106 protein-coding genes and 1 pseudogene (2 of these 107 cut by a window edge) are annotated in these 113,970 nt (G+C 67.5%); 42 read left to right on the forward strand and 65 right to left on the reverse strand.

All coding sequences use genetic code 11. The annotated features are described in order from the left end of the window. The 7 genes in view from LRA87_RS13220 to LRA87_RS13250 are tightly spaced (at most 37 nt apart) and all read right to left on the reverse strand, a layout consistent with a single transcriptional unit that may run on beyond the window. Nucleotides 1–100 carry the beginning of a DUF4160 domain-containing protein gene (locus tag LRA87_RS13220; protein WP_230631956.1) on the reverse strand. The gene continues 134 nt to the left of window position 1, outside the view, so the window shows 100 of its 234 coding nt (coding positions 1–100); its start codon is at nt 98–100; its stop codon lies beyond the left edge, outside the window. After that, nucleotides 100–1,089 carry a biotin synthase BioB gene (bioB, locus tag LRA87_RS13225; RefSeq protein WP_230631957.1) on the reverse strand — a complete coding sequence of 330 codons (990 nt, stop codon included), beginning with the start codon at nt 1,087–1,089 and terminating at the stop codon, nt 100–102. Before bioB ends, LRA87_RS13220 begins: the two co-directional genes overlap by 1 nt. Next, a complete protein-coding gene (locus LRA87_RS13230) occupies nt 1,086–1,463 on the reverse strand; it encodes a lysozyme inhibitor LprI family protein (protein ID WP_230631959.1) in 378 nt (125 codons plus the stop codon). Before LRA87_RS13230 ends, bioB begins: the two co-directional genes overlap by 4 nt. After that, nucleotides 1,460–3,616, reverse strand: a complete 2,157-nt coding sequence (gene scpA / locus LRA87_RS13235) for a methylmalonyl-CoA mutase (RefSeq protein ID WP_230632301.1) — start codon at nt 3,614–3,616, stop codon at nt 1,460–1,462. The genes LRA87_RS13230 and scpA overlap by 4 nt, the downstream gene beginning before the upstream one ends. Before the next feature lie 37 nt (nt 3,617–3,653). Continuing rightward, nucleotides 3,654–4,082: a methylmalonyl-CoA epimerase gene (gene mce / locus LRA87_RS13240; protein WP_230631961.1), complete on the reverse strand. Its 429-nt coding sequence runs from the start codon at nt 4,080–4,082 to the stop codon at nt 3,654–3,656. Further along, nucleotides 4,079–4,657 carry a TlpA family protein disulfide reductase gene (locus LRA87_RS13245; protein ID WP_230631963.1) on the reverse strand — a complete coding sequence of 193 codons (579 nt, stop codon included), beginning with the start codon at nt 4,655–4,657 and terminating at the stop codon, nt 4,079–4,081. Before LRA87_RS13245 ends, mce begins: the two co-directional genes overlap by 4 nt. After that, complete coding sequence (locus tag LRA87_RS13250) at nt 4,638–6,164, reverse strand: acyl-CoA carboxylase subunit beta (RefSeq protein WP_230631964.1); 1,527 nt, start codon at nt 6,162–6,164, stop codon at nt 4,638–4,640. The genes LRA87_RS13245 and LRA87_RS13250 overlap by 20 nt, the downstream gene beginning before the upstream one ends. Nucleotides 6,165–6,262: 98 nt before the next feature. Here LRA87_RS13250 and LRA87_RS13255 point away from each other — a divergent pair, with 98 nt between their 5' ends. From LRA87_RS13255 to LRA87_RS13265, 3 genes are all read left to right on the forward strand, one after another. Next, nucleotides 6,263–7,666: a helix-turn-helix domain-containing protein gene (locus tag LRA87_RS13255; protein ID WP_230631967.1), complete on the forward strand. Its 1,404-nt coding sequence runs from the start codon at nt 6,263–6,265 to the stop codon at nt 7,664–7,666. Between the two features lie 133 nt (nt 7,667–7,799). Further along, nucleotides 7,800–9,026 (forward strand): NAD(P)/FAD-dependent oxidoreductase, encoded by a 1,227-nt coding sequence (locus LRA87_RS13260; RefSeq protein ID WP_230631969.1) that lies wholly within the window; start codon nt 7,800–7,802, stop codon nt 9,024–9,026. After that, a complete protein-coding gene (locus LRA87_RS13265) occupies nt 9,023–9,814 on the forward strand; it encodes a DUF72 domain-containing protein (protein ID WP_230631970.1) in 792 nt (263 codons plus the stop codon). The genes LRA87_RS13260 and LRA87_RS13265 overlap by 4 nt, the downstream gene beginning before the upstream one ends. 3 nt (nt 9,815–9,817) lie before the next feature. On the opposite strand, the gene LRA87_RS13270 is transcribed toward LRA87_RS13265, so the two are convergent. Genes LRA87_RS13270 through hemC form a run of 3 tightly spaced genes read right to left on the reverse strand, consistent with a single transcriptional unit; the run spans nt 9,818 to nt 12,359 of the window. Then, entirely contained in the window at nt 9,818–10,762 is a 945-nt protein-coding gene (locus LRA87_RS13270) for a hypothetical protein (RefSeq protein ID WP_230631971.1), read from the reverse strand. Then, complete coding sequence (locus LRA87_RS13275; RefSeq protein WP_230631973.1) at nt 10,759–11,448, reverse strand: uroporphyrinogen-III synthase; 690 nt, start codon at nt 11,446–11,448, stop codon at nt 10,759–10,761. The genes LRA87_RS13270 and LRA87_RS13275 overlap by 4 nt, the downstream gene beginning before the upstream one ends. Next, the gene (gene hemC, locus LRA87_RS13280; protein ID WP_268934862.1) at nt 11,445–12,359 is read right to left on the reverse strand and encodes a hydroxymethylbilane synthase; all 915 of its coding nucleotides are present in this window, start codon (nt 12,357–12,359) and stop codon (nt 11,445–11,447) included. The genes LRA87_RS13275 and hemC overlap by 4 nt, the downstream gene beginning before the upstream one ends. Nucleotides 12,360–12,441: 82 nt before the next feature. On the opposite strand from hemC, the gene tsaD reads away from it, so the two are divergent. Continuing rightward, complete coding sequence (tsaD, locus tag LRA87_RS13285) at nt 12,442–13,470, forward strand: tRNA (adenosine(37)-N6)-threonylcarbamoyltransferase complex transferase subunit TsaD (RefSeq protein ID WP_230631974.1); 1,029 nt, start codon at nt 12,442–12,444, stop codon at nt 13,468–13,470. Between the two features lie 25 nt (nt 13,471–13,495). Next, a complete protein-coding gene (locus LRA87_RS13290; protein ID WP_230631975.1) occupies nt 13,496–14,470 on the forward strand; it encodes an NAD(P)H-dependent glycerol-3-phosphate dehydrogenase in 975 nt (324 codons plus the stop codon). Between the two features lie 18 nt (nt 14,471–14,488). Here the strand turns inward: LRA87_RS13290 and LRA87_RS13295 are convergent, their stop codons facing one another. After that, nucleotides 14,489–16,342: an AsmA family protein gene (locus tag LRA87_RS13295; protein WP_230631976.1), complete on the reverse strand. Its 1,854-nt coding sequence runs from the start codon at nt 16,340–16,342 to the stop codon at nt 14,489–14,491. A gap of 40 nt (nt 16,343–16,382) precedes the next feature. Next, nucleotides 16,383–16,544, reverse strand: coding sequence for a DUF1674 domain-containing protein (locus LRA87_RS13300; RefSeq protein WP_230631978.1), 162 nt, complete (start codon nt 16,542–16,544; stop codon nt 16,383–16,385). Nucleotides 16,545–16,604: 60 nt separating this feature from the next. On the opposite strand from LRA87_RS13300, the gene LRA87_RS13305 reads away from it, so the two are divergent. The 4 genes from LRA87_RS13305 (at nt 16,605) to purH (ending at nt 22,002) form a co-directional block, all read left to right on the forward strand. After that, on the forward strand, nt 16,605–17,903 hold the full coding sequence (locus tag LRA87_RS13305) for an RsmB/NOP family class I SAM-dependent RNA methyltransferase (RefSeq protein ID WP_230631980.1): 1,299 nt from the start codon (nt 16,605–16,607) through the stop codon (nt 17,901–17,903). Nucleotides 17,904–17,950: 47 nt separating this feature from the next. Beyond that, a complete protein-coding gene (gene rpe / locus LRA87_RS13310) occupies nt 17,951–18,619 on the forward strand; it encodes a ribulose-phosphate 3-epimerase (RefSeq protein ID WP_230631982.1) in 669 nt (222 codons plus the stop codon). After that, nucleotides 18,619–20,352 carry a heparinase II/III family protein gene (locus LRA87_RS13315; protein ID WP_230631984.1) on the forward strand — a complete coding sequence of 578 codons (1,734 nt, stop codon included), beginning with the start codon at nt 18,619–18,621 and terminating at the stop codon, nt 20,350–20,352. The genes rpe and LRA87_RS13315 overlap by 1 nt, the downstream gene beginning before the upstream one ends. 87 nt (nt 20,353–20,439) lie before the next feature. Then, nucleotides 20,440–22,002 carry a bifunctional phosphoribosylaminoimidazolecarboxamide formyltransferase/IMP cyclohydrolase gene (purH, locus tag LRA87_RS13320; RefSeq protein ID WP_230631986.1) on the forward strand — a complete coding sequence of 521 codons (1,563 nt, stop codon included), beginning with the start codon at nt 20,440–20,442 and terminating at the stop codon, nt 22,000–22,002. A gap of 206 nt (nt 22,003–22,208) precedes the next feature. Here purH and LRA87_RS13325 read toward each other — a convergent pair whose 3' ends face one another. From LRA87_RS13325 to LRA87_RS13335, 3 genes are all read right to left on the reverse strand, one after another. Beyond that, a complete protein-coding gene (locus LRA87_RS13325; RefSeq protein ID WP_230631988.1) occupies nt 22,209–23,723 on the reverse strand; it encodes a lipopolysaccharide biosynthesis protein in 1,515 nt (504 codons plus the stop codon). A 124-nt stretch (nt 23,724–23,847) separates the two neighbouring features. Then, nucleotides 23,848–26,616 (reverse strand): DNA polymerase I, encoded by a 2,769-nt coding sequence (polA, locus tag LRA87_RS13330; RefSeq protein WP_230631989.1) that lies wholly within the window; start codon nt 26,614–26,616, stop codon nt 23,848–23,850. A gap of 101 nt (nt 26,617–26,717) precedes the next feature. After that, nucleotides 26,718–27,827 (reverse strand): serine hydrolase, encoded by a 1,110-nt coding sequence (locus LRA87_RS13335; RefSeq protein ID WP_230631991.1) that lies wholly within the window; start codon nt 27,825–27,827, stop codon nt 26,718–26,720. Between the two features lie 186 nt (nt 27,828–28,013). On the opposite strand from LRA87_RS13335, the pseudogene LRA87_RS13340 reads away from it, so the two are divergent. Beyond that, nucleotides 28,014–29,788 (forward strand): annotated as a pseudogene (locus tag LRA87_RS13340) (thiamine pyrophosphate-requiring protein). A 542-nt stretch (nt 29,789–30,330) separates the two neighbouring features. Here LRA87_RS13340 and LRA87_RS13345 read toward each other — a convergent pair. Genes LRA87_RS13345 through LRA87_RS13355 form a run of 3 tightly spaced genes read right to left on the reverse strand, consistent with a single transcriptional unit; the run spans nt 30,331 to nt 32,251 of the window. Next, nucleotides 30,331–31,059, reverse strand: coding sequence for a thioredoxin domain-containing protein (locus LRA87_RS13345; protein WP_230631993.1), 729 nt, complete (start codon nt 31,057–31,059; stop codon nt 30,331–30,333). A gap of 14 nt (nt 31,060–31,073) precedes the next feature. Next, complete coding sequence (locus tag LRA87_RS13350; protein WP_230631995.1) at nt 31,074–31,742, reverse strand: DsbA family protein; 669 nt, start codon at nt 31,740–31,742, stop codon at nt 31,074–31,076. After that, a complete protein-coding gene (locus LRA87_RS13355) occupies nt 31,739–32,251 on the reverse strand; it encodes a DUF721 domain-containing protein (RefSeq protein ID WP_230631997.1) in 513 nt (170 codons plus the stop codon). Before LRA87_RS13355 ends, LRA87_RS13350 begins: the two co-directional genes overlap by 4 nt. Before the next feature lie 26 nt (nt 32,252–32,277). On the opposite strand from LRA87_RS13355, the gene LRA87_RS13360 reads away from it, so the two are divergent. Genes LRA87_RS13360 through nudC form a run of 3 tightly spaced genes read left to right on the forward strand, consistent with a single transcriptional unit; the run spans nt 32,278 to nt 35,566 of the window. Continuing rightward, complete coding sequence (locus tag LRA87_RS13360; protein WP_230631999.1) at nt 32,278–33,339, forward strand: A/G-specific adenine glycosylase; 1,062 nt, start codon at nt 32,278–32,280, stop codon at nt 33,337–33,339. Beyond that, entirely contained in the window at nt 33,336–34,688 is a 1,353-nt protein-coding gene (locus tag LRA87_RS13365; protein ID WP_230632001.1) for a serine hydrolase domain-containing protein, read from the forward strand. Before LRA87_RS13360 ends, LRA87_RS13365 begins: the two co-directional genes overlap by 4 nt. After that, nucleotides 34,685–35,566 carry an NAD(+) diphosphatase gene (gene nudC, locus LRA87_RS13370; RefSeq protein ID WP_230632003.1) on the forward strand — a complete coding sequence of 294 codons (882 nt, stop codon included), beginning with the start codon at nt 34,685–34,687 and terminating at the stop codon, nt 35,564–35,566. Before LRA87_RS13365 ends, nudC begins: the two co-directional genes overlap by 4 nt. Before the next feature lie 3 nt (nt 35,567–35,569). Here the strand turns inward: nudC and LRA87_RS13375 are convergent, their stop codons facing one another. The 7 genes from LRA87_RS13375 to LRA87_RS13405 all read right to left on the reverse strand — a co-directional run bounded on the left by LRA87_RS13375 (nt 35,570) and on the right by LRA87_RS13405 (nt 47,406). Beyond that, nucleotides 35,570–36,880 carry a glycoside hydrolase family 130 protein gene (locus tag LRA87_RS13375; protein WP_230632005.1) on the reverse strand — a complete coding sequence of 437 codons (1,311 nt, stop codon included), beginning with the start codon at nt 36,878–36,880 and terminating at the stop codon, nt 35,570–35,572. A 96-nt stretch (nt 36,881–36,976) separates the two neighbouring features. Then, a complete protein-coding gene (locus LRA87_RS13380; protein WP_230632007.1) occupies nt 36,977–38,284 on the reverse strand; it encodes a DUF885 family protein in 1,308 nt (435 codons plus the stop codon). An 85-nt stretch (nt 38,285–38,369) separates the two neighbouring features. After that, nucleotides 38,370–42,137, reverse strand: a complete 3,768-nt coding sequence (locus LRA87_RS13385; RefSeq protein ID WP_230632009.1) for a LamG domain-containing protein — start codon at nt 42,135–42,137, stop codon at nt 38,370–38,372. Between the two features lie 131 nt (nt 42,138–42,268). Next, nucleotides 42,269–43,606, reverse strand: coding sequence for an MFS transporter (locus tag LRA87_RS13390; RefSeq protein ID WP_443024879.1), 1,338 nt, complete (start codon nt 43,604–43,606; stop codon nt 42,269–42,271). A 22-nt stretch (nt 43,607–43,628) separates the two neighbouring features. Beyond that, entirely contained in the window at nt 43,629–44,420 is a 792-nt protein-coding gene (locus LRA87_RS13395) for a 2-keto-4-pentenoate hydratase (protein WP_230632011.1), read from the reverse strand. Nucleotides 44,421–44,506: 86 nt separating this feature from the next. After that, nucleotides 44,507–45,943 (reverse strand): mannitol dehydrogenase family protein, encoded by a 1,437-nt coding sequence (locus LRA87_RS13400; protein WP_230632013.1) that lies wholly within the window; start codon nt 45,941–45,943, stop codon nt 44,507–44,509. Then, nucleotides 45,940–47,406 carry a UxaA family hydrolase gene (locus LRA87_RS13405; protein ID WP_230632015.1) on the reverse strand — a complete coding sequence of 489 codons (1,467 nt, stop codon included), beginning with the start codon at nt 47,404–47,406 and terminating at the stop codon, nt 45,940–45,942. The genes LRA87_RS13400 and LRA87_RS13405 overlap by 4 nt, the downstream gene beginning before the upstream one ends. A gap of 110 nt (nt 47,407–47,516) precedes the next feature. Between LRA87_RS13405 and LRA87_RS13410 the strand changes: the two genes are divergently transcribed. The 6 genes from LRA87_RS13410 (at nt 47,517) to LRA87_RS13435 (ending at nt 54,647) form a co-directional block, all read left to right on the forward strand. Continuing rightward, nucleotides 47,517–48,551, forward strand: coding sequence for a LacI family DNA-binding transcriptional regulator (locus LRA87_RS13410; protein ID WP_230632017.1), 1,035 nt, complete (start codon nt 47,517–47,519; stop codon nt 48,549–48,551). A gap of 132 nt (nt 48,552–48,683) precedes the next feature. Then, nucleotides 48,684–50,156 carry a glucuronate isomerase gene (gene uxaC, locus LRA87_RS13415; RefSeq protein ID WP_230632020.1) on the forward strand — a complete coding sequence of 491 codons (1,473 nt, stop codon included), beginning with the start codon at nt 48,684–48,686 and terminating at the stop codon, nt 50,154–50,156. 9 nt (nt 50,157–50,165) lie between these two features. Next, the gene (kduI, locus tag LRA87_RS13420) at nt 50,166–51,005 is read left to right on the forward strand and encodes a 5-dehydro-4-deoxy-D-glucuronate isomerase (RefSeq protein ID WP_230632022.1); all 840 of its coding nucleotides are present in this window, start codon (nt 50,166–50,168) and stop codon (nt 51,003–51,005) included. Nucleotides 51,006–51,217: 212 nt separating this feature from the next. Beyond that, nucleotides 51,218–51,970, forward strand: coding sequence for a 2-dehydro-3-deoxy-D-gluconate 5-dehydrogenase KduD (gene kduD, locus LRA87_RS13425; RefSeq protein ID WP_230632024.1), 753 nt, complete (start codon nt 51,218–51,220; stop codon nt 51,968–51,970). Nucleotides 51,971–52,096: 126 nt separating this feature from the next. Next, nucleotides 52,097–53,107, forward strand: a complete 1,011-nt coding sequence (locus LRA87_RS13430) for a sugar kinase (protein WP_230632026.1) — start codon at nt 52,097–52,099, stop codon at nt 53,105–53,107. Beyond that, a complete protein-coding gene (locus tag LRA87_RS13435) occupies nt 53,094–54,647 on the forward strand; it encodes a carboxylesterase/lipase family protein (RefSeq protein ID WP_230632028.1) in 1,554 nt (517 codons plus the stop codon). Before LRA87_RS13430 ends, LRA87_RS13435 begins: the two co-directional genes overlap by 14 nt. A 159-nt stretch (nt 54,648–54,806) precedes the next feature. Here LRA87_RS13435 and rarD read toward each other — a convergent pair whose 3' ends face one another. Further along, nucleotides 54,807–55,697 (reverse strand): EamA family transporter RarD, encoded by an 891-nt coding sequence (rarD, locus tag LRA87_RS13440; protein ID WP_230632030.1) that lies wholly within the window; start codon nt 55,695–55,697, stop codon nt 54,807–54,809. Nucleotides 55,698–55,832: 135 nt separating this feature from the next. After that, entirely contained in the window at nt 55,833–56,183 is a 351-nt protein-coding gene (locus tag LRA87_RS13445) for a cupin domain-containing protein (protein ID WP_230632307.1), read from the reverse strand. Between the two features lie 331 nt (nt 56,184–56,514). Between LRA87_RS13445 and LRA87_RS13450 the strand changes: the two genes are divergently transcribed. From LRA87_RS13450 to LRA87_RS13460, 3 genes are read left to right on the forward strand one after another with little or no spacing between them, the layout of a single operon-like run. Continuing rightward, nucleotides 56,515–59,526 carry a TonB-dependent receptor gene (locus LRA87_RS13450; RefSeq protein ID WP_230632032.1) on the forward strand — a complete coding sequence of 1,004 codons (3,012 nt, stop codon included), beginning with the start codon at nt 56,515–56,517 and terminating at the stop codon, nt 59,524–59,526. 7 nt (nt 59,527–59,533) lie between these two features. After that, the gene (locus LRA87_RS13455; RefSeq protein WP_230632034.1) at nt 59,534–60,526 is read left to right on the forward strand and encodes an alpha/beta hydrolase; all 993 of its coding nucleotides are present in this window, start codon (nt 59,534–59,536) and stop codon (nt 60,524–60,526) included. A 43-nt stretch (nt 60,527–60,569) separates the two neighbouring features. Beyond that, nucleotides 60,570–60,800, forward strand: coding sequence for a hypothetical protein (locus tag LRA87_RS13460; protein ID WP_230632036.1), 231 nt, complete (start codon nt 60,570–60,572; stop codon nt 60,798–60,800). A gap of 23 nt (nt 60,801–60,823) precedes the next feature. Here the strand turns inward: LRA87_RS13460 and LRA87_RS13465 are convergent, their stop codons facing one another. Both LRA87_RS13465 and LRA87_RS13470 read right to left on the reverse strand, forming a co-directional pair. Further along, a complete protein-coding gene (locus tag LRA87_RS13465; RefSeq protein WP_230632038.1) occupies nt 60,824–62,128 on the reverse strand; it encodes a M20/M25/M40 family metallo-hydrolase in 1,305 nt (434 codons plus the stop codon). After that, nucleotides 62,128–62,643 carry a homogentisate 1,2-dioxygenase gene (locus LRA87_RS13470; RefSeq protein WP_230632040.1) on the reverse strand — a complete coding sequence of 172 codons (516 nt, stop codon included), beginning with the start codon at nt 62,641–62,643 and terminating at the stop codon, nt 62,128–62,130. Before LRA87_RS13470 ends, LRA87_RS13465 begins: the two co-directional genes overlap by 1 nt. Before the next feature lie 225 nt (nt 62,644–62,868). On the opposite strand from LRA87_RS13470, the gene LRA87_RS13475 reads away from it, so the two are divergent. Further along, nucleotides 62,869–63,051, forward strand: coding sequence for a hypothetical protein (locus LRA87_RS13475; RefSeq protein WP_230632044.1), 183 nt, complete (start codon nt 62,869–62,871; stop codon nt 63,049–63,051). On the opposite strand, the gene LRA87_RS13480 is transcribed toward LRA87_RS13475, so the two are convergent. From LRA87_RS13480 to LRA87_RS13530, 11 genes are read right to left on the reverse strand one after another with little or no spacing between them, the layout of a single operon-like run. Beyond that, a complete protein-coding gene (locus LRA87_RS13480; RefSeq protein ID WP_230632046.1) occupies nt 63,014–63,493 on the reverse strand; it encodes a hypothetical protein in 480 nt (159 codons plus the stop codon). The genes LRA87_RS13475 and LRA87_RS13480 overlap by 38 nt on opposite strands. A 53-nt stretch (nt 63,494–63,546) precedes the next feature. Further along, nucleotides 63,547–63,918: a hypothetical protein gene (locus LRA87_RS13485; protein WP_230632048.1), complete on the reverse strand. Its 372-nt coding sequence runs from the start codon at nt 63,916–63,918 to the stop codon at nt 63,547–63,549. Continuing rightward, on the reverse strand, nt 63,915–64,925 hold the full coding sequence (locus LRA87_RS13490; protein WP_230632050.1) for a chemotaxis protein CheB: 1,011 nt from the start codon (nt 64,923–64,925) through the stop codon (nt 63,915–63,917). The genes LRA87_RS13485 and LRA87_RS13490 overlap by 4 nt, the downstream gene beginning before the upstream one ends. Nucleotides 64,926–64,960: 35 nt before the next feature. Beyond that, nucleotides 64,961–65,404: a chemotaxis protein CheW gene (locus LRA87_RS13495; RefSeq protein WP_230632052.1), complete on the reverse strand. Its 444-nt coding sequence runs from the start codon at nt 65,402–65,404 to the stop codon at nt 64,961–64,963. Between the two features lie 21 nt (nt 65,405–65,425). After that, nucleotides 65,426–65,791: a response regulator gene (locus tag LRA87_RS13500; protein WP_230632054.1), complete on the reverse strand. Its 366-nt coding sequence runs from the start codon at nt 65,789–65,791 to the stop codon at nt 65,426–65,428. A gap of 29 nt (nt 65,792–65,820) precedes the next feature. Next, complete coding sequence (locus tag LRA87_RS13505) at nt 65,821–66,339, reverse strand: chemotaxis protein CheD (RefSeq protein ID WP_443024886.1); 519 nt, start codon at nt 66,337–66,339, stop codon at nt 65,821–65,823. A gap of 35 nt (nt 66,340–66,374) precedes the next feature. Then, the gene (locus tag LRA87_RS13510; protein ID WP_230632058.1) at nt 66,375–67,433 is read right to left on the reverse strand and encodes a protein-glutamate methylesterase/protein-glutamine glutaminase; all 1,059 of its coding nucleotides are present in this window, start codon (nt 67,431–67,433) and stop codon (nt 66,375–66,377) included. Nucleotides 67,434–67,435: 2 nt separating this feature from the next. Then, on the reverse strand, nt 67,436–68,296 hold the full coding sequence (locus LRA87_RS13515) for a CheR family methyltransferase (protein WP_230632060.1): 861 nt from the start codon (nt 68,294–68,296) through the stop codon (nt 67,436–67,438). Beyond that, nucleotides 68,293–70,377: a chemotaxis protein CheA gene (locus tag LRA87_RS13520; protein ID WP_230632309.1), complete on the reverse strand. Its 2,085-nt coding sequence runs from the start codon at nt 70,375–70,377 to the stop codon at nt 68,293–68,295. Before LRA87_RS13520 ends, LRA87_RS13515 begins: the two co-directional genes overlap by 4 nt. Nucleotides 70,378–70,388: 11 nt before the next feature. After that, nucleotides 70,389–70,661, reverse strand: a complete 273-nt coding sequence (locus LRA87_RS13525) for an STAS domain-containing protein (protein WP_230632062.1) — start codon at nt 70,659–70,661, stop codon at nt 70,389–70,391. A gap of 23 nt (nt 70,662–70,684) precedes the next feature. Beyond that, nucleotides 70,685–72,127, reverse strand: coding sequence for a methyl-accepting chemotaxis protein (locus LRA87_RS13530; protein ID WP_230632064.1), 1,443 nt, complete (start codon nt 72,125–72,127; stop codon nt 70,685–70,687). Between the two features lie 218 nt (nt 72,128–72,345). Here LRA87_RS13530 and LRA87_RS13535 point away from each other — a divergent pair, with 218 nt between their 5' ends. Further along, nucleotides 72,346–72,867 (forward strand): gamma carbonic anhydrase family protein, encoded by a 522-nt coding sequence (locus tag LRA87_RS13535; RefSeq protein WP_230632065.1) that lies wholly within the window; start codon nt 72,346–72,348, stop codon nt 72,865–72,867. Here LRA87_RS13535 and LRA87_RS13540 read toward each other — a convergent pair. From LRA87_RS13540 to hppD, 5 genes are all read right to left on the reverse strand, one after another. After that, nucleotides 72,840–73,829: an alpha/beta fold hydrolase gene (locus LRA87_RS13540; protein ID WP_230632069.1), complete on the reverse strand. Its 990-nt coding sequence runs from the start codon at nt 73,827–73,829 to the stop codon at nt 72,840–72,842. The genes LRA87_RS13535 and LRA87_RS13540 overlap by 28 nt on opposite strands. Nucleotides 73,830–73,865: 36 nt before the next feature. Beyond that, nucleotides 73,866–74,222 (reverse strand): Rieske (2Fe-2S) protein, encoded by a 357-nt coding sequence (locus tag LRA87_RS13545; RefSeq protein WP_230632073.1) that lies wholly within the window; start codon nt 74,220–74,222, stop codon nt 73,866–73,868. Nucleotides 74,223–74,232: 10 nt separating this feature from the next. Then, entirely contained in the window at nt 74,233–74,862 is a 630-nt protein-coding gene (gene maiA / locus LRA87_RS13550; RefSeq protein ID WP_230632075.1) for a maleylacetoacetate isomerase, read from the reverse strand. After that, nucleotides 74,859–76,154 (reverse strand): homogentisate 1,2-dioxygenase, encoded by a 1,296-nt coding sequence (hmgA, locus tag LRA87_RS13555; RefSeq protein WP_230632078.1) that lies wholly within the window; start codon nt 76,152–76,154, stop codon nt 74,859–74,861. The genes maiA and hmgA overlap by 4 nt, the downstream gene beginning before the upstream one ends. Nucleotides 76,155–76,317: 163 nt before the next feature. Beyond that, entirely contained in the window at nt 76,318–77,382 is a 1,065-nt protein-coding gene (gene hppD, locus LRA87_RS13560) for a 4-hydroxyphenylpyruvate dioxygenase (protein WP_230632081.1), read from the reverse strand. 80 nt (nt 77,383–77,462) lie between these two features. Here hppD and LRA87_RS13565 point away from each other — a divergent pair, with 80 nt between their 5' ends. Continuing rightward, nucleotides 77,463–77,912, forward strand: coding sequence for a MarR family winged helix-turn-helix transcriptional regulator (locus tag LRA87_RS13565; RefSeq protein ID WP_230632083.1), 450 nt, complete (start codon nt 77,463–77,465; stop codon nt 77,910–77,912). An 81-nt stretch (nt 77,913–77,993) separates the two neighbouring features. Continuing rightward, nucleotides 77,994–80,741, forward strand: a complete 2,748-nt coding sequence (locus LRA87_RS13570) for a TonB-dependent receptor (protein WP_230632086.1) — start codon at nt 77,994–77,996, stop codon at nt 80,739–80,741. 160 nt (nt 80,742–80,901) lie between these two features. Here LRA87_RS13570 and LRA87_RS13575 read toward each other — a convergent pair whose 3' ends face one another. Next, nucleotides 80,902–82,437 (reverse strand): ABC transporter permease/substrate-binding protein, encoded by a 1,536-nt coding sequence (locus LRA87_RS13575; RefSeq protein WP_230632089.1) that lies wholly within the window; start codon nt 82,435–82,437, stop codon nt 80,902–80,904. Continuing rightward, nucleotides 82,434–83,186, reverse strand: a complete 753-nt coding sequence (locus LRA87_RS13580) for an ATP-binding cassette domain-containing protein (protein WP_230632092.1) — start codon at nt 83,184–83,186, stop codon at nt 82,434–82,436. Before LRA87_RS13580 ends, LRA87_RS13575 begins: the two co-directional genes overlap by 4 nt. A 66-nt stretch (nt 83,187–83,252) precedes the next feature. Here LRA87_RS13580 and LRA87_RS13585 point away from each other — a divergent pair, with 66 nt between their 5' ends. After that, nucleotides 83,253–84,041 carry an SDR family oxidoreductase gene (locus LRA87_RS13585; RefSeq protein ID WP_230632095.1) on the forward strand — a complete coding sequence of 263 codons (789 nt, stop codon included), beginning with the start codon at nt 83,253–83,255 and terminating at the stop codon, nt 84,039–84,041. Between the two features lies 1 nt (nt 84,042). On the opposite strand, the gene LRA87_RS13590 is transcribed toward LRA87_RS13585, so the two are convergent. Beyond that, nucleotides 84,043–84,336: a 4a-hydroxytetrahydrobiopterin dehydratase gene (locus LRA87_RS13590; RefSeq protein WP_230632098.1), complete on the reverse strand. Its 294-nt coding sequence runs from the start codon at nt 84,334–84,336 to the stop codon at nt 84,043–84,045. Between the two features lie 50 nt (nt 84,337–84,386). Here LRA87_RS13590 and LRA87_RS13595 point away from each other — a divergent pair, with 50 nt between their 5' ends. Genes LRA87_RS13595 through LRA87_RS13605 form a run of 3 tightly spaced genes read left to right on the forward strand, consistent with a single transcriptional unit; the run spans nt 84,387 to nt 85,995 of the window. Beyond that, nucleotides 84,387–84,797, forward strand: coding sequence for a metallopeptidase family protein (locus LRA87_RS13595; RefSeq protein ID WP_230632101.1), 411 nt, complete (start codon nt 84,387–84,389; stop codon nt 84,795–84,797). Next, on the forward strand, nt 84,794–85,348 hold the full coding sequence (gene ccmA / locus LRA87_RS13600) for a heme ABC exporter ATP-binding protein CcmA (protein WP_268934863.1): 555 nt from the start codon (nt 84,794–84,796) through the stop codon (nt 85,346–85,348). Before LRA87_RS13595 ends, ccmA begins: the two co-directional genes overlap by 4 nt. Next, on the forward strand, nt 85,348–85,995 hold the full coding sequence (locus tag LRA87_RS13605; protein WP_230632103.1) for a heme exporter protein CcmB: 648 nt from the start codon (nt 85,348–85,350) through the stop codon (nt 85,993–85,995). Before ccmA ends, LRA87_RS13605 begins: the two co-directional genes overlap by 1 nt. 8 nt (nt 85,996–86,003) lie before the next feature. Here LRA87_RS13605 and LRA87_RS13610 read toward each other — a convergent pair whose 3' ends face one another. The 9 genes from LRA87_RS13610 to LRA87_RS13645 form a co-directional block, all read right to left on the reverse strand. Continuing rightward, the gene (locus tag LRA87_RS13610; protein ID WP_230632105.1) at nt 86,004–86,204 is read right to left on the reverse strand and encodes a hypothetical protein; all 201 of its coding nucleotides are present in this window, start codon (nt 86,202–86,204) and stop codon (nt 86,004–86,006) included. Between the two features lie 186 nt (nt 86,205–86,390). Further along, nucleotides 86,391–87,260, reverse strand: coding sequence for a class I SAM-dependent methyltransferase (locus tag LRA87_RS13615; protein WP_230632108.1), 870 nt, complete (start codon nt 87,258–87,260; stop codon nt 86,391–86,393). Further along, a complete protein-coding gene (gene thrC / locus LRA87_RS13620; RefSeq protein ID WP_230632111.1) occupies nt 87,257–88,648 on the reverse strand; it encodes a threonine synthase in 1,392 nt (463 codons plus the stop codon). The genes LRA87_RS13615 and thrC overlap by 4 nt, the downstream gene beginning before the upstream one ends. Before the next feature lie 335 nt (nt 88,649–88,983). Further along, entirely contained in the window at nt 88,984–89,580 is a 597-nt protein-coding gene (locus LRA87_RS13625; protein ID WP_230632114.1) for an SURF1 family protein, read from the reverse strand. Beyond that, a complete protein-coding gene (locus LRA87_RS13630; protein WP_230632117.1) occupies nt 89,577–89,951 on the reverse strand; it encodes a DUF983 domain-containing protein in 375 nt (124 codons plus the stop codon). Before LRA87_RS13630 ends, LRA87_RS13625 begins: the two co-directional genes overlap by 4 nt. Beyond that, nucleotides 89,951–90,883, reverse strand: coding sequence for a cytochrome c oxidase subunit 3 (locus LRA87_RS13635; protein ID WP_230632120.1), 933 nt, complete (start codon nt 90,881–90,883; stop codon nt 89,951–89,953). Before LRA87_RS13635 ends, LRA87_RS13630 begins: the two co-directional genes overlap by 1 nt. Nucleotides 90,884–90,918: 35 nt before the next feature. After that, nucleotides 90,919–91,479, reverse strand: a complete 561-nt coding sequence (locus tag LRA87_RS13640) for a cytochrome c oxidase assembly protein (protein ID WP_268934864.1) — start codon at nt 91,477–91,479, stop codon at nt 90,919–90,921. Then, nucleotides 91,476–91,610, reverse strand: a complete 135-nt coding sequence (locus LRA87_RS18395) for a hypothetical protein (protein ID WP_268934865.1) — start codon at nt 91,608–91,610, stop codon at nt 91,476–91,478. Before LRA87_RS18395 ends, LRA87_RS13640 begins: the two co-directional genes overlap by 4 nt. Continuing rightward, nucleotides 91,607–92,509, reverse strand: coding sequence for a heme o synthase (locus LRA87_RS13645; protein WP_230632123.1), 903 nt, complete (start codon nt 92,507–92,509; stop codon nt 91,607–91,609). Before LRA87_RS13645 ends, LRA87_RS18395 begins: the two co-directional genes overlap by 4 nt. Nucleotides 92,510–92,657: 148 nt before the next feature. On the opposite strand from LRA87_RS13645, the gene LRA87_RS13650 reads away from it, so the two are divergent. Further along, nucleotides 92,658–93,551, forward strand: a complete 894-nt coding sequence (locus tag LRA87_RS13650) for an iron-containing redox enzyme family protein (protein ID WP_230632125.1) — start codon at nt 92,658–92,660, stop codon at nt 93,549–93,551. A 150-nt stretch (nt 93,552–93,701) separates the two neighbouring features. Here LRA87_RS13650 and LRA87_RS13655 read toward each other — a convergent pair whose 3' ends face one another. From LRA87_RS13655 to coxB, 4 genes are all read right to left on the reverse strand, one after another. Beyond that, on the reverse strand, nt 93,702–95,087 hold the full coding sequence (locus LRA87_RS13655) for a DUF1501 domain-containing protein (protein WP_230632128.1): 1,386 nt from the start codon (nt 95,085–95,087) through the stop codon (nt 93,702–93,704). A gap of 5 nt (nt 95,088–95,092) precedes the next feature. After that, nucleotides 95,093–96,799 carry a DUF1800 domain-containing protein gene (locus LRA87_RS13660; RefSeq protein ID WP_230632130.1) on the reverse strand — a complete coding sequence of 569 codons (1,707 nt, stop codon included), beginning with the start codon at nt 96,797–96,799 and terminating at the stop codon, nt 95,093–95,095. Nucleotides 96,800–96,984: 185 nt separating this feature from the next. Continuing rightward, entirely contained in the window at nt 96,985–98,661 is a 1,677-nt protein-coding gene (gene ctaD / locus LRA87_RS13665) for a cytochrome c oxidase subunit I (protein ID WP_230632137.1), read from the reverse strand. Between the two features lies 1 nt (nt 98,662). Next, the gene (coxB, locus tag LRA87_RS13670; protein WP_443024880.1) at nt 98,663–99,805 is read right to left on the reverse strand and encodes a cytochrome c oxidase subunit II; all 1,143 of its coding nucleotides are present in this window, start codon (nt 99,803–99,805) and stop codon (nt 98,663–98,665) included. Nucleotides 99,806–100,020: 215 nt separating this feature from the next. Between coxB and pyrE the strand changes: the two genes are divergently transcribed. The 5 genes from pyrE (at nt 100,021) to LRA87_RS13695 (ending at nt 104,024) form a co-directional block, all read left to right on the forward strand. Further along, the gene (gene pyrE, locus LRA87_RS13675) at nt 100,021–100,602 is read left to right on the forward strand and encodes an orotate phosphoribosyltransferase (RefSeq protein ID WP_230632142.1); all 582 of its coding nucleotides are present in this window, start codon (nt 100,021–100,023) and stop codon (nt 100,600–100,602) included. Next, the gene (locus tag LRA87_RS13680) at nt 100,599–101,330 is read left to right on the forward strand and encodes a pyridoxine 5'-phosphate synthase (RefSeq protein WP_230632144.1); all 732 of its coding nucleotides are present in this window, start codon (nt 100,599–100,601) and stop codon (nt 101,328–101,330) included. Before pyrE ends, LRA87_RS13680 begins: the two co-directional genes overlap by 4 nt. Before the next feature lie 258 nt (nt 101,331–101,588). Beyond that, on the forward strand, nt 101,589–101,999 hold the full coding sequence (acpS, locus tag LRA87_RS13685) for a holo-ACP synthase (RefSeq protein WP_230632146.1): 411 nt from the start codon (nt 101,589–101,591) through the stop codon (nt 101,997–101,999). Beyond that, complete coding sequence (gene lepB, locus LRA87_RS13690) at nt 101,996–102,946, forward strand: signal peptidase I (protein WP_230632149.1); 951 nt, start codon at nt 101,996–101,998, stop codon at nt 102,944–102,946. Before acpS ends, lepB begins: the two co-directional genes overlap by 4 nt. A 1-nt stretch (nt 102,947) precedes the next feature. Then, a complete protein-coding gene (locus LRA87_RS13695) occupies nt 102,948–104,024 on the forward strand; it encodes an AI-2E family transporter (RefSeq protein ID WP_230632151.1) in 1,077 nt (358 codons plus the stop codon). Here LRA87_RS13695 and LRA87_RS13700 read toward each other — a convergent pair. Continuing rightward, nucleotides 103,998–105,200, reverse strand: a complete 1,203-nt coding sequence (locus LRA87_RS13700) for a glycosyltransferase (RefSeq protein ID WP_230632154.1) — start codon at nt 105,198–105,200, stop codon at nt 103,998–104,000. The genes LRA87_RS13695 and LRA87_RS13700 overlap by 27 nt on opposite strands. Between LRA87_RS13700 and LRA87_RS13705 the strand changes: the two genes are divergently transcribed. Both LRA87_RS13705 and LRA87_RS13710 read left to right on the forward strand, forming a co-directional pair. Continuing rightward, nucleotides 105,174–106,112 carry a hypothetical protein gene (locus LRA87_RS13705; protein ID WP_230632155.1) on the forward strand — a complete coding sequence of 313 codons (939 nt, stop codon included), beginning with the start codon at nt 105,174–105,176 and terminating at the stop codon, nt 106,110–106,112. The genes LRA87_RS13700 and LRA87_RS13705 overlap by 27 nt on opposite strands. A gap of 10 nt (nt 106,113–106,122) precedes the next feature. Continuing rightward, nucleotides 106,123–107,334 (forward strand): glycosyltransferase, encoded by a 1,212-nt coding sequence (locus LRA87_RS13710; protein ID WP_230632158.1) that lies wholly within the window; start codon nt 106,123–106,125, stop codon nt 107,332–107,334. Here the strand turns inward: LRA87_RS13710 and LRA87_RS13715 are convergent. The 3 genes from LRA87_RS13715 to ubiG form a co-directional block, all read right to left on the reverse strand. Beyond that, nucleotides 107,283–108,029 carry a DUF2334 domain-containing protein gene (locus LRA87_RS13715; RefSeq protein ID WP_230632161.1) on the reverse strand — a complete coding sequence of 249 codons (747 nt, stop codon included), beginning with the start codon at nt 108,027–108,029 and terminating at the stop codon, nt 107,283–107,285. The two genes, LRA87_RS13710 and LRA87_RS13715, sit on opposite strands and share 52 nt — an antisense overlap. Continuing rightward, nucleotides 108,026–109,462 (reverse strand): ArnT family glycosyltransferase, encoded by a 1,437-nt coding sequence (locus LRA87_RS13720; RefSeq protein WP_230632164.1) that lies wholly within the window; start codon nt 109,460–109,462, stop codon nt 108,026–108,028. Before LRA87_RS13720 ends, LRA87_RS13715 begins: the two co-directional genes overlap by 4 nt. Before the next feature lie 79 nt (nt 109,463–109,541). Then, on the reverse strand, nt 109,542–110,267 hold the full coding sequence (ubiG, locus tag LRA87_RS13725) for a bifunctional 2-polyprenyl-6-hydroxyphenol methylase/3-demethylubiquinol 3-O-methyltransferase UbiG (protein ID WP_230632167.1): 726 nt from the start codon (nt 110,265–110,267) through the stop codon (nt 109,542–109,544). Nucleotides 110,268–110,319: 52 nt separating this feature from the next. On the opposite strand from ubiG, the gene LRA87_RS13730 reads away from it, so the two are divergent. From LRA87_RS13730 to LRA87_RS13745, 4 genes are all read left to right on the forward strand, one after another. Further along, nucleotides 110,320–111,582 carry an aspartate kinase gene (locus LRA87_RS13730; protein WP_230632315.1) on the forward strand — a complete coding sequence of 421 codons (1,263 nt, stop codon included), beginning with the start codon at nt 110,320–110,322 and terminating at the stop codon, nt 111,580–111,582. Nucleotides 111,583–111,611: 29 nt separating this feature from the next. After that, a complete protein-coding gene (locus LRA87_RS13735) occupies nt 111,612–112,598 on the forward strand; it encodes an NAD(P)H-dependent flavin oxidoreductase (RefSeq protein ID WP_230632317.1) in 987 nt (328 codons plus the stop codon). Between the two features lie 251 nt (nt 112,599–112,849). Continuing rightward, a complete protein-coding gene (locus tag LRA87_RS13740) occupies nt 112,850–113,602 on the forward strand; it encodes a hypothetical protein (RefSeq protein WP_230632170.1) in 753 nt (250 codons plus the stop codon). A 42-nt stretch (nt 113,603–113,644) separates the two neighbouring features. Continuing rightward, on the forward strand, nt 113,645–113,970 hold the 5' portion of the coding sequence (locus LRA87_RS13745; RefSeq protein ID WP_230632173.1) for a YbgC/FadM family acyl-CoA thioesterase. Its footprint extends 139 nt past the window's final position; the window shows 326 of its 465 coding nt (coding positions 1–326); the start codon lies at nt 113,645–113,647; its stop codon lies off the right edge, out of view.

Raw genomic sequence — 113,970 nt, forward strand, 5'->3', positions numbered from 1 at the left:
TCGTTGCCTCGCCGCGATCGACGTGAACGTGCGGCGGATCGTTCGGTTCGGGACTATAGAAATAGAAACGGAACGCGCCGATCCGCAGCAACGTCGGCATTACTCCGCCGCGACCCGCATCGGTTCGTCGGCGACCATCGGCACCAGCCCCAGCTTTGCCATCAGCGCGGCGTCCTTGTCGTCGCCGGCGTTGCCCGCGGTCAGCAATTTGTCGCCGGTGAAGATCGAGTTCGCGCCGGCCATGAAGCACAAAGCCTGCGTCGCCTCGCCCATGCTCTCGCGCCCGGCGGACAGCCGCACCATCGACAACGGCATCGTGATCCGTGCGACCGCAACGGTGCGGACGAATTCGATGTCGTCGATCTTGGCGAGCGGCGTATCCGCCAGCATGTCGCCCAGCACTGTGCCCTTCACCGGTACCAGCGCATTGACCGGCACGCTCTCGGGATGGCGGGGCAGGGTCGCCAGCGCATGGATGAAGCCGACGCGGTCGTCGCGCGTCTCGCCCATGCCGACGATGCCGCCGCAGCAGACGTTGATCCCGGCCTCACGCACATGCTCCAGCGTGTCGAGCCGCTCGGCGAACGTCCGCGTGGTGATGACCTGATCGTAGCGTTCGGGCGAGGTGTCGATATTGTGGTTGTAGTAATCGAGGCCCGCATCGGCGAGCATGTCCGCCTGCGCCGGCGTCAGCATGCCCAACGTCATGCAGGTTTCCATGCCCATCTGGCGCACGCCCTTCACCATCTCGATGATCGCGGGCATGTCGCGGTCCTTGGGGTTGCGCCATGCCGCGCCCATGCAGAAGCGCCGGCTGCCGGAATCCTTCGCCTGCGCCGCCGCCTGCAACACCGCGCGCGGGTCCATCAGCTTGGTCGCCTTCACCCCGCTCTCGGCGGAGGCGGACTGCGAGCAATAGCCGCAGTCTTCCGCGCAACCGCCGGTCTTGATCGACAGCAATGTGCAGAGCTGCACCTCGCCCGCCGCGTGATGCGCGCGGTGGACGGTCTGCGCCTGGTACACCAGCTCGTCGAACGGCAGGTCGAACAGCGTCGCGATCTCTGCGCGAGTCCAGTCGGTACGGGTCATCGGTTCGTCCACAGAAGCTTGGCGAGCTGCGACGTGCGCTCGCGGGTCAATCGGGTCTTGCACTGCGCCTGCGCCATCGGTTGCATCGATCCGCCGGCGAACTCACCGCCTTCGATGACGCATTGTGTGTCGCGGAACTGGAGCCACGCACGCTGGCTGGCGAGCGTCGCCGCGGCATAGCCGAAGCCGCCGCCGCGCGAGCGGTCCTGCGCATCGCGGCCCTTCATATAGGCATAGGTGCGCTGCCACTGGCGCGTCATCGCCGCATCGGCGGCCTGATACTGGCGACCGGCGGTCTGGTTCATCTGCGCCTCCGTCTGCGCGATCGCCGGGGTGGCGAGCAGCAGCGCGATGAGTGCGGGGTAACGGATCATTCGGCGGCTTCCTCTTGCGGCGGCATGTTGTGGCCGAGCAGCCGTAGCACGTCCTCGGCCGCCTTGATCAGGTTGGTGCCGGGGCCGAAGATCGCCTGTACGCCGGCATCGCGCAACGCCTGATAGTCCTGCGCCGGAATGACGCCGCCTGCGATCACCTTGATATCGGCGCGGCCGGCATCGCGCAGATGGCCGATGAGTTCGGGGATCAACGTCTTGTGCCCGGCGGCGAGGCTGGAAGCGCCGACGATATCGACGTCGCTTTCCAGCGCGAGGATCGCGGCTTCCTTGGGCGTCTGGAACAGCGGGCCGGGGACGACCTCGAACCCCAGATCACCGAACATGCTGCTGACGAGGTTGGCGCCACGATCGTGGCCGTCCTGCCCCATCTTGGCGACGAGCATGCGCGGCTTGCGGCCGAGCCGCCGCTCGGTCGCGGCGACGCCATCGGCCAGCCGCTCCCAGCGCACGTCGTCGGCATAGGCACCGCCGTAGATGCCCTTCACCGGCGTCGGCTGCGTGCCGAAGCGGCCGAACACATCCTCCATGGCGTTGCTGATCTCGCCCAGCGTTGCCCGTGCGCGCGCCGCATCGACGGCAAGCGCGAGCAAATTCTCCTTGCCCCGTGCGCCCTCGCGCAATGCGTCGAGCGCGGCGCGGCAGGCGGCGTCGTCGCGCGTCGCCTTGACCCGCTCGATCCGTCGGATCTGCGCCTCGCGCACCGCGACATTGTCAACGTCGAGGATGTCGATCGGGTCCTCGTCGGCCTTGCGGTATTTATTGACGCCGACGATCACATCCTCGCCGCGATCGACGCGCGCGGCGCGGGCGGCGGAGGCTTCCTCGATCATCGCCTTGGGCCAGCCCGCCGCGACCGCCTTGGCCATGCCGCCCTCGGCCTGCACCCGCTCGATGATCTCCCACGCGCCATCGACCAGCGACTGCGTCAGGCTCTCGACGTAATAGCTGCCGCCCAGCGGATCGACGACCTTCGTCATCGCCGTCTCTTCCTGGATCACTATCTGCGTGTTGCGCGCGATCCGGGCGGAGAAGTCGGTGGGCAGTGCGATCGCCTCGTCGAGCGCGTTGGTGTGCAGCGACTGGGTGCCGCCCAGCATCGCCGCCATCGCCTCGATCGTCGTGCGCATAACGTTGTTGTACGGGTCCTGCTCGGTCAGCGACACGCCCGACGTCTGGCAGTGCGTGCGCAGCATCTTCGACCGCTCGTCCTGCGCGCCCAATTGCGTCATCGCGCGGTGCCACAGCACGCGGGCGGCGCGCAGCTTGGCAATTTCCATGAAGAAGTTCATGCCGATCGCGAAGAAGAACGACAGGCGTCCGGCGAACTTGTCGATGTCGAGCCCGCTGGCGACACCGTATTTCACATATTCCATGCCGTCGGCGATGGTGAAGGCGAGCTCGTGAAGCTGCGTCGCCCCCGCCTCCTGCATGTGATAGCCGCTGATCGAAATGCTGTTGAACTTGGGCATCTCACGCGACGTGTAGCCGAAGATGTCGCTGATGATCCGCATGCTCGGTTCGGGCGGGTAGATGTAGGTGTTGCGGACCATGAACTCCTTGAGGATGTCGTTCTGGATGGTCCCGTCGAGCAATTTGCGTTCGACGCCCTGTTCCTCGCCCGCGACGATGAAGAAGGCGAGGATCGGGATCACCGCGCCATTCATCGTCATGCTGACCGACATCTGGTCGAGCGGAATACCGTCGAACAGGATCTTCATGTCCTCGACGGAATCGATCGCCACCCCGGCCTTGCCGACGTCGCCGGTGACGCGCGGATGGTCGCTGTCGTAGCCGCGGTGTGTGGCGAGATCGAACGCGACGCTCAGCCCCTTCTGCCCGGCGGCGAGGTTGCGGCGATAGAAGGCGTTCGATTCCTCCGCGGTCGAGAAACCGGCGTACTGCCGCACCGTCCACGGCCGCCCCGCATACATCGACGCGCGCACGCCGCGGGTGAACGGCGCGAAGCCGGGCAGGCCGGGGTCCACCGGCGCATCCGCCGCGGTATAGAGCGGCTTGACGTCGATCCCTTCCGGCGTGCGCCAGGTCAGGTCCTTGCCCTTCACCTCCTTCGCGGCGGCGGCTTGCCAGTCGGCGAGGCTCGGCTGCGGCGTCGGTTCGGGTGCAGCGGGCAGTGCGGGGGCCGCGCCACTGTCCTCGCCGGTGTTGGTCTCAATGATCGCCACTGGGCGTCTCCATCAGTTCGACGAGTACGCCGCCCATATCCTTGGGATGCACGAACACGATCGGCGTACCGTGTGCGCCGATCCGCGGTTCCCCAAGGATCGTCGCGCCCTTCGCTTTAAGATCGGCGACGGCGGCGTGGATATCCGGCACCTCGAAACAGACATGATGCTGCCCGCCCGCCGGATTCTTTCGCAGGAAGCCGGCGATCGGCGAGCTGTCGTCATAAGGCTCGATCAGCTCGATCAGCTCGATCTGCGTATTGGGCGTGTCGATGAAGCACACTTTGACGCCCTGCGCAGGCAGGTCGAACGGCTGGCCGATGACGGTCGCCCCGAGCAGCGTGCGGTAGGTTTCGATCGACCTGGCGATCGACGGCGTCGCGATGCCGACGTGGTTGAGGCGGCCGAGGGTCATGATGTGACCAGTCCCTTAATCCGATCAAGCGCAAACGGCTTATAGCCAGTGATCTTCGCCACCGCCTTTCCGCTGCGGTCGAATATCAGCGTTCGAGGAATGTATATGTCCGATGCATTGGTCAGCGCTGCGATCCGCTCGTCCGCAAGCACTGCATACCCATCGGGTGCCATGCCATACTTTGCCATATAGCTCGCCAAATCCTCACGGCTGGCGGCCGCATCCCGAACATTAAGATAGACAAGATTTAACGTGTCACTGCTGAAACGGCGGCGAAGTTCGGCGATTTTCGGTGCTTCGCTGCGGCATGGTCCGCACCAGCTCGCCCAAAGCGTTATGACGGTCGGCACGCCCGGCTTGATGGTGTCGCCAAGCAGTGCAGGATGGCCATCCGGCAGGGTTACCGGCAAGCGCGAGATCGTTGTTAGCGCGGGCTGAAGAGGGCCGCTGTCGAACGCCCTCAGCATCAGGAAACGTGCTGCACCTGCAAGTGCTATGAAAATAATGACGGCGTAGCCGAGCCAGCGCCGCCCGCGCCGCCGCCCATCCAAGGGGCTAGAGCGGGATATTGTCATGCTTTTTCCACGGGTTTTCCAGCGCCTTGCCCTTCAGCTTGCGCAGGCCGAGTGCGATGCGGCGGCGGGTGGAATGCGGCTGGATGACCTCGTCGATGAAGCCCTTGCTCGCCGCGACGAAGGGGTTGGCGAAGCGCGCCTCATACTCCGCCGTGCGCTCGGCGATCTCTTCCGGGGTGCGGCCGCGGAAGATGATTTCGACAGCGCCCTTTGCGCCCATCACGGCGATTTCGGCGGTGGGCCAAGCGTAGTTGAGGTCGCCGCGCAGGTGCTTCGACGCCATCACGTCGTATGCGCCGCCGTACGCCTTGCGGGTGATGACGGTGATCTTCGGCACGGTCGCTTCGGCGTACGCGAACAATAGCTTAGCGCCGTGTTTGATGATGCCGTTGTGTTCCTGTGCGGTGCCCGGCAAGAAGCCCGGCACGTCGACGAAGGTCACGATCGGGATGTCGAACGCATCGCAGAAGCGGACGAACCGCGCCGCCTTCTTCGACGAATTGATGTCGAGCACGCCCGCCAGCACCATCGGCTGGTTGGCGACGAAGCCGACGGTGCGCCCCTCGACCCGGCCGAAGCCGGTGATGATGTTGCCCGCATGCGCCGGTTGCGTCTCGAAAAAGTCGCCTTCGTCGACCGTTTTTCGGATCAATTCGTGCATGTCGTAGGGCTGATTGGCGCTCGCCGGCACCAGGGTGTCGAGGCTCGGCTCGAGCCGGTCCCACGCATCGGCGGTCGGGCGTTCGGGCACGGGCTCGCGGTTCGAGGCGGGCAGGAAGTCGATGAAGTCGCGCGCCGCCAGCAGGACTTCGATGTCGTTTTCGAAGGCGTTGTCGGCGACTGAAGTCTTGGTGGTGTGCGTCACCGCGCCGCCCAGCGCCTCCTGCGTCACCATCTCGTTGGTCACCGTCTTCACCACGTCAGGGCCGGTAACGAACATATAGCTCGAATCCTTCACCATGAAGATGAAGTCGGTCATCGCCGGCGAATAGACTGCACCGCCCGCGCATGGCCCCATGATGAGCGACAGCTGCGGCACTACGCCCGAGGCGAGCACGTTGCGCTGGAACACCTCGGCATAGCCGCCGAGGCTCGCGACGCCCTCCTGGATGCGCGCACCGCCGCTGTCGTTGAGGCCGATGACGGGTGCGCCCACCTTCAGCGCGGTGTCCATCACCTTGCAGATCTTCTGCGCATGGCGTTCGGACAGCGAGCCGCCGAAGACGGTGAAATCCTGGCTGAAGACATAGACCAGCCGGCCGTTGATCGTGCCCGATCCGGTGACGACGCCGTCGCCGGGGATGATCTGGTCGGACATGCCGAAATCGACGCAATTGTGCTCGACGTACATGTCGATCTCTTCGAACGATCCTTCGTCGAGCAGGATGTCGAGGCGTTCGCGCGCGGTCAGCTTGCCCTTGGCATGCTGCGCGGCGACGCGTTTCTCGCCGCCTCCGGCTCTGGCAGCGGCGCGACGGCGTTCGAGTTCGTTCAGCGTGGATGACATACAGGCTCCTGCTCGTCTCTCTCGCCCTGTGTAGCCCGATGCGGCAACTGTGGTTTTGCAAAATTGCAACGGCGGGGTTTGCAAACTAACGTTGCACGATGGCCGAAGCTCCCCGCCCCCGCATCTTCGCCGGCGACCGCGTGCGGGCGTTGCGCGCGCGGCTATCGCTCAGCCAGACCATGCTCAGCCGGCGGCTCGGCATTTCGACCAGCTACCTGTCGCAGATCGAGAGTGGTGATCGGCCAATCACCGGCGGCGTGCTGGGCGCGCTTGCGCGCAGCTTTCCGCTCGACTGGGTCGATGTCGCGCCGGAGGACGACAGCGCTGCGCTGGTGGCGGCGCTGGAGGCGGGGACTGATCCCTCCGTGCCCGCGGCGCTGATGGATGAGGACGCTATCCTGCGCGGGCTGAAGCAGCAGCCGCTGGTGACGCGGCGGATGACCGCGCTGCACGCTGCGCTGCGCCGGTCGCAGGAGCAGTTGCGCGTGCTCGACGACCGGGTCGACGCCAGCCAGCCGACGCTGCTGCCGTGGGAAGAGGTGCGCGACTGGTTTCAGGGCAGCGGCAATTACATCGACCCGCTCGATCGCTTCGCGGAAGGACTGGCGGAGGCACTGCCCGGCACGCGATCGACCGTGACACTGCTGACCGAGCGGCTGCGCGACGCGCACGGGATCGCGTTGGTCGAGGATGGCGGCGCGTTGCGGGCCTATGACGCCGCCGCGGCGACGCTGCGGATCGACGGTGCGCAGTCGATCGAGACGCGACACTTTCAGCTCGCGCACCAGTTGATCCGGCTGGAGGCGGATGCGTTGATCGAAGGGATCGTCGCCGATGCACCGCTGCGGTCGGATGCTGCGCGCGAATTGCTGCGCGTCGGCCTCGCCAATTACGGCGCGGGGGCGCTGCTGATGCCCTATGCCCGCTTTCGTGCCGAGGCGCGGGCACGGCGGCATGATGTCGATGCGCTGCGTCAGCGGTTCGGCGTCAGCTTCGAACAAGTGTGCCATCGCCTGTCGACGTTGCAGCGACCCGGTGCGCCCGGCGTGCCGTTCTTCTTTTGCCGCATCGACATGGCGGGCAACATCACCAAGCGCCATTCCGCCACCCGGCTGCAATTCGCGCAATATGGCGGGGCCTGCCCGTTGTGGGTGGCGCATGAGGCGGTCGCGATCTCCGACCGTATCCTGGTGCAGGTCGCCGAGATGCCCGACGGCGCGCGCTATGTGTCGATGGCGAAGGGGCTGGTGAAGGCGACCGCGAGCTATCGACGCATGCCGCGCCGCTATGCGGTGGTGCTGGGGTGCGAGGTCGAACATGCCGGCGATTTTATCTATGGTGATGGATTGGACGTGGCCGGCGCGGACAGCGCGACGCCGATCGGCCCGTCGTGCCGCATCTGCCCGCGCCGCGATTGCGACCAGCGCGCGTTTCCACCGGCGGGACGCGAGCTGTTGATCGATCCGGATCGCCGCACGATCGTGCCCTACGCCTTCGATTGATCCCCCGTCACCCCGGACTTGTTCCGGGGTCCACCGCGCGGCAAAGAAAGGACTTGAGCCTGTTGTCTAACGCCTGACGGCTGGGTGGATCCCGGAACACGGGGTGACGGTGTGAAATGGGATACCGACTGCGATGAACTACGACATCCTGATCGTCGGTGCCGGGCATGGCGGCGCGCAGGCCGCGATCGCGCTGCGCGCGGCCAAGTTCGCCGGTAGCATCGCCATCGTCGGCGACGAACCCGAATACCCCTACGAACGCCCACCGCTGTCCAAGGATTACCTGGCCGGCGACAAGCCGTTCGAGCGCATCCTGATCCGTCCGCCTGCCTTCTGGAACGAACGCGAGGTCGCGATGCTGCTCGGTCGCCGCGTCGTCGCGGTCGATCCCGTCGCGCATGCCGTCACCGCCGACGATGGCACGATCATCGGCTACGGTAAGCTGATCTGGGCCACCGGCGGCGTACCCCGCCGGCTGACCTGCTCGGGCCATGATCTGATCGGGGTTCATGGCGTTCGCACTCGCGCCGATGTCGACCGGATGATGGACGAACTGCCCGCGGTCGCCCGCGTCGTGGTGATCGGCGGCGGCTACATCGGCCTCGAAGCTGCCGCCGTGCTCGCCAGGTTCGGCAAGCAGGTGACGGTCCTCGAGACGCTGCCGCGCGTCCTCGCCCGCGTTGCCGGTGAGCCGCTGTCGCGTTTCTACGAAGCGGAGCATCGCGCACACGGCGTCGATGTCCGCCTGAACGTCGAGGTCGCATGTATCGCGGAACGCGACGGCAGGGCGATCGGCGTCACGCTGGCCGATGGCGAAACCGTCCCGGCCGACATGGTGATCGTTGGCATCGGCATCGTCCCCGCCGTGCAACCCTTGCTCGACGCTGGCGCGACCGGCGGCAACGGCGTCGATATCGATGCGCAATGTCGCACCAGCCTGTCCGACGTGTTCGCGATCGGCGACTGCGCCGCCCATGCCAACGCCTTCGCGGACGGTGCGCGTATCCGGCTGGAATCCGTGCAGAACGCCAACGATCAGGCGACGGTGGTCGCGAAGACGATCACCGGTACGTCGGTCGCCTATCACGCGGTGCCGTGGTTCTGGTCGAACCAGTATGATCTTCGCCTGCAGACCGTTGGCCTGTCTATCGGCCACGACGCGCTGGCGGTGCGCGGCGACATTGCCAGCCGCAGTTTCTCGCTGGTCTATCTGCGCGCGGACCGCGTGATCGCGCTGGACTGCGTCAATGCGACGAAGGATTATGTGCAGGGCCGCGCACTGGTGATGGCCGGGGCGGTGATCGACCCCAACAGGTTGGCCGATACCGGCATCCCGCTGAAGGAGATGATCGCGTCATGACGATACGGATCGGGATCGGCGGCTGGACGTACGAGCCGTGGCGCGGGAGCTTCTACCCCGCCAAATGGCCGCAGAAGCGCGAGCTGGAATATGCCGCGTCGCAACTGTCGGCGATCGAGATCAACGGCACCTATTATTCCAGCTTCAAACCCGCCAGCTTCGCCAACTGGGCCGCGGCGGCACCCGACGGTTTCGTCTTCAGCGTCAAGGCGTCACGCTATTGCACCAACCGTAAAGTGCTGGCGGAGGCGGGTGAGTCGATCGAGCGGTTCGTGGGGCAGGGGATCGTCGAACTTGGCGACAAGCTGGGTCCGATCCTGTGGCAGTTCATGGCGACGAAAAGGTTCGACGCGGACGACATGGCCGCGTTCCTGAAGCTGCTGCCCACGTCGCATGCCGGCGTGCCGTTGCGTCATGCGGTGCAGGTGCGGCACGACAGCTTCGCCGATCCGGCGTTCGTCGCGATGGCACGCGTCGCCAATGTCGCGATCGTCTACGCGGATTCGGTGGATTACCCCGCGATCGCCGATGTCACCGCCGACTTCGTCTATGCCCGGCTGGAGGCGGCGGAGGAACGGAACCCCGCGGGCTATACCGATGCCGCGCTGGACGACTGGGCCAGGGCAGCACGGACTTGGCAGGCGGGCGGGCGCCCGGAAGGGCTGCCCTATGTGATGGCCGAGACCCCCGCGAAGGCGCAGCGGGATACATTCGTGTTCTTCATCAACGGCGCGAAGATCAGGGCGCCGCACGGTGCGATCGCGCTGATCGACCGCCTGAAGGTTTGACGGCTACATCCCCACGGATGTCGTCTCGTCCGCGTTCGACGCCTCGGGCATCGCGGGCAGTTCGGCTTCGGGTGCCGGGGTTGCCGAAGCCACGGTCGGCTTGCTGGCCTGTCCCATGATCGCGGCGCTTTCGATCTGGTCGAGCGCGTGGCGCGCGGTGACGTAGCGATCCGCCGCCTGGATCCAGTTTCCGGCATCGCCCGCACCCGGCAGGCGAACGACCTCGGCGCGCGCCGCCTCGACCTGTCCACCCTCGAGCAGGTGACGTGCGCGGGCCAGCCGGTCCGCCGGCCGCGGCGAAGGGGTTCCCGCCTGACGCAGGACGACCAGTCCGGCCATCTCGCGGCGCAGGCTGGTCCACCAGCCATCACTGCTGACCGTCGAGATATCCGGTGCGATCGCGTCGAGCCCCTGGCGCAGGTCCTCCAGCGTCACCGGCTGGCGCGAGGCTTCGATCACCGATGCCACCGCGCGCGGCTGTACGCTGCCGAATCGGTTGCGCAACTGCTCTTCCAGATAGCCGAGGCCGACCCCGCGATCGAGCGCGCGTCGCGCGGCGAACGCGACCATCAGCCCTTCGGCGCGACCGGCCTGTGCCGCTGCCATCGCCGCATCGCTGGTCACCGCGGCGGTACGCGCCTCGAGTGCGGTCAACTGCCCCGCGAGCGTGGCTTCGCGGGAGGCGAGCGCGGCAGGATCGAGCGCGGTCACCGCCTCGCCGCTCGCGTTGAGCGGTTGTGCGGGATTGAAGTTGCTGGCGTCGGGCTGGGCCGGCCTGGCGACCGCGGCCTGCTGCACCGACGATGTCCCGCCCAGCCACGACACGTGCTTCATCAGATAGCCGGTAAGCACCACGCCCGCGACGAAGGCGAGCGCGATGATCGCCAGGAACACGCCGGTTCGCGGCCCGCGTGTCCGCGTCGCATCGATCGGCACATAGTCGGTCATGGCCTCTTATCCCCGGCCCCTGCCGCAGGGTCAATCGCCCGTTCGATTGCGAGCGCGCATAACGCGGCGTCGGTCGGCACGGCGGCGGCGGCGGCGCCCGCCCAGCCGGTGCCGGCGGCGGCCAGAACCTTGGCACTCAATGCAACGATCCCCGTCGCTTCGCGCTGCTCGTCGAGCAGGGCGGCGACGCGTTCGGCGGCGCGGACGGAGTGGAGCAGCACGATCCGGCCGCTGACCGCGTCGGCGAACGTGGCGGCGTCGGCCGCGACATCGGCGCTGGCGTAGACGATCACCGTCGGATGACCGCTGTCGATGTGCTCGCGCCCGGCCAGATGCAGCGGTCGCTCCAGCCCGACGTCACCCGCCGCCGACAGAGCCTCGACGACACCGCCACTGCCGGTCACCACGACGCTCAGGCCTGCCGCCCGCGCGACGGCGGCGCTTTCCGCCCCCACCGCGATCACCGGCAGGCGGGCGAGCGTGGCAAGCCCCGACCCCGCCAGCCGCACCGCATTCGCGCTCGTCACCAGCAGCGCGTCGTATGCGGTCGCATCCGGCACGGACCACGCCACCGGTGCGGCCACGAACAACGGCAAGGCGATCACGTCGGCGCCGTCCGATCGCAGCCGTGCGACGGTGCGCGACAGGCCTGGTTCGGGCCGGACGACCGCGAGGCCCGGCCTCACGGCTGGAACAGGCGGCGTACGTCCTCGGGCGCACGGGCGAGCAGATCCGCGGCGAGTTCCGCCGCCACTACGCCACCATCGGTGCCCTCGCCCGCCCCCTCGACACACGCACTGCCATCCTCGGCGATCAGCTCGCCGCGCAGCGTCAGCATCTCGCCCGACAGGCCGGCGAGCGCCGCCACCGGCGAATGGCAATCCGCGCCGAGTGCTGCAAGGAACGCGCGTTCGGCCAGCACGCAGATGCTGGTCGCCGGATCGTCGATAGCCGCGACGACCCTCGCCGCGCCCTCATCCTCGGTCCGCACTTCGATCCCCACCGCACCCTGCGCCGGCGCGGGCAGCATCGTGTCGGTCGCGATCGCCCGGCCGATACCGTCGCGGCCCAGCCGGTCGAGCCCGGCCGCCGCCAGCAACGTCGCATCCGCCTCGCCTGCCGCCAGCCTGGCGAGGCGCGTATCGACGTTGCCGCGGAACATCACGACGTCGAGATCGGGGCGCAGGCGCAGCAATTGCGCCCGCCGCCGCGGCGAACTGGTCCCCACCGTCGCGCCCTCGCGCAATTCGCCTATGCTCTCGGCACCGATCAGCCGGTCGCGCACATCGGCACGCGGCAGCATCGCGGCGATGCGGATCGCGGCGGGACGGATCGTCTCGACATCCTTCATCGAATGCACCGCCGCGTCGATCTCGCGGTCGAGCAAGGCGCGATCGAGCTCCTTGGTCCACAATGCCTTGCCGCCGATCTCGGCGAGCGGGCGGTCCTGTACGCGGTCGCCGGTGGTGCGGATCACGACCAGGGTCACCTCGTCCTCGCGCCAGCCATGCGCCGCACACAGCGCATCGCGCACCATTCCCGCCTGCGTCAGCGCCAGCGGCGATCCCCGCGTGCCGAGCCTGAACCTGATCGCCAACCGCCTGCTCCTCTTCGATCCTCGCTCATGCCGAAACCCCTACCCTTCGACAACCTCTGCGCATCCCGCTAGTGAAGCGCGCATGGCTCCTCGGATCATTCTCGGCCTTGAATCCTCCTGCGACGAAACCGCTGCAGCATTGGTGACCAGCGACCGTCAGGTGCTCAGCCACCGGCTTGCGGGACAGGAAGCGGAGCATGCCCCGTTCGGCGGCGTCGTCCCGGAAATCGCGGCGCGTGCGCATGTCGAGGCACTCGAACCGCTGATCCGCGATGCGCTGGCCGATGCCGGTTTGCGGCTGGATCAGGTCGATGCGATCGCCGCAACCGCCGGCCCGGGCCTGATCGGCGGCGTCATGGTCGGGCTGGTCACGGGAAAGGCGCTCGCCCATGCGGCCGGCAAGCCGTTGATCGCGGTCAACCATCTGGAGGGTCACGCGCTCAGCCCCCGGTTGTCCGATCCCGATCTGCAATTCCCCTATCTGCTGTTGCTTGTGTCCGGCGGCCATTGCCAGCTGCTGCTGGTCGAGGGTGTCGCCCGCTACCGCCGCCTCGCGACGACGATCGACGATGCCGCGGGCGAGGCGTTCGACAAGACCGCCAAGCTGCTCGGCCTCGGCTTCCCCGGGGGACCCAATGTCGAGAGGGCCGCAGCGCTCGGCCGTCCGATCGTGCCGCTGCCGCGCCCGCTCAAGGGCTCGCCCGAACCGCATTTCTCGTTCGCCGGGCTGAAGAGCGCCGTGTTCCGCGCCGTCGGTCAGCATGCGCCGGAGGATATCGCCGCCTCGTTCCAGGCCGCGGTCGTCGATTGCCTGATCGACCGCACCAGCCGCGGCATCGCCGGAATAGACGCGACCGCGTTGGTCATCGCAGGCGGAGTCGCCGCCAACACCGCGGTGCGCAGTGCGTTGCAGCAGCTCGCCACCGACCACGGCCTGCGCTTCGTCGCGCCGCCCATGTGGCTGTGTACGGACAATGCCGCGATGATCGCCTGGGCCGGTGCGGAACGCTTCGCCGCCGGGCTCACCGACCCGCTCGACACGCCTGCCCGCGCCCGCTGGCCGCTCGATCCCGATGCCGAGGCGGTGCGTGGGGCCGGCGTGAAGGCATGAGCCCGACCTTGAGGAGCGTGAAGGCATGAAGATCGGCGTCATCGGCGGCGGTGCGTGGGGAACGGCGCTGGCACAGGTCGCGGCGTATCGCGGCGAACCTGTCACGCTCTGGGCGCGCGAGCCGGAGGTGGTGGAGGGGATCAACACCGCGCACGAAAACCGTCTGTTCCTCGCTGGCGTGCCGCTGTCGCCATCGATCCGCGCGACCGGCGATTATGCCGATCTGATTGACAGCGATGCGCTGCTCGTCGTCGCGCCCGCGCAGCATGTGCGCGCCGTCCTGTCGCAGGTCGATGTCGGCAGGCGCCCGCTGATCCTGTGCGCCAAGGGGATCGAGGCCGGCACCCGCCGCCTCGTCGGCGAGGTCGCGCGCGAGGTGCATCCGCAGGCGCCGGTCGCCGTCCTGTCCGGCCCCACCTTCGCGCACGAGGTCGCCGCCGGCCTGCCCACGGCGGTCACGCTTGCCGTTGCGGACGAGGCGCTGGGGCAGGCCCTGTCCGAACGCCTCGCCGCACCGCATTTCCGGCCCTATGCCAGCAACGACGTCGTCGGTGCGGAAATCGGCGGCGCGGTGAAAAACGTCCTCGCCATCGCCTGCGGCGTCGTCGATGGCGCCGGCCTCGGCCAGAACGCACGCGCCGCGCTGATCGCGCGCGGTTTCGCCGAGATGACGCGCTTCGGGCTGGCACGGGGCGCCCGTGCCGAAACGCTCGCCGGCCTGTCCGGCCTCGGCGACCTGGTACTGACCTGCAGTTCGACCAGCAGCCGCAACTTCTCGCTGGGTCTGGGGCTGGGGCAGGGCAGGGCCGCGGCCGATCTGCTCGCCGATCGCCGCACCGTCGCGGAAGGCGCCTTCACCGCACCCGTCCTGCGCGAGGCGGCCGTGGAGGCCGGCGTGGACATGCCGGTCACCGCCGCCGTCTGCCGTTTGCTTGAAGGCGCGCCGGTCACCGATGTCATCGGGACCTTGCTGGCCCGGCCGCTGCGCAAGGAGAGCTGAACGCGCGGCCGATCGAGGTCAGCGTAGCGCACGTGTCGCCAGCCCGCCGCAATCGGCATCGCTGGCGGTCGGTCCCTGCCGGCCGGTGATCGCACGACCGATCGCCTTGAAGATGTTGCCCGCCGACTTCACCTCGGGCGGAACCGTCAGCACCGGATCGCTCAGCGTCCCTGTCATGAACGCGGACCCCGGCAGACGCAGCAGGCTCTTGCCTTTCGGCGCGCCGGTCAGGCGGAAATCGATCCGCTCGGCCGGGAAGCTCACCGTTCCCGTACCGCGCAACTGGCTGGATGTGGTGTCGACCACCAGCGGCGATGCAGCACCGCGGCCGTTCTTCACCGCCAGTCCGAGTACGACGCACCGCAGCCCCGCACGATCGTCACCATCGGCCAGCAACGTGCGCCCGGCATCGAAGCCCAGCGCTGCGGCATAGCGCGCCGGCAACGCGCCATCGCGCACGACGAAGCCGATCCGGCCTGTCGACCGCCCGATCGCCGCGCGGATCGTCTCGCCACGCCCGGTCAGCCGGGCACGTGCCGTCACCTGTCCGGTGAAGGCGCCGCCGGTGCCGGCCAGCGCCTCGACCCGCGTGCCCGTCAGCCGCAGATCGATCGTCAGCGTCGGTGATGTCGCTCCGTTGCGCTGGTCTACCGTCGCCACTCCGCGTGCGGTGCCACCGGCAAGGCGGATCGTCAGCGGCTCGACCCGCAACCGCTGACGATCGAGCACGAGCACACCCTGTACGCCGGTTACCGATGTGCTGCCGCCACGGCTGAACACCCGCGCTACCTTCACCGCGATACGGCCATCGGTCGTATCGATGTTCGACAGGTCGATCCGCGTGTTAGGCACCACCCGCGGCCCGATTGCGTGTTCCAGCGCCGCGCCTTTGGCCAGCCCCTCGTCCGACGACAGATCGTCGAAATCGAACCGCTGCGACGACACCGCGCCATCCAGTCGGGTGCGACCGTCCCGCTTGTCCACGGTGACGTGACCCGACAGGTCGGACTTGCCGATCGTTCCCTTCAGGTCGGTGACGACCCATTTCGGCGCGTCATGGCGAACATGGGCGGTCAACGCGACGGGCCGGGTGCCGAACAGCCCCGCCTCGATGACCGCATCGATCAGCCGCAGGTCGGCGGCACTGGCCTCTACGTCCAGCGTCATCGCATCGGTGTCGAGGGGTCTGTCCATCCGCCCGGTTGCGCGCATCCGCAGCCCCGCACCGTTGATCGCGGCGCGGAAGGGCCATGGTCCCGGCGTCGGCTGTGCCACCGATGCACCGGCGAAGGCGATCCGAACCGGCGTGCTGCGGATCGACCCCGTGCCGGTTGCCCTCAGCCCCTGCGCATCGGATGTCACCGCCATCACCGCGTTCCGCCCACGCCGGGCGTCGCGATAGCGAATCACGCTGTCACGGATGACGAGCCCTTTCAGGTCGTTGGACGACCCGCCGCTCTCCGGCTCGCCCGGCCGCGACCAGTTGGTGCGCCCACTCGCATCGCGCACCAGCGCCAGTTGCAGTCCGTCCGCCTCGATATCGCGCGGCCTGAATGTGCCCGTCAGCAGCGGCCACACCGGAAAGCTCACCCGCGCCTCACGCAGCCGCAGGAAATCGCCGCTGCCTGCCCAGTCCGCTTGCGGGATCGTCACACCCTTTACGGCGATCGTCGGCGTAAACCCGAATGCGCCGATCCGCTCCATACCGGCGATCGTCACCGGCCGCCCGAACCGCTTGCTCAGCCGATCGGCGACGACGTCCTTCAATATTCCGAACGGAAACGCCGCGATCGCCAGCAGCACGATCAGCGGAACGCCTGCCGCCAGGGACAGCAGGAAGATGCGCCTGCTGACGCGCGGCCGGAATGTCATCGCCGCTCGACGCGCATGCTCCCGTTTCGTTCCGGAACGGTCAGAAATCGACGGCGATGCCCTTCAACTCCCAGTCGCCATAGCGCGTCGGGTCGAGGCCCAGCGGGTCCTCCTGTTGCGAGCTCGTATCGTCCGGCACCGGCACCGGCGGGCTTTCGGTCAGATAGGCGGGCGGCTTCACATGTGCGGGACGTTGGCCCATCGCGTCTCTCCGGTCTAAGGGGAGACGATCATATCGTCCTCCACTGCAGGTTAGACAAGTTTGACCCGTTCCCCCTCCCGTTCCGATCCCGATTCGCCAGATGCTCTCGGCACCCCGTCGCGTCGCGCCGCGCTGCGCCTGCTCGACGCCGTCCTTCGCCGTGGCGAGCCGCTGGAACAGGCGTTGGTCGCCGCCACCCGCCACGTCTACGGCCCCGACCGCGGCCTCGCGCATGCGATCGCGGCGGAGGTGCTGCGACGGCTGCCGGATCTCGACGCGCTGATCGATTCGGTCACCGAACGGCCGCTGCCCGACGATGCCAAGGCGCGGATGGCGCTGCGCATCGCGCTGGTGCAGGCGCTGGTGCTCGGCACCCCGCACCATGCCGCGATCGCCACGGTGCTGCCGCTGGTAGAGGGTGGCCCGCGCAAGCTCGTGCATGGCGTCTTCGGCGCGATCACGCGTTCGGGCGTGCTGCTGCCCGAACTTCCCGCCTTGCCGCCGAAGGTCGAGACCCGGTGGGAGGCCATCTGGGGTGCCGACATGGCAGAGGGTGCGCGGCTTGCCATCGCCGCGCCGCCGCCGCTCGACCTGACGCTCGCCGATCCGGGCGAGACGGACCATTGGGTCGCGGAACTCGGCGGCACCAGCCTGATGCCCGGCCATGTCCGCATCGTGGACGCCGCGCCCGTCACCGAACTGCCCGGCTTCGCCGAGGGGCGCTGGTGGGTGCAGGATATCGCCGCATCGATCCCTGCACGCCTGCTCGCCGACCGGGCTTCCGGCACGGCGATCGACCTGTGCGCCGCGCCCGGCGGCAAGACGCTGCAACTCTCCGCCGCGGGGCTGACCGTCGCGGCGATCGACGTTTCCAGCGCGCGCATCAAGCGGCTGCGCGAAAACCTGTTCCGCACCCGGCTCAAGGCGGAGGTGATCGCCGCCGATGTGCTGAAATGGGCGCCTGCCGAGCCGGCGGACGCGCTCCTGATCGACGCGCCGTGCAGCGCCACCGGCATCTTCCGCCGCCATCCCGACGTGCTTCACCGCGTCCACCCGGCGATCATCGAAGAGATGGCGCTGTTGCAGGCGCGGCTGTTCGCCCGCGCCGCCGACTGGGTGAAGCCGGGCGGCACGCTGGTGTTCGCGACGTGCAGCCTCGAACCGCAGGAGGGCGAAGCGCAGCTGTCGCGGTTCCTGTCGGACCGCAAGGATTACGCGATCGATGCGCCCGACGCAGCGCTGCTGCCGCCGGGTGTGCCCGTCCATACCGACGGCTACGTCCGCACACTGCCCGGCATGCTCGCCGATCAAGGCGGCTGCGACGGCTTCTTCATCGCCCGGCTGCGGCGCACCGGCTGACGTCAAGCGCATTGTAATAGAGACATACGCGGTTACAGAGACCGGTCATGCAGCCGGTCCGTATCGCCCCGTCCATTCTCTCCGCGGATTTCGCCAAACTGGGCGAGGAAGTGCGTGCCATCGACGCCGCGGGAGCGGACTGGATTCACATCGATGTGATGGACGGCCATTTCGTCCCCAACATCACGATCGGGCCGGCCGTGGTGAAGGCGCTGCGCCCGCATACGGCCAAGCCGTTCGACGTCCATCTGATGATCTCGCCGGTCGACCTCTACCTCGACGCCTTCGCCGAAGCGGGCGCGGATTGCATCACCGTGCATCCGGAGGCGGGGCCGCACATCCACCGGACGATCCAGCACATCAAGGGACTGGGCAAGCGCGCCGGCGTCGTGCTCAACCCCGGCACGCCGGCCAAGATGCTCGATTACCTGATCGACATGGTTGACCTGGTGCTGGTGATGAGCGTCAATCCCGGGTTCGGCGGGCAGAGCTTCATCGACAGCCAGCTCAAGAAGATCGCCGCGATCCGCAAGATGATCGATGCCTCCGGCCGCGCGATCGATCTGGAGGTCGATGGCGGCGTCGATGCCGTACACGCCGCGCGCTGTATCGCCGCCGGTGCGGACGCGCTTGTTGCCGGCACCGCGGCTTTCCGGGGCGGACCGGACGCCTATGCCGCGAATATCGCCGCCCTTCGCGGACTGCCGGCCGCCTGATGAACGACATGTCGCCCGATCAGCAGCCCGACGGTATCGAGGAGGGCAAGCGCCTGATGCGCGTCGGCGGCGACAAGGGGCTGAGCCTTGCCGAGCGCCTGTCCGAACGATTCCACAAGCTGACGTGGCGCACCCCGATTCACACGATGCGCCTCAACGGCCGCCACCCGTTGAAGCTGATCGCGGTGCCGGACGATCCGGTCATCGGCGATATCCAGCGTGGGCGCGCCTTGTTGAAGGGCGAACTCAGCTTCCGCGGCGAAACCCATCCGGTCGATACGCTCGCCTTCAAGCGGGGCGAATGGGGCAAGCCGTTCGCCGAATACGTCCACAGCTTCGCATGGCTGCGCGACCTGTCCACCGTGGCGACACGGGCACAGGGTGCGCCGGTCGCCGAAAAGCTGATGGCGCGCTGGCTCGACGATTATGCCGAAAAGGTCGACGCGCTGGCGTGGCGGACCGACCTGTGGGGCCGCCGCCTGCTCTACTGGACCGCGCATGCGCCGCTGATCCTGTCGTCGACCGACCTCGTCTACCGCTCCAGTGTGCTCAATACGCTCGCCCGCGGCGCGCGGCACCTCGATCGCGGCGCCGACAAGTCGGCACCCGGCGCGCAGCGGATCGCATCGTGGTGCGGCGTGGTCGCGGCGGGGCTGCTGATCCCCGGCGGCGATCCACGACGCAGCTTCGGCGAGGCGGGGCTGGCCCGGGCACTGGCGTCCGGCCTCAGCGAAGATGGCGGTTCGGTCTCGCGCAGCCCTGCGATGCTGCTCGATACGATCATGCTGCTGGCGATGCTGCGCGAAACGTATGCCGCCCGGCGTGAGGATTTGCCCGCCTTCGCCCAGAGCGCGCTGGCTCGCGCCGTCCCCGCGCTGCTCGGCACGATGCACGGCGACCGCATGCTGTCGAGCTGGCAGGGCGGCGGACCCGCCACGCCGGATGCAATCGCCGCGGTGATCGAGGCGAGCGGCATCCGCACCCGTCCGCTGCGACAGGCGCGCGACTGGGGCTATCAGCGCCTCGCCGCCGGCGCCGCGGTCCTGATCGTCGACGCCGCCCCGCCGCCGATCGCCAAGCTGGTCGAGGGCGGCTGCGCGTCGACGCTCGCGTTCGAGTTTTCCGATGGCGATGCGCGGCTGATCGTCAATTGTGGCGGCGCGCGGGCGGCGGTGGCGCAATTGCCCGCCACCTTCGCCGAAGGGCTGCGCACCACCGCGGCGCATTCGACATTGGTCGTGGGCGACTCCAACTCGACCGCGATCCACGCCGACGGCACGCTCGGCCGCGGCGTCGCCGAGGTCGAACTGTCGCGGCAGGAATCGGACGTCGCCAGCCGGATCGAGGCGAGCCACGACGGCTACGTCCGCCGCTGGGGTTTCGTCCACCGGCGGCAGTTGATGTTGACCGGCGACGGCAAGGAATTGCGCGGCGAGGATGCGCTGTTGCCACAGGGTCGGCGGCGCAAGGTCGGCGTCGTTCCCTTTGCGGTCCGCTTCCACCTCGGCGAGGGAGTACAGGCGTCGCCCACTGCCGACGGCCTCGCCGCACTGCTCCGCCTGCCCGGTGGCGCGCTCTGGCAGTTCCGCTGCCGCGGCGGCGCGCTGACGATCGAGGATTCGCTGTGGATCGACGGCGAAGGCCGCCCGATCGCGACGCAACAGCTCGTCGTCGGTGGCGAAGCGCCCGCGGGGGGCGCCAACGTCAGCTGGGCATTGAAGCGCGCGCTCTAGATTCCCCCTGCGCCGGGAAGGATTGCCGTGTTCCCTCGCACGGCATCCCCCGCTAGGGGACGCGCGCGAACGCCCGAAGGAATCCCCATGTCGACGATCATCATCCGCCGTGCCCTCCTGTCCGTGTCCGACAAGACCGGGGTGGTCGATCTCGCCCGTGCGCTCGCCGCCAAGGGCGTGGAACTGGTATCCACCGGCGGCACCGCAAAGGCGTTGCGTGACGCCGGACTCGACGTGCGCGACGTGTCGGACCTCACCGGCTTTCCGGAGATGATGGACGGCCGTGTGAAAACGCTGCATCCGATGGTCCACGGCGGGTTGCTCGCGGTGCGCGACGATCCCGAGCACGCCGCCGCGATGACCGAGCACGGTATCGGCGCGATCGATCTGGTGGTGGTCAACCTCTACCCGTTCGAGGCGACCGTGGCGCGCGGCGCGGATCGCGACACGGTGATCGAGAATATCGACATCGGCGGCCCCAGCATGGTGCGCTCGGCGGCCAAGAACCACACGTTCGTCGCGATCGTCACCGATCCTGCCGATTACGCGATCGTTGCGGCGGGCGAGACGACGCTCGACGAGCGCAAGCTGTTCGCCGCCAAGGCCTTTGCCGCCACCGCCAGCTACGACGGCGCGATCGCCCGCTGGTTCGGCACCGTCGATCAGGCGGAGGCGTTCCCCGCTGTGCTGCCGGTGACGATGACCCGCGCCGCATCTCTTCGCTACGGCGAGAACCCGCACCAGTCCGCCGCCTTCTACACCGCCAACGACGGCGTCCGCGGCATCGGTCAGGCGCGACAGGTGCAGGGCAAGGCGCTCTCGTACAACAACCTCAACGATGCCGACGCCGCGCTGGAACTGATCGCCGAATTCCGCGATGCGGAGCCGACCTGCGTCATCGTCAAGCACGCCAACCCCTGCGGCGTCGCCACCGCGGCCACGCTCGAACAGGCCTATGCCCAGGCGTTCGCCTGCGACACCGTGTCGGCGTTCGGCGGCATCATCGCGGTCAACCGCCCGCTCGACGCGGCGACGGCCAAGGCGATCACCGGCATCTTCACCGAGGTCGTCGTCGCCCCCGATGCGGACGACGCGGCGCTGGCGCTGTTCGCCGCGAAGAAGAACCTGCGCCTGCTGCTGACCGGCGACCTGCCCGACGCCGCACGTGCCGGCCTGTTCGCCAAGTCGATCGCCGGCGGCTGGTTGGTGCAGGATCGTGACGCCGGCACGCCGGGCGAGCTGACGGTGGTGACCAAGCGCGCGCCGACGGAGCAGGAGCTGGCCGACTGCCGCTTCGCCTGGACGATCGCCAAGCACGTCAAGTCGAACGCGATCGTCTATGCCAAGGATGGTGCGACCGCAGGCGTCGGCGCGGGCCAGATGAACCGCCTCGAATCCGCGCGCATCGCCGCGTGGAAGGCGAAGGACGCTGCTGACAAGGCGGGCTGGGACACGCCGCGGACGATCGGCTCGGCGGTGGCATCGGACGCCTTCTTCCCCTTCGCCGACGGCCTGCTCGCCGCAGTCGAGGCGGGGGCGACGGCGGTCATCCAGCCCGGCGGTTCGATCCGTGACGAGGAGGTCATCGCGGCGGCGGATGCAGCGGGCTTGGCGATGGTCTTCACCGGCATGCGCCACTTCCGCCACTGATGGCCTTGGCGGCGGCGGGTCTCGACGCCACGGAGTTCATCCGGCACCTCCCCCTCCGTCGCCGCTAACGCGGCGCCACCTCCCCCTTGCGGGGGAGGACTTTCTTTTTATTCCTCCCCCGCGAGGGGGAGGTGGCAGCGCGCAGCGCTGACGGGAGGGGGAGGTAAGCGACGAAACCGGTCGATCGCACCCCACCCCCAGGCGGATCACCGCACCGGCGACCCCACATTCGGCAACGTCGCCTCTTCCGCCTTCGGCATCTTGCCGAACAGAGCGCGATCCGCCGGGCCGAACGCCCATTTCCACAGCACGAACAGATAGGTCGCGGCGATCGCGGGTTCGCCTCCGGCCAACTCCAGCCACTCGAGCCGCGGCGGCAGCATCGTAAAGACGCCGCCGACGACCGTCGCCGCCACCGCCGCCCACAGCAGCGGCCAGCGCCACGGCGACACCGGCGCGGCGAGGATGCGCCCGAGCAGCGTCGCCTTGATCACCGACGTCAGCCCGACGCTCACCATCAGCGCCACCGCCGGTCCCGCCGCCTGCCAGGTCGTCGGCCACCCTGCCGCACGCATCGCCCCGATCAGCGCGAAGCTCAGCGCGATCTGCACGCCCAGCATCACGATCGAGATCATCAGGTTACGATGCCGCGCGGTGTAGACCAGCGCCGATTCGCACACCGCGCCGGTCGAGGCGAGCACCTCCGCGACCAGCAGGAACCCCAGCGCGGCGCTGCCCGCGACGAATTGCGGCCCGACGACGCCCATCACCGCCTCTGCCGGTATCGATCCCATCAGCGCCAGCCCGGCCTGCGCCGCCATGATCCAGAACGCGACCTGCCGCACCTGATTGGCGATCGCGGCGCGATCGTTGACGGCGAGACTTCGGGTGATGACCGGCCCCAGAATCGGATCGAAGCTGGTCTTCAGTTTCTGCGGCAGCGAGGCGACCTGTTGTGCCATGTAATAGATGCCGACCACCTTGGGTTCGAACATCACGCCGAGGATGAAACGGTCGACGTTGCGGCTGCCCCATTCCAGCGCATCCGCGCCGGCGAGTGGCGCATTGGCGCGGGCGAGCGCGAACAACTGGCCCAGATTGGGCGACCATCCGCGCGGCAGGCCATAGCTGTGCAGGAACGGCACCATGCTGGCGATCAGCGCCGCGATCATCGACGCGACATAGGACAGCACCAGCCCGTCCTTGATCGTGAAGAACGAAAACGCCCATGCCGCGATCGATATCGTCCACGGCTCGACGACGGCGCGCGCGGTAACCGCGGCTTTCACGTTGTGGCGATAGGCGAGCGCGGCGAGGCTGACGTCCGACCATGCGACCGCGACGATGATGCACGGCAGGAACCGGTCGAGCCCGGTCACCTGCGTGTTGGCGTACATGACCTCGGGAAACGCGATCAGCACGCCGCTCGCTGCGATCGACAACACGAAGGCGAGCGCCAGCGCGTCCCATACGACGCAGACATGCGGCTGATCGGAGGACGACAGCGCCTGCGCGAGGCCGCGCTTGAGGCCGAGCGTCGCGACCAGCGCCGCCAGCTCGACGACCACGACCGCCAGCGCAAACCGGCCGACGAGGTCCGGTCCGTACAATCGCCCGGCGATGAACAGGAACGGGATGCGCGCGGCGAGGCGCAGGACGAAGCCGGCGATGTTGGTCCGGCCGCCCTTGGCGAGCGCGTCGATGTCCTTGGTGTCGGTCACGGCAAAATTGCGAGGCAGATGTCCTCACCCTTCGCCGGCTGCGCCGTCTTTTCCCTCTCCCGTCGGGAGAGGGAGGGAGCGCGGCACGCGCGGAAGGGTGAGGGCAGGAGCGACACGCCAACGATCAATGCGCCGCTCCCCAGCTCGCGCCGGTGCCGATCTCGATTCCGAGCGGCACCGACAGCGTCACCGCGGGGGCCGCCGCCTCTGCCATCACCCGCTCGATCACCGGCTTGGCCGCCTCGACGTCGCTCTCGGGCAGCTCGAACACCAGTTCGTCGTGCACCTGCAACAGCATCTGCACGTGGGACAGCCCCGCCTCGGCCAGCGCCGGCTCCATCCGCACCATCGCACGCTTGATGATATCCGCGCACGTTCCCTGGATCGGCGCGTTGATCGCGGCGCGTTCGGCGCCCTGCCGCTCGTGCTGCACCTTGCTCTTGATCCGCGGGAAATGCGTCTTGCGCCCGAACAACGTCGTGGTGAAGCCACGCTCGCGCACCGTCTGCGTGGTCTCGGCGATGTAGTTATTGATGCCCGGAAAACGTTCGAAATAGCGGTCGATCATTGCCTGCGCCTCGTCCGCGCTGACGTCGAGCCGCCCCGCGAGACCCCAGCGGCTGATGCCGTACAGGATCGCGAAGTTGATCGTCTTCGCCCGCCCGCGGGTGTCGCGGTTGACCTCGCCGAACAGCTCCATCGCGGTCAGGCTGTGGATGTCGTCGCCATTGGCGAACGCCTCGCGCAGCGCCGGCACGTCGGCCATGTGCGCCGTCAGCCGCAGCTCGATCTGTGAGTAATCGGCCGCGAGGATGACGTTGCCCGGCTCCGCGACGAACGCATCGCGGATCTGCCGGCCGACCTCGGTACGGATCGGGATGTTCTGCAGGTTGGGTTCGGTCGACGACAGCCGCCCGGTCTGCGCGCCGGTCAGCGAATAGCTGGTGTGGACGCGGCCGGTGCGCGGATTGATCTGCGCCTGCAACGCGTCGGTGTAGGTGTTCTTCAGCTTCGACAATTGCCGCCAGTCGAGCACCCGCGCGGCGATCTCCGCGCCGGGCGAATCCTTGTCGGCGGCGATCCGCTCCAGTTCGGTGACGTCGGTCGAATAGACGCCGGACTTGCCCTTGCGGCCGCCCTTGATGCCCATCTTTTCGAACAACACGTCGCCCAGCTGCTTGGGGCTGCCGATCGTGAACGGTGCGCCGGCGAGGCCGTGGATCACCGTCTCCAGTCCGGCGATCTGCCCGCTGAACTCGGCGGACAAAGCGGACAGCTTCTCGCGATCCACCTTGATCCCGCGCATCTCCATCCGCGCGATCACCGGCACCAGCGGCCGATCGACCATCTCGTAGACGCGCGTCGAGCCCTCCGCCGGCAGCCGCGCCTTGAACCGCTTCCACAGGCGGTATGTCACGTCGGCGTCCTCGGCGGCGTAGCGGGTCGCCGCCTTCAGATCGATTTCGTGGAAGCCGCGCTGCGACTTGCCGGTGCCGACGACGTCCTTGAACGCGATGCAGCTGTGCGACAGGTGCGTGGCGGCGAGCTCGTCCATGCCGTGGCCGTGCAGCCCGGCGTCGAGGTCGAAGCTCATCACGATCGTGTCGTCGTGCGGCGCGATGGTGATCCCGCCCACCTCCTTACGCATTCCCAGCACGATCATGTCGAACTTCAGGTTATGGCCGATCTTGAGGACCGAGGGGTCCTCCATCAGGTCCTTCAGCCGTGCGAGCGCCGCCTCGACGTCGATCTGCACCGGCACTTCGGCCAGCAGGTCGGTGCCGCCATGCCCCAGCGGAATATAGCAGGCGATATTGGGGTGCAGCGCGAGGCTGACGCCGACCAGCTCGGCCTGCGTCGCGTCGGTCGAGCTGGTCTCGGTATCCACCGCGATCCAGCCCTGATGCCGCGCAAGCGTGATCCACCGGTCGAGTGCGTCGAGATCCTGCACCGTCTCATAGTCGTCGAGATTACAGGGCGGGTCCTCCTCCATCGGCACGTCGGCGGGCGCGGCGACCGGCGCATCGGCGACCTGACCCAGCTTGGTCAGCAGCGACCGAAAGCCGTGATGCTCCAGGAATGCGCGCAGCGGTGCGTCGGGAATGCCCTTGAGTTCGAGGTCTTCCAGCGGTTCGGGTAGCGCGACGTCGCAGCGCAGCGACACCAGTTCGCGGCTCAGCCGCGCCATCGGCGCATGCTCGATCAGATTGTCGCGCAGCTTGCCCTTCTTCATCCCCTCGGCCGCGGCGAGGACGGATTCGAGGTCGCCATGCTCCAGGATCAGCTTGGCCGCCGTCTTGGGGCCGACACCGGGAACGCCGGGCACGTTGTCGACGCTGTCGCCCATCAGCGCGAGCACGTCGCCCAATTGCGTCGGGGCGATGCCGAAGAACTTCTCCGCGACATGCTCCGCACCGAGCCGGCGGTTGTTCATCGTGTCGTACAGGTCGAGGCCGGGTTCGATCAGCTGCATCAGATCCTTGTCGGAACTGACGATCGTCACCAGCCAGCCCTGCGCCAGCGCGGCCTTGGCATAGCAGGCGATGATGTCGTCCGCCTCCAGCCCCTCGGTCTCGATGCACGGCAGCGAGAAGGCGCGGGTAGCGTCGCGGATCATCGGGAATTGCGGGACGAGGTCTTCGGGCGGCGGCGGCCGGTGCGCCTTGTACTGGTCGTACAGCTCGTTGCGGAACGTCTTCGACGATTTGTCGAGGATCACCGCCATATGCGTCGGACCTTCGGCCGCGTGGACCTCGTCCGCCAGCCGCCACAGCATCGTGGTATAGCCATAGACGGCGCCGACCGGCTCGCCATGCTTGTTGGTGAGCGGCGGCAGCCGGTGATAGGCGCGGAAGATATAGCCCGAGCCGTCGACGAGATAGAGATGGGGCATCGTGGCCGGCGTTTACCCGATCGGCGGGTGCGGGCCAAACGATCCTTGGCGATGGCGTGGCGGGTGAGGGGAGTGTGGCTTCCCGGTAACAGGATGAACGGTCAGTTCAGCCCGCCGCCGACATACCCCGCCACCGCCGCCGCGACCGACTGGATCAACTGCTGCCGTTCGCGGATCGGGCGGCGTGAATCGCCGATCATCACCGCGATCGCATAGCGGCGGCCATCCGGCGCGGTCAGCAGGCCGACGTCGTTGAAGCCCGCGTTACGCTGGCCCAGATCCTGTCCGGTGCCGGTCTTGTGCGCGATCTTCCACCCCGCGGGCAGCGCCGCGCGCAGCCGTGCGCGCCCGGTCACCGACGCGCCCATCGTATCGAGCAGGATCCGCGTCGACGTCTCGGTGAACAATTCGCCCCGCGCGAGGCGCGAGATCGCATCGGCGATCGCCAGCGGCGCCGCACCGTCCGGCGGATCGTTGACATAGGTATCCAGCGCCGCCGCCCGCACCTCGGGTGACAGCCGCGACCGCGCCAGCTCGAAACTGTTGCCCTTCGCCATCGACTGGTCCCAGTTCAGCCCTGCGGTCTGCGATTGCAGCAGGCGCTCGCCGGGGCCGAAGCGAATGTCGCCCAGCTGCTTGCGTTCGATCATCGCCCGCACCGCGATCGGCCCGCCGACATAGGTCAGCAGCCGGTCGTTGGCGGTATTGTCGCTATGCGTCAGCGCACGCGTCAGCAACTCGCCGACCGTGGTCTGATAGCCCGCCCCCTTCACCAGCATCGCGATCGGCTGGTGGAACAGCGTCAGATCCTCCGGCCGTACCAGCACCGCGTCGTCCAGCCGTGCCTTGCCCTGATCGCGCAGGTCCATCAGCGTCATCGCGACCCACAATTTGCTGACCGACTGCTGCGGCAGCCGCAGCCGCGCGCCGGGCGAGGCGACCGTCCAGCCTTCGTCGACCGCACGGATCGCGATACCGAACTTCCCGTCGAAATTACGCGCGATAGCGTCGATCGCGCTGGTCAGTTGCGCCGGCGCGACCTTGCGCGCGGGCGGCGCGGCTGCGGGGATCGGGATCGACACTTCCACCGGAGCCGACACGCCCGGCGCCTGCGCGCCAGCGCTCGGCCGCGAGGTCGAGCCGCAGCTGGAGACCAGCGCACACAGGCCGATAACAACAATGGATCGGGCCGAACGGCCATAGGCTGTCATAGGTGTGGCTGGGGCCCCGCTTCGCAACATCGGCGATCCTTATCGACGGATTCCCGCGCGGGAACCGGTCGTTGCAAGCGCTGCGATGAAGCGCAGCAACCGCGAGCCGAACCGCAGCACGCAACATTGCTGCGCAGCGCCGTTTACGCTCCTGCACCCGAACAGGACGAGGACGACATGGCGGCGATGACCAGCGACTTCTTCGTGGACCGGCTGAAAGCATGGGGCGTGACCCGCATCTACGGCTATTCCGGCGACGGCATCAACGGCGTGCTCGGCGCCTTGCAGCGCGCCGAAAGGGCTGGGGAGGGCATCGAGTTCATCCAGGTCCGGCACGAGGAGATGGCCGCCTTCATGGCGACCGCGCACGCCAAGTTCACCGGCGAGATCGGCGTTTGTTTGTCCACCGGAGGTCCCGGCGCAACGCATTTGCTGACCGGGCTGTACGACGCCAAGCTCGACCACGTGCCCGTTTTCGCGATCGCGGGGCAGGCGGAGACAACGGTGCGCGGCGCGAGCTATCAGCAGGAACTCAACCTCGACCGCATCTTCGCCGATGTCGCCGATTACGTGCAGGAGGCGACGGCACCGGCACAGGTCCGCCACGTCACCGATCGCTCGATCCGCATCGCAATGGCGGGCAACGGCGTCGGCGTGATCGTGCTGCCCAAGGACGTGCAGGACGAACCCTATGAAGAGCCGAAGGTCCAGCACGGCTACACCCGATCGGGCGTCGGCTACACCCGCCCGCGCATCGTGCCGCAACCGGCCGATCTGGCGCGCGCGGCCGAGGTGCTCAATGCGGGGGAAAAGGTCGCGATCCTGATCGGCGCGGGCGCACGCGCGGGTGCCGACGAGGTCGTGCGGATCGCCGACCTGCTCGGTGCGGGCATCGCCAAGGCCCTGCTCGGCAAGGATGTCCTGTCCGACGAACTGCCCTTCGTCACCGGTGCGATCGGGCTGCTCGGGACCAGGCCGTCGTGGGACCTGATGCAGGGCGCGGATACGTTGCTGATGATCGGCACCGGTTTCCCCTGGGCGGAGTTCCTGCCCGCCGACGGCAAGGTCCGCGCGGTGCAGATCGACGTCGACGCCGGGATGCTCGGCCTGCGCTATCCGACCGAGGTCAATCTGCATGGCGGCGCGCAGGAGACGCTGGAAGCGCTGATACCGTTGATCGAACGCAAGACCGACCGCAGCTGGCGCGAGGATATCGAGGCTGGTGTCGCCGAATGGTGGCGGACGCTGGAAGCACGCGCGCTGGCGGAGGCGAAACCCGTCAACCCGCAGCGCGTGGTGTGGGAGATGTCGCCGCGCCTGCCGTCGAACGCGATCGTCACGTCGGACAGCGGCTCGTGCTGCAACTGGTTCGCGCGCGATTTCAAGGTGAAGCAGGGTCAGCGCTGCTCGCTGTCGGGCGGCCTCGCCTCGATGGGGGCGGCGGTGCCCTATGCGATCGCCGCGAAGTTCGCCTATCCCGATCGTCCGTGGTGGCGCTGGTCGGCGACGGCGCGATGCAGATGAACAACCTTGCAGAGATGATCACGGTACAGAAATACTGGCAGCGCTGGTCGGATCCACGATTCATCGTCTGCGTGTTCAATAACGAGGATCTGAACGAGGTGACGTGGGAACAGCGCGTCATGGAGGGCAATCCGCGTTTTCCGACGACGCAGGACCTTCCCGATGTCCCCTATGCGAAGTTCGCCGAGCTGATCGGGCTGAAGGGCATCTTTGTCGACCGTCCGGAGGATCTGGGCGCGGCGTGGGATGCCGCGCTCACATCGGACCGTCCGGTGATCCTCGAGGTGAAGACCGACCCCGAAGTCGCCCCGCTGCCACCGCACCTGACGATGGCGCAGGCGAAGGCGTTCATGACCTTGATGGCGAAGGGCGACCGTGGCGCCGGCCGCGTGCTGGCCGACACCGCGCGCCAGCTGTTCAAGGAAGTGACCGGCTAACAAGATCCTCCCCCGCAAGGGGGAGGTGGCGCGGCGAAGCCGTGACGGAGGGGGAAGTTAAGCTACGAACCCGGTCGCTCGCGGAAATACCCCCTCCACCATTCGGCTATCGCCGAACGGTCCCCCTCCCCAGCTCAAGCAAGGGAGGAACAGGAAGGACCAAATCCTCCCCCGCAAGGGGGAGGTGGCGCGGCGAAGCCATGACGGAGGGGGAGGTAAACTACGAACCCGGTCGCTCGCGGAAACGCCCCCTCCACCATTCGGCTATCGCCGAACGGTCCCCCTCCCCCGCTAAAGCGAGGGAGGAACAGGAAGGACCAAACCCTCCCCCGCTAAAGCGAGGGAGGAACAGGAAGGACCAAACCCTCCCCCGCAAGGGGGAGGTGGCGCGGCGAAGGCGTGACGGAGGGGGAGGTAAGCTCCGAACCCGGTCGCTTGTGGAAACACCCCCTCCACCATTCGGCTATCGCCGAACGGTCCCCCCGCGTTAGCGGTGACGGAGGGGGAGGTGGGCTACGACACTCGTGGCTTGAACGAACGCCTTACGCCCCCGCCGCCTTCAGCAACGGCTCCAGCTGACCCCAGCTCACCGCTTCCGCCTTCTTGCCGTTGATCAACAGCGTCGGCGTGCCCGCGACGGTGCCGTCGGCGCTCTTGTCCTGCGTCTGCTTGGTCCAGCGATCGATCTGCGCCATGTCGCCGAGGCATTGGCGCGCCTTCGCCTCCGGAATACCGCGCTGCTTGGCAAAGTCGATCAACCCCATCTGTTCGGCCATGATGCGAATCGCCTCGACCGGCTTGGCGGTCTGCAACTGCGCCTGCACCGGCTGCGGCGTCGCCTGCAGCTTGGTGTTGAAGCCGTCCTGCGCCTGATACATCTGGTCGAGGATCGGGAAGAACGCCGCGGGATCGGTGCAATTGCCGAGCAGGGCCGGCGGCAGGTCGGGCGCGCCATGGACCAGGAATTCGCGGTACTCGAAGCTCACCTTGCCCGATTTGACATAAATGTTCATCAGCGGCCCGAAGCTCTCGCGTGCCAGTGCGCCACAGGTCGGGCACAGGCGCGAGCCATATTCGACCAGCTTGATCGGCGCGTCGGGATTGCCGACGATCGTGCCCTCGGCGGTTCGCGATACGGTGTCGGTCCAGTTCTGGCCGGCGGGCGCGGTAACGGCGGCGACCGGGCTGGCGGGGGCGGACGGCGTGCCGGTTTCGCTGGAACAGCCGGCGATCGCCAGCGGCAGGATCAGCAGGGACGCGAGCAACTTCATGCGATTACGCTCCATTACTTGGCGCTCTTGGCGCGCAGGACGGGTTCGAACTGGCTCCAGCCCATCGGCTGCTGGAGTTCGCCATCGAGATAAAAGGTCGGCGTGCTGCGCACCTCTACCGGTGCGTCGCTGGTCATCGCCGTGATCCGGTCGATGCCCGCTTTGTCGGCGAAACAGGCGTTGATCTGGCGCGGCGTCAGCCCGCGCGTGCGCATCGCCGCGGTCAATCCGCCGGCATCGGCATAGAGGCGCGCCTGCTTCACCAGCGGTTGCTGGTCGATCGATGGGTTGACCTGCTGATACGCCGCGACCTTGGGCAACCATGTCGCCTGGGTCGCGAACACCATCGCATGCGCCGCGCCGAAGCCGCGCGGCCCCGCGCAGCGCGCGAGGATCGCCGCGCCCAGATCGGCGGGATCGCGGATCAGGTGGCGATATTCCAGGCTGACCTTGCCGGCCTTGATCATCTGCCCCTTCAGCACCGGCGCGCTCTCGTTGGCGAAATCGGCACAATGCGAACAGGTGTAGCTGCCATATTCGACCAGCTTCACCGGTGCCGCGGGGTTGCCGAAGACATAGGCGCCCTTGGCCGTTGGCCGCGCGACCTGACTCCAGTCGGTGGCGGGCGCGGCGGCGATCAGGGCGAACGCGATGGGGAAGGGAGCAAGCAGGCGCATCATCATCCAACCTTGGGAAGACCGCGGGTGGCGTGGACGCCGGCGGCGAGCGATTCGAGTACGGCGCGCAATTCGGGATCGGCGATCACCTTCAGTCCCTCTCCGACTTCGGCCGGGGCGGGCTTCAACGACGGCGGTGCGCTGCGCGGCATCGGCTTCGCCACCTCGCCCTGCCGAATCGTCAGCCGCGCGACCGCGACATAGCCGAAGAAGCGATTGACCCGCTCGATGATCTCGGGCGCGATATGCTGCATCATCGGCGCATGCGCCCCGCGCACGACGATGGTCAGGACGCCGTCCGCACGCTTTCCCGGCGGAAAGCGCAGCGATTCGGGGTTGGATGCGGCCGCCCAGCGCGCACCGACGATCTCCGGCCAGCGGGTGACCAGCGCACTCTGTACGAAGCCGAATCGCTTGAATGCGGCGCCATGGATCGCGGGCAGCAATTCGCTGACCGCGCGGGCGCGATTCTGGCGAGGGGCTTCGGATGTGGGGGCGCCGGCGCGCTTGCTCATTGGCGGACCCATGCCATAGCCGGCGCGTGGACGCTACACGATCATCGATCGATCCGACGCGCATCGCCCCCGCGCTGCTCGGCTGGTACGATACCCATCGCCGCGCGCTGCCGTGGCGGGCGCTGCCGGGCGAGGCGGCGGACCCCTATCGAATATGGCTGTCGGAGGTGATGCTGCAACAGACGACCGTCGCGGCGGTGCGTCCGCGGTTCGCGGCATGGGTGGCGCGCTGGCCCGACTTCGCGTCGCTGGCGGCGGCGGACGAGGCGGAGGTGATGGCGGCCTGGGCGGGCCTCGGCTATTACGCGCGCGCGCGTAATCTGGTCGCGGCGGCGAAAGTCGTGGTGGCGGACCACGGCGGTGCGTTCCCGCACGATGAGGCGACGCTGCGCACGCTGCCCGGCCTCGGTGCCTATACTGCGGCCGCGGTCGCGGCGATCGCCTTCGGGCAGCGCGCGGTCGTGGTCGACGCCAACGTCGAACGCGTCGTCGCGCGATTGTTCGCGATCGATACGCCGCTGCCGGGTGCGCGGGTGCCGATCCGCGCGGCTGCGGATCGGGTGACCCCCGATACCCGTGCCGGCGATTTCGCCCAGGCGATGATGGACCTCGGCTCTGCGATCTGCACGCCGAAGAAACCATCCTGCCTGCTCTGTCCGTTGCAGCATGATTGTGTTGCGGTGCGTCGGGGCGCACCCGAACGCCTGCCGGTGAAGGCCGCGAAGAAGCCGAAGCCGCAGCGGTACGGCACCATCTTCTGGCTACAGCGGGGCGATGACGTGCTATTGGTCCGCCGCCCCGACAAGGGCTTGCTCGGCGGCATGCGTGCGCTGCCGACCGGCCCATGGACCGATGCCTCGCCCGGCCTCGCCGACGCGCCCGCTGCGGCCGGCTGGGAATTGCGAAATGTGACGGTTTCGCACGGATTTACCCATTTCGACATCGAACTGTCGCTTGCCGTGGCGCTGACGGAAGCGCATCAATTCGGTGATGATGCCATGTGGTGGCCGATCGTGGATCTCGACCGCGCCGGATTGCCGACGCTGTTCGCAAAAGCCGCGTCGGCGGTGCTGAGGAGGGACGGATGAAGCGGGTGTACGGGATCGGCGGACTCGCACTGGTGGCGCTGGTCGCTGCCGCGGCGGTCAATGGGCAGGCAGTGCGACAGGATGCGCCTCGTTCTGCGGAGATCGTCTCGCAGGGTCTGCGGAAGTCCTTCCTGCCGACCACCCAGGCACTGTTCGACGGCTATGTTCGCGATGGCAAAATGCCCGGCATCGTCGCCGCGTTCGGCATCGGTGATCGTCCGACGCTGTTCGTATCCTCGGGCCGGCTCGCCACCGATCCTGCCGCGCCGCTGGCGACGCAGGACAGCCTGTGGCGCGTCTATTCGATGACCAAGCCGGTCACGGCGATGGCGGCGATGATCCTGATCGAACAGGGCAGGATCGGCCTCGACGATCCGGTGTCGAAATACATCCCGGCGTTCCGGTCGATGAAGGTCGCCACCGCGCCCGAAACCAGCCTCGCCAGCGTGCCGGCGAAGACGCCGATCACGATCCGCATGCTGCTGACCCACACCTCCGGCCTTACCTACAACATCATCGCCAAGGGTGCGCTGCTCAAGGAGTATGAGCGGCTCGGCATCCTGCCCGCCGCGGTCAATGCCGCGATCGAGCCGGGCATGCGCCGCGCCCGTCCGGCGACGCTCGCCGCCTTCGCCGATCAGGTCGCCAAGGCCCCGCTGATCGCGCAGCCCGGCACCGCGTGGAACTACTCGGTCGGCCTCGACGTGATGGGCCGCGTGATCGAGGTCGCCTCGGGCCAGCCGTTCGATACCTTCGTAAACACCCGCATCTTCGCGCCGCTTGGGATGACGTCGAGCTACTGGACCGTGCCGCAGTCCGAAGCGGGCCGGCTCGCGACCAACTATGCGTGGACGGGCGAACTGCTCGCCCCGCTCGATCCCGCCGCCACCTCGGTCTACCTGCGACCGCCCAGCTTCCCCTATGGCGGCGCCGGGCTGGTGATGTCCGCGCGCGATTACGACCGCTTCCTCCACATGCTCGCCGATGGCGGTAGCCTGGACGGCGTGCGGATCATGAAGCCCGAGACGGTGCGGCTCGCCATGTCGAACCTGCTGCCCGCCGGTGTCACGTTCGGCGGCGTCGGCGGCGCGACCGGCGGCGCCTCCGCCAACGCGATACCGATGGGCTTCGGTGCCGGCGGTTCGGTCTATCTCGCGGATGGACCGGGCGGCATGCCGTCGAAGGGGACCTATGGCTGGGGCGGCGCGGCCGGAACCGTCGCCTTCGTCGATCCCGTCAAGCGGGTCCGCGGCACGATCATGGTCAACTATTTCCCCGCCGATCGCTGGCCGGTGCGGCAGGAGGCGGTCCGCGCGCTCGCCACCGACCTGTCGCGGTTGCGGCGATGACCCTCGTCCCTGGCTTCACCGGCGGCCTGCTCGACCGGGCCGACGCGCTGCGCCACGATCCCGCCGCGCTGTCGGCGAAGCTCGACTGGCGCGCCCGACTGCTCAAACTCGACGGGCTGATGCCGCAGATCGAGGACGGACGGCTGGCGTGGACCAGCCTCGCCGACCTGCCCGACGATGCGGAGATCGTGCTGCTCGGCCTCGATGCGCAGGACCGTGCGCATGTCGCGGCGCTGCTGCCCGCGAGTGGGGAGGGGACGACACCGGCGATGCGCTCGCCCGCGCTGATGGCGGTGCTCGGCGCGCTGGAGGCGGGGGAGGCGGCAACCTATGCGGCGGCGCGCAGCCTGCTCGACTGGCATGCCCGCCACCGGTTCTGCGCCCGTTGCGGGTCGACCACCCACCTGTTCCGCGCCGGCTGGGGGCGGCAATGCGACGCCTGCTACACAGAGCATTTCCCGCGCGTCGATCCCGTCGTCATCATGATCGCCGAACACGATGGCCGCGCGCTGCTCGGCCGCGGCAAGGGCTGGCCGGAGGGGCGCTATTCCGCGCTCGCCGGCTTCCTGGAACCCGGCGAATCGATCGAGGAAGCGGTGGCGCGCGAGATCCACGAGGAAGCCGGCGTCCGCGTCACCGGCGTCCGCTATGTCTCCAGCCAGCCATGGCCGTTCCCGTCGTCGCTGATGATCGCCTGCATCGGCGAAGCGGAGGACGACGCGATCACACTCGACACCACCGAGCTCGAGGATGCGATGTGGGTGCCGCGCGACCTCGTTCGTGCGGTACTGGCGGGCGAACCGGGCCCGTTCGTCGCCCCGCCATCCTACGCGATCGCCCACACCCTGCTGACGGAATGGGCGCGGCGGGACGGCTGAGGATCACCGCATCGCGGCGATCAGATCGTCCAGCGGCACCGTCGCGAAGGTCGTCATGTCGTCCGCCAGCGCATAGGGCAGCAGCAGCGTCCGTCCCCGCACCAGCGCGCCGCAGGTGTAGACGACGTTGGGCACGTAACCGTCCCACGTCTCGCCGTCCGGCGCGATCAACGGTTCGGCCAGTCGCTTCAGCACCCTGGTCGGATCGTCCCGATCGAGCAGCGCCGCGCCGATGCAATAGCTGCGGACGATGCCGACGCCATGCGTGATGACCAGCCAGCCCTCGTCGATCTCGATCGGCGATCCGCAATTGCCGATCTGCACGAACTCCCACGGATATTCGGGCGTCATGATCCGCACCGGATCCTGCCATTCCAGCGGCGTGTCGCTGGTCCCGTACCACAGGTTCTCGTTGTCGTGCCGGAACAGCGCGGCGAACTTGCCGCCGATCCGCCGCGGGAACAGCGCCATGCCCTTGCCGGGCGCCACCGGCCCGTCGACCGGGTGCATGTGGAACAGCCGGAAATCGTCGGTCTGCAGCACCTCCTGCCGCGCCCCCTTGTCGCTGACCGCGGTGTAGCTGCCGATATAGGTCTGGTTGCCGTCGTCCTCGCGGAATTGCACCAGCCGCAGATCCTCGATTCCCCGGTTCTGCGATTCGATCACCGGGAACAGCACGGTTTCGGACGGCTCGCGCGATTCGCGACAGTTCAGCTGGATCAGCGCCTTCGCCCCGATCTGGCGGACGAGGTCGGGGTCGGGCTCCTCCAGCAATGGCGGCACGCCCTGCTGGCTTGGTGGATCGAGCACCAGCGTGTCGTCCCCCGGACCCCAGATACCGGTGCGGAACGTCACCGACGACAGATGCCCTTCGCCGATACCCCGCAATGACAGGACGAACCGGATCGCACCATCCGGGCACTCGTCCTGATCCGGATGCGGCACGATGCTGGGGTTGAACAGCGCCGCCGCCTCGAACGAATATTCCGCGCTGAAATAGCCGCCGATCAGCATCTTGCGCTTGTCGGACACGGTGGTGTCGAGCTTCAGCTGGGGCGCCACCTCGTCGAAGCGCCGCATCAGCAGCGCGGGCACCTCGCGGTGACGGACGCCGAGCCCTTCGATGATGATATCGACCAGTTGCTGGACCTCGTCGTCCGACATCGCCAGCGTCCGCTCGACGATCCGGTCGCCGCGCGGTTTGCCCTCGACGCGAAAGGGGTCGGGATCGCCGGGCAGGAACGGCCGGATCACCGTTCGCTTGGGATCGGGCAACAGGGTCGGATCGAGGTGGCGAACGAAGGAAGCGGCCAAGGTACAGTCTCCGGGGCGGACGGGCCGACCGGCCCGATGCATCGATCGTCAGACGCATGAACGTATCGGCGGGTCCGCCCCGATCCCTGATTTGCGTTAGGAAATATTGCCGACCGCGTCGCTCCGCATCCGCCCGTGGTCGAGCAATCGCCGACGTAAGGCGATCCTGGCGGCTCCGCGCCGGCCGCGCGCGGCATCGGCGATCGCCAGCCACGCCATCGCCTCGCCGACGCGCTGCGCCGGTTCCTGCACGATCCGTGGCAGCTCGGTGTCGTAGGGCGCGAAATAGCCCGGTTCGCCCTGCCATTCGATCAGCCGCGCCCGCGCCGCGTCGAGGCTCCAGCGGTCGAGATGGATACCCAGATCCGCAAGCGCGCGGGCGACCCGAAAGATCAGCCAATGGAGATGGCCGAGCATCGTGCGCGGATCGGCGAAGGCGCCGTCCTCCGCCGCAACCGCCTCGGCATGAATGCCCCACCCTTCGACGAAGCTGCCGGCATAGGTGATCCGCAGCGGATGCGGCGGTGCGATGCCCTCCAGCCCGAGCTGGATCATATGCCCGGGCAGCAATTCGTGCGCGACGACGCTGGGCAGCGTCCAGCTCGGCCGGCGGCCAAGCTGCTTCAGGTCGACGATATAGGCACCCGGCTGCGTCGGCGTCGGTACTGCGCGATAGCCGTTCCTGCCTGCCGCGATTTCCTCCGCGGACAGCGTGCGGACACCGACGTCGGTGCACCAGGCGGGAACCGGTCCGATCGTCGCCGGAACGCGGGCACGGGCGGCTTCCAGCATCCTCGTCATATCGGCGACGGCCGCAGCGGCGTCGGGGTACAGGAAGCGTTCGTCGCGCCACAGCCGGCTGTAGCGATCCCCGATACTGCCGCCGGTGATGCCGATCGTGGAGAACGCCGCTGCGGCACGGGCATGCAGGCCGTCCAGCTCGCGTGTCAGCCGCGCCTGTGCCGCCTGCGGCGTGACCGGCCCCAGCGGCCGGGCCAGCAGCAGCGCATAATGGTCCGCCGCGATCGGCCCGGCGTCCGCGAGCGGACGGTAGCCGCCCTTGGCGCCACGCGTCGCGGGGATGGCAGCCAGACGCTCGTCGATCGCCAGCCCGGCACGGGCCGTGACGAGGTCGAGCCGCTGCGACGCCGGCAATGTCCGTGCCTCGAATCCGGCGAGCCGCGAAAGCGCCTGCGCCGGCGGCGATCCCGCCGCCTCGTCCAGAGCAAGACGCAGGGTGTCGTCGGGGCTATGGTCGCCACCGCGATCGCGGACGCAGGCGGACAGCATCGTCGCACCCATCCCGACGATCACGGACCGCCGGTGCGGTCCAGTCGCAGCAGGCATATGCCCGTGCTTTTGCACCGGCGGCAGTCCGGGGTCGCAGGCGTTACGCTGCGTCATGCTGCCCGGCCCCGGCCCCGGTTTCGTGCGTTCACGGGAACACGAGGGCGCAATCGGCGGACGGTCGCCGTCCCGATACCGGGCATCACCGCCCCACCACAGGTACGGTGTTGTTCAGCCGCGTCACCTCCGGCGCGTCGCCCGCCAGTGCCACGCGGGCGGTTAGCCCGGTGGTGGCGCCCGGGGCCATCAGCTGGACCGTCACCGTCCGTGGCTTCAGGTCGTTCGGCGCCTCCATAGCCGGGATCGGTGCGGTCGCGACGACGCGGCCATCCGCCGCCACCAGCGTCGCGATACCCGTACCCGATGGCGTCGACCCCAGACCATGTACGGTCAGCGTCACGCGCCGTCCCCTCACCGTCACATCGTCCGATCCGATGCCGATATCCGGCCGCGTTTCGACCGGCGTCGTCGGCTGCATCAGCTTTGCCTCGATCACCGTCGTCGTGCGGGGGGCGAAGGTCACGTCCATTCCGACGCTGCGTTCCAGCGGCACCGTCGATTGCACACCCCCCGCAACCGGCGTCTTGCCTTCGTCCGTGCTGGTGCTCGTCCGCACCTGCCACGACCCTGCGGTGACGTTCCACGTCGTCATCGTCGCACGCTGGGGCACGTCGCTGGTGTTGTAGGCGATGACCCGGAACGCATCCCGTGTCGCGCCGGGAACCAGGATCGCGACCTGCTCCGCCGCGCCCGACGTCGCGAAGCGCCAGCTGACGGTATTGCCCGGCCAGGTCTGGTTACGGCGCAGCGCGATCCCGCCAAGTCGCTCGCGTTGCAGGATCTCGTTCGGCTGGTCGACCCGATCGGACCACCAATGGCCCTCGGTATACATATATTGGTGCTGCGCCTTGTCGGTCCATGCGTCCGCATGCAGCGTGGCCAGCGTCGCGGTGTCGCCGGTGGCGGTCCACGCGGTATATCGCGCGAACGGATCGTTGCCCGCCACCTTCGCGATCTTCGCGCGCAATGCCGTGCCCCCCGGCATCAGGTCGAATGCGTTCTCGTTGAATTCGGCCAGGCCACTGCCCGACTTGCCCACCCGCGCCATGATCGGGCGCAGATACGTGTCGTCGCCGGTGAAGCGCCACGCGGCCCACGCGCCCTGTAACGGCGTCGATACGCCGCCACCGTCGCCGACGCGCGTCGCGTCCGTGTCCCAGTTGATTTCGTTGGGATAACTCCAGGTCTCGTCGGCGGCTTGCTTGCCATGGGCCATCCAGCCGTCGATCACGCCGGTCACCAGCCCCCGCGCGGCCGGGCTGCCGTTGTAGAGGCCCAGCAGGATGGGGCCGTGCAGCACCGTGAAGCTGTACGGCTTCTGCCACGCGAACGCGCCCTCGCGGTACATCTTGCGGCCGCCGTACCAGTTGCTGGCGAAGTGCATATGGCCGGCGGGGTTCTTCAGGATCACACCCTGCAGCGCGCGGGTCGTCTCCATGATCCGCTCGACCGCCCTGGGTTCGCCCCAGTTGAGGTAGAGTCGCTGCGCGTCGGAGTTCAGCCCCTCCTCATAGGCATGCAGTTCGTCGGTGGTGATATAGCCGAGGCCGTTCACCCGCATGCCGTTCCTGAACACCGCGTCGGATACCGCGCGCAGCGAGGCGTTCACCTTGTCCGGCTCGACTCCCATCAGCGCGAGGCCGGGCCATTGCTGCGTCAAATCGGTGTCGTCGGAGATACCGCCGCCGAAATCGCCATAGGGCACCTGCCGATGATCGATCCACCACGTCACGAAATCGCGCGTGATCTTCAGGTCGTCGAGCTGTCGTGCCGCCCATTCCGGCACCCCCGCAGGCACCGGTGGCAGCGCGACCGGGGGCATATTCTCCGGTCGGTAGTTGATGTCCGCCCAATAAGCGCGGCCCTGCACGTGATCGGGATCGACGCGCAGCAGGTCGGAAATATCGGCGAAGACCCGCTGGTACAGCCCCGCGCGCTTCGAGGCGGTGTGTTCCTCGACCAGAAAACCCCAATTGTCGCGGACCTGATTGAAACGGTCCGCGACATGCTCCGCCTTCGCCTGATTGCGTGGCTTGAAGACGAGGCGAATCTTCGCCCCGTTCAGGCTCTGCGCGTCGAAGCTTTCCGCGCCCGAGGCGATCGTCAGGTACAGGCTGTCGTTGGAGAGGATGCGGTCGCGCAGGTCCAGCCACAGCGTCCGCGCCTCGCCGGGGCGGACCGATACCGACAGGTCGATCATCGCGCGGCCGGGCCAGATCGGATCGGCGATGCGGATGTTGAGCGGGATGGCCGCGCCTGTCGCACCCTCCAATGCGGGCAGGTCGATCGCGATCCCGTCCAGCCCGTCGTGGATGTTCTGCCAGCCGTAATCCCAAGCGCGCGCCAGCGGCTTGTCGGCATAGGCATCGCCGAAGCTCGCCGGGATCAGGACGTGGACGATCGGCTTGCCGGGCGCGCGCTGTACGGCCGCGCCGCCTGCTCCCGCCGCACCGGCCCCGACCGCGACCTTCATGCCCGACGACGGCATCGCCAGCACGGTCGCGCGCTCGTCGGCCGGGTAGCGGCCGGCGATAAAGGTGTTGAGCCCGTCGAGCACCGCCATCTTCGGTGAAGCGGCGGCATCGATCGTGTAACTCAGCTTGAAGCTGCCGGCAGGCTCGGGCGCAGCGCCGACGTCATAAGCCCAGATCTCCTGGATCGGCTGTTCCTGCATGACGTTGGTGAAGCTCAGCACGCCGCCGGTATGCGGCGTCACCGCATCGACGCTGCGCACGACGCCCTTGGCGCGGGTGGCGAGGCGGGTGCCGTTCCAGCTCAGCGTGCCGTAGGCCGCGCCCCGCAGCTCGACGCGGTTGAAGCTCTGCCCCTCCGGCACCGTCAGGTCGTAGCGCTTGCCGCCCTCGACATAGGTGTTCCAGTCGGGCAGCTCGAAATAATCGTCGCGGCCGGGCAGCTTCGACCGGTTGTAGACGCCGGGCCACGTCGTTTCGGCGATGCCGTCGACGCCCTTGTACATCCATTCCTTCAGGTCCTTGGCATCGGCGAACTCGATGCGGCGGACGCTGGTGACGGGATCGGCCAGGACCGGTGGCGCGCCTTTGTCCCAGCCGTAGCGGTGCAGCCAGGCGGTGCGCTGTGCGGCGGTGTCTACGGGCGGGCTTGCGGCAGGCTCCCGCTTGGCGGCGAGCGCGGCGACGTCCGTCGCGCCCAGCATGCGGTCGTAGACGCGGATCTCGTCGAGGTCGCTGCCGCGCATGAAGCTGTAGCGGCTCTGCACCTGATGCGGCGAGATGACGCGTCCCGCCATGCCGAACTGATCGAGCCCGGAATCGAGGTCGGATTTCTGGTCGAGTCGCGCGACTTCCTTGCCGTCGACGAACAGCCGGACGCCCGCCGTCTCGTCCCAGGCGAAGGCGATATGCTCCCATTGCTCGGGTGTGGGCGGGGTCGGGATGCGCCACGACACGCGCAGCCGCGACAGATTGGCATCGGTGACGAAGGCGTCGAAGCCGTGGCCGTTCCAGTCGATGCGCAGGAACGCCATGTCCCAGCTGGTGTGATCGGCGAACCCCGCACGGAAGATGACAAACGGCGCTTCGGTGACGGGATCGCGGGCGCGCCAGAAGAAGGCGAGCGTGCCGCGCTGCGCGACCATGTTGCCCGGCGCCTTCCACGCGACATAGCCCTCGTCCGCCCAGCGCGCCGCCCCGCCGATCGCGCCGTCCGGGGTGACGGTGACCGCGCTGCGGAAATTGGGGACGGGATCGCCGCCGGCCTTGTCCGCGGTCAGGTCCTTGTCGGCGGAGACGCGGAACAGCAGGCCGTCCTGCGCCACCGCCGGGGTGGCGAGCAGGGCGGCGGCGAGCGCGAGCGTGGAGGTGAGTTTCATGCAGCCTCTCCAAAGGCAGGCTGCCTTCACCCTTCCCACGGCTTCGCCGCGGGCCCCTTCCCTCTCCCGACGGGAGAGGGAGAGACGGCGTAGCCGGCGAAGGGTGAGGCCAGCGTTCTTGTTATGTCAGGTCAGGCGGCGTCCACCCGCGCCAGCCGCGGGCTGAGCAGGTGGATCACGATCACCGCGATCAGGTAGGTCGATCCGGCGACCGCGAAGATCGGCGTGTAGCTGCCCGTCGTCTCCAGGATGTACCCGGTGAACTTCGCCATCAGCATGCCGCCGATCGCGCCGACGGTGCCGCCTATGCCGATCACCGACCCCACCGCCGCGCGCGGGAACATGTCCGACGGCAGCGTGTAGAGGTTGGCCGAGAACGCCTGGTGCGCCGCGGTCGCCAGCCCGACGATCGCCACCGCCAGCCAGACGCTGCTGGCATATTGCGCGAAGAAGATCGGCATCACCAGGATCGCGCAGACCAGCATGGTCAGCTTGCGCGCCGCATTGGCGGTGAAGCCGCGCTTCATCAGCCGCGACGACGACCAGCCGCCCGCCACCGAACCGAGATCGGAGATCAGGTAGATCACGATCAGCGGCGGCCCGAAGCTCTTGAGGTCGAGGTTGTAGGTCTTGCCGAGGAAATCGGGCGTCCAGAACAGGAACAGCCACCAGATCGGATCGATCAGGAACTTGCCGAGCGCGAACGCCCAGGTCTCGCGATAGCGGATCAGCTTGCTCCACGCGATCGGCTTGACCGGATCGGCGGGGTCGCTCTCGATATAGGCGAGTTCGTCCGCCGAAAGCCGCGGCTGTTCGCGCGGGCGGCGATAGATGGCGATCCAGGCGAACAGCCAGATGAAGCTGAACAGGCCGGTGATGACGAACGCCATCCGCCAGCCGAGCCCCATGTCGATCACGATCCACGGCACCACCAGCGGAGTCACCACAGCGCCGATGTTCGCGCCGGCGTTGAACACGCCGGTCGCCAGCGCACGCTCCTTGGCGGGGAACCACTCGGTCACCGCCTTGATGCCGGCCGGGAAGTTGCCGCTTTCACCGATGCCGAGCAGCGCCCGGGCGAGGCTGAACTGGAAGGCGGTGTTGACGAAACCGCACAGGATGTGGCCCGCGGTCCAGATCACGAATGCGATCGAATAGCCGATCCGCGCGCCGACCACGTCGACGATCTTGCCGAAGCTGAGATACCCTAGCGCATAGGCGGCCTGGAACCAGAAGATCACGTCGGCATAGGTCGTTTCCGACCAGCCGAGATCCTTCGAGATCGTCGGCTTCAGTACCCCGATCATCTGCCGGTCGACATAGTTGATCGCGGTCGCCGCGAACAGCAATGCGCAGATCACCCAGCGGTAGCGGCCGATGGTGGAGGCGGCGGCGGCGATCTGTGCCTCGCTCTGCGCCCCCCCGAAACCCGTGCCCCCGGTGCCCGTAGCCTTTGTCGTCGCCATCATCTCTCTCCGGTAGCGAAGCCTCTTAGCGGGCTGTGATCGTGCAACTGACGGTGTAGCGGCCGTCGAAGCCGGCATCCACCCGGTCGCCGACCGCGACTTCATGGACTCCGGTCACCGCGCCGCTCGATATCCATTGGCCGGGCTGGAGCTGGATGCCACGCGCCGCCATATGTTCGAACAGGAAGCGGGCGGCGCCGATCGGCCCGTCCAGCATCGCCGCCGCGGTCGCCGCGCCGATCCGTTCCCCGTTGATGTCGAGCGTGACCGGCCATTGGTTGAGATCGATGTCGCGCCAGCCGGGGATGGCCGCGCCGATCACCAGTCCGTTGTTGTTGCCGAAATCGGAGATGGTGACGGTGGGGCCATGCGTGTTGATGCCGGGGAAGGGTGAACTCGCGATCTCGATCCCGACGTGGACCGCGTCGATCAGGTCGCGCGCTTCATCCATCGTATAGTGGGTCTTGGCGGGATCGGGGGCGGTGCCGATGCGGATCAGGAATTCCGCCTCCGCCGCGCCGAAACCGTCGGCGAAGATCGGCATCGCAAGATCGCCGTCGGTCGCGTCGAACACGGTATCGGCGAAGATCGGGCCGCTCAGCCGGTCGATGCCGTCGATCGCGGGGTTGATGCGCCCGACCTTCCAGCCGACGACCTCGCCCTCCGCCAGATCGAGCGCGGCATCCTGTACGCGATACGCCGTGGTGAGGTCGGCGGGGATCGCACCCGGATAATCAGGCAGGGCGTGGCCGTCGCGGCGTGCTTCGACGAAGGCGCGGGCAATGTCGTGAACGGATGCGGTATCGGTCTGTGGCATCGGATCGGGCTGTCCGCCCCCCTCTCATAATGTTCTGATCGTTGGTCGATGGGTATGGGAAACCGGTGTCAATGACAAGCGCCGGTTCAGCGCAGCAACATATCCCAACGCTTTTCGTGTGCCGCGCTTGCGGCCGCCTTGATAGCGGCGAGCAAAGGTGCATCGCCCGCGACCTGCGGCGGCAAGCCCAGTCCCGCTTCGGTAAGGCGGCGGACGAGCGCAACCGGATCGCCGTCCTGTGCCGCGGCCGCAAGCCGATCGCCGGCGGGGTCGGCGATCGTCATCCCGGCGCGGCTGCGCACGATCAGGAAGGCGACCCAGCCTCCCAGCGCCGCGACGACATGTGCGGGCATCCGCCCGGCGGCACGATTGGCGGCGAGCGTGTCGCCGAGGCGATACGGCAGCTTCTGCGACCCATCAATCGCGATCTGATCGAGTCGGTGGACGATCGCCGGGTTGCGGAAGCGGGCGAGCACGGCCTCGCGATACTCGTCGAGGTCGAAACCGGGGACCGCGGGTAGCATCGGGATGATGTCAGTGCGGATCATCGTATCGACGAAGCGCGCCAGATCGGCATCGGCCATCGCGTCCGCGACGCTGATATGGCCGCGCAGCAGGCCGAGATAGGCGAGCGTCGAATGCGCGCCGTTGAGGATGCGCAGCTTCGCCTTTTCATACGCGGCGACGTCGCTGGTGACGGTCGCGCCCGCGCTCGCCAGATCGGGGCCGAGCGGTACGCCGACATCCTGGATCACCCATTGCGTGAAGCGTTCGCGCTGCACGGCGGCGCGATCCTCCAGGCCGATGCCCTCGGCGACCTTGGCGTAGAGGTCGGCGTCGGAGGCGGGGGTGATCGAATCGACCATGGTCGAGGGCACCCGCACTTCCCCGGCGATCCAGTCGGCGAGGTCCGGATCGGTCGCACGGGCGAAGGCGACCAGCGCGGCGTGCAGCTTGGCGCCGTTGCTTGCGAGATTGTCGCACGGCAGCGGGATGAAGGGCCGCACGCCCGCCGACCGACGCGAGGCAAGACCTGCAACGATCCAGCCGACGACGCTCGCCGGGACTGCGGTGCCCGCCAGATCGTGGAGGATATCGGGATGCTCCATGTCGACCGTGCCGTCGCCGCTCAGGCAATAGCCCTTTTCGGTGACGGTGGTGGTGACCAGCCCGACCGCGGGGTCGGCAAGCAAGGCGCGCGTCTCGGCGGCGGCATCCGGCGCCAGGAAGCGGCGATGGGCGCCGATCACGCGCATGTCCGATTCGGCATCGCGGATTGCCAGCGTGTAGAGGCCGTCCTGCTGCTCCAGCGCCTCGACCGTGCCGCGCGAGCGCATCGACACGGCGGCGATTCCCCAACGTGGATCATGCTGGAGCACGGTGTCGACATAAGCGGCCTGGTGCGCGCGGTGGAACGCGCCGGGGCCGAAATGGACGATGCCGACGCTCGGCTCGGGCCGCCCGCGCGGACTTTGCATGGCAGGGGCAAGTTGGTCGAGCGTCGCGGCGGTCAATCGGTTCACAGCGTCACACCCCGTTTCCAGATCGCGATCTCGCGTTCGTCGTTGTTCTCGGCCGCGGTCGGCGCCCCCGATGCGATCGCGCAGATACGCTCCAGCAGCATCGCCTCCGCCGCCGCGAAGCCGCGGTCGAGCACGGCGCCCGCGTCGAAGTCGATCCAGCCAGGCTTGCGTGTCGCGAGATCGGAATTGGAGGCGATCTTGACCGTCGGCACCGGAAAGCCGAGCGGCGTGCCGCGGCCGGTGGTGAACAGGATCGCGGTCGCGCCCGCCGCCGCCAGTGCGGTCGACGACACCGCGTCGTTGCCCGGCGCCTCCAGCAGGGTCAGTCCATCGGCCCGGACCCGCTCACCGTAGTCGATGACGTCGGTGATGGTCGCGCGCCCCGCCTTTTGGACTGCGCCGAGCGATTTCTCCTCCAGCGTGGTGATGCCGCCGACGACGTTACCGGGGGAGGGATTCTCGCTGATGGGTTCACCGTGGTCGATGAAATATTGTCGGAACCCGTTGATGACGCCAACCATCCGGTCGAACACGTCGGTGCTGGCGGCGCGGTCCATCAGCATCTGTTCGGCGCCGAATATTTCCGGGATTTCGGTGAAGACGACGCGCCCGCCCGCTTCCGTCACGCGGTCGCTGATCTGGCCGACCAACGGATTGGCGGTGAGGCCCGACAGTCCGTCCGATCCGCCGCATTTGACGCCCAGCACCAGCCGATCGAGGCCGACCGTCTGCCGCGGCATCGCCGCCTGCTGCGCCAGTTCGGCGACCAATGCGCAGCCTTCCTCGACCTCGTCGGCGCTGAACTGCGCGGTGAGATAACGGATGGCGCCATGCCGTTCGGGCGGGATCGCGGCGAGCAACTCCTTGACCTGATTTTCCTCGCAGCCCAGCCCGACGAGCAGCACGCCGCCGGCATTGGGATGGCAGGCGAGGCTGGCGAGGATCGCGCGAACGCCGGCGAGGTCCTGCCCCAGCTGCGAACAGCCGTGGGGATGGGTGAAGGCGTGGACACCATCAACCTGGCCATCGACCTGCGCACCCGCCTGTTTCGCGATCCGTTCGGCGGTGCGGGCGACGCAGCCGACGGTGGGCAAGATCCAGATCTCGTTGCGGGTTCCGACCCGGCCGTCGGCACGGACGTAGCCCTGGAAGGTCGCGCCGGTCCGTGCCTCGGGCGTCGGCGACGCCTTGGGATCGTAGGTGTAGCTGCCGGTGCCGGACAGGCCGGTCGCCAGATTGTCGCTGTGGACATGCTCGCCCGGCGCGATCGCGCGGCGGGCGCGGCCGATCGGAAAGCCGTATTTGAGCACCGGCGCATTGGCGGCAATCGGCGACAGCGCGACCTTGTGGCCGCGGGGTATGTCGGCGGTCAGCCGCACGTCCGCGACGATATCGCCGGCGTGTGCGTCCTCCAGCAGCGTCGCCACGCTGTCGCCCGGGGCGATGGTCAGCGCCTTGGTCATGGATCCTCTCTCTCGCCGGGACACCGGTGTCTTTTTATCGCGCAGATAGTGTTCGGGTGCAAGGCGGGGCGGGCTGGCGGGGTTGCGATCGCGCGGCTATCGTGGCCGACATGCGCAAATCCGGTCAGCCCACCATCAACGACGTGGCCCGGATCGCGGGGGTTTCCAAGAAGACGGTCAGTCGCGTCATCAACCGGTCGCCGCTGCTCAACGACGATACCCGCAAGCGCGTCGAGACCGTAATCGCCGATCTGGGCTATATCCCCAACCCGCAGGCCCGCGCGCTCGCCCTGCGCCGCAACTTCCTGATCGGTCTGGTCCACGACAATCCCAACGCGCAGACGGTGATGAACGTCCAGCAGGGGATGCTGGAGGCGCTGCACGATACCGAGTTCGAAATGGTGGTGCGCCCGCTGGATCGGGGATCGGCGACGATGCTAGAGGATCTGCGCCATTTCCTCGAACGGCAGCGACTGTTCGGCGTGCTGCTGATGCCGCCGATCAGCGAGAATGACAGTGTCGCGAAGCTGTGCGACGATATCGGCTGCCGCTATGTCCGCATGGGATCGGCGGTGCTCGACGTGCCGACGCGGATGGTCGCCTCCAACGATCGCGAGGCCGTACGCGCGGCGACCGATTATCTGATCGCACAGGGCCACAAAAGGATCGGCTTCGTCGGCGGCCCGCACGGCTTCCGTTCGGCGCGCGAGCGCCGTGCGGGGTTCGAGGATGCGCTTGTCGCAGCCGGGATCGCCTTGCCGCGCAGCATGATAGCCGACGGCAATTACACGTTCGATTCGGGGCTGATCGCGGCGGAGCGCCTGCTAGACGTCATCCCGCGCCCGACCGCCATATTTTCCAGCAACGACGAGATGGCGGCGGGCGTCATCCACGCCGCCCGCCAACGCGGGCTGGAGATTCCGCGCGACCTGTCGATCATCGGCTTCGACGACACGCCGATTGCCGCGCATGTCTGGCCGCCGCTGACGACGGTACGCTGGCCGATCGCCTCTATGGCGCGCTCCGCCGCGCTTAAGTTGATCGCCGGCGAACAGGAAGGCGAGGCGGAGGTCGAGGAGCCTTCGCTGTTCCTCTCGACGCTGATCCGCCGGGGCTCGGTGGCGTCGCCGCCCGCGGCCGGTTGATATGGAATATGACCATGCCGCAGTCGTCGCGTGAATATCCGAACCGACGAAAGTGACGGCAATGGTTGCACGACAATCTGACACCGGTTACCAGATCGGTGATCGCGAAGACCGACGGAGAGGAAAACGGCTGTGACCCGGCGTCTCGAACTGCACCCCGACCGGCTGTTCCCTGCCGATCCGGCGACGCGCGACATCGCACGGACGCTGTACGCCGAGGTCGCCGACCTGCCGATCGTTAGCCCGCACGGCCATACCGATCCGACGTGGTTCGCGGAAAATGCGAACTGGACCGACGCGACGACGTTGCTCCTGGCGCCCGATCATTATCTCTACCGGATGCTCTATAGTCAGGGTGTCAACCTGGATGCGCTGGCGATCCCGCGTCGCGATGGCGTGCCGGCGACTGATACCCGTGCAGCGTGGCGCGTACTGGCGGATCATTACCATCTGTTCCGCGGCACGCCGTCCCGGATGTGGCTCGATCATGTGTTCAGCGAGGTATTCGGCCTTGATGTCGCTTTCGAACCCGCAACGGCCGACCTGTATTTCGATGCGATCGGCGAGAAGCTGGCGACCGAGGCGTTCCGCCCGCGCGCGCTGTTCGATCGCTTCCGCATCGATTTCCTCGCGACGACCGAGGGCGCACACGACAGCCTCGACGCGCATCAGCGTATTCGGGAGAGCGGCTGGAACGGCCGTGTCGTCACAACTTATCGCCCCGATGGCGTGATCGACGTCGAGCATGAGCAATTCGCCGGCGCGATGCGTCGCTTCGCCGAGCTGACCGGGGAGGACGTCTATAGCTGGCAGGGGTATCTGGCCGCGCATCGCAAGCGCCGTGCTGATTTCCGCGCCGCCGGCGCCACCGCAACCGACCACGGCCACCCGACTGCGGCGACCGCGAACCTGTCGACGCCCGAATGCGAGGCGCTGTTCGCGCGCATCAACGGCAGCGCCTGGACGCCTGCCGACGCCGAGCTGTTCCGCGCGCAGATGCTGACGGAAATGGCCGGCATGAGCGTCGAGGACGGGATGGTGATGCAGATCCACCCCGGCAGCGTGCGCAACCACAATGCCGGCCTGTTCGCCAGCCATGGCCGCGACAAGGGTGCGGACATCCCCGGCCGTACCGATTACGTCCATGGCCTGAAGCCGCTGCTCGACCGGTTCGGCACCTCGACTGACCTGTCGATCATCCTCTTCACGCTGGACGAGAGCGTCTACGCCCGCGAACTCGCGCCGCTCGCCGGGCATTATCCGTGCCTGAAGCTGGGACCGAGCTGGTGGTTCCACGATTCGCCGGAGGGCATGCGCCGCTTCCGCGAGATGACGACGGAAACCGCCGGCTTCTACAACACGGTCGGCTTCAACGACGACACGCGTGCCTTCCTGTCGATCCCCGCGCGGCACGACGTCGCGCGGCGGATCGACTGCGGCTATCTCGCCCGCCTCGTCGCCGAACACCGGCTGGAGGATTGGGAAGCGGCCGAACTGGCGCAGGAATTGACCAGCGGCCTCGTCCGCCGTGCCTATCGCATCGACGACGGTGCTGATACAGGCGTGGGAAGCCGTTCCACTATTTACGACAGCGTCGCCGCTTAAGGAGCCTTCATGTTCGACCGCACCTATTACGCCACCCATCCCGACATGATGGAGTGCGTCTCCAACGACGAACTGCGCGACCGCTATCTGATCCAGGGCCTGTTCCGCGCCGGTGAATGCGTGCTCAACTACACGCATGCCGATCGCTTCGTGATCGGCGGCGTCCATGTCGAGTCCGGCTCGGTCGCGCTGCCCGCGCAGGAAGAGCCGGCGTCGGCCAAGGGGCACCCGTTCCTTGAGCGTCGCGAGCTGGCGATCGTCAACGTCAGCAATGTCGAAGGCACCGTGACCGTCGACGGCGAGAGCTTCACGCTCGGCAACAAGGACTGCCTGTACGTCACGATGGGCGCGAAGGACGTCCAGTTCTCGGGCGACGGCGCGCGTTTCTATCTGGCGTCCTGCCCGGCGCACAAGGCGTTCCAGACGCGCAAGCTATCGATCGCAGACGCCAATGCGCTGGAGCGCGGTTCGCTGGAAGAATCCAACGAGCGCACGATCTTCCAGCTCGTCATCCCGGGCGTGTGCGACAGCGCACAGTTGGTGATGGGCCTGACCGTGCTGAAGCCGGGTTCGGTGTGGAACACCATGCCGCCGCACATTCATGAGCGTCGTAGTGAGATCTATTTTTACTTCGAGCTGGACGGCCCGAACGATCGCGTCATGCACTTCATGGGCGAAGGCGAAGCGATGCGACACATCGTCGTCGCCAACGAGGAATCGGTGATCTCGCCGCCGTGGTCGATCCATATGGGTTCGGGCACCAAGGCCTATGCCTTCATCTGGGCGATGGCGGGCGAGAACCAGGATTATACCGACATGAACGTGCTGGATATCTGCCAGCTGGCGTAACGCCGCTTAGCTCCCCTCCCTTCAAGGGAGGGGTTGGGGGTGGGTGGCGTGCTCGCGCTATTGTGACGCGGGCACTTTGGGCCGCCGTACCGCCGGACTGAACCCACCCCCATCACCGGGTGGATCATGCCCCCGGCATGATCCAGAAATGCCCGGGGGGCATTTCGACCCGAGTGATCCTCCCTCAAGAGGGAGGGGAGGAGAAGATTAGAATGAATCCCTTCGACCTTTCAGGCAAAGTCGCTGTCGTCACCGGTGCCAACACCGGCATCGGGCAGGCGATCGCCGTCGCCCTCGCCAACGCCGGCGCCGATGTCGCCTGCGTCGGCCGCACGCCCGCCGAAGACACCGTCGCGCGCATCCGCGACCTCGGGCGGAAGGCGGAGATCGTGTCCGCCGACCTGTCGTCGATCGAACCGGTCGGCCGCGTCGTCGACGAGACCGTCAGCAAGCTCGGCGGGCTCGACATCCTCGTCAACAACGCCGGCATCATCCGCCGCGCCGATGCGGTCGACTTCACCGAAGAGGATTGGGACGCGGTCGTCGACACCAACCTGAAATCGGTGTTCTTCCTGTGCCAGGCTGCGGGCAGGCACATGATCGCCAACGGTGGCGGCAAGATCATCAATATCGCGTCGATGCTGACGTTTCAGGGCGGCATCCGCGTGCCGAGCTATACCGCGTCGAAGAGCGGGATCGGCGGCCTGACCAAGCTGCTCGCCAACGAATGGGCGAGCAAGAGCATCAACGTCAACGCGATCGCGCCGGGCTATATCGCCACCAACAACACCGCCGCGTTGCAGGCGGACGAGGCGCGCAACAAGTCGATCCTCGACCGCATTCCGGCGGGCAAGTGGGGCGATGCGGACGACCTCGGCGGTGCGGCGGTGTTCCTGGCGAGCCGTGCGGCGGATTACGTACAGGGGCATATCCTTGCCGTCGACGGTGGTTGGCTGGCGCGTTGATAGAATAGCAACTGGCCTCACCCTTCCCACTCGGCTGCGCCGAGCGGGGCCCTTCCCTCTCCCATCGGGAGAGGGAGAGACGCCGAAGGCGGCGATGGGTGAGGGCAGGACATAAGGGAGAGAGACGTGGCCAAGTTCCTGGCGTTCGGCGAGATCATGTTGCGGTTGTCGCCGCCGGGGCGTGAGCTGCTGCTCCAGACTCCCAAGTTCGACGTGTGGGTCGCCGGGGCGGAGGCGAACGTCGCCACCGCACTCGCCAAACTGGGCCATGACGTCGGTTTTGCCAGCATGGTGCCCGATAACGACCTCGGTCGTTCGGCGATCTCCACGCTCCGCGGCCACGGCGTCGATACCGCCGCGATCCAGCTCGGCGGCGATCGCATGGGGCTGTATTTCGTCACGTCCGGCGCCGGCATGCGCGCTACCGAAGTCATCTACGACCGCGCGCACTCCTCGTTCGCCAACGCACCGGTGGACGCATGGGATTGGGACACGCTGTTCGACGGCGTCGACTGGTTCCATCTGTCCGGCATCACCCCGGCGCTCGGTCCGGTGCCGGCGGAGAGCGCGATCGCCGCGGTCAAGGCCGCCGCCGCCCGCGATATTCCGATCTCGTTCGACGGCAATTACCGCGCGAAACTGTGGGAGCGCTGGGACAGCAACCCTCGCGCGCTGCTGATGCAATTGGTGGAACACGCCGATCTGATGTTCGGCAATCACCGCGACATCGCGCTGCTGCTCGACAAGGATTTCGGCGGCCATGATGGCGAGGACCGCCGCCGCGACGCCGCGGACGCCGCCTTCGCCGCTTTCCCCAAGCTGAAGACGATCGCCTCGACCGCGCGTCATGTCGAGAACGTCGACCTGCACCGCGTCTCCGCCCGCATCGACACGCGTGACGGTCATGCGCAGACCGAGGAGGTCGTGCTCGCCGGCATCGTCGACCGGATCGGCGGCGGCGACGCCTTCGCCAGCGGCGTGCTCCACGCGCTTCGCACCGGTGGTGATATCGGCGCGGCGGCGGCGACGGGCCTTGCGCTCACTGCGCTCAAGCATTCGCTGCCGGGCGATGCCTCGCTGTTCCGGCAGGCGGATATCGACGCCTATCTCGCGGGTGGGCTGGATGTCCGGCGCTAGCCGGAACGGGGATGGCCTGAGCCGCCGCGCCGCGATCGGGGCGGGTGCGGCGACGCTGCTCGCCACCGGAGCGCGCGGACAGGCACCCGCCGCGGTGCGCGCGCCCGCCGGCGATTTCGTCGGCACGATCGAGGGCGGCGTTCACGCGTTCCGCGGTATCCGCTACGGTCGGGCGGAGCGTTTTCGCGCGCCGGTGCCGGTCGCGCAGCCCGGGCAGATCGTGCGTGCGCAGGCCTATGGCCCGGTCTGCCCGCAAAAGGGATCGTACGGCCCGCAATCCGAAGACTGCCTGTTCCTCAATATCTGGAGCGCCGACCCGCGCCGGAGCGGGAACAAGCCGGTAATGCTCTACATCCACGGCGGCGCCTATTCGAACGGCAGCGTCACCGATCCGCTCAACGACGGGCAGGCGCTGGCGGCGCGCGGCGACGTGGTCGTGGTGACGGTCAATCACCGGCTCAACGCGTTCGGCTATCTGTATCTCGCGCGGCTCGACCCGCGTTTTCCCGACAGCGGCAATGCGGGGCAGCTCGACCTGATCCTCGCGCTCCGATGGGTGCGCGACAACATCGCGGCATTCGGCGGCGATCCGAACCGGGTCATGGTGTTCGGCCAATCGGGCGGCGGTGCCAAGATCGCGACGATGATGGCCATGCCGGCGGCGAAGGGGCTGTTCCACCGCGCTGCGACGATGAGCGGGCAACAGGTCACCGCGTCCGGCCCGCTGAACGCCACCGCGCGGGCGAAGGCGTATCTGGCGAAGCTGGGCGGAGATGTGACGACGCTGCCGACCGGAAAACTGGTCGAGGCGCTCGAAGCGATCGACCCGATCCTCGGTGGCGGGGTCTATTTCGGGCCGGTGCTCGATATGACGTGGCTCACCCGCCATCCGTTCTGGCCCGATGCCGCGCCGCAGGGGCTGCGCATCCCGATGATCCTCGGCAACACCCATGACGAGACGCGGGCGTTCATCGGCCTGAATTCGGCGAAGGTGCAGGGGCTTACGTGGGACAATGTCGCCGAACGTATGGCGCCCGAACTGCGTATCGACATCCTGCCCGAATGGGTCGTCGCGCAATATCGCGCGCACTTTCCGACATGGAGCCCGCTCGACGTCTTCTACGGTGCGACCACCGCCGGGCGTAGCTGGCGCGGGCAGGTGATCGAGGCGGAGGAGCGCGCAAGGGCCGACGCCCCCGGTTTCGTCTATCAGGTCGACTATGGATCGCGCGTCGAGCCGCGGCGCGGTGCGTTCCACACGATGGACATCCCGCTGGTGTTCGGCACGCTGGGCGCCAGGGGTTCCGAAACGGGCACCGGAGCGGATGCGCAGTCGGCGAGCAAGGCGATGCAGGACAGCTTCGTCGCTTTCGCGCGGACGGGCGATCCCAACCACGCCGGCCTGCCGCGCTGGCCAAAATACGGCCTGGATACGCGCGCGACGATGATCTTCGACGCGCGCGCGCGGGTGGAGAACGACCCGCGCGGCTGGGAACGCGAACTGTTCGCCCGCGTGCCGTACATCCAGCCGGGAACGTAAGAGCCCTCCTCTTCAGGGGATGGGTTGCGGTGGAGGAGACGCCAAGCGCCGGTTCCGGTGAGACGTCCCCCAACCCGGCATCAGGCCGATCAGGCTTCCCGCTTGATCCAAGCCGCACGGGACGCGGTTTACCTGACGGTCCTCAAGGGAAAGGCCTGGTCACGCCGCTGTCATCCGGCGCGATGCGGCGATGCTGCTCCACGCGTACAATCCGCACCCGAGCCAGATCAGCGCGAAGGTCGCCAGTTGTGCCGGGCGGACGGGCTCGCGATACAGCAGCACCGCCTCGAGAAATTGCAAGGTCGGCGCGATGAACTGAAGAAGCCCCATCGTCGTATAGCGAAGCCGCTTCGCGCCCGCCGCGAACATCAGCAACGGCGCCGCGGTGACCGGGCCGGCGAGGATCAGCAGCAGGTCCATCGTGCCGTCGCGACCGAATTCGGCCGAGCCGGTGCTGCTGGCGTACAGCAGCACGGCCAGTGCGACCGGGGCGAGGATCGCCGTTTCGATCGTCAGTCCGCCGAGCGCGTCGATCGCCGCTATCTTGCGGATCAGGCCGTAGAAGCCGAAACTCAGCGCGAGGGCGAGCGAGATCCAGATCGCACCACCGCCGCTGACCGCCAGCAATACGACGCCGACCCCCGCTAAGCCGATAGCGCCGCCCTGTAGCCGGTCGAGCCGTTCGCCGAGCAGCAGCATGCCGAGCGCGACGTTGATGAGCGGGTTGATGAAATAGCCGAGGCTCGCCTCGACCAGATGCGCGTTGGCGATCGCCCAGATGTAGACGAACCAGTTCACCGCGATCAACGCCGCACTGCCGGTCAGCATCAGCAATACGCGGCCGCGCGCCACGGCAAGCAGCGGCCGCAGGCGTTTCGTCGCGAGGATCACCGCCGCCAGCAGCAACAGCGACCAGAGTATGCGGTGCGACAGCACCTGCAACGGCGGCACGTCCTTCAGCAGGTGTAGATAGAGCGGCAGCACGCCCCACAGCGTGTAGGCGCCGATGCCGTAGAACAGCCCGGCGCGCGGATGAGCGGTATCGACCATCCCCGCGCTGTGACGGGTTGCGTGTTGCGGCGCAACACGTCGGGTCGTCTGGCGGTGGCGGTGGCGGTGGCGGTGGCGGTGGCGGTGGCGGGGCGGGGCGGGGCGACGAACGGTCGGCGTCGCCCGCAAACCCGGTCAGTCGGCCGCCTTCACCACCGGATAGCTGACGATCAGCGTCAGCGGCGTCTTGCCGACCTGACGGATACCCACCGTCGCGCCGGAATACAGATACGCCGCCATACCGGGCTTCAGCGCCCTGGTATCCTTGCCGGACGACACGATCCCCTCTCCCGACAGGACGTAATAGACCTCGTCGTGCGCCAGCGGGTGCAGGCCGATCGCGGCGCCGACGTGGAGCACCCGCTTGCGGAATTCCATCGTCCGACCGGGCACCGCGTCGCTGATTCGGTAGGCGGTGCTCATCCCGATCTTGCCGTGCGGCGTCGGTTCGTCGCGTTTGACCGCCGCCTCGTCGACCACGACCATCGGCCGTTCGACAGGCGTGGTGGCGGGTGCGGGGCCGGCTTGCAGGGCTGCCAGCACGGCGGTGGCGAGGATCATTGTCATTACCGTCTCCATCTTTGCGCTTTGCGGGATGTTGACACGCGCCCGTCTGCGCAGCATGTTTGTGACACCGGTTACCTATGCAAGGCAAGGGATCGGTGACGCGACCATCAACAGATGGCCGTCCTGGGGAGGATGGGCAGGTAAGTGACTGCCACGGCACCATACTCCCCGACGACATGACGACGAGGACCGATCGGTCGGCGTCAACGAGGAACGATGGCCGCGTATGGCCGCATGGGGAGTGATTGCAATGACTGGACGTTCGACTTTTGCCCGCCACGGCGTGTCGACCGGCGCGCTGGTGCTCGGCATGCTGTTGCCGGCCGCCGCCTTTGCGCAGGCCGCCACCATTCCGGCGACGCCGGCGCAGCCCGGCAGCCCGCCGCACACCGATCCGGCTCCGGCGCAGACCGCGGTCGTCCCCGCCGGCGGTGCGGAGGATAGCGGAGCGGACGTCCAGCCGCAGACCACCGCACCCGACGGCGCCGAGAGTGGCGCGGACATCGTCGTCACCGGCTTCCGTCGCAGCCTCGACGCCGCACTCAACGTGAAGCGCGATTCGGTATCGTCGGTCGACGCGATCGTCGCGGAGGATATCGCGAAGTTCCCCGACCAGAACCTCGCCGAATCACTGCAGCGCATCCCGGGCATCTCGATCCAGCGCGACGCCGGCGAAGGCCGTGCGATCACCGTCCGCGGCCTCGGCGCGCAATTCACCCGCGTCCGCGTCAACGGGCTGGAGACGGTCGCGACCTCGACCGACGGCGCCTCGTCGAATCGCGACCGCGCGTTCGATTTCAACGTCTTCGCATCCGAGCTGTTCAACTCGATCGTCGTCCACAAGACGGCGGAGGCCAGTCTCGACGAAGGGTCGCTGGGCGCGGTCGTCGACCTCAACACCGGCAATCCGCTCGGCGGCAAGACCGGCTTCACCGGCGTGCTGTCCGCGCAGGCGAGCTATAACGACCTCAGCGAGAACACACGGCCCCGCCTTGCCGGGCTGGTATCGTACAAGTCGCCCGACGGCACGTTCGGCGCGGCGGTGTCGGCGGCCTATCAGAAGACCGACAATCTCGAACTCGGCAACAATACCGTCCGGTGGGCGCAGGCGCGGTTCGATTCGGTCAACGGCACGCCGTGCTTCTACAACAGCAACACCGGGACGACACCGATGGCAAACGCTGGCGGCTTCTATCGCCCCGGCACCGCCTGCGACACCGCCGCGCTCGCCTTTCATCCCCGCATCCCGCGCTACGGCGAGGTCTTCCACGGCCGCGAGCGGCTCGGCGTGACCGGTAGCGTGCAATGGGCGCCGAGCGACGCGACCAAGGTGTCGATCGACGGCCTGTATTCGCGCTTCAAGGAAAAGCGCGAAGAGAAATGGGCGGAGGTGCTGCTGCGCTCCAACGAACGTTCGATCGACCTGATCAACCCGGTCTACGACGCGAACAAGAACCTGGTGTCCGGCACGCTCAACGATGCCTGGGTGCGGACCGAACATTACCTGCGCCGCTCGCAGACCGAATTCTATCAGCTCGGCGGCAGCTGGGATCAGGACGTGACGGACCGGTTCCGCTTCACCGTTCTGGGCGGCTTCTCGAAGTCCGAGGCGGATATCCCGGTCGAGACGACGGTCGTGTTCGACGATCGCGACGCGCAGGGCTACAAGTTCGATTATACCGACAGCCGCACGCCGCTGCTCGCCTTCGGCACCAGCGTGACCGAGCCGGCGAATTTCCAGCTGGCCGAGATCCGTGATCGGCCGTCGACCGTCACCAACAAGTTCCGCACCGCGCAGCTGCGTACCGAATGGGACGTTGCGGACGGCTATCAGCTGAAGCTGGGCGGGGTGTACCGGCGCTTCGATTTCGACAGCATCTCGTTCCAGCGCGACACAGCGGTGTGCGGCAACGGCGGGCGCGATCTGGTGCTCGGCACGATCACCTGTTCGGCGAGCAGCGCGTTCGGTCCGAGCGCGGTATACGGCTTCCAGGTCACCCCGGCGCTGAGCGAGCTGTTCACGCTCGGCAACGCCGGCCAGCCGTCGGGAACGACGACGCAGTGGCTCGTTCCCAACCTCGACGCGGCGACGAGCTACACCAACCTCTACGGTCGTACCCCGACGCTGGTGGTCGGCGACAATCGCAGCGTCACCGAAGAGGTGACCGGCGGCTATTTCCAGGTCGACGCCAAGGGCGACCTCGCCGGCCTGCGCTATGCGCTGAACGCTGGCGTTCGCTATGCGCACACCGCGCAAAGCTCGACCGGGATCAATTCGGGCGCGGTCGTGACGGTCGATCGCGATTACGACGACTGGCTGCCCGCGATCAACGTCGCGTTCTTCCCGACCGACACGATCATCCTGCGTGCCTCGGCCGCCAAGGTGATGACGCGGCCGACATTGGGCAATCTGACGCCCGGCGGGTCAGCGGACGGCTTCAACTATCGCGTATCGTTCGGCAATCCGCAGCTCCAGCCGTTCCGTGCGGCGGCGTATGACATCGCGGCGGAATGGTATTTCGCACCGCAGTCGATCCTGTCGGTCGCGCTGTTCAAGAAGAACGTCGAAAGCTTCCCGGTGTCGTCGGCGATCACCAACGCGACCTTCACCTCGACCGGACTGCCGGCGTCGGTGCTCGGCGCGTCGTCGCCCGCGGCACTCAATCCTGCGTTGCAGGCAGAGCCGATCTGGACGATCACCACAACGGTCAACGGCACCGGCGCCTCGCTGAAGGGGGCGGAGATCGCGTTGCAGGCGACGTTCAGCTTCCTGCCCGGCTTCCTCAAGAACTTCGGCGTGCTCGCCAATGCGACCTTCGTCGATTCGAGCGCGAACTACACCGTGCAGGGTCCAGTCGTCTCGGCCTGCTTTCCCGGCGCAACACCGGCGGCGGCCTGCGCCTACGGTCCGCTGGTCAACGCCAATCGCAATGCGACGCTGTTCGGCCTGTCCAAGCAGCAGTATAACGGCACGCTCTATTATGAGGATGCGAAGTTCTCGGCGCGTGGCTCGATCAGCTATCGCGGGCCGTACATCGATGCCAACAGCGGCACCGGCAACATCTTCGAGGGCTATAACAAGACGATCAACGTCGATGCCTCGTTGCGGTACAAGCTGACCCCGAACGTCGAGGTGTCGCTGGAAGGGACCAACCTGACCGACCAGTATCGCGATCGCTACACCGACATCGACGCCAACCGGAACTACGAATACAACCATTTCGGCCGCACGTTCCTGGCCGGCGCGCGCTTCAAGATGTGAGGTGGGTATGATCGATCGTCGACAGGCCCTGATCGGAACCTTCGCCGCCGGCGTGGCGACGGCGGCTGGCGCGCAGACCGCATCGCCGCGGGTGAAGGACGCGGCGATTCCGGGTTTGCCCGACCCGACCGAGACGATCGATCTGTGGCCGGCCGGTGCGCCGGGCATGCCCAAGGTGCCGCCGGTCGAGATCGTCGACGAACGCAGCACCGACGGGCAACTGCCCGATCGCGCCGTCCGCGGGATCGTGCGCCCGCGCATGGTCGTGTTCCGGCCGGCGATCCCCAACGGATCGGCGCTGCTGGTGACGCCCGGCGGCGGCTATGCCCGGGTCGTCGTCGATAAGGAAGGATATGAGGTCGCGCGCTGGCTGTCGGCGCGAGGCTGGACGGTGTTCGTGCTGTTCTACCGCTTGCCCGGTGACGGCTGGGCGGCGGGCCCCGATGTCGCGCTGTCCGATGCGCAGCGGGCGATGCGGCTGATCCGGTCGCGCGCGCGCGATTACGGCATCATGCCCGACCGGGTCGGCGCGATGGGATTTTCGGCGGGCGGGCACGTCTGTTGCGATCTCGCCACCCGCCATGCCACGCCGACCTACACGGCCGTGGACCAAGCCGACCGGTGGAGCGCGCGTCCCGATATCGCGGCGCCGATCTATGCCGTGCAGGCGATGACGCAGCCGCTGGCGCACGCCGGATCGCGGGCCCTGCTGATCGGTGAGGCTGCTTCACCCGCGCTGGAGGCGGCGCACACCCCGGCCAACCACGTCACCGCGCAGACGCCGCCCTGTTTCCTTGCCCATGCCGAGGACGACGCGACCGTAGACGTCGGCAACACGCTGGCGTTTCGCGCCGCCCTGAAGACGGCGGGCGTACCGGTCGAAACGCATCTGTTCACCCACGGCGGCCACGGTTTCGGCCTTCGCCGCACCGCCGGCAAGCCGGTCGAGGCGTGGCTCGGCCTGTTCCACGCCTGGGCGCAGAGCCGGGGTCTGGGTTGAGCCGAGCTTTTCGCCGGCGGTTGGGCGGTATAAGGCGCGCGCGATGACCAGCGGCGCGCTTCAGGATCTGTTCCTTTCCACTCTGGTGCGGAAGGCAGGCGGCAATCGCCGCCGCTGGCGCCTCGTCCTCGGCGACATGAAGGTCTATGCCGTCGCCACCCATCCCCATTGCAACTGGTCGGTGACGCCGACCGGATCGGCGGCCGAGAACGATATCGTCGAACGGATCGCCGACGATCTGCGCGTGACCCACCCGATCGTCAGCCACGGCTGAGCCGAGCCGAGCCGCGCCGCGCCTCAGCGCTTCTCTGCGCTCAGGCGGGACATCAGGATCGCCGCGCGCTTCGCCTGGCGGCGGATCGTCGACAGGTCCACCACCTCGTCCGGCGTATGATCGCCGCGGCTGGCGGTACCCAGCCCGACCAGTCCGTCGACATCCGCAGCCACCCACGAAATGTCGCCCGCGCCGCGCTTCAACGGATCGAGCGGCGGCATCGTCGGCAGCCCCAGATCGCGGTTCACGACGTTCAGCCGGGCGAGCAGCGCCTGGTTCCCCGCGGTCGGCGCCATTGCCGGATAGCCGCTCTTGAAACTGATCGACGCATCGGTACCGGGCGCATGCCGCGCAACGATCGCCGTCATTTTCGTCCGCACGCGCTGCGTCTGATCCTCGCTCAACGTCCGGAAATCGCCGCTCGCGACCGCTTGCGCGGGGATGATGTTACTCTTGCCTTGCGCACTCGCCTTCGATCCGCTCGCGTCGATCGCGGCGGTGACGCCGCTGGCGAGCAGGCCGACGTTGAAGGTCAGATTGGCCTCGGGCAGTTCGGTGCGAAACGCCGCGACGATGCGTGCGATCTCGTTGGCCGCGCCATCGCCGAACGCCTCGCTGAAGATGCGCGAGCTGTGGCCGCTCTTGCCAGTTATGGTCAGCGTCCAGTCGTTGACGGACCGGCGGGCGATCGAGCCCATGTCGCGGCCCTCCTCGATCGCCAGCCCCTCGAAATCGAGTGCGACGTCGGCGCGTTTGCCGGCCGCGATCAGGTCGGCGCGCGCCACCGCGATCGGATCGCCCGAATCCTCTTCGTCCCCGGTCAGCACGATCTCGATATTCGCGTTCCGGAGCGTGCCGGCGGCCTGCATTGCGCGCAGCGCGGACAGCATCACCACCATGCCGCCCTTGTCGTCGCCGGCGCCGGGGCCGCTCGCCTCCTCGCCCTTGCGGACGAAGCGCTGGAACGGCGAATCCGCCTCGAACACGGTATCGAGATGGCCGATCAGCAGCAGCCGTCGGGTGCCGGGCGCGCCGCCATGCGTCGCGATGATGTGGCCCGCGCGGCCGGTCTGCGGCAGCGGCTTCCACGTCACGTTGAAGCCCAGCCCGCGCAGTTCCTCCGCCATCATCGCGCCGACCTTCGTAACGCCGGGCAGGTTCATCGTGCCGCTGTTCTGATTGACCAGCCGCTCCAGCAGCGTAACCGAACGTTCGTATTCGGCATCGACCGTCGCGGCCATCCGCGCCTCCGCCGAAGACAGGCGTGGTGCGGGATCGGCGGCGGCGGGGCTGGCCGCGAGCAGCAGCGGCAGGAACAGCGTCAGCATCACGACGCGACCCTCGCCGCCATCAGCGACAGGGTCGCGGTCTTGCTGCCGGTGAGCTGGACCTGATAACGACCGGGGGCGAGATCGAAATCGACCATCTTGCGGATCGGCGAGCAGGCGGGACCATGGCCGTGCGTAGCGGACGCGACGATGCGGTCGCCCGCGACCACGTCGATCCACGCGCCGCTTCCGAGCGCGATCCGGTAGCGGCCCCGCGTTGCGACCGAGAGCGTGAAGACACCGCCGAAGCCCGCAGGCGTGCCGGCTTTCCCGGAGGCCTGCGCCAGACGCAAGGTCGACGTGGCGACCAGCGTCGCGCGGACGCCACTACCGATCGGCAGCGCTGGTGCGTCTCCGGCGGACACGCCGGCGGCGAGCGGGACGGATCGCGCCCAGCCGGACAGGCCGGCAGGCAGGACCGTCGATCCCGACGGGCAGGATGCGGTCGGCGATGCGGCGGGAACGGCGACCTGTACGGCGGCCGCCATCATCGCGCCCCAAAAGATCGATAGCATTCGCACCATCCTCCATATCGTTCGAGGACGAGGATAGCAGGGGCGTCCGTCGTGTCACGGCCCGATCCGCGCGAGCCACGATCAGGCGTCGAGAGCAGAAACACCTTCTTACGCGCTAAAAATCCCAACCCAGATTGATTTGTCCGACCAGTTGGGCCTAAACGGGAATATCCGGAATGGACGTTACAATCGCCGGCCGGATCAAAGGGGAGCGGTGAAACGGTGATGATCGGGACAAAAGTCATGAACGCCGACGTGCACGACCATGTTTGCGTGTTGCTGCTGGATACACTCGATCTGCTGGACGAGCAGGGGGCAACGATGGCCGCAATCCACGTCAGTCACGCGCTCGAGGTGCTGGGGTGTGCGGTTACCGATCCTGCGGATCGGCCCGCTGCAGCGGTATAGCGGCAATTTCCGTCAGCCATGCACGGATCGTCGAGCGGCCGGTCTGGCTCAACGCCAGCATCGTCACACGCCGGTCGCTGACATCGTCGCTGCCAAGCACCAGACCCCGGTCCTGCAACAGCTTGATCCAGCGTAACGCGGTGGTGCGCGGAACGCCGGCGGCGGCGCAGCAGGCATTGGTGGTGACCGTGGCACCGTTCAGCCCCTCGGCGAACAGGAACAGCATGATGTCCAGTCCGGGATTGGCGAACAGGGATGCTTCCAGATGATCGGCGAGCTTGCGGCGCGCTCCGGTGATGCTGCACGCGAGCGTCGCAAGCGCGTCGTCACCGGCCTGAAAACCGGTCGCGTCGATCGGCATCGGTGAACCGGCAAATCGGCTGACACCGGTTTCCCGATCGACGGAGGCAGAGACATCCTGTTCGCGCAATATGGCATCCATCGTGATCGTCGCCTCCTTTACCGCAGCACGGCATAGCCGGAGACGATCCGAAATCAACCCGTGTCAACGTTGTCGAGGTCGACGGGCAGCCCCTCGCGGCGATAACGGTCGAGCGATTCCGACAGGCTGAGGCCCAGATCTTCCAGTGTCACCGTCTCGAGCCGCCGATCGATCGGATCGGTGGAGCGGAGCACGTCGGCGATCGCCAGCTGCGCCTGGGTGATCCGGTCGATCACCTGCAGGCTGTGCATATGCCGGCGCAGCGTTTCGCTGTCGCTCGCAAGGTCGAACGCCAGTTCGGCGAGCAGGCCGGTGAGACCGACCAGCTCATCCGCCAGTGCATAGGCCATGGCGGGCTCCATGCCGTCGAGCGACGGGTCCGCCCCAGGGACGGGAATGGCGCGGATGATCGATTGATGGATCATTTGCCACACAATTTCAGGATCGTGCCGGCCAGCTGGTCCGCCGGCACCGCCTGCGTCGCGATCCGCCGCGACATCACGAAGCCGTCGGCGCGCCGTTCCACCGGCACGATGCCGTAGCTTCCCCCCGCCTGCAGCGCGCGGACGCCGGCATCGCCATCCTCGCCGTCGGCCCCGAGCAACAGCCCGACCGCTTCGGCGCCGGCAGCCTTGGCGATCGAGGCGAACAGGATCGAGATCGACGGACGCTCGCCCGCCACGGGATCGCGCGGCAGCATGCGGAGCCGCCCGTTCGGCCAGCCGTCGACGACGACATGATGCTCGCCCGGCGGCGCGAGGTAGATCGTACCCTGTTCGATCGCCATGCCATCCTCGGCCAGCACGATCCGCGGCGCGATCTCGGCGGCCATCGTATCGATCATCGTACCGGCAAGGCCTGCGCCCAGATGCTGGACGACGACGGTCGGCGGGCAATTCGCCGGAAAGGTGCCGAATAGGTCGAACAGCGCCTGCGTGGCGGCCGCCTCGCCGCCGATCGCGACGATCCGGCCGTTCCAGTCGAGCGGCGGAGCGGCGACGGGCTTCGCACCGCCACTCGGCTTGACCGCCGCGCCCTTCGCGGCTTTGATCCGCTTGCCGAGCTTGCTCAGGATCTTGTCGAATTCCGCGGCGACGGCGACCTTTGGTTTGGGGAAACAGTCGATCGCCCCCAGCCGAAGCGCCTCGATCGACGCCTCCGCGCCGGCTTCGGTGCGGGTCGAGAACATGATGATCGGCATCGGCCGCGATGCCATCACCTCGGCCAGATATTCGAGGCCGCTCATTCCCGGCATCTCGACATCGAGCGTGATGACGTCGGGGTGCAGCTGTTCGCGCATCGTGCGGGCTTCGTCGGCACCGCCCGCCGATCCGACGACGGCAACGCCGGGAATGCGTTCCAGCGCGCCGGACAGCAGGGCGCGCATGGTGAGGGAATCATCGACGACTAGGACTTTAACCGGGGCAGCCATGGCTGTGTTCACTTTCTGTGGCGGGTCTGCGGCGTTCAGGCGGCGTCGGCGAGCGGCATCGACGGGTCGGTGAGCCGTTCGAGCGCCAGGATCAGGATCAGGCGCTGATCGATCGTCGCGAGCCCTTCGAGGTAGTTGGCGGCGGGCGTTTCGCCGATGTCGGGCAGGGGTTGCATGCCGTCGGCGGGGACGGTGACGATGTCGTTCACCGCGTCGACGATCAGGCCCTGCAACTGGTCGCCGATGCGGACCACGATGATGACGTGACGCGACGACGGATCGGTCATGCCCCAGCCGAGGCGGTGGCTGAGATCGAGCACGGGCAGGACGACGCCGCGCAGGTTGACGACGCCGCGGACATGCGGCGGCACGTTGGGCAGCGGCGTCGCGGGCGACCAGGCGCGGATTTCACGGATCGCCATGATATCGACGCCGAGAACCTGCTCGCCGATCTGGAAGGTGATGAGCTGACGGGACATGGAAGGTCTCCTGAAGGGCGATCAGTGCAGGACGCGGCGGATCGCCGCGGCCAGCTTGTCGGGATGGAAGGGCTTGACGATCCAGCCGGTCGCGCCGGCGGAGCGCGCGCGATTCTTCTTCTCGTCGGAACTCTCGGTGGTCAGCACCAGGATCGGCAGGTTGCGATGGCGATCCTCCGCACGCACCTTTTCGATCAGGCCGAAGCCGTCGAGCCGGGGCATGTTGATGTCGGTGATCAGCAGGTCGGGTTCGATCCCGTCGAGCCGCTCCAGCGCATGGACACCGTCCTCGGCCTCCAGCACCTTGTAGCCGAGATCGGTCAATGCCGCCTTCAGCAGCATGCGCATGCTGGGCGAATCGTCCACGGTCATGATCGTACCGGACACGGATTTTCCTTCGTTGGGGGAATGTTGCATCAGAAGAACTCCACATCGCCGAGCTGTGCGGCGGGGATCGGAGGCGCGACGAGGCGGGGGCGTTCCGCGGGCCGGTCGGCGGCGATGCGGCACCGGGCGAGGCCCAGCGTCGGCCGGAATTCGACGCGCCGCGCACCGTGCCCGCCGACATCCTCGCCGACCAGCGCGATGCGCTCGTCACGCAGGAAGCGCCTGGCGAACAGTGCGTTGGTCGCGCCGATATCGCGGAACCCGTCGCGCAGGCTCGCGCCGCCATAGATGCGCGCCTTCAGGTTGGAGCGCGACGCGCCCATCGCCATCATGGCGTTGATCAGCACCTCCATCGCATAGACGCCGTAACGCTGCAGCGAGCGCACGTCGGTGTCGCCGTTGCCGGGCTCCGCCAGCAGGAAGTGGTTGAGGCCACCGACTTTCGCGACCGGATCGTACAGGCAGGCCGAGATGCAGCTGCCGAGCACTGTCGTCATGATGACTCCGGCATCGTCCGATACCCTGGTCTCGCCCTGCATGATCGTCATGCGGACGAGGCCATCGGCCGGTCTGGGCAAGGCGCTCACGCCCGGCATTCCGACAGCAGCCGTGCGGCGATCCGCGCGAGCGGCAGCTGGACGGTCACTGCCCCGATCCGGTGTGCGGCGGCGGGCATGCCGTAGACGACGCAGCTCTCTTCGTCCTGGCCGATGGTCATCGCTCCCCTTTCTTTCATGATCTTGAGTCCTTCCGCGCCATCCGCTCCCATGCCGGTCAGGATCGCTCCGACCGCCGATGCGCCGGCCCAGCGTGCGACCGACAGGAACAGGCGATCGACCGAGGGCCGGTGGCCACTCATCTTTTCGTCCACGACCAGCCGGCAGCGGCGCAGCGGCCCGCCGGTGATTTCGCAATGATGCGTGCCCCCCGGCGCGACATAGACGTGGCCCGCTTGCAGCGGTGCGCCCGACCGGGCGACGCTGACGTGCGGTGCCGACAGGCGGTCGAGCCGCGCGGCGAAGGTCGGGACATAGGCCTCGGGCATATGCTGCACGATCACCGTCGGCGGGCAGTTGGCGGGAAAGCCGGACAGCAGCTCGATCAGCGTCTCGACGCCGCCGGTCGACGATCCGATCGCGATCATCGCATCGGCACGGGGGACGTAGCCCTGCGGCGGCTGCCCGGTTTCCGCGACGAAGCGAGGTCGGACGCGGCTGTTCGCAGCGGCCTTGACCAGCCTCGTGAGTTCTTCGCCCAGATCGCTGCCGAATGCCCGGTCCGGCTTCTGGTAGCAATCGAACGCACCCAGTTCGAGCGCGCGGACCGTCGCGTCGGCGCCGCGCCCGGTCAGCGTCGACAGCATGACGACGGGCATCGGTCGCAGCCGCATGATCTTGTCGAGGAATTCCAGCCCGTTCATGCCGGGCATCTCGATGTCGAGCGTGATGACGTCCGGCGCCAGCTGCTTGATCATGTCGCGTGCGGAGGCAGGGCCGTCGGCGGTGCCGACCACCTCGATTTCCGGATCCTGCGACAGCGTGTGCGACACCATCGCACGCATCGTCGGCGAATCGTCGACGATCAGCACACGCGTGCATGGCCGCGGCCGTCGCATGCCCGATGGCGTGGCCGGATCGGTCATGCTCACGCGTCGTTCTTCAGAAACGTCGTGCGACCGACGCAGGTGAAGCGTGTGGCGACGGACGCCGCCAGCCGTTCGGAATGACCGATGTACAGGAACCCGCCGGGCGCCAGCTGATCGGCGAGCCGGGTCTGCAGCCGCTCCTTGGTCGGCTCGTCGAAATAGATCATGACGTTACGGCAAAAAATCGCGTCGAACCGGCCCTTGATCGGCCATGGCTCGATCAGGTTGAGCATGCGGAAGCTGACACGGTCGCGGATCAGCGGGTGAACCTCCGCGCGATCGTCCACCTTGGTCATCCACGTCGAGCGCAGCGGTAGCGGAACGCCCGCGGCGGTATCCAGCGCGTAGCGGCCGGCGGCGGCGGCAGCCAGGATCTCGGTCGACAGGTCGGTGGCGAGGATGCGCAGATCGGTGCGCGACAGGCGCTGGCCGGTGCCGCGCTCCTTGCCGAACATCGCCATCAGCAGCGAATAGGGCTCCTCGCCGCTCGAGCAGGCGGCGGACCATATCCGCACCTTGCCGCGCGCGGACAGGCGCTGTTCCAGCGCGGGCCAGGCATGTTCCATGAAATGGTCGAAATGGTGCGATTCACGGAAGAAGCTGGTGTGATTGGTGGTCAGCGCGTTCAGGGCGGCGGTGCGTTCCTTCGCATCGTGGCCGATCAGCGCGATATAGTCGGCGAAATTGGTCAGGCGGCATGACCGCACGCGGGGTGCGAGACGGCCGTAGACCAATTGCATCTTGCCGGGCGGCAGCAGGATCGCCGATTCCTCGTAGACCATGGCGCTGATCGCCTGATGATCGGCGGGCGTGAAATGAAATTCGGCTTGCCGGTCGCCGGTGCGGGCTGCGGCGCTCATGCCGCCAGTCCGATCGGTGCGGCGACGAGCCGGGGATCGCGTCGCCAGCGCGAGATCAGGGCATCGACGTCGAGGATCAGCGCGACGCGGCCGTCGCCCAGGATGGTGGCGCCTGCAAGGCCGGGAATCGCCTCGTAATTGGCCTCCAGGCTTTTCACAACCACCTGGCGCTGGTCCTGGATCGAGTCGACCATCAGCACGGCCTGGCCGGTATCCGATTCGACGACGATCAGCACCGCCTGCGAGGGATCGCTCTGCGCGCCGTGGATGCCGAGCTGTTCGGCGACGCGATGCACCGGCACGTACGATCCGCGGACGTCGAGCAGCGAGGCGGTCGGACCGAGCACCTTCACGCCCGCATCGGTCGGGCGCAGGCTTTCGACGATGTGGCTCAACGGAATGACGAAGGTCTGGTCGCCGACGGTGACGATCATGCCGTCGAGCACCGCCAGCGTCAGTGGCAGCGACAGCGCGAAGCTGGAGCCGGAACCGAAGCTGGAATTGATCCCGATCCGCCCGCCCAATGCCTGGACGTTCTTGCGCACCACATCCATGCCGACGCCCCGGCCGGAAATGTTGGACACGGTCGCCGCGGTCGAGAAGCCCGGTGCGAAGATCAAATTGTCGATATCCTCGTCGCTCAGCACCGCATCGGCAGCGATGATGCCACGCTCCACCGCCTTGCCGCGGACACGCGTACGGTCGATGCCACGTCCGTCATCGGCGACGGTGATGACGATCCGTCCGGAATGATGCGCGGCGGACAGGGTGACCACACCCTCTTCGGACTTGCCGGCGGCGAGGCGGTCGGCGGGTGTTTCGAGGCCGTGATCGACGGCGTTGCGGATCAGGTGGGTGAGCGGTTCGCCGATCCGTTCGACGACGGTCTTGTCGACCTCCGTCATCTCGCCGACGATATCCAGGCGGACCCGTTTGCCGGTTTCCAGCTCCAGTTCGCGGATGATCCGCGGCACGCGGCTGAACACCGTCTTCATCGGCTGTGCGCGGATCGCCATCGTCGATTCCTGCAACTCGCGGGTCAGGTGATCGAGGTCGGTCAGCTCGCTGATCCCGCCCATCGCATGTTCCGACAGGCGCTGCGCGAGCATCGCCTGGGTGATGACCAGCTCGCCAACCAGGTTCACGAGCCGGTCCAGCTTGTCGAGGTCGACGCGGATCGTCTGTGCCGGGGGCGGTACGGCGGAACGCGACGCGGCGGCATCGGCGATCGGTACGATCGTCGCGACCGGCGTGATCCCTGCCGGTGGCGCGATCGCCGGTTCGACCGTCGGCTCGTCTCCGTCATCGAGATCGGTTGCGGTGTCTTCGACCGGCGCGGCGACATCGGCGCGGGTCAGGGTGAGTTCGCATGCACCCATGAATTCGAAGATCGCGCGGATATCGTCCTCTGCGGCCTCAGCCGGGACGATCACCGTCCAACCGAGATACGAACGATCGGGCCGAAGGTCGTCGAGCAGCGGCAGGCGCGATACATCGACCGAGACCGTCTCGCCGTCGAGCATCCCCAGTTCGCGCAGCAGCAGCAGCGGATCGCCGCCGTTTTCCAGCGCATCGATACCGGGGACGAAGGTCACCCGCCACTCGCCCACACCGGCGGGCGTCGCGGCCGGCGCTTCGCAGAGCGCGAACAGGTCGTCGAAATCGTCGAGCGGAGGCGTGGACGGCACGACATCGACCACCGTCGTCGGCGTAGCCGCCGCGACCAGACGGGCCAGCATCGCGGTGTCGACCGGCGCATCGCCGCCATCACGTGCCGCGGCGACATGATCGGCCAGCATGTCGAACGCGCTGACGATCGTGCCGAGCAGGTCGGGCGTCAGCGACAGCGTGGCGTTGCGGACCAGATCGAGCAGCGTTTCGTATTCATGGGTGAACGCCTGCAACCGTTCATGCCCGAACGCTCCCGCGCCGCCCTTGATCGAATGCACGGCGCGAAAGATCGTGTTGATCGTCTCGTGATCGTAGTCGCCCTGCCGGACGAGGGCGAAGCTCGCCTCCATCATCGCGAGGCCTTCGTCGCATTCCTGGAAGAATATCTGCTGTATCTCGTCGAGATTCATCATGCGTCCTTTCAGACGACCGGATCGCGCACGGCGTCGAGCCGGGCGAGGGTGATCATGCGGGCGAGGGCGTCGCTCGGGTTATCGAGTCGAAAGCCGACGCCGCGCGCGATGGCGGTGAGGCGGGCGCTGGCCAGGACCTGAAGGCAGGCCTGCCCGATCCGCGCGACCTCGTTACCGTCGAGGTGCAGGGGCTCGCCACGGTCGATCGATGCGGAGAGCGTGTCACGCAGCGCGGTGGCGGCAGACGTATCGAGCGTGGCGGGGAGCGGATGAGCAGCCATGGTGTGCGACCTTCCCGGGGGGATCAGAATTCGGACCAGTCGTCCGCGGCAACGGCCACGGCGGCGGATCGACCACCGCGCGACTGCGCGGCCAGACGACGGCCCGCATCCGCGGCACGCTGTTGCAGGCGATGCACCGGCTGGTTCGACGCTCCGTTACCGTTCGCCGCATGCGACGTACCGTTCTCGATCTTGAAGCGGGCGACATGGCGGGCGAGTTCGTCCGCTTCCGTCGACAGGCTGCGGGCGGCGGCGGTGGCCTCTTCGACCATCGCGGCGTTCTGCTGCGTCACGCCGTCCATCTCGCTGACCGCGGTGTTGACCTGTTGCAGCCCATTGGCCTGCTGGTCGGCGGCGGTGGCGATCTGCGACACCAGCGTGCTGATTTCGGCGATGCGGCCGATGATGCGCTGCAAGGCCTTCCCCGTCTCGCTGACCAGCTCGACGCCGGCGTCGACCTGTTCGGACGATGCCATGATGCGGGTCTTGACGTCCTTTGCGGCCTCGGCGGAGCGCTGGGCGAGCGCACGCACTTCGGATGCGACGACGGCGAATCCGCGTCCGGCATCGCCGGCGCGTGCCGCCTCGACGCCGGCGTTGAGCGCCAGCAGATTGGTCTGGAAGGCGATGCCGTCGATGACCGAGATGATTTCGGAGATCTCGTTCGACGAGCGTTCGATGCCGCTCATCGCGTCGACCGCGCGGCGCACCACCTCACCCGACTGCTCGGCCTCGACGCGCGCTTCCTCGACGACGCCGTTGGCACGGTTCGCGCCGGCTGCGGTCTGACGCACGGTCGAGGTGATCTCGTCCATCGCCGCCGCGGTCTCTTCCAGGCTGGCGGCCTGTTGCTCGGTCCGCTGCGACAGGTCGTCCGACGCCTTGCGGATGTCGATCGCGCCGTTGCTGATCCCGCTGGTCGCTTCGGTCACCGCGGTCATCGTGTCGGCGACGGCGTCCAGCGCGCGGTTGTAATCGGCGCGGAGGCGCTCGTAATCGGCGGGGAAGGCCTGGTCGATCCGGTAGCTGAGGTCGCTGGACGCCAGCCGGGTCAGTCCCTCGCCCAGCGCGGACACCACGACCTGCTGCGCGGCCCCGGCGTGTTGCACCGTCTCGGCGTTCTGCTTGAACACCTCCATCGCCCGGGTCATCCGGCCCACGCAGTCGCGATAGTCGGTGAACTGGATCGGCGCATCCAGATCGCCCGCCGCGAGCGCTTCCATGCGGACGACGGTGGTGACGTAGGGATCGCTGATCATCTTGCCGCTGAGCAGGACCGTGACGACCGTGGTCGCGAACAGCGCAGCCGAGATCCCCATATAGATAGTCGCCTCGGCCGGCATGGCCTGCGCCGCGAGGAACGTGGTCACCACCCCGCCGCCCGCGATCGTGCTGTGGAGGAGAAGGAGCGTCTTGAACTTGGTGCGGATCGGCGCGTTCTTCTTGAACCAGGAAAACATCGGCATGTCCTTCGATCGATTGAGCGGGACGAGCCGGCACGACGTTGGCGACCCGGGAACTCGGGTTATCGACATGGCGGCATCTGCGTCCGTATTGGACAGACAATGGTGAAGGACCGGTAAAGCATGTCGATATCGGACGAATTATTTCACTGATCCGGCGGCCGGTCTCGACTTGCCGTTCGGACCGTCGTTCATCGCTGGTCGTAACGAAGGAGAGGGACATGACGTGCTACGGACTGGGCGATGTCGAGCCGGCGATCGGGGCGGACGTGTATGTCGCCCCCGGCGCGCACGTCATCGGCGACGTCACATTGGGTGATCGCGTGTCGATCTGGTTCGGCGCGGTCGTGCGCGGCGACAACGATCCGATCCGCATCGGCGCGGAGAGCAACGTACAGGACGGGGCGATGGTCCACGCCGACCCCGGCGTGCCCACGACGATCGGCCGCGGCGTCACGATCGGCCACCATGCGATCGTCCATGGCGCCACGGTCGGCGACAACAGCCTGATCGGCATGGGCGCGACGTTGCTCAATCGCGCGGTGATCGGCGCCGATTCGATCGTCGGGGCGAACGCGCTGGTGACCGAGGGAAAGGCGTTCCCCGCCGGGTCGCTGATCGTCGGCAGTCCGGCGCGCGTGCTACGGCCGCTGACCGACACCGAAATCGCCGGGCTGCGCGTGTCGACCGCGACCTATGTCGCCAACGCGCGCCGCTATGCCGACGGATTGCGGCCGGTATAGCCGTATCGTTCCGCTGCTTCGGTGACGAAGCGAACACATGCCCCCGGTGCGGTGATCGGGATCATGTGGCCGCCATCGATTACTTCGAGCCGCGCGTCCGGGATCTGCCCGGCGGTGCGATGACCGTGCAACGCCGGGTCGAGGATCGCGTCGTCGCGGCCGAACAGGATGGCGGTCGGCACCGTCAGTGTCGGATAGCGTGCGGCGATGGCCGCGACGTCGGTGCCGCCGGAGTGGAGATCGGCCGATGCCGCCGCGATGTTGGCGGGCCTCTGGCTCAATGCACCTCCGCCGCGGGTAATGAAATCGGCCGGCGGCGTTTCGGGCGCGAAGACGGCTTGCAGCACGCGATCGGCGGTCAGCCGGCTCATCGGTGTGCCGAGCGTCTGCGCCATCAGCCGGCGCAGCGAGGGCGGGATCGTGGCGAGCCCCCTGAATGCATCCGGCACGTCGTCCTGCGCCTGCGTCAGCGGTGCGATCAGGGCAAGGCCACGCACCAGCTCCGGCCGGTCGAGCGCCAGGGCCAGCGCCACCGCACCGCCGAGCGAATGGCCGACGAGCAGCGGGCGATCGAGGCCCAGCGTATCGATGAACCGGCCGATGATCGCCGCCTGTTCGGGAATCGTCGGTTCGCCGTCGTCGTCCGCGGTGGAATAGCCCGATCCCGGTCGGTCGACCAGAATGACGCGGTGATCGGCGGCGAGCGGCTCCAGCATCGCATAGCTGAAGTTGCGCAGCTGGCCGCTCAGCCCATGGATCATCACGATCGCCGGGCCGCTGCCCTGATCGACATAATGCAGCCGCGCACCTTCTACCTGGATATGGCGGCCGTCCTGCGGCACCAGCCGCTCCGCCTCGCGCGCGATACGGTCGGAATAAAAGGACAGGCCCAGCCCGCCGGCGGCGGTCAGCGCGGCGCTGCCGAACACCGTTCCAAGCATCCAGCGTGTGCCGCTCTGCATCCGTGCCTCCCGTCCAAAGAGAGACAGTGTAGCACGTCAGGCGGTCGTGACGATCCCGTCCGCGACGACGACCGGCCATGGCGTCAGACGCTGGCCGATACATGGCCCGCCGACGCACAATCCCTCGTCCAGCGTGAACAAGGCGCCATGCCAGCTGCACGCGATCATCTCGCCCGACGGCGTCAGATAGTCGTCGAGCTGCTGCGCCAACGGCACGCCCGCGTGCGGGCAGCGATCGACATAGCCGACCGCCGTATCGCCGCGGCGCACCACGAAACCATGGAACCGACCGGCGCGCATCTGCAGGACGAAATTGCGCGCCTTGCCGTCGCCGATGTCCGCCAGCGGCGCGAGCGCGACGCCCGCCGGGGTCGCGGTGAGGCGTTCGGTCATGCGTCGGCGCTCATGCGTCCGCGTCGGGCTGGCGGCTCGGATGCGCGGCCTCGGCGAGCGCGGCGGCGCGTCTCGCCGCGGCGACGAGATGCGGGTAGGGCATTGTATCCACGCCGAACCGCTCCGCCGAATACAGCGCCGGCACGACGACGCAATCCGCCAATGTGGGCGTCGTGCCATAGGCGAAGTCGCCGCCATGCCGCATGATCAGCGTTTCCAGCGCGGCGAACCCGGCGGTCATCCAGCGCGCCATCCACGCGTTTACCTGATCCTCCGATGCGCCGAAATCCTGCCGCAGCGCCTTCAGCGTGCGCAGATTATGCAGGGGATGCACGTCGGTGACGATCGTCTGCACCATGCTCCGCACGATCGCGCGACCGTCCGCATGGGCAGGCAGCAGCGCTGGCTCGGGGAAACGCTCGTCCAGCCATTCGAGGATCGCGACGCTCTGGGTGATGATCAGTCCGTCGACCTCCAGCGCCGGCACCAGCCGCTGCGGGTTGAGCGCGGCATAGTCGGGCGCGGCCTGCCCGCCGGTGCGCAGGTCGTGGTTGACCTGTTCGTACGCCAGCCCCTTCAGCGCCAGCGCGATGCGGACGCGATAGGCCGCGCCCGAGCGCCAATAGCCGTGCAGGATCATGGCAGTTTCGCCTTCGGGAAGTCCGCCCAGACCGCGTCGTAATCTAGCTGGCTATGCTCCAGTGCATAAGACGTCGGTTTGTACGGCCAGCAGCTTTCCAGCATGAACGCCATCGTGCCCTCGATCTTGTGCGGCTTCAGGTCCGCCGCGGATGCACCCTGCCAGCTGGCAAGGTCGGGGCCGTGGCCCGCCATCAGATTGTGCAGCGAGATGCCGCCGGGGGCGAACCCCTCCGCCTTGGCGTCGTACGCGCCGGTGATCAGGCCCATCGCCTCGGACATGATGTTGCGGTGGAACCAGGGCGGGCGGAACGTGCCCTCCGCCACCATCCAGCGCGGCGGGAAGATCACGAAATCGGCGTTGGCGCGGCCGGGCACGTCGGAGGGCGAGGTCAGCAGCGTGAAGATCGACGGATCGGGATGGTCGAAGCTGACCGTGTTGATCGTGTTGAAGCGAGACAGGTCGTAGCGCCACGGCGCGAGGTTGCCGTGCCAGGCGACGACGTCAAGCGGGCTGTGATCGAGCGTCGTCATCCACAGCGATCCCATGAACTTCTGGATCACCTGCGTCGTGTCGTCGCGATCCTCGAACCACGCGACCGGCGTTTCGAAATCGCGCGGGTTGGCAAGGCCGTTGGCGCCGATCGGGCCGAGATCGGGCAGGCGGAACAGACTGCCGTGGTTTTCGCAGACATAGCCCCTCGCCGCGCCGTCCGGCAGCAGCGCGCGGAAGCGGACGCCGCGTGGGATCAGCGCGATTTGGCCGGGTGCGACCACGATCCGACCGAGTTCGGTGAGCAGTTCCAGTCGACCTGCCTGCGGTACGAACAGCAATTCGCCGTCCGCATCGGTGAAGACGCGGTCCGTCATGTCCGCGCTGGCGGCGTAGACGTGCAGCGCCACTCCCTCCAGATCGGCGGGATCGCGGTTGGCGAGCATCGTCGTCATGCCGTCGATCAGATCGGTGCCAGGGGCGGCGTCGGCTATCGGGTCCCAGCGGAGGCGGTTGGGGGCTAGCGGCGCGTCGGTGGTGCCGGGGGCGAAGCGCTTTGCGCCCTCGTAGCGGAGGTAGGGTGGATGCTCGGCGGTCGGGCGCATCCGGTAGAGCCACGAGCGGCGGTTCTCATGGCGCGGCGCGGTGAAGGCGGTGCCGCTGAGTTGTTCGGCGTAGAGGCCGAAGGCAGGGCGCTGCGGCGAATTGCGGCCGATCGGGAGCGCGCCGGGGACGGCCTCCGTCGAGACGTGGTTGCCGAAGCCGGGGATGTAGTCGCTGTCGGGGTGGTGGGTTGTCATTGTTCTGGCGTCCTCTCCTGTTCCACCACCCCTTGCCGCAAACTCGCCGTCACCCCGGACTTGTTCCGAGGTCCACCCATCCGCAGCGGAAGGCCTTTGAGCCTCTTGCTTCTCACGTTGCCGCGGAGTGGATCCCGGAACAAGTCCGGGATGACGGAGGAATTTAGGCGTCGACGGTGATCACGCCGCGACGGATTTGGTCGAGTTCAATGCTTTCATACAGCGCCTGAAAATTGCCGTTGCCGAAGCCCTCGTTGCCCTTGCGCTGAATGATCTCGAAGAAGATCGGTCCGACCATCTTCTCGGTAAAGATCTGCAACAACAGTCCTTCCTCGCCGACGTTGCCGTCGATCAGGATGCGGTTGGCACGCAGGCGTTCCAGATTTTCACCGTGGTTCGGCACGCGCTTGTCGACCAGTTCGTAATAGGTCTCGATCGTGTCCTGCAACTTGACGCCACGCGAGCGCAGCTTCTCGACGGTGGTGTAGATGTCGTCGGTGGTCAGCGCGAGGTGCTGGATGCCTTCGCCGTTGTAATCGCGGATGAACTCCTCGATCTGGCTGTGGTCGTCCTGACTCTCGTTCAGCGGGATGCGGATCGCGCGGTCGGGGGCGATCATCGCCTGGCTGAACAGGCCGGTCGCCTTGCCCTTGATGTCGAAATACTTCTGCTCTTCGAAGCCGAAGATCTGGCCGTAGAATGTCGACCATGTCCGCATCTGGCCACGGCGCACGTTGTGGGTGAGGTGGTCGAGCAGGTCGAGGCCGACGCTGTTGGCGGCCTCTGCCTCGGCCGCGCCCGGCATCTGGGTCCAGTCGTCATACACGCTGCCCGCCGCGCCATGCCGGTCGACCAGATACAGCAGCGAACCGCCGATCCCCTCCAGCGCCGGAATCCCGTCCAGCGCGGCCCCTGCCGGTGCCGGCTTCGCGCCGCGTTCGATCGCCGCATCATAGGCTGCCTGCGCATCCTGCACGCGGAACGCCATCGCGCTGGCCGACGGGCCGTGCGCCGCGCGGAAATCGGCAGCGTGGCCGCTCTCCTCGCGGTTGAGCAACAGGTTGATCCTGCCCTGTTTGTAGCGGGTCAGCGCTTTCGTCGGATGGGTCGCGGCGACAACGAAGCCCAGTGCCTCGAACTGCGCGGCGAGCGCGTCGGGATCGGGAGAGGTGAATTCGCAGAATTCGAACCCGTCGAGGCCCATCGGGTTGACGTCCATATGTTCCATCGTCGCTGCTCCGATTGGTATCATTCGTTACCAATCATGTGCGTCATTGCTAAACTGGTGTCAACTGATACGAAGTCACCATGGCTGCCAAGCGCCTCGTCCTGGATGATTTCATCCCGTATCGCCTGTCGATCACGTCGAACCTCGTCAGCGATTCGATCGCGCGAGCATATGAGTCGCTGTTCGGCCTGACCATTCCGGAATGGCGGCTGATCGCGGTAATCGCCGAAACCGGCGGCATCACCCAGCAGGCGATCGGTGCCAGGACGCTGATGGACAAGGTGACGGTATCGCGTGCCGCCATTGCGCTGGTCGATCGTGGCCTGCTCGTGCGGCAGGCGAATCCCGAGGATCGCCGCTCGCACTTGCTCGAACTGACCGACGCCGGCCGCGACCTGTACGCCGCCGTCTCGCCCAAGGCGCTCGATCTCGAAGACCGCATCTTCGCTGCGTTCGATCCGGCCGAGGTGGCGCAATTCATGGACATGCTCCGCCGGGTCGAAGCGGTAACTGCCGCGATCGGGCGTTAGCGGCGAACAGCGACGCTCCGGCACAATTGTGCGACAATTGCCGTTTAGAGGCCCCGTCAGGATACGAATAAAGGGGCAGTTATGCGTTTGGCGGCGGTGATGATGATGGCGGCGAGCTGGCCGGCGATGGCGGCGGCACAGCAGGTGCCCGCGCCCGGCCCGGTTCCGGCCCCCGTCCCGGCCCCCGTCCCGGCCCCCGTCCCGGCGCAGACGACGACCGCTCCCACTGCCGCGCCCGCGACGGGCACGGCACCGCAAGACCAGCCGGCCGCCGTCGCCGCCGACCCGACCGTGCCTGCCGCCGCCGCCGCACAGTCGCCCTCCGTGCCGCAGACGACCGCGGCGCAATCCGATGCCGAGGAGGGCGAGGAGAACGAGATCGTCGTCACCGGTCGGCGACCGCCCGGTTCGGTGGTGGGCGACATTCCCGCCGAACAGATCCTCAGCCCCGCCGACATCCGGAGCTACGGCGTCAGCAGCGTCTCCGACCTGCTCACCGAACTGGCGCCCCAGACGCGCAGCGGTGCGGGGGGGCCGCCGGTGGTGCTGCTCGACGGCAAGCGTATCTCCGGCTTCCAGGAAATCCGCGATATCCCGACCGAGGCGATCCTGCGCGTCGACATCCTGCCCGAAGAGGTCGCGCTGAAATACGGCTATACCGCCGATCAGAAGGTCGTGAACTTCGTCCTGCGACGCCGCTTCCGCTCAACCACGGTCGAGCTCGCCGATGTCATCCCGACGGAGGGCGGCAAGAACAGCCCGCAGGGCGAACTCGACCTGCTCACCATCCGCAGCGGATCGCGCTTCAACCTGCACAGCACCTATCGGCAAAGTTCGGCGCTGACCGAATCGGAGCGTGACATCGCGTTGGCGACGACCGAAGGCGGCACCAGCAGCTTCGACCAGCGGCCGTTCCGCACGCTGCAGCCGTTCAGCCGCAACTTCGGCACCAACGCCACCTTCGCGCAACCGATCGGCGACGTCTCCGCCTCGATCAACGGCGAACTCAACGCGACGCAGTCGGTCGGCCGCTTCGGCCTGCCGCTCGACGCGGCGGGCATTCCGATCAGCCGCGATCCGCTCGAACAGCGCAACAACAACGTCACCGGCCACGTCGGCACCAGCCTCAACGGTCGACTTAGCCCGCGCTGGCTGTGGACCGTCACCGGCGGTTTCGACCGGGCGGAGAGCAACACCTACACCGAACGTACCGGCGATGGCGTACCGAACCGCGCCCGGTCGATCTCGAACAGCGGCGAGGTGCAGGCCCTCGCCAACGGTCCACTGTTCTCGCTGCCCGCCGGCGACGTGTCGACCGCGATCCGCGTCGGTGCCGACACCAGCGATTTCACCAGCCGCTCGGTGCGCGGCGGCCTCGCCTCCACCGGCGACGTCTCGCGCGACAGCGCCAACGGCCGCATCAACGTCGACCTCCCGATCGCCAGCCGCAGCCGTGCGGTGCTCGGCTGGCTTGGCAATCTGTCGCTGAACGGGAATGCCGCGGTCAACCGGCTGTCGGATTACGGCACGCTGACCTCCTATGGCTATGGCCTTAACTGGGGCCCGATCGAAGGCGTGCGGGTGATCGGGTCGATCAACCAGCAGGAGATCGCCCCCAGCGCCGCGCAACTCGGCAATCCGGTCGTCGTCACGCCGAACGTGCGCGTGTTCGACTTCGTGCAGGGCCAGACGGTGACGGTGACGACGGTGACCGGCGGCAACCCCGACCTGCGATCGAGCGACCGGCGCGTCACCCGCCTCGCACTCAACCTGAAACCGTGGAGCGCCAAGGATCTGACGCTCACCGCCAATTACACCAAGCAGGATGTGCGCAATCCGATCCAGGGGTTGTCGTCGGCAACGTCGGTGTTCGAGGCCGCGCTGCCCGGTCGCTTCATCCGCGACGCGGACGGCAACCTGACCCGTGTCGATCGGCGATCGGTCAATTTCGCGCGATCGGAGACCGAGAACATCCGCTGGGGGATCAACTTCTCCAAGCCGATCAAGTCCAAGATCCAGAAGCAGATCGAGGCGTTCCGCGCCGGCACCGGACCGAACCCGTTCGCCGGACTACGTTTTCCCGGTGCCAATGGACGTCCCGGTGAGGGCGGACCGGGGCAGCGAGGCGGCGGCGCACCGGGCGCTGCTCCCAATGCGGCCGGCACCGATGCACCGCCGCAGGGCGACCGGCCCAATGCTGGTGACCGCCCGGCCGGCGATGGCGCGCAGGCCAACGGCGGCGGCGAGGGCGGTGGACGTGCGCGCGGGGGCTTCGGCGGCGGCGGCGGTGGTGGCCGCGGTTTCGGTGGCGGCGGCGGGCGCGGCGGCCAGGGTGGCGGGCGCATCCAGTTCGCGTTCTACCACACGTTGAACCTGACCAACCGGTTGACGCTGGCGGAGGGGGGACCGGTTCTCGACGCGTTCAACGGCGACATCATCGGCTCCTCGACCAGCGACGGCCAACCGCGCCATGAATTCGAAGGGCAGGCGGGCTATTCCAACAACGGCATCGGCGTGCGCCTGTCGGCGAACTACGCTACGGGCGCCAGCGTCAACGGCGGCACCGCGGCCAACCCGGCGCCCTTGCGCTTCGAAGGGCTGGCGACCGCCGACCTGCGCCTGTTCGCGGACCTCGGCCAGCAACTGGAACTGGTGAAGGCCCATCCCTGGGTCCGTGGTGCGCGTGTCACCTTGTCGGTTGATAACATCTTTAACAGCCGCCAGCAGGTCCGCGACGCCGCCGGCCTGACGCCGATCACCTACCAGCCGGACTATCGCGATCCTCTGGGTAGCACGATCCGGTTGAGCCTGCGCAAGCTGTTCTTCTAGGGACGGAAAGAAGGTTGGTTCGCGCGGAGGCGCAGAGAAGAAAGAAGAAGGTCTGCGGGGGCCGCGTGCTGCACCGCAGGCCTTCTGACCGAGTGATGAAAGCGGCTGCGCCGCGGCGGCATCCCTCTTCTTCTCCGCGTCTCCGCGTGAATCACATCTTCTAAAGCCCGATCCGCGTTGCCAGCCAGTCCGCCGCCTGTTCCGGCGTCCGCTTGTCCGCGTCGCGATCGACCTGATAATTCGCCTCGCGCATTGCACCCACCGGAATGCGCCCGACCAGCGGGGTCAGCGCCGCAACGAACTTCGCGTCTTTCGCCCGCGCCGGTGCGACCATCAGCAGCGCATCGTAGCTGGCTATCGCATGCCGCGGATCGCTCAATACCGTCAGCCGGTCCGCCGCGATCCGTCCGTCGGAAGAGAAAGCGGAGATCACGTCCGCCCCGCCACTCGCCAGCGCACGGTACATGAAGGTCGGCGCATAGGGCGTCGTCGCCTTGAACCGCAATGGATAGGCCTTGCGCACCGCCGTCCATTCGGGCCGTTCGAGGAATTCAAGGTCGCTGCCCAGCGTCAGCCCCGGCGCCGCATCGACCAGATCGGCCAGGCTCTCGATCCCCCGCCGCTTCGCATCGTCGCCGCGCATCGCAAAGGCATAGGCATTCTCGAACCCCAGCGAGCCGATCGACCGCACGCCGCTGGTCGCCTGCGCCCAACGCCCGATCCCGGCGACCATCGCCTTCGGATCGGGCACGTCGGTCCGTCGCATCGGCCCGGTCCACAGGGTGCCCGCATATTCGACATAGACGTCGACGTCGCCGCCGCTCAGCGCGCCGTAGATCACCGCTGACCCCAGCCCGTCGCGATAGCGGACGGTATAGCCGGCGCGTTCCAGCCGGTCGCCGATTAGCCGTGCGAGGATATATTGCTCGGAGAAGTTCTTGGCGCCGATGGTTACGACCGTGCCGTCCGCGCGCTGCCACAGCGGTGCGGTGGCGAGCAGCAGCCCGACGATCAGCGCGACGCTTGCGCCGATCCACAGTGGCCGGCGCCGCCGCGCGATGCCGCGCTCGATCAGCCCGATCAGCGCATCGGCGGCCAATGCGAGTCCTGCCGCGGCAAAGCAGCCCGCCAGCACCAGCGCCCAGTTCTGCGTCTGCAACCCGGCGAAAATCATGTCGCCAAGGCTCGGCTGCCCGACCGTGGTCGACAGCGTCGCCGCGCCGATCGTCCACACCGCCGCGGTGCGGATGCCGGCGATCAGCACGGGTGCGACCAGCGGCGCCTCGACCAGCCGCAATGTCTGGGCCGACGTCATCCCGACCGCCTGTGCCGCCTGTCTTACCGCCGGATCGATCCCGGTCAGCCCCGCGACGCCGTTGCGGATGATCGGCAGCAGCGCATACAGCGTCAGTGCTATGAGCGACGGCAGGAAGCCGAGCGCCGGTATGCCGCCGCCGACCAGCGCCGACAGCCACAACAGCAACGGATAGAAGAGCGCGAGCAGCGCGAGGCTGGGCACCGTCTGCACCAGACTGGCGAACCCGAGGATGACGTTGCCCGCGCGCGGCCGGCGTGTTGCAAGGATGGCGAGCGGAAGGCTGATAACGATCCCCAGCACCACCGCCGCCGCCGACAGCAGGACATGCTGCGCCAGTAACGGCGGCACCCGGCCGAGCGCGTCGAGAAAGGCGCTCATGCCGACAGGGCCCGCAGTCGCTCTGCCTGATGACGGGGCACCGCGACCAGCGCCTGTGCGGCGTCCCCGCCGCCGCCGTTCAGCAATGCGGCAGGGGTGGCATCCGCGACGATCCGCCCCGCCTGCATCACCAGCACCCGATCGGCGAGCAGCAACGCCTCCGCCATGTCGTGCGTGACGAGGATCGTGGTCAGCCCCAGCCGATCGTGCAGCGCGCGTATCTCGCCACCCAAGGCGTCGCGCGTCACTGGATCGAGCGCACCGAACGCTTCGTCGAGCAGCAGCAGTTTCGCCCCCGGTGCCAGCGCCCGCGCGATGGCGACACGCTGCCGCTGTCCGCCCGACAGCGCATCCGGCATGCGACCGGCGAGGTCGCGGGGCAGGTCGACCAGTTCGAGCAGCGCGACCACGTCGGCGGGCGGTTCGCCGGCGATGCGTGGGCCGATGCCGATATTCTCGGCGACGGTCATGTGCGGGAACAGGCCAATGCTCTGGAAGACATAGCCGATGCGCCGCCGCAGCGCCGGGGCGGGGCCGCACGCGACATCCGCGCCGTCCAGCAGCACGCGGCCCGACGTGGGTTCGATCAGGCGATTGATCGTCTTGAGCAGCGTCGATTTGCCCGATCCCGACGCACCGACCAGTGCGACGAAGCTACCTCGCGCGATGCTCAGGTCGACCCGGTCTATCGCCAGCGTATCGCCGTAAGCCTTGGTGACGGCGTCGAAACGGAGCGATTCTGCTGGCATCGGACGCGACGATGCGGGATGCCCGGATCAAAGTCCAACGAATGGACCGACCGGAGAGGGAACGGCATGAGCGATGTGAAGGCGATCTTCATCACGGGTGGCGGATCGGGCATCGGCCGTGCGGTCGCGCGACTGTTCGCCGAGCGGGGATGGCGGGTCGGGATCGCCGACGTCAACACCGCCGGCCTCGCCGAAACCGCCGCGATGCTGCCGCGCGGGATGGTCGAGACCTATGCCATGGACGTGCGCGACCGCGATGCGTGGACCGCCAGCCTGAATGCCTTCGTGCAGGCCAGCGGCGACCGGCTCGACGTTTTGTTCAACAATGCCGGGATCGGCACCGGCGGGCCGCTGGCGGAGGCGGATTTCGACGCGATCGACCGGACGGTGGCGATCAACCTGACGGGCGTGCTGAACGGTGCGCGGATCGGCCACGCCTATCTGGCGCGGACCCCGGGATCGGTGTTGCTCAACACCTCGTCGGCGTCCGGCATCTACGGGTCTTCCGGTCTCGCAACCTATTCCGCGACGAAATTCGCGGTACGCGGCCTCAGCGAGGCGCTGGACGGCGAATGGTATCGCGAGGGGATCAAGGTCCGCTGCCTGCTGCCCAGCTTCATCGAAACGCCGTTGCTCGATGGCGTCGCCGGCGGCACCAACCGTTCGATCCGCGAGGCGGTGACCGGTGCCGGCCTCGAACTGACGCCCGTCGATACGGTGGCAGAGGCGGCGTGGAAAGCGGTGCACGGCGACACCGTCCACACCTATGTCGGCAAGACCGCCGATCGCCTCCGCTTCGCAGCGCGCTGGATGCCGGGCGTGTTGCGCAAGCGGATGCGGCGGTCGATGCGCTGACCTATTCGTCGACTATCGCGTCGATCGCCTCCGCCATCTCGATATCGCGGCCCGACAGTCCGCCGGCATCGTGGGTAGTCAGCAGGATTTCGACGCGGTTGTAGACGTTGCGCCATTCGGGATGGTGATTGGCCTTTTCCGCCATCAGCGCGACCTGCGTCATGAAGCCGAATGCCTCGACGAAATCGGCGAACACGAGACTGCGGGTGATCGCATCGCGCGCCTCGTCATAATCCCATTCGGGCAGACCATCGAGCGCGTCGGCGCGTTCGGCTTCGCTGAGGGGCTCGATCATGCGTGCGTGTTCCTTGCTGGAGGGCAAGCAGACGGGGTATGGCGGCGGCGATGAACGGGCAAGATGCTTATGGACCGGCGCCGGACGCCGAGGCGATCGAGGGAATCGCCCGCGACACGATCGCGCGACTGCCGTCGACGTTCGCCACGCATCTGGGCGACGTGCTGTTGCTGGTGGAGGAAGAAGCAGATGCGGAGACGCTCGCGGCATTGGGTCTGGAGCACCCTCTCGACCTGACCGGCCTGTATCACGGGCGGCCGTTGGGCGAGAAATCGTCGATGGATTCCGGCACGATGCCCGATCGCATTCATCTGTATAGACAGGCGATCCTCGCCGAGTGGGCCGAAACCGGGGTGCGGCTGGACGATCTGGTCCGTCACGTGACCATTCACGAAATCGGCCATCATTTCGGCCTGTCCGACGACGACATGCACGCGCTGGAAGACGCTGTGGCGGATTGAGCGCACTGGCCCTCGCCGATGTCGCCTGCGCGCGCGGCGGGCGCATGTTGTTCGAGGGGCTGGGTCTGTCGCTCGGGCCGGGCGACGCGGCACTGGTGACCGGACCCAATGGAGTCGGTAAATCCAGCCTGCTGCGGATCGCGGCGGGACTGCTCCGGCCGGCGGCGGGGACGGTGAACCGGAATGGCGACGTGGCGCTGCTGGCCGAGGCGCATGCGCTCGATCCGGAAGTATCGTTGATGCGCGCACTCGCCTTCTGGATCGACGATCGCGCCGCGGCGGCTCTCGCTGCGACAGGGCTGGCTGGACTGGGCGAGGTGCCGGTGCGGGTCCTGTCTACCGGACAGCGGCGGCGGGCGGGGCTGGCCCGCGTTATCGGCACGCGGGCGGCGATCTGGCTGCTCGACGAACCTGGCAACGGGCTCGATAGTGCCGGGATCGCGCTGCTGGAATCGGCCGTGGCGGTGCATCGGGCCACCGGCGGTATCGTCGTCATCGCGACGCACCAGCCGGTCGACCTGCCCGGCGCGGTGCCGGTGAGGCTCGGCTGATGATGTTCGTCAGCCTCGTCGGGCGCGATCTGCGACGCGCGTGGATGGGCGGCGGGGCAGGCTGGCCGGTCGCTTTCTTCCTGCTGGTCGCGTGCCTGTTCCCGTTCGCGGTCGGGCCGGATGCCGCCTTGCTGGCGCGGATCGGCGGCGGTGTGATCTGGACGGCGGCTTTGCTCGCGGCGCTGCTGCCGGTCGAGCGACTGGTGGGCCCGGATGTCGAGGCGGGGGTGATCGATCAATTGGCGGTGCGAGGCGTGCCGCTGGCGCTGATCGGCCTCGCCAAAACGACCGCGCACTGGATCGGATTCGCGCCGCCGTTGATGGCGGCCGCGATCGTCGCGGCGGGATTGTTCGACCTATCGGCGGCGACCGTCTGGCGTATCGAACTGGGCCTCGCCATCGGCACGCCCGGACTCGCGGCACTTGCCGTGGCGACATCCGCACTGATCGCGGGATTACGCGGCGGCGGGGCGGTAGCCGGACTGGTCATGTTGCCGCTGGCGATCCCGCTGCTCGTCTTCGGCGCGGGATCGCTCGATGCCACTGCGGGGGAAGGAGCCCTCAAGCTGCTGGGCGCGGTCAGCCTGTTACTGGTGGCCGGCGCACCTTGGATCGCTGCCGCTGCGATGCGGGCCCGGATGGATTAGGGTCAAATTCAGGATTGATGATCCGAAGCATAGACCATCGCTGCGGCCGTACCGGTTGCCGGTTTTAAATGAAACCATTCAGGGCGATCGATCGCGGTAAGAAATGCGAGGACGGTCAGGCCGAACATCAACAGGGCAAGCCTGCCCCACAACGGATTCAGCGGCTGATCGTCGGTACGGTTATTGGTGTTGTCGTCGTTCGTCTGCATCGTTGTGCCTCCTTCGTGGGCAACAGCATATGCACATCAAAATTCTTCCGTACGACGAGCGTTCCGTAACGAATTCTTGCTGCGCTGCAGCGAGTGGCGGATGCGCGACGAATAGTGAGCGATGCCAAAAGCTTCGACGCTTTGTAACATTGCATGGCGGCCGATCGACGATCGGGCGGCAGGCCTTTAGCGGCTCCAGCGTGCCCAGATCGCCGTCGGCAGGGCAAGGCCGCGTGCTTCTTCACGCACGCCCAGTTCCCCCGCCTCGACCGTGCCGGGCAGGTCGGCGAACAGCTGGGTCAGCAACTCCCCGATCGCCAGCGCGGACATGCGCACCGCGTACACCGTCAGGAACAGGAAGCGGCTGTCCGCATCGATCAACTTGCGGCAGTCGGCGAGCAGGCGCGGCAGATCCTCCTCCAGCCGCCAGATCTCGCCCTCCGGCCCGCGGCCATATTTCGGCGGGTCGAGCAGGATGCCGTCATAGCGGCGATTGCGGCGCACCTCACGCGCGATAAACTTGGCGGCGTCGTCGATGATCCAGCGTACCGGCGCCTCCTGCATGCCCGACAGCGCGGCATTGGCCTTCGCCGCCTCGACCGACTTTTTCGAGGCATCGACGTGGACCATCTTCGCGCCGGCGCTGGCCATCGCGAGCGTGCCGACGCCGGTGTAGCCGAACAGGTTCATGCATTCCGTGCCCGGCTTGTCGGCGACCTGTGCGCGCATCCAGCTCCACACCGGCGCCATGTCGGGGAAGAAGCCGAGGTGGCGGAACGGCGTGGTCTGCGCGGTGAAGCGGACCTCGTTCCATTTCAGCGGCCAGCCTTCGCGCGACACCGGTTCGGCGAAGACCCAGCGTCCGCCGCCGTCTTCATCGCTGGCGGGGACGAATTCGCCATGCGCCTTCCAGTTTTCGGTCGCGGGCGCCCACATCGCCTGTGGTTCGGGGCGGACGAAGCGGAAGCGGCCGTAGCGTTCCAGCTTCTTGCCGTGGCCCGAATCGATCAGGCCGTAATCCGCCCAGGGTTCGCCGATCAGTGTGTCGAGCTTCACCGCCGCGGCACCGCGCGTTCGGCGATGTAGGCGGTGATCGCCTCGAACGTGCCGGGCAGCTCGGCGAAGCGCTCTTCACGGTCGAACAGGTCGCCGATCCGGCTGGGTAGCTCGGGACGCTGACCGGTGGCGCGCTCGACGGCGTCGCGGAACTTGGCCGGGTGCGCGGTGGCGAGCGTTACCACGGGCACGTCGCTCGGGTGGCGGCGGGCGGCGGCGAGCGCGATCGCGGTGTGGGGGTCGATGACCTGACCGGCATGCTCGTGCGCCCAGCGCATCGCCAGTGTCATGTCGTCCAGATCGACGCGGTCGCTGGCGAACAGGTCCGCGCCGGTGTGCTGTTCGTCGGTCAGGCGCATCGCGCCCGATGATTCGAAGCCCTGCATCTGCGCCGACAGCGCCGCGCCGTCGCGCGCGCCGAGGTCGAACAACAGGCGCTCGAAATTCGAGCTGACCTGGATGTCCATCGACGGGGTCGGCGTCTGCTGGACCACGCCCTTGCTGTAGTCGCCCGCCGAGATCGCCCGATGAAGGATGTCGTTGACGTTGGTCGCGACGATCAGCTTCGAGATGGGCAGGCCCATCTTCGCTGCCACATAACCGGCGAACACGTCACCGAAATTGCCCGTCGGCACCGAGAAGGCGACGATGCGATCGGGCGCGCCGAGCCGGACCGCAGCGTAGAAGTAATAGACCACCTGCGCCATCAACCGCGCCCAGTTGATCGAATTGACGGCCGAGAGCGCGAACGTGCCCGAGAAGCCGGGATCGTTGAACATCCGCTTCACCAGCGCCTGCGCGGTGTCGAAATCGCCGTCGATCGCGATGTTGTGGACGTTGGGCGCGAGCACCGTCGTCATCTGGCGGCGCTGCACGTCCGACACGCGGCCGGCGGGGTGGAGCATGAAGATGTCGACACCCTGCCGCCCGGCGATCGCGTCGATCGCGGCGGAGCCGGTGTCGCCGCTGGTCGCGCCGACGATGGTCAGATGCTTGGTCGTGCCGGTCAGGAATTTCTCGAACAACAGGCCGAGCAGCTGGAGCGCGACGTCCTTGAACGCCAGCGTCGGGCCGTGGAACAGTTCGAGCAGCCACTGGTCATGGTCGAGCTGGACCAGCGGCGTCACCGCGGCGTGACTGAAACGGCCATAGGCCTGCGTGCACAGGTCCTTCAGCTCTGCCGCGGTCAGCGCGTCGCCGACGAAGGGTGTCATCACCGCGACGGCGGTGTCGACATAGGACAGGTTGGCGAGGCCAGCGATCTGATCGCGGGTCAGGCTGGGCCATGCCTCCGGCAGGTAGAGGCCGCCGTCCGACGCCAGCCCGGCGAGGGTGACGTCACGGAAATCGAGGGCGGGCGCGGCCCCGCGGGTGCTGACATAGCGCATCGCGGCTGGGTAGCGGGCGAGGGCGTGAGGGGCAACGGCGGGATTCTTGGGGCGAGGCACGGTGGGGCTATCGCCCGGACGGAGCGGCGGAGACGTGATTTGCCGATTCGAACGTTCGGAAGTTGCCGAAGTTGACGGTACGTCTGTGTCGAAAACGCCGCCTTGCCCGGTGCCGCAGGACACGCGGGTGAGTCGGTTGCGACGGTCGGACATGCGCGGGAGATACATTGCCGGCTGCGTGTAGGACAGCGCTTATGCGCTGTGGCGGGAGGGTGGGCAAAGGGTCGCCGGGGTGACGCGGGAGTGGTGCTGCCGTCTTCCCCCGGTCGTGAGGCTTACCGCCGCCGTCGTACCGCCAGAACGTAGATCACTGCGGCGATGGCGGCGAAGAAGAACCATTGCACCGCGTAGGACAGGTGATTGTTCGGGACGGACGACAGGTCCGGCTTGCCGTTCGCGCCCAGGCCCAGCGCAGGCGTATCGGCGACCAGCATCAGGCGTTGCGGGGTGCGATCGAACAGCGAGCCGATCAGCGAGCGCGAATCGGGGGCGTGACTGATGAAGCCCGAGACTGGGCCGCCGGTCCAGCGACCGGCAAACTTCGGATCGGGGGTGGTCCCGAGCTGGACGATCATCCCCGGACCCTCTGCCCCGGTGCGGCATTCGACGATGAGGCGGAAGCCCGCAGCACCGGCGCCAGCGAGGCGTTGCGCGACGGGTTCGACACATAGGCCGGACGCGCGCCGGAACAGCAGCGTCTCGTCAGGCAGATCGGGGAAGGCGATCGGCGGCTTGGCGGGGTTGGCCGCGAGCTGCGCGATATACGCGTCCTTCTTCGGGGCGCGATCGAGCAACTGCCAGAGGCCAAGGGCGATCATCGCCGCTACCGCGATGACGACGACGATCGTCGATACGATGGGAATGCGCTTCATGGATTGGGGTCGATCCGCCCTTCGCGCGCCGCGTTGCGATATTCGGCGGACATCAGCGCGCCCTTGGCGATGCGGAGCGACCAGACGACTCCGGCCAGCGTCACCGGAATCCAGATCAGCATGTGCAGCCACAATGGCGGACTGAGCGTCAGTTCGACGATGATCGCGCCGGCGACGACGATGGTGCCGAGGATCAGGGTGAGGAACGCCGCCGGTCCATCGCCGACGTTGAACAGCGTGTAATCGAGCCCGCAGGCGCGGCACCGATCGGCGAATTTGATCCAGCCGGCGAACAACGTGGGCTGTGCGCAGCGCGGACACAGCCCTTTCAGAGCGACCTCAACGATGGCCGGTGAGGTCGCCTCCGTCATCAGCCGCCGTGGACCGGCGCGCCCCAGCCACCCCAAACGTAGACGGTGACGAACAGGAACAGCCACACCACGTCGACGAAATGCCAATACCAGGCGGCGGCTTCGAAGCCGAAATGCTGGCGCGGGGTGAAGTCGCCCTTGTACGCGCGGATCAGGCAGACGGCGAGGAAGATGGTGCCGATCAGGACGTGGAAACCGTGGAAGCCGGTCGCCATGAAGAAGGCGGCCCCATAGTTGATCCCCTTGAAGGGGAAGGGCGCGTGAGCGTATTCATACGCCTGAATGCTGCTGAACAGCACGCCGAGCGCCACCGTCAGCCACAGCCCCTTGAGCACGCCGTCCCGGTTGCCGACGCCGAGAAGGCCCCACAGGCCGGTCTTCTCGCCGCCGCGCTGGTTGTGGATCAGCGCGTGGTGCGCCCAGGTGACGGTGGTGCCGCTGGTGAGCAGGATCAGCGTGTTGAGCAGCGGCAGTTCGAAGGCGTTGATGACCTCCAGCCCCTTGGGCGGCCATTGCGCGGCGATCGCGGCGGCGCCCTCGGCAGCGCGTTCGACCTGTCCGTCGACGATGCTCATCGCGGTCGGGAACAGGCTGAAGTCGAAGAACGCCCAGAACCAGCCGACGAAGAACATGACTTCGGAGGCGATGAACAGGATCATGCCGTAGCGGAAGTGAAGCTGCACGACCGGAGTATGATCGCCGTGATGCGCCTCGCGCACCACGTCGGCCCACCAGCTGTACATCGTGAACAATACGCCCCCGAGGCCGGCGAAGAAAATCCAGCCGCCGCCATTGGCCTTGTCGGCGGCGAGGTGTCCGCCGTGCATCCACATGATCGCGCCGGACGCCATCACCAGCGCCGACAGCGATCCGAACAGCGGCCAGATGCTGGGGGGCAGGATGTGGTAATCGTGGTTCTTGGCGCCAGCCATGTCGTTTCCCTGTTCTTATCCTCTTATCCCACGCTCTAGCCCGTGGTTTTGGCAGAATCCACCGGGTAAAACGTGTAGGAGAGGGTGATCGTTTCCACGTCCTTCGCATCCGGGTCGTCCATGATCTTCGGATCGACGAAGAAGATGACCGGCATGCGCTGCGTCTCGCCCGGCTTCAGCGTTTGCTGGGTGAAGCAGAAGCACTGGATCTTGGTGAAATATTTGCCGGCCGAGCTGGGCGTGACGTTGAACGTCGCGGTGCCAGTGATCGGCTTCGTGTCGGTGTTCGTCGCGGTGAAGAACGCCATGTCGCGCGCGCCGATCCTGACGGTTTCCGATCCGGCTTCGGGGCGGAAGCGCCACTTCATGCCGGGGGCGACGTTGCTGTCGAAATCGACGCGGATCAGCTTGTTGACTGCGCCCGGTGCCTCTTCGCCGCGTTGCGTCGTGCCGTTGAGACCGGTGACCTGACAGAACATGCGATATAGCGGGATGCTCGCCCAGGCGACGCCGGTCATGAAGCAGATGCCGATCACCGCGAACATCGCGGTGCGCAGCTGGCGTTTGGTGGAGGAGGGGGCGGCGGCGGTCGTCACATCATCCCTTCGCGGATCTTCACGATCGCGACGGCGAAGATCAGGATGACGAACGCGCCGAGCAGCCACGCCATCACCTGTGCGCGCGATTTCTGGCGGCTGCGGATCAGGTTCTGTTCGTCCGGGGTCATGCGAACACCCAGCGATCGACGACGAGCGCGCCGAACATGACGAAGAGATAGAGGATCGAATAACGGAACAAGGTCTTCTCCGGCTTCATCGTGTCGTCGTTCGTCGTCGTCCGCGTCGCGACGATCGTGGCGAGACCGGCGAAGGCGAGTGTCATGGCGATCGCGACAGTGCCATAGATCGCGCCCGTCAGGCCCAGCGCCCAAGGTGCGATCGCGACCAGCGCCATCGGGATCGTGTACAGGCCGATCTGTCGCCGCGTCACGCGTTCACCCGCGACGACGGGCAGCATCGGCACGCCGGCGTTGGTATAGTCGCTGTTCATGAACAGCGCGAGCGCCCAGAAATGCGGTGGCGTCCAGAGGAACACGAGGCTGAACAGCAGCACCGGCAGCAGCGCGACATGCCCCGTCGCCGCCGCCCAGCCGATCAGCGGCGGGAACGCGCCGGCCGCACCGCCGATGACGATATTCTGTGGCGTCCGGCGCTTGAGCCAGACGGTGTAGATCAGCACGTAGAACAGGATCGAGACGGTCAGGATCGCCGCCGCAGCAAAGTTCACTGCGACGAACATCAGGATGACCGAAAAGGCGGCGAGGCCGACACCGAAGTGCAGCGCAGCCTGCCGGTCCATCCGGCCATCGGGCAGAGGACGCTTTTGCGTACGGCGCATCTTGGCGTCGATATCGGCTTCATACCATTGGTTGAGCGCACCCGCCGCACCTGCGCCCAGCGCGATGCACAGGATCGCGGTGAAGCCGATCACCGGGTGGATGCCGACGGGAGCCGCCAGCATCCCGCACAAGCCGGTGAAGACGACGAGCGTCATCACCCGCGGCTTGGTCAGCGCCAGGAAATCGCGCCAGTCGGCGGGGGGAAGCAGGGGCGTCGCGGCCGTCATGATCGCGATGCTATACGCGTGCGACGGGCGATTAGAAAGGGCGAGCGGGGCGCCGGCCGGTATCGTCATGATCCACATCAAGCGACTCGGGAAGCCAAGGAACGATAAGCAGACCAAGCGGTTAGCCAGCCACCAGGAGAGAGTTTCGATGGCTACCCGTATCGCCGACGCCGACATTCGCGCGTCCCAATTTCTGACCGACAGCTTCCAGCGTGGTCTGGCGCACTGGAACCGGGAACGGCTGGAGCCGGCATTCCCGACCGAAGACTGGCAGCGCGTGCTCGATCGCGATGTCCGCATGCAGCGCCTCGAAGGCGGTTTTCTCGAGGAATTGCGTGACGAGGTCGCCGCGGAGGCTGCCGCTGCACCGACCGACGTCGAAGGCTTCACCGCCTGGTTCGAGGAACTGAAGCAGAGTGGGCCCGGACAGCACGATCCGCTGTTCCCGTGGCTGGCCGAAGAAGCGAATCTCGACCAGATCCGCTGGTTCTTCGAACAGGAAGCCGCCGGCGAGGCAGGATTCGACGACCTCGTCGCGATGACGCAAGTCAAGTTGCCGACGCTGCCCAAGCTGGAGCTGGCGCGCAATTACTGGGATGAAATGGGCCGCGGCAATGCCAAGGGCATGCACGGGCCGATGCTCGATGCGCTCGTCGAGACGCTGGCGGTGAACCCGGTGATCGAAAACACTTTGTGGCAGAGCCTGTGCCTTGCCAACGCGATGACCGCTATGGCGACCAGCCGCCGTTATGCGTGGCATTCGGTGGGTGCGCTGGGGGTGATCGAACTGACGGCGCCGGATCGATCCGCAGCAACCGCCAAGGGTCTGCGGCGGCTAGGCTTCAAGGACAAGGAGCGCCGTTATTTCGATCTGCATGCGGTGCTGGACATCAAGCATAGCGAGGACTGGAACCGCGAGGCGATTCGTCCGGCGGTGAGCGAGGACCCGCGGCGGGCGACGGCGATGGCCGAGGGTGCGCTGATCCGGTTGCGGTGTGGCGAGCGCTGCTTCGAAGCATATCGCGCTGTGTTGATGGGGTGAGCGTCGGGGGCGGTATCGCGCGTCATGGAATGCGCCGCTTACCTCCCTTCTGCCACCGCTTTGCGGCACCACCTCCCCCTAACGGGGGAGGAATGGATAGCCGCGTTTGGTGTTCATCTTTGTCAGATGGCTCTACGAAGAACCGGTGGTTCACACGAAGCCCAGATTCCAGCTCGACGGATTGTAATTGCCCATGTTTGGCAGCACGGTCGTGAGATCGTTGTTGCCGACGCCGAACCAGCTGGCCAACGTCGCCGCATATTGATCGACCGACGTGGTCGGCAGCAACCGGCCCTGTCCGACATCGTCGGGTGTCCCGTTCCCGATCGCGGGCGGCGTGCCGTAGAAGCGGCGGCCTTTCACCGCTCCCCCCATCACGAAATGGTGACCGCCCCAGCCGTGATCGGATCCGTCGTCGTTCGACTGCAGCGTCCGTCCGAAATCGGAGGCGGTGAAGCTCGTCACCTTGTCCGCGACGCCGAGCGCCACCGTCGTATCGTAAAAGGCGCGCATCGCGTCGGCGACGCGACCGATCAGTGCGGGGTGCTGCGCCACGAGGTTGTCGTGCAGGTCGAACCCGCCGATCGAAACGAAGAACACCTGCCGCTTCGCGCCGAGTTCGGATGAGACGGAGATCAACCGCGCGACCATCTTGAGCTGGTCGGCAAGGCTGTTGCCCGTCGGGAACAGCCCGAACCCGGATGCCGGAGCGCCGGCCAGCGCACCGCTGACCTGCGCATAGGTGTCGAGCGAGCGTTTGCTGACGCGGGCGTGTTCGCTGGCGAACAGGTGCGGGTTGCTGCCGGTCATCAGGCTGCGCAGCGTCGCGGCTGCGGTAGTCGATCCGAAGAGCGCCGATGCATTGTTGATCAGCGGGATCGGGCCGCCGGTGCCGATCGCATATTGCACCGCCGACTTGCCGGTGAGGTAGACCGCGTTGCCGCTGGCGTTGATGCACGTCAGCGTCGATGCGCCGTTACCGCTCTGGAACAGGTCACCGATGCGCCCGCCCCAGCCCGACGTCGCGCCTTCGGGATTGGAGGCCTGGAAATAGCTCTGCTGGTCATTGTGGCTGAACAGCTTGGGCGGCAGCTTGACCGCATTCTGCTGATATTGCGTTTTCGTGGTCGGTTGCACCAATGTGCCGACGTTGAGCGCCACCGCGAGCTTGCCCTGATCGAACAGCGGCATCAGCGACTTCATCGTCGGCGCCAACGCATATTGCCGCCCGCCCGGCAGGCCGATCGTCGGGGTCAGCATCGTCCCCGCCAGCGATTCGCGGGTCAATGCGATATTGGCGCGCGCGGCCTGGTACTGGGCATAGCCGGCCGCATCGTAAGGCGGCAGCGTGTTCGCGTAATCGTTGCCGCCATACAGGAAGACGCAGACCAACGCCTTGTAATCGGTCGCGGTCGCCGCTGCGGCCTCGCCGATCGCGGCGAGGCTGGTGACGAACGGGGTCGCTACGCCGGCGACGCCGAGGGCGGCGGAGCGCTTGAGGAAGGCGCGGCGGGAGGCGTCTCGGGTCATGTCCATGGGGCTCACCGCAGCGTCAGGAAGTCGGGGGAGGCGAGCGTCAGCAAGATCGCGATGCCGACGCGGTTGATCGGGCCGTTGGTCGCGGTCGCGGCGACGCTGTCGACCGCGGCGCGGATCGCGGTCACCGTCGCGGCGCTCAACTGGCCGGCGGCGAGGACGAGATTGACCTCGTCCACCAGCGCGGCGCTGTCCGCCGCTTTGGTAAGAATGTCGGTATAATCGGCCTTGGTGTCGCCGGTGCCATTGGCGACAAGGCCCTGCATGTAGTTGACGTAGGCGACCACGCTTTGTTCGTTCGTGATCTGGAATTCGGGCGCGACGAGGCCGGCATTGCTGATCCCGCTCGCCGGCGGCGAATAGGCCGGGCGGAAGAAGTTGAAGACGGTGGCGCTGCGCCCCATCGTCTGGCCGAGCCGGTTCGACTGGCTCGACGTGTCGCCGATACCCCACGCATTGGAAGGCGAGTTGACCTTGAACATCCGGGCCCATGCGGTCAGCCGCATCACCGGTTCGCGCAACTTGCCCGCGGTGGTGCTGGTCAGCGCGTCGTCGCTGCGTGCCTCTGTGTCGAGCAGGATCGCCTTGATCACCGCCTTCATGTCGCCGCGTACGCCCGCGCCGTTGTTGGCGAAGGCCGCCGACACGCGGCCGACATAGGCGACGCTGGGGTTGCTGGTGACGAGACGCTGGATCAGCTGTTTCGAGACGAACGGCGGCAGGTTGGGATGCGCGAAGATCGTGTCGAGCGCGACCTTCACCGCCGCCATGCCGCCGCCGCTGGTCGACGTGCCTAGAAAGCTCGCCGCGCCGGTTTCGTTGAGTGCGGCGTTCATGACCAGCGGCTGGCGATAGCGATCGGGCGTGGTGCTGACGGTGCTCGCGAGACTGAGGCCGGTGAACACGCGGGCCAGACCCGCGACATCGGCGGGGGTGTAGGTCTCCATCGGCACACCGTTGCTGGTCCTGACGCTGCCGTCCGTATTGAGCTGGTACAGACCGAGCGTGAACAGCTGCATCAGTTCGCGCGCATAATTCTCGTCCGGCTGTGCACCGGTGGTAGCGTTCGCCTTGCGATTGCCGAGGAAGGTGAGGAACGATCCCATCGCGGCGCTGGTCGTGATCGCATCCATGATCGTCCGGTAGTTGCCGAACGCATTGTCGAGCAGCACGTCGACATAGGCGGCGGTTGCGAACTGTTTCCAGTTGAGGTTGACCCCGCCGATGCCGACGACGAGCAGATCGAGCAGCGCCATGCCGACGCGCTGGCGAAGCTGATCCGGCTCGACGATCATCTGGCGCCACATCGTGACGTCGAAGCCTGCTTCGGAATTGATGTAGGTCGCGGCGGAATAGCCGTTGGCGACCAGCCAGTCCCAGTGCGACGTCGCGCGGGGCAGGGCGAACTGATCGTCGATCCAGCCTTCGTAGCGTCGGCTGACGACCGATTCGATCATCGGGCGGGTCGCACCCATCGTGGATTGCGCGAGGAAGCGACTCGCCTGCGTCGGCGTGATGACGGCGGGTGCGACGACGACCGGCGGAGAGACAACGGGTGGCGCAGCGGTGGACCCGCCATCGCCACCGCCGCAGGCGGCGAGGAGCAGTGCGGGTGTGATGACGCCGCCGAACTTCAACGGGTCAACGAAACCGTCGGCACTCCCGTCATGCGCGACGAACGCCCCGGCGTCCGCCTGTTCACTATCCAGCACTGTTGCAGATCCCCCGACCCGGTCCGCCCGCGATTCTCCCGGAGCGAGGGCAGATCATACCAGCAATGTGGCCCCACGACGATTTACGAAAATGCTTAACATGGATCGGTTCAGCGCGAACATTACGGATTTGGTCGTGACCGTAACAAAAAAGCCCCGGCGGTGAGGCCGGGGCTTTTTTTGCCTCAATCGATCCGCGGAAGCGTTTCGAACTGGTGATACGGCGGCGGCGAGGACAGCGTCCATTCCAGCGTCGTGGCCCCTTCGCCCCAGGGATTGTCGGGAGCTGGCTTGCCCGCGATCAGCGACCAGATCACGTTGACGAAGAAGATCGCCATGCCCGCGGCCATGATCTCATAGCCGTGGCTCGCGAGCGCGTTCCATGTCGCATAGGCGTCCGGATAGTCCGGATAGCGGCGCGGCATGCCCTGCAGACCGAGGAAGTGCATCGGGAAGAACAGCACGTTCACGCCGACGAAGAACACCCAGAAGTGCAGCTGGCCGAGCAGTTCGCTGTACATCTTCCCGAACATCTTCGGGAACCAGTAATAGAAGCCGGCGAACAGGCCGAATACCGCACCGAGGCTGAGCACGTAGTGGAAGTGCGCCACCACGTAATAGGTGTCCTGCATGTAGTCGTCGATGCCGCCGTTGGCGAGCACGACGCCGGTGACGCCGCCGACGGTGAACATGAAGATGAAGCCGATCGCCCAGACCATCGGGGTCTTGAACGACATCGATCCGCCCCACATCGTCGCGATCCACGAGAAGATCTTGATGCCGGTGGGAACCGCGATCACCATCGTCGCCGCGGTGAAGTACATCTTCACGTTCACCGACAGGCCGGTGACGAACATGTGGTGCGCCCAGACGACGAAGCCGACGACGCCGATCGCGACCATGGCATAGGCCATGCCGAGATAGCCGAAGACGGGCTTGCGGCTGAACGTCGCGATGATCTGGCTGACGATGCCGAAGCCCGGCAGGATCATGATGTACACTTCGGGGTGACCGAAGAACCAGAACAGATGCTGGTACAGGATCGGATCGCCGCCACCGGCGGGGTCGAAGAAGGTGGTGCCGAAGTTGCGGTCGGTCAGCAGCATCGTGATCGCCGCGGCGAGCACCGGCAGCGCGAGCAGCAGCAGGAAGGCGGTGACGAGCACCGACCACACGAACAGCGGCATCTTGTGCAGCGTCATGCCCGGTGCGCGCATGTTGAAGATGGTGGTGATGAAGTTGATCGCACCGAGGATCGACGAGGCGCCCGCGAGGTGGAGCGACAGGATCGCCATGTCCACCGATGGTCCCGGCTCGCCATAGGTCGAGAGCGGGGCATAGACCGTCCAGCCGGTGCCGGCGCCGCCGAAGAACGGCGAAGCGAGCAGCAGCGAGAAAGCGGGGATCAGCAGCCAGAACGACACGTTGTTCATGCGCGGGAACGCCATGTCCGGCGCACCGATCATGATCGGCACGAACCAGTTGCCGAAGCCGCCGATCATCGCCGGCATCACCATGAAGAACACCATGATCAGGCCGTGCGCGGTGATCAGCACGTTCCACAGGTGAAGCGCATGATCGAGACCGCCGTCGCCGCCGGGCAGGAAGTTCGCCCAGCCGACGAGATACTGGATGCCGGGATGCGCCAGTTCCGCGCGCATCAGGCCCGAGATCGCGCCACCGATGATCCCCGCGATGATCGCGAAGATCAGGTACAGCGTCCCGATATCCTTGTGGTTGGTCGACATGAACCAGCGGGCGAAGAAGCCCGGCTTGTGGTCCGCGTCGGCGTGGGCGTGATCGTCATGTGCGACGAAGGCCGCCCCATGAGACGAGGAGGGATGGAGGGCGGTATCGGTCATCTTACTGTCCCGCGTTGCCGGTGGCCGGATTGCCGGTTGCACCCTGCGAAGATGTTGGAGCGGTGGTGGTCACGTTCTCGACCGGGCCGGTGGCGGCATCCGCCTCGTTGCCCTCGGCCTGCTTCACCGCGGAGCCTTCGGCGCCGGGCTGCGGAATGACCTTGTCGGAGAGCTGGCCGGGGGCCGGCATCGTGCCGCCCTTGGCGCGGACCCAGGCGGCAAACTGCGCCTGCGGTACGGCCTGCACCGCGATCGGCATGAAGGCGTGACGCGCGCCGCACAGTTCCGAACACTGGCCGAAGTACAGGCCCGGCTTGTCGATGGTGAAGCTGGTCTCGTTCAACCGGCCCGGCACCGCGTCGAGCTTGATCCAGAAGGCGGGGACCGCCCAGCTGTGGATCACGTCCTGCGAGGTGGTGATCAGGCGGATCGGCACGCCGACCGGCAGCACGATGCGGTTGTCGGCGGCGAGCAGGCGCGGACCGTCGGCATCGGTGCGGAAGCGTTCGCCGGCGGCGACCTGGTTCTTTTCCTTCAGCATGTTGGCGGTGATCTCGAACCCGCCATGATCCGGATATTGATACGACCAATACCATTGGTTGCCGATCGCCTTCAGCGTCACCGCACCTGCCGGGGCCGGCTTGAACTGCGCCTGCAACAGGCCGATCGACGGCACCGCGATCAGCACCAGGATGATCACCGGCGCCAGCGTCCAGATGATCTCGATCGCGGTGTTGTGGCTGGTCTTGGACGGGATCGGGTTCGCTGCCTTGCGGAAGCGGATGACGACGTAGATCAGCAGCAACAGCACGAACACGCTGATGATGGTGATCAGCGGGAACAGGATCGAATCGTGGAACCAGTGGGCGAATTCGCCATTGGTGGTCACCTGCGGCTGGATGCCGATGCGACCGTCGACCGGATGGCCGACACCGGGTTCCATCTGCACCGCTGGCGCGCCGTCCTGCGCCAGCAACGGCGACGCGGGCGCGGCCGGGGCGGTCGCGTTGGCGGTGGTGGGGGCGATGTTGGAGACGCCGGCGGGCGCGGCGGCACCCTGCGGAGCCGGTTGGGCGGCTTGCGATGCTGCCCCCAGCCCTGTCAGCAACAGGCCGGTGGCCAGTGCGATCCCCTTGAACCTCATGCGCATGCGTGTCGTCACCCCGTCCAGATTCCCTCGCCCGCCCGGCGAACGGGCCGTTTTAGGCGTAAGACTACGCCCCTTTTGCCATGGCCTATACGCGGGGGTGCCCTCCGCCTCAAGCGGTCGCCATATGTTTATGACTCGGCGCTGCTTGGCCTCGGCGGGCCAAGCACCTATGAGCGGCCGATACCGACGTATTCCTAGCGAGACCGCCGATGACCGACGACGATGTGCTGGCCGAATTCCGCGCCGCCGATGCGCTGCTGGAGGGGCATTTCATCCTGTCGTCGGGCCTGCACAGCTCGCGCTACCTGCAATGCGCGCGCGTGCTGATGGACCCGCGCCGCGGCGCCCGCCTGGCCGACGCGCTGGTCGAGCGCATGCCGGGCGAGATCAAGGCTCGCATCAGCGCGGTGGTTTCACCCGCGATGGGTGGCGTGATCGCCGGGCACGAGATGGCGCGTGCGCTGGGCGTCGAGGCGATGTTCGTCGAACGTCCCACCGGCACGTTCGAGCTGCGCCGCGGATTTCGGCTCGAGCAAGGGCAGGAGGTGCTGATGATGGAGGACGTCGTCACCACCGGGCTGTCCAGCCGCGAGGCGATTCTGGCGATCGAGGCGGCGGGTGGGCGCGTGGTCGCAGGCGCATCGCTGGTCGACCGTTCGGGCGGCACCGTCGATCTGGGCGTACCCTTCTATCCGCTGATCCGGCTGGACGTGCCGACCTACGCTGCCGACGGGTTGCCACCCGAACTGGCGGCAATCCCCGCGATCAAGCCGGGCAGCCGGGCGGCGTGACCGAATTCCTGCGCCTCGGCGTCAACATCGATCACGTCGCCACCGTGCGCAATGCGCGGGGCGCGGGCTATCCCGATCCGGTACGGGCTGGCCTGCTGGCAGCGGAGGCGGGCGCCGACGGTATCACCGCGCACCTGCGCGAGGATCGGCGGCACATCACCGACGACGATATCGCGCGGCTGTCGGCCGAACTGACGGTGCCGCTGAACCTCGAGATGGCGGCGACCGACGAGATGCTGGCGATCGCGCTGCGCCACCGCCCGCATGCGGCGTGCATCGTGCCGGAGAAGCGGGAGGAATTGACGACCGAAGGCGGATTGGATGCCGCCGGCCAGCACAACCGGTTGGCCCCTTTGGTCAGCGCGCTGGGCGCGGCACGTATTCGCGTATCGCTCTTCATCGAACCCGACGCGCGGCAGATCGATGCGGCGATCCGGCTCGGCGCGCCCGTGGTCGAACTGCACACCGGCCGCTATGCCGAACTGGAGGGCGAGGCGCGCACCGAGGAACTGCGACGGCTGTCGGATGCTGCGGCGCTGGCGGCGAAAAACGGCATCGAGGTGCATGCCGGGCATGGGCTGACGTTCGCCAATGTGGGCCCCATCGCGGCAATCCCGCAGGTGCGTGAGTTGAACATCGGGCATTTCCTGGTGGGTGAGGCGCTGTTCGTCGGGCTTGGCGAGGCGGTGCGGCGGATGCGGGAGGAGATGGATGCAGCGCGTGGGTGAGTTTCACGCGAAGGCGCGAAGGCGCGAAGACAGAAGGGTGGTTCGCGCGGAGGCGCGGAGACGCGGAGAAGAAGGTTTGGCTGATCGCCGGATTTGGAGCGGCCTCCTCTACCTTCCGTCGAGCCGTCCTGCCTTGGCAGCGCCTTCGTCGCGAGTCCTGGCGCGGGCCGCGAGCACGGCCCAATCAATCTCATCTTCTTCTCCGCGCTTCCGCGCCTCCGCGCGAACACACCTTCTTCCAACGCCAAAGCCAGCCGCATGATCGTCGGCCTCGGTTCCGACCTGTGCAATATCGAGCGCATCCAGCAGTCGCTCGACCGTTTCGGCGAGCGGTTTGAGGCGCGCGTGTTTACCGATCACGAGCGCGCCAAGGCCGCCCGCCGCCCGTTCACCAAGGCCGGCACCCTGGCCAAGAGGTTCGCCGCCAAGGAGGCGTTTTCGAAGGCGGTCGGCACCGGCTTCAGGGCTGGCGTGTTCATGAAGGACATCGGCGTGGTCAACGCGCCCTCCGGCGCGCCGACATTGTCGTTGACGGGCGGGGCCAAGCAACGGCTTGACGCGTTGATCCCCGAAGGCCACGTCGCGGCCGTACATTTGACCCTGACCGACGATCATCCATGGGCGCAAGCCTTTGTGATCATCGAGGCGATCGCGGATTCCAAGGCATGAAGGAAGCGGTGTTGGACGGCAATCAGCCCACCGAAACGGCGGCCACGCCCCCGCCGGCGGACGCTGCACCCGGCAAGAAGACCACGGACTGGTGGGGCGAGATCAAGGGCATCTTCTGGCTGATCCTGATCGTGCTGGGTTTCCACAGCTTCGTCGCCAAGCCGTTCTACATCCCGTCGGAATCGATGCTGCCCGGACTTCGTATCGGCGATCGGCTGGTGGTGTCGAAATTCAGCTACGGCTGGTCGTTCGTCTCGCCCACGATCCCGAATCCGGTCGCAATCTTCAAGGGGTTGGTGCTGCGCCAGCCCGAGGAGAGCTGGAGCGTCGGCTTGCCATTCGTCCACGGTCGCCTGTTCGGCAGCCTGCCGGAACGCGGCGATGTCGTCATCGTGACCCCGCCGGGTACGCGCAACGACTACATCAAGCGCGTCATCGGCCTGCCCGGCGACACGCTGGCGGTGCGCGGGGGGACGGTGATCCTCAACGGCAAGCCGATCGCCCGCGGGACGGTGCATTACGTCGACCTGCCGGTCGATACCAACAGCCCGTGCAGCGACAGCGAATATTATGGCGCCCGCCGTCCGGCAGCCGGCGGCGGTTACGTCTGCCACCTGCCGATCGTCACCGAAACGCTGCCGAACGGCCGGTATTACGACACGGTCGACATGGAGCCGGACAGCCCGGGCGACAATTTCGCGACGGTGACGATCCCCGCCAACCACGTCTTCCTGATGGGCGACAATCGCGACCGGTCGGCCGACAGCCGCTTTCCGTTGTCGCAGCTCGGGCTGGGTGGGCCGGTTCCCTATGAAAATCTGGGCGGCCGGGCGGAATTCCTGACCTTCAGCCTCGACGGCGATGCCAGCTGGAATCCGCTGACCTGGTGGGGTTCGCTGCGATCCAACCGTGCAGGCCTGTCGCTGCATCCGGCCGAAGGGAAGTAGTTTGACCGACGCGCCGCTCGCCAAAGAGCCTAGCCCCAACGAGCTGCGCGATCCCTTCGTCCGGCAGGAGCTGAAGCGGGCGACAGTGTGGCTGGGGCTGGCGGGCGCCATCGCGCTGGCGGTGATCCTGGTCCAGCCGCTGCTGATCATCTTCGCCGGGCTGGTGTTCGCCGCGTTGCTCGACGGCGGGGTGCGGCTGCTCGGCAAGGTGCTGCCGATCGGGCGCGGCTGGCGGTTGCTGATCGTCATGCTGCTGACGATCGCGTTCCTGTTCGGCACCTTCTATCTCACCGGCGTGCAGGTGTCGGCGCAATTCTCGCAGCTGCGCACGACGCTGGAATCGCAGGCGAACCGCGTCGCCGGCTGGCTGAGTTCGCAGGGGTTGATGCCGGGCGCGTCGGACGTCAGCGGCATCGCGCGGCAGGCGCTGAGCTCGGTCGGCCGAATCACCTCATGGGTCGGCACCGCCTTCGGCGCGCTGACGACGATGTTCATGATCATCGTCATCGGGCTGTTCGTCGCGATGGACCCGCGCACGTACCAGCGCGGGCTGGAATGGATGGTGCCGCGGTCGAACCGCGCCGAATTCGCGGTGGTGCTGGAACGGATGGGCAAGACGCTGCGGCGCCTGCTCGCGGGGCGGCTGCTGGGCATGCTGGCGGAGGGCGTGCTGACGTGGATCGCGCTGTCGATCGGCGGCGTGCCGATGGCGATGATCCTCGGTATCCTGACCGGGCTGCTCGCGTTCATCCCCAATATCGGCGCGTTCATCAGCGGCGCGCTGATGGTGGCGGTCGGTTTCTCGGCGGGCACCGATGTGGGTTACTGGGCGATCGGCACCTATATCGTCGTGCAGGGTTTCGACGGCTACGTGCTGCTGCCGATCGTCGCCAAGAAGACGGTCGACCTGCCGCCGGCGCTTACGCTGGGCGCCCAGATCATGGCGAGCGCGCTGTTCGGCATCCTCGGGCTGGCGCTGGCGGACCCGATGACCGCGATGGTCAAGACCGCGCTGGAACGCAGTTCGGAGCGCGAGGGCGAGCGCGACGGATCAGACGATGGTGTCGAACAGGCGTAGGTAGCGCGCGGCGGCGTCCGCGCCGGGTTGCGGCACCGGCGCAGGGCGGCGCGCGTCAAGCCAATGGCCCAGTGCCGCGGCCAGGGCGGCGTGGTCGCCCAGGGCAACCACGCTGCCGAGCGCAGGCGTCGCAATGATCTCGCGTACCGCCGGGCTGCAATCGGTTGCGACCACCGGCGTGCCGACGGACAGCGCCTCCCGCAAAACGCCGGGCACGCCCTCGTAATCGCTGGGCAGCGCCAGCACCGCGGCGCGCGCCATCGCGGGCATCGGATCGCTGACATGGCCCGGCAGGTGGACGCGATGCGCCAACCCCAGGGCGCATGCCCGCCGTTCGAGGGCGGAGCGCACATCGCCTTCACCGAGGATTACCAGCTGCACGTCGTCGGGCAGCGTGGGCAAGGCGTCGATCAACCGGTCCCAGCGCTTTTGCGCGACCAGCCGGCCGACGCCGAGCACGACGCGGCCGGGGGGAAGCCACGGCGGGTCGCCGTCGCCGGACGATGCGACGACCGGATTGGGAATGACGCTGGTCCGGCCGGTCATGCCGGTCGCGCGTGCCGCCTGCGCCGCGGTCGCGGGGGTCATGGCGACGAGGTGGTCGCAAAACCGGTGATGCTGCGCCAGCCAGAGCCGATGGCCGGCCGCCGCGATCCGGCCGTGATCGCCGCGATCGACGGCGTTGGACATCTTGACGACGATCGGCGGGCAGTCGGATCCCAGCCGCGCCCGTGTCCAGGCGGCGATGGCGGTGTAGAAATTGCCGGGGCAGAACAGGACGGCCGGGCGCAGCTGCCGGACAATGCCGGGCAGGGCGAATTGGGCGCTGTAGCGGTCGTCGCGCAGGGGGTGCAGGACGATGCCGTCGGGCAGCTCGTCACGGAGTGGCCCGCGTTCGTCGCCGATCACCAGCGTCACCCGCCGGCCCAGTGCCAGCCATCCGCGCGCCAGCCGCAATTGTGCCCGCTCGACACCGCCGCCGGACAGGGTGCGGGCGTAGGTCAGGATATGATCGGCCGCCATCGTCGGGCGTCGTCCTGCCACAGCCAGCCGCATCGCGCCAACGCAGGCCGTCCGCGGCGCGGATTTCATGTGCAAAGCGTCGCCTGCCCGGCTAAGCGGCGCCACCTTCATCGTGCGGACCATCGGGTGCAGATCGATCAGAATGCAGGCCATGGCGACGTCGAACTGGTGCCGCCTTCCCCCGAGATCGCGGGACTTCAACCGTTGACGACCATCAAGAGCCGCTGGCCTGCCATTCTGGGCGCGCTGGTGACCGTGGCGATGCTGGCCGGCCTCGGCCACGAGCTGTTCAGTTCCGGGCTGGCCGGGCTGAACCGGGCGACGCCGCGCAATCCGGTGTTCTACATCGCCTTCGTTGGCCTGTACCTGACGCCGCCGCTGGCCGATTACGTCATCTTTCGCCGGCTGTGGGGCATTCCGCTCGCCGGGCTAGTGGCGCTGATCAAGAAGCGGATCGCGAACGACGTCGTGATGGGCTATTCGGGCGAAGCGTATTTCTACGCCTGGGCACGGCAACGGACGCGGCTGGTCGCGGCGCCGTTCGGGGCGGTGAAGGATGTGTCGATCCTGTCGGCGATCGCCGGCAATGCGGTGACGCTGACGATGATCGCGGTCGCGCTGCCGGCAGGCCGCGACCTGATCCCGCCCGAGATGATGCGCTACGTCTACGGATCGCTGGCGGTGATCTTCGGCACGTCGCTGCCGTTCCTGATCTTTTCGCGCAAGGTGTTCTCACTGCCGCGTGCGCAGCTGTGGGCGGTGTTCGGTGTGCATTGCGTGCGGCTGATCCTCGGCACGGGCTTCCTTGCGCTGGCGTGGGCATCGGCGATGCCGGAGGTCGCGATCGGAACCTGGCTGTTCCTGTCTGCCGGCCGGCTGCTGTTTTCACGCCTTCCGCTGTTGCCGAACAAGGACCTGCTGTTCGCCAATTTCGCGATCCTGATGATCGGCGAGGATCAGGCGCTGTCCGAATTGATCGCATTTACCGCGGCGGCGGTGTTGCTGGTCCACGCGGTGCTGATCGTCGGGTTCGGCGTCCATCATCTGGCGACACGGCGGCGATGACGGTTCCGGTATGAGGATCGTCGACGTCAACGAATTCTATTCGCCGACCGGGGGTGGCGTACGCACCTATGTCGATCGCAAGATCGCGTTGCTGGCGGCGATGGGCCACGAACTGATCGTGATCGCCCCCGGCCGCGAGGATCGGGTGGAGGAACGCCCCGGCGGCGGCGCGGTGCATTACGTCAAATCGCCCGGCATGCCGTTCGACGCGAATTACGGGCTGTTCTGGGATGCCGCGCCGATCCATCGCCGGCTCGACGCGCTGCTGCCCGACGTCATCGAAAATTGTTCGCCATGGCGCAGCGCATGGATCGTATCGGGCTGGCAGGACCCCCGGCCGGCGCATGCGCGGGGGGCGGCGATCCGCGCATTCTTCATGCACAACGACAATGTCGAATCCTATCCCAAGCGCTGGTTGCGGCCGGTGGCGTCGGGCGCGCGGATCGAGCGCGCGTTCGCGTGGTACGACCGCTATCTGGGCCGCTGCCTCGATCGATACGATACGGTGGTGACCAACGGTCCGTCGCTGACCCGCCGCCTGACCGGACGGGGCGTGCGGGTGGATGCGACGATGCCGCTGGGGATCGAGCGCAGCCATTTTTCGCCCGCCCTGCGCGATGAGGGACTTCGCGCGGCGCTGTTGCAGCAATGCGGCCTGCCACCGCAGGCGCACCTGCTACTGGGCGTCGGCCGCCATCATCCCGAAAAGCGATGGCCGACCGTGATCGACGCGGTGCAACGTGCCGGTGCGCAGGTGCCGGTCGGCCTCGTCATCCTGGGGCAGGGCATCGATACCCGCACGCTGGAAAGGCATATCGGCGACAATCCGCATATTCGCCTGTTCCTGCCGGTGTACGAGCGGCGGCGGCTGGCATCGATCATGGCGAGCGCCGACGCCTATATCCACGGCTGCGGAACCGAGACGTTCGGGCTGGTTCCGGTAGAAGCGCTGGCGAGCGGTACGCCGCTGATCGTGCCGGATGGCGGCGGCACCGCGGAAATCGCCGATGCCCCGTTCGCGGAGGTCTATGCGGAGCGTGACGTGCGATCGTGCGCCGCGGCGATCCTGCGGATGCTGTCGCGCGATCGGTCGCTGGTCCGCCGGGCGGCCGGCGTCGCCGCGGCGGGGGTGCGCAGCGACGTCGAGCACGCCGCCGATCTGGTGGCGCATTACGCCAGTGTGATCGCCGCCCGCGACGGATCGATCAGAAGGTCGGCATAGGCCGCGGGCCGATGGCGGGCGAACGCGGCGAAGGTCGCGGTGATGCTGGCAAGCAAGGCCGGTACGCGGGTGTCGCCGGGATGCACCGCGATCCGTACGGTCGGTGCCGGCTGGAGCACGTGGCGTAGCGTCGCGGCGGCGGCGAGCGAACTCCACTGCCGCATCCGCGACCGGCTGGCCCAGGTGATCACGGGGCCACGCGCGACGATAGCGCCGCCCGGTCGCCAGACGCGCAGGTGATCCTCCGCCAGCGCGAAGCCGGCATCGGCCAGCGCCCTGTGCGCGCCATCGGAATACAGCCATGCCGGTGCGACGAAGCCCGCGGCGGGGCGACCGGTGATATCCTCGACCAGCGCCTTGCCCATCCGCATCCGGCGCGACGCTTCCGCGTGATCGAGGCCGAGGAACTCGCCCTCGCCCGCGGTCATGTGGCGCGCCTTCAGCGCGGTGGCTCCGGCATGACGGCCGTCGTCGCGATGCGTCCAGCCGTGGACGAACATCTCGACGCCTTCGTCCGCCCAGTCGCGCAGGCGACGCGCGAAGGTCGGGGTGATCGCCGCGTCACCCCAGTGATCGGGCACCACCAGCATCGCCAGCCGCCGTCCGACATGGGGTGCAAGATGGTCGAGCAGGCGATCGACCTCATGTTCGAAGCGCGGCGAGACGTCGTGGATCGAGGCGAGCAGACGCGTCACGGGATGCGGCGATAGACCTGGACGATCTCGTTACCCATCGGCAGCCGGGCGGCCAGACGGTAGTCGCGGACCATCGCCGCGGTGACGATCGCATGCGCGGCGGGACGTTCGCCGCGATAGGGTGGGCGGATGACGACCGCTTCGGGCCGGGCGGCGAGGATGCGGCGGATCTCGCTATCCTGATCGACGCCCGTGGCGCCGGCTTCGCGTGCGCGGACCAGATGCGAGGGCATCAGGTAACGCGACAACGCGCAACGACCGGTCGCTGCGTAGAGCATGGTCGAGCCCGAATAGACGTACAGGCATCCGGGACCGTGCCCGACGGCCGCCGCCATCGCGGCCAGCTCGCGTCCGTCGCCGCGCCCACGGTTCTGGAGGATCAGAACGATCTGACCCGCGAGCGCCGCCGTCAGCAGCAGTGCGGGGGTATAACGGTGTCGCCAATGCTCGCTGCCCCAGATCGCGGCGCCCATCGCACAGGCGGGCAGCAGCGCCGGCAGCGCATAATGGTCGAACCATGGCCGGAAGATCAGCACGCTGCCGATCGCCACCGCGAGCCATAGCGTGACGAACCGCCGTTCGCGACGCTGGTCGGGCTGCGCCGCGGTCCTGATCGCCGCCAGAATTGCGATGGCGACGATCGGTGAGGTGATGAGCACCATCTCGCCGATGTTGCCTGCGAGTTCCGACAGCGGATCGGGTACGCGCTGGAAGATCGAGACGACGTTGGCGTAGACGAATGCATCCCAGGCGCCGATCGCCCGATAATAGCCTGCCACGGCCGCGGTCGGCAGCAGCGCCACGATCACCAGCGCGATGCCGTAGCCGCACAGGGCGAGCGGTTTCCGCGCGATCCGCCATTCGTCGGCGAGCAGCCACAGGCCGAAGAACAGGCCCTCGAACACCAGCGAGGTCTTGATCTGCAGGCCCACGCCGATCAGCGCCATCACGCCTAGCCCGTACAGGCGGCGGCGAGGCGTCGCGGCGGACGAGAGGATCAGCAGCGCGGCGGCGATCGTCAGCAGATTGTAGAAGACTGGCGTCTGTCCGCCCTGTCCGCCGAGCAGGTCGAGCCAAAGGATGTAGGCGAGGCCCGCCGCGGTAGCGCCGTAACGGTGGCCGAGGCGATCGGCCAGCCGGCCGATCAGCCATGCGGTCGCGACCGTGCTGGCGAGCGCCATCATCTGATACGCCCAGATGCCTGCCGGAAATCCCAGCCATGCCGGAATGGCATAGAGCAGGAACAGCCCGACCGGCTTGCGATCCCAGACGTCGACGAAGGGCAGCGCGCCCTGCCACATCCGCATGGCCGTGACGAAATAGAATTCCTCGTCGACATGGACGAGCGGATTGCCGAACGTCAGCCAGCGTGCAGCGATCGCGACCAGCAGAAGGATCGGGAGGCGCAGCCGCGGGTTGGTCAGTGCTTGCATGGCGGACGGGTAGCGGGGCGGGGCAGCCTGCTCAATCCTTCCCGGCGCGGGCGGTTATCCCGCTTCGGATCGAAGAAAATTACAGCCGCTTCGCCGTCACGAAATAGTCGAGCTGCGTCGAATCGGACAATGTGAAGCCTGTCGCGGGCGAGAATCCCAGTCCGCGTACATCCGTCACCGTGAGGCCGGCGCGTTCCAGCAGGCCGGTCAGTTCGTCGGGCGTCAGGAATTTATCCCAGTCGTGAGTGCCGCGCGGGATGCGCCGCGTGCCCTCCGCCAGCGTGATCAGCGCGAGCCGCGACAGTGGCGTGCGGTTGGGGGTGGACATCACCAGCAGGCCGCCGTCCGCCAGCGCCTCCGCCAGCCCGCGCACGAAGCCGGCGGGATCGGTGACATGCTCGATCACCTCCAGGCTGGTGACGAGGTCGAAGCGTTCGCTCATCGCCTCGACGCCGACCGCGCGATAGTCGATCGTGAGGCCGCCCTGCGCTGCATGCGCTTGCGCTACCACGATATTCTCCGCCGCAGCGTCGATGCCCGTTACCGCTGCGCCGAGGCGGGCGAGCGGTTCGCAGAGCAACCCCGCACCACAGCCGACGTCGAGCGCGGTCTTGCCGGCGAGTGGCGTGAAACTGGTGTCGTCGCCATCCCAATGCAGGTCCACCGCGGCGCGGATGTAGCCGAGGCGCGCCGGGTTCAGCTTGTGCAGCATCGCCGACGATCCTTTGGGATCCCACCAGTCCTTTGCCATCTTGCCGAAATGCTCCGCCTCGCGGGCATCGATCGTGCTGCTTGCGCTTCCCATGGCCGCTACCTATCAGGACGGCCCCTTTACCCCAAGGAGTTTGGCGACCCAGATGGCGCGGATCGTGATGAAGTTCGGCGGCACGTCGATGGCCGGGATCGAGCGCATCCGGAGCGTCGCCGCGCGCGTCAAACGCGAGGTCGAGGCGGGCAACCAGGTCGCGGTGGTCGTGTCGGCGATGGCGGGCGAGACCGACCGGCTGGTGGGCTTTTGCCGCGAGGCGTCGTCGCTCTACGACCCGCGCGAGTACGACGTCGTCGTCTCGGCGGGCGAACAGATCACCAGCGGGCTGCTCGCGATCGCGTTGCAGGCGGCGGGTGTGAAGGCGCGATCGTGGATGGGCTGGCAATTGCCGATCCATACCGACGATGCCTTTGCCAAGGCGCGGATCGGCACGATCGATACGGCGGCGCTCGACGCCAGCCTGTCGGCGGGCGAGGTCGCGGTGATTCCCGGTTTCCAGGGCATCGCCGATGACGGCCGGGTGACCACGCTGGGCCGCGGCGGGTCGGACACCTCGGCGGTCGCGGTGGCGGCGGCGATGAAGGCGGACCGCTGCGACATCTACACCGATGTCGACGGCGTCTACACCACCGATCCCCGCATCGTGCCGCGCGCGCGCAAGCTCGCCAAGGTGACGTATGAAGAGATGCTGGAACTCGCCAGTGTCGGCGCGAAGGTGTTGCAGACCCGATCGGTCGGCCTCGCGATGAAGGAACAGGTCCGCGTCCAGGTGCTCTCGTCCTTCACTGGCGAGGATGCACCGATGGCGGACACATTGCCCGGCACGATGATCGTCGGCGAAGAGGAGATAGACGACGTGGAACGCCAGCTGATCACGGGCATCGCGCACGACAAGAACGAGGCGAAGATCACGCTGATCAGCGTGCCGGACAAGCCCGGCGCGGTCGCGGCGATCTTCGAACCGCTGGCGGCGGCGAACATCAATGTCGACATGATCATCCAGAATATCGCGCATAACCACGGTTCGACCGACGTCACCTTCACGGTGCCGGCGGCGGACCTCGCGCGGTCGCTCGAATCGCTCAATCAGGGCCGCGAGGCGATTGGGTTCGCCGAGATGGTGCATGACACGCGGGTCGCCAAGATTTCGGTCGTCGGCGTCGGCATGCGCAGCCATGCGGGCGTCGCCAGCACCATGTTCACCACGCTCGGCGCACGCGGGATCAACATCCAGGCGATCTCGACCAGCGAGATCAAGGTGTCGGTGCTGATCCACGAGGACGAGACCGAACTCGCCGTCCGCGTCCTCCACACCGCCTACGGCCTCGACGCCGTGGACGCCGCGGCGTGACCGTCGGACAGGAGCGACTGACCCGCCGGATGGCGCGGGGTGCGGAATTCCTCGGCAGCGAGGTGGCGATCATGGCAGGCGCGATGTCGTGGGTGTCGGAGCGCAACCTCGTATCGGCGATGTCCAACGCCGGCGGGTTCGGCGTGATCGCGTGCGGGGCGATGACGCCCGAATTGCTCGACACGGAAATCGCCGCGACCCGCGCGATGACCGACAGGCCGTTCGGCGTGAACCTGATCACCATGCACCCGGCGCTATTCGACCTGATCGCGGTCTGCGCGAAGCACGAGGTCGGCCATGTCGTGCTCGCCGGCGGCCTGCCGCCGAAGGGTTCGTTGGAGGCGATCAAGGCATCGGGTGCCAAGGTCATCTGCTTCGCGCCGACGCTGGCGATGGCGAAGAAGCTGATCCGGTCGGGCGTCGATGCGCTGGTGATCGAGGGGATGGAGGCCGGCGGCCACATCGGCCCGGTGTCGACCAGCGTGCTCGCGCAGGAGATGCTGCCCGAGATCGCCGAGCTGGTCCCGGTGTTCGTCGCCGGCGGCATCGGCCGGGGCGAGGCGATCGCCGGCTATCTCGACATGGGTGCGGCGGGCGTCCAGCTCGGCACGCGCTTCGTCTGCGCGACCGAATCGATCGCGCACGCCAATTTCAAGAAGGCGTTCATCCGCGCCTCGGCACGTGACGCGATCGCCAGCGTGCAGATCGATCCGCGGTTGCCGGTGATCCCGGTCCGCGCGCTGAAGAATGCGGCGGGCGAGCTGTTCGGCGCGAAGCAGCGCGAGGTCGCGCTGCTGCTCGACGGCGGCAAGGTCGAGATGCTCGAGGCGCAGTTGCAGATCGAGCATTATTGGGCCGGCGCGCTGCGCCGCGCGGTGATCGACGGCGATATCGAGCATGGCTCGGTCATGGCAGGGCAGTCGGTCGGCATGGTGACGAAGGAAGAGCCGATCGCGGAAATCATCGGCGCGCTGATGAGCGAGGCGGCTTCGGCGCTGGAGAAGCGGGCGGGTTGAGGCGTTTTGACGGGGGGCGTCGCTTACCTCCCCCTCCGTCACGCCTTCGGCGTGCCACCTCCCCCTCGCGGGGGAGGAATTGAGATAGGCCAGTCCTCCCGCGCAAGGGGAAGGTGGCGCCGCGTAGCGGCGACGAACGTCGTTGCGCATTTCGGTCCGAAACACGACGAACCGCGCGCCGTCCTTACTCGCCGTTAACCATTGTCCTGCCATGACATCCGCCTGCCGGGGGGCGGAAGGACGAGTTGGCGATGCGGAATTATGTAGCTCTCACGGCCGTCGGTCTGGCGTTGCTCGCCGGGTGTTCGATCAAGCCGAAGGTCGTGGCGGTCGCGCCACCGCCGCCGCCGCCCGCCGCTCCCGCACCGCTGGCGATGCCGAAGGGTGCCTATGTCGGCATGCAGATTCCGGCCCTGATGAACGACGGGCGCTACATGACGCCGAACCGCAACCTGTCGGGTGACGGCGCGGTGTGGCATCTGCGTGCCGCGCTCAACGTCGCGGCGCTCGCCTGTCGCGGTCCGGACGAGGCGACCATCGTCGCGGGCTACAATGCCTTGCTGGCCCGCCAGAAATCCGTCCTCAACGGCGCGCAGACGCGGCTCACCGCCGAGTACAAGGCCGGCGGCGGCGACTGGCAGGACCGCTACGACGACCAGATGACGCGCCTCTACAACTTCTTCTCGCAGTCGCAGGCCCGCGATGCCTTCTGCAACGCCGCCGTCGCGACGCTTGCCGACAGCGCGGCGGTTGAGTCGGCGGATCTGCCCGCCTTCGCCTCGGGCAGGCTCGCCGTGCTCGAAAAGCCGTTTACCGATTTCTACGCCGCCTATGATGCGTGGCGGTCGGAGCGCGCCGCCGCCAACCGCATGGCGATGGCGAACACCGTTCAACCCGCGCCGCGCACCGTGCAGATGATCCCGGTCGCCACACCTGCACCCCGACCGCGACTGGAGCTGGACCCGGGCATCTTCGCCGAGTCGAGCGCCACCGTCACCCACTGACGGGGTTCCCCCTGCACGCCGGTTCGGTTAACGGGCGGCAGGATGAGGGACGAAGAAAGCGATCAGCCGCAGGCAGGACGCTTCGAGGGGCGGGAGCACCGGTTCGCCGTGCGCGTCTACTTCGAGGACACCGATCTGTCGGGCGTCGTCTATCACGCCAATTATCTCAGATACATGGAACGCGCCCGTTCCGACATGCTGCGCCTTGCCGGCATCGACCAGCGGGCCGTGCATGACGCGGGCGAGGGTGCCTATGCGGTCGCCGATCTGGCCATCCGCTATCGCGCGCCGGCGAAGCTGGACGATGCCCTGCTCGTCGTCAGCCGCATCCATGCCGTACGCGCCGCCCGCGTCGTCATTCATCAAAC

The sequence above is a fragment of the Sphingomonas sp. Leaf37 genome (assembly GCF_920939475.1).
GTDB lineage: Bacteria > Pseudomonadota > Alphaproteobacteria > Sphingomonadales > Sphingomonadaceae > Sphingomonas.

Bases quoted from the DNA above. Each gene is read 5' to 3' on its own strand.
- bioB (WP_230631957.1), bottom strand. From the start codon at position 1,089: ATGACCCGTACCGACTGGACTCGCGCAGAGATCGCGACGCTGTTCGAC.
- LRA87_RS13230 (WP_230631959.1), bottom strand. From the start codon at position 1,463: ATGATCCGTTACCCCGCACTCATCGCGCTGCTGCTCGCCACCCCGGCG.
- mce (WP_230631961.1), bottom strand. From the start codon at position 4,082: ATGACCCTCGGCCGCCTCAACCACGTCGGCATCGCGACGCCGTCGATC.
- LRA87_RS13245 (WP_230631963.1), bottom strand. From the start codon at position 4,657: ATGACAATATCCCGCTCTAGCCCCTTGGATGGGCGGCGGCGCGGGCGG.
- LRA87_RS13250 (WP_230631964.1), bottom strand. From the start codon at position 6,164: ATGTCATCCACGCTGAACGAACTCGAACGCCGTCGCGCCGCTGCCAGA.
- LRA87_RS13255 (WP_230631967.1), top strand. From the start codon at position 6,263: ATGGCCGAAGCTCCCCGCCCCCGCATCTTCGCCGGCGACCGCGTGCGG.
- LRA87_RS13260 (WP_230631969.1), top strand. From the start codon at position 7,800: ATGAACTACGACATCCTGATCGTCGGTGCCGGGCATGGCGGCGCGCAG.
- LRA87_RS13265 (WP_230631970.1), top strand. From the start codon at position 9,023: ATGACGATACGGATCGGGATCGGCGGCTGGACGTACGAGCCGTGGCGC.
- LRA87_RS13270 (WP_230631971.1), bottom strand. From the start codon at position 10,762: ATGACCGACTATGTGCCGATCGATGCGACGCGGACACGCGGGCCGCGA.
- tsaD (WP_230631974.1), top strand. From the start codon at position 12,442: ATGGCTCCTCGGATCATTCTCGGCCTTGAATCCTCCTGCGACGAAACC.
- LRA87_RS13290 (WP_230631975.1), top strand. From the start codon at position 13,496: ATGAAGATCGGCGTCATCGGCGGCGGTGCGTGGGGAACGGCGCTGGCA.
- LRA87_RS13295 (WP_230631976.1), bottom strand. From the start codon at position 16,342: ATGACATTCCGGCCGCGCGTCAGCAGGCGCATCTTCCTGCTGTCCCTG.
- LRA87_RS13300 (WP_230631978.1), bottom strand. From the start codon at position 16,544: ATGGGCCAACGTCCCGCACATGTGAAGCCGCCCGCCTATCTGACCGAA.
- rpe (WP_230631982.1), top strand. From the start codon at position 17,951: ATGCAGCCGGTCCGTATCGCCCCGTCCATTCTCTCCGCGGATTTCGCC.
- LRA87_RS13315 (WP_230631984.1), top strand. From the start codon at position 18,619: ATGAACGACATGTCGCCCGATCAGCAGCCCGACGGTATCGAGGAGGGC.
- purH (WP_230631986.1), top strand. From the start codon at position 20,440: ATGTCGACGATCATCATCCGCCGTGCCCTCCTGTCCGTGTCCGACAAG.
- polA (WP_230631989.1), bottom strand. From the start codon at position 26,616: ATGCCCCATCTCTATCTCGTCGACGGCTCGGGCTATATCTTCCGCGCC.
- LRA87_RS13335 (WP_230631991.1), bottom strand. From the start codon at position 27,827: ATGACAGCCTATGGCCGTTCGGCCCGATCCATTGTTGTTATCGGCCTG.
- LRA87_RS13345 (WP_230631993.1), bottom strand. From the start codon at position 31,059: ATGAAGTTGCTCGCGTCCCTGCTGATCCTGCCGCTGGCGATCGCCGGC.
- LRA87_RS13350 (WP_230631995.1), bottom strand. From the start codon at position 31,742: ATGATGATGCGCCTGCTTGCTCCCTTCCCCATCGCGTTCGCCCTGATC.
- LRA87_RS13355 (WP_230631997.1), bottom strand. From the start codon at position 32,251: ATGAGCAAGCGCGCCGGCGCCCCCACATCCGAAGCCCCTCGCCAGAAT.
- LRA87_RS13365 (WP_230632001.1), top strand. From the start codon at position 33,336: ATGAAGCGGGTGTACGGGATCGGCGGACTCGCACTGGTGGCGCTGGTC.
- nudC (WP_230632003.1), top strand. From the start codon at position 34,685: ATGACCCTCGTCCCTGGCTTCACCGGCGGCCTGCTCGACCGGGCCGAC.
- LRA87_RS13380 (WP_230632007.1), bottom strand. From the start codon at position 38,284: ATGACGCAGCGTAACGCCTGCGACCCCGGACTGCCGCCGGTGCAAAAG.
- LRA87_RS13385 (WP_230632009.1), bottom strand. From the start codon at position 42,137: ATGAAACTCACCTCCACGCTCGCGCTCGCCGCCGCCCTGCTCGCCACC.
- LRA87_RS13390 (WP_443024879.1), bottom strand. From the start codon at position 43,606: ATGATGGCGACGACAAAGGCTACGGGCACCGGGGGCACGGGTTTCGGG.
- LRA87_RS13395 (WP_230632011.1), bottom strand. From the start codon at position 44,420: ATGCCACAGACCGATACCGCATCCGTTCACGACATTGCCCGCGCCTTC.
- LRA87_RS13405 (WP_230632015.1), bottom strand. From the start codon at position 47,406: ATGACCAAGGCGCTGACCATCGCCCCGGGCGACAGCGTGGCGACGCTG.
- LRA87_RS13410 (WP_230632017.1), top strand. From the start codon at position 47,517: ATGCGCAAATCCGGTCAGCCCACCATCAACGACGTGGCCCGGATCGCG.
- kduI (WP_230632022.1), top strand. From the start codon at position 50,166: ATGTTCGACCGCACCTATTACGCCACCCATCCCGACATGATGGAGTGC.
- kduD (WP_230632024.1), top strand. From the start codon at position 51,218: ATGAATCCCTTCGACCTTTCAGGCAAAGTCGCTGTCGTCACCGGTGCC.
- LRA87_RS13435 (WP_230632028.1), top strand. From the start codon at position 53,094: ATGTCCGGCGCTAGCCGGAACGGGGATGGCCTGAGCCGCCGCGCCGCG.
- rarD (WP_230632030.1), bottom strand. From the start codon at position 55,697: ATGGTCGATACCGCTCATCCGCGCGCCGGGCTGTTCTACGGCATCGGC.
- LRA87_RS13445 (WP_230632307.1), bottom strand. From the start codon at position 56,183: ATGGTCGTGGTCGACGAGGCGGCGGTCAAACGCGACGAACCGACGCCG.
- LRA87_RS13450 (WP_230632032.1), top strand. From the start codon at position 56,515: ATGACTGGACGTTCGACTTTTGCCCGCCACGGCGTGTCGACCGGCGCG.
- LRA87_RS13455 (WP_230632034.1), top strand. From the start codon at position 59,534: ATGATCGATCGTCGACAGGCCCTGATCGGAACCTTCGCCGCCGGCGTG.
- LRA87_RS13460 (WP_230632036.1), top strand. From the start codon at position 60,570: ATGACCAGCGGCGCGCTTCAGGATCTGTTCCTTTCCACTCTGGTGCGG.
- LRA87_RS13465 (WP_230632038.1), bottom strand. From the start codon at position 62,128: ATGCTGACGCTGTTCCTGCCGCTGCTGCTCGCGGCCAGCCCCGCCGCC.
- LRA87_RS13470 (WP_230632040.1), bottom strand. From the start codon at position 62,643: ATGCTATCGATCTTTTGGGGCGCGATGATGGCGGCCGCCGTACAGGTC.
- LRA87_RS13475 (WP_230632044.1), top strand. From the start codon at position 62,869: ATGATCGGGACAAAAGTCATGAACGCCGACGTGCACGACCATGTTTGC.
- LRA87_RS13480 (WP_230632046.1), bottom strand. From the start codon at position 63,493: ATGGATGCCATATTGCGCGAACAGGATGTCTCTGCCTCCGTCGATCGG.
- LRA87_RS13485 (WP_230632048.1), bottom strand. From the start codon at position 63,918: ATGATCCATCAATCGATCATCCGCGCCATTCCCGTCCCTGGGGCGGAC.
- LRA87_RS13490 (WP_230632050.1), bottom strand. From the start codon at position 64,925: ATGGCTGCCCCGGTTAAAGTCCTAGTCGTCGATGATTCCCTCACCATG.
- LRA87_RS13495 (WP_230632052.1), bottom strand. From the start codon at position 65,404: ATGTCCCGTCAGCTCATCACCTTCCAGATCGGCGAGCAGGTTCTCGGC.
- LRA87_RS13505 (WP_443024886.1), bottom strand. From the start codon at position 66,339: ATGACGATCATGCAGGGCGAGACCAGGGTATCGGACGATGCCGGAGTC.
- LRA87_RS13510 (WP_230632058.1), bottom strand. From the start codon at position 67,433: ATGACCGATCCGGCCACGCCATCGGGCATGCGACGGCCGCGGCCATGC.
- LRA87_RS13515 (WP_230632060.1), bottom strand. From the start codon at position 68,296: ATGAGCGCCGCAGCCCGCACCGGCGACCGGCAAGCCGAATTTCATTTC.
- LRA87_RS13520 (WP_230632309.1), bottom strand. From the start codon at position 70,377: ATGAATCTCGACGAGATACAGCAGATATTCTTCCAGGAATGCGACGAA.
- LRA87_RS13525 (WP_230632062.1), bottom strand. From the start codon at position 70,661: ATGGCTGCTCATCCGCTCCCCGCCACGCTCGATACGTCTGCCGCCACC.
- LRA87_RS13530 (WP_230632064.1), bottom strand. From the start codon at position 72,127: ATGCCGATGTTTTCCTGGTTCAAGAAGAACGCGCCGATCCGCACCAAG.
- LRA87_RS13535 (WP_230632065.1), top strand. From the start codon at position 72,346: ATGACGTGCTACGGACTGGGCGATGTCGAGCCGGCGATCGGGGCGGAC.
- LRA87_RS13540 (WP_230632069.1), bottom strand. From the start codon at position 73,829: ATGCAGAGCGGCACACGCTGGATGCTTGGAACGGTGTTCGGCAGCGCC.
- LRA87_RS13545 (WP_230632073.1), bottom strand. From the start codon at position 74,222: ATGACCGAACGCCTCACCGCGACCCCGGCGGGCGTCGCGCTCGCGCCG.
- maiA (WP_230632075.1), bottom strand. From the start codon at position 74,862: ATGATCCTGCACGGCTATTGGCGCTCGGGCGCGGCCTATCGCGTCCGC.
- hmgA (WP_230632078.1), bottom strand. From the start codon at position 76,154: ATGACAACCCACCACCCCGACAGCGACTACATCCCCGGCTTCGGCAAC.
- hppD (WP_230632081.1), bottom strand. From the start codon at position 77,382: ATGGAACATATGGACGTCAACCCGATGGGCCTCGACGGGTTCGAATTC.
- LRA87_RS13565 (WP_230632083.1), top strand. From the start codon at position 77,463: ATGGCTGCCAAGCGCCTCGTCCTGGATGATTTCATCCCGTATCGCCTG.
- LRA87_RS13570 (WP_230632086.1), top strand. From the start codon at position 77,994: ATGCGTTTGGCGGCGGTGATGATGATGGCGGCGAGCTGGCCGGCGATG.
- LRA87_RS13575 (WP_230632089.1), bottom strand. From the start codon at position 82,437: ATGAGCGCCTTTCTCGACGCGCTCGGCCGGGTGCCGCCGTTACTGGCG.
- LRA87_RS13580 (WP_230632092.1), bottom strand. From the start codon at position 83,186: ATGCCAGCAGAATCGCTCCGTTTCGACGCCGTCACCAAGGCTTACGGC.
- LRA87_RS13585 (WP_230632095.1), top strand. From the start codon at position 83,253: ATGAGCGATGTGAAGGCGATCTTCATCACGGGTGGCGGATCGGGCATC.
- LRA87_RS13590 (WP_230632098.1), bottom strand. From the start codon at position 84,336: ATGATCGAGCCCCTCAGCGAAGCCGAACGCGCCGACGCGCTCGATGGT.
- LRA87_RS13595 (WP_230632101.1), top strand. From the start codon at position 84,387: ATGAACGGGCAAGATGCTTATGGACCGGCGCCGGACGCCGAGGCGATC.
- LRA87_RS13605 (WP_230632103.1), top strand. From the start codon at position 85,348: ATGATGTTCGTCAGCCTCGTCGGGCGCGATCTGCGACGCGCGTGGATG.
- LRA87_RS13610 (WP_230632105.1), bottom strand. From the start codon at position 86,204: ATGCAGACGAACGACGACAACACCAATAACCGTACCGACGATCAGCCG.
- thrC (WP_230632111.1), bottom strand. From the start codon at position 88,648: ATGCGCTATGTCAGCACCCGCGGGGCCGCGCCCGCCCTCGATTTCCGT.
- LRA87_RS13625 (WP_230632114.1), bottom strand. From the start codon at position 89,580: ATGAAGCGCATTCCCATCGTATCGACGATCGTCGTCGTCATCGCGGTA.
- LRA87_RS13630 (WP_230632117.1), bottom strand. From the start codon at position 89,951: ATGACGGAGGCGACCTCACCGGCCATCGTTGAGGTCGCTCTGAAAGGG.
- LRA87_RS13635 (WP_230632120.1), bottom strand. From the start codon at position 90,883: ATGGCTGGCGCCAAGAACCACGATTACCACATCCTGCCCCCCAGCATC.
- LRA87_RS18395 (WP_268934865.1), bottom strand. From the start codon at position 91,610: ATGACCCCGGACGAACAGAACCTGATCCGCAGCCGCCAGAAATCGCGC.
- LRA87_RS13645 (WP_230632123.1), bottom strand. From the start codon at position 92,509: ATGACGGCCGCGACGCCCCTGCTTCCCCCCGCCGACTGGCGCGATTTC.
- LRA87_RS13650 (WP_230632125.1), top strand. From the start codon at position 92,658: ATGGCTACCCGTATCGCCGACGCCGACATTCGCGCGTCCCAATTTCTG.
- LRA87_RS13655 (WP_230632128.1), bottom strand. From the start codon at position 95,087: ATGGACATGACCCGAGACGCCTCCCGCCGCGCCTTCCTCAAGCGCTCC.
- ctaD (WP_230632137.1), bottom strand. From the start codon at position 98,661: ATGACCGATACCGCCCTCCATCCCTCCTCGTCTCATGGGGCGGCCTTC.
- coxB (WP_443024880.1), bottom strand. From the start codon at position 99,805: ATGAGGTTCAAGGGGATCGCACTGGCCACCGGCCTGTTGCTGACAGGG.
- pyrE (WP_230632142.1), top strand. From the start codon at position 100,021: ATGACCGACGACGATGTGCTGGCCGAATTCCGCGCCGCCGATGCGCTG.
- acpS (WP_230632146.1), top strand. From the start codon at position 101,589: ATGATCGTCGGCCTCGGTTCCGACCTGTGCAATATCGAGCGCATCCAG.
- lepB (WP_230632149.1), top strand. From the start codon at position 101,996: ATGAAGGAAGCGGTGTTGGACGGCAATCAGCCCACCGAAACGGCGGCC.
- LRA87_RS13700 (WP_230632154.1), bottom strand. From the start codon at position 105,200: ATGGCCTGCATTCTGATCGATCTGCACCCGATGGTCCGCACGATGAAG.
- LRA87_RS13710 (WP_230632158.1), top strand. From the start codon at position 106,123: ATGAGGATCGTCGACGTCAACGAATTCTATTCGCCGACCGGGGGTGGC.
- LRA87_RS13720 (WP_230632164.1), bottom strand. From the start codon at position 109,462: ATGCAAGCACTGACCAACCCGCGGCTGCGCCTCCCGATCCTTCTGCTG.
- ubiG (WP_230632167.1), bottom strand. From the start codon at position 110,267: ATGGGAAGCGCAAGCAGCACGATCGATGCCCGCGAGGCGGAGCATTTC.
- LRA87_RS13730 (WP_230632315.1), top strand. From the start codon at position 110,320: ATGGCGCGGATCGTGATGAAGTTCGGCGGCACGTCGATGGCCGGGATC.
- LRA87_RS13735 (WP_230632317.1), top strand. From the start codon at position 111,612: ATGGCGCGGGGTGCGGAATTCCTCGGCAGCGAGGTGGCGATCATGGCA.
- LRA87_RS13740 (WP_230632170.1), top strand. From the start codon at position 112,850: ATGCGGAATTATGTAGCTCTCACGGCCGTCGGTCTGGCGTTGCTCGCC.